The organism is Halalkalibacter sp. APA_J-10(15), from assembly GCF_023017105.1.
GTDB lineage: Bacteria > Bacillota > Bacilli > Bacillales > Bacillaceae_D > Halalkalibacter.
In genome coordinates this window covers 1-115,343 of the sequence record NZ_JALKEV010000004.1, presented here as the reverse complement: position 1 = coordinate 115,343, position 115,343 = coordinate 1, and the positions used below count along the sequence as shown (strand labels likewise).

Genomic DNA, 115,343 nt, shown 5'->3' with positions numbered 1-115,343 from the left:
GATAATGCTAATCGGGTCTATGTCATGGCAGACGGTGTATTCGACGGATTCATGGAATTTAATGTCGATGGTTATTTCACAACGTTTATTGGAGCAAATCGTGTACAAGTTGATCCCATTGAATATTTGTGGAAACGATTTGCAACACGAGAGCAACGAAGCCAAATGCTTATGTTCGTCCCTACTGAATTTACAAGCATGGATATTAATGAGGATGGTTTTATTTATGCGACAAATGGTGATGGCTCTGATGATGCTATTAAGAAACTGAATTCTAGAGGTGATGACGTTTTAAGAAGGGAAGGATATTTTAATCCGATTGGAGATGTTCGCTACACTACAGCTGTCGGCCCTTCTCGCTTGATTGATATTGATGTAACAGATAGTGAGATTTATTCAGTGCTCGATGCTCGAAGAGGTCGAATATTTACGTACAATGGAGATGGTCATTTAATGTACGTATTTGGTGGAATTGGTAATCGCTTGGGTGAATTTCATACGCCAGTAGCTATTGAACGGTTGGGTGATGATTTCCTTGTTTTAGATAGGGAGCTAGGGGAAATAACTGTTTTCGAATTAACGGAATATGGTCGAACTCTTAATGAAGCTGTGAGAAGTTATGAAAGAGGAGATGAGGAGTCAGCATTTGAACTTTATCAGGAAGCTGTTCATATGAATGCAAATCTCGAATTTGCATATGCGGGAATTGGTAAAGCGCTATTACGAAAAGAAGAATTTAATGATGCTATGCATAATTTTGAACAAAGCTTAGATCAATCCAATTATTCGAAAGCATTCTTGTTGTATAGAAATGAAATTCTTAGAGACTATTTCTCTATTATTATGACAGGGATGATGGTATTAGCTGTTAGCTCAATGTTTTTGAGGGTTTATTTTAAAAAGATTAGAAGAAAGAGGGCTGCTTCGATATGAACAAAGAATTAATTAAACACCCATTTTATCTTATCGTTCATCCCTTTAATGGTTTTTGGGAACTGAAATATGAGTATAGTCAACGTATTAATTTAATCATCTCGTTTGTTATCTTGTTTTTATTAATTTTAACGAATGTGTTAAGTAGCCAATATAGCGGGTTTGTCGTGAATTTGTATAACCCAGAAGAGATGAATAGTCTAATGGAGATTGTATATGTGATTGTTCCAGTGGTATTTTGGTGTGTGGCGAATTGGTCGCTGACCACTTTAACGGACGGAGAAGGTGAATTTGTTGAGATTTTTATCTCAACTTGCTTTGCATTAGTACCTTTAGTTGTTATTAATTTTCCTTGGATTTGGTTGAGCAACTTAATATCGATGCAAGAGGTTACATTCTACTATTTCTCTCAAAGTTTCGCATTCCTCTGGTTTTTGTTTCTTTTATTTGTAGGAAACATGACAGTGCATCAATTTACACCATCAAAATCAATAGGAACCATCTTGTTGACGATAGTAGCGATGGGGTTTATGGCTTTTCTCTGCTTATTATTCTTCAGTCTAATCCAACAGGTGGTCGCTTTTGTTCATGTCATCTATCAAGAGATTATCTTTAGGTACTAGAGAGGAGTGGTAAAAATGAGAGAGGCCAGAAATGCACTACTGCTCGCGTGCTTTCTTGTCACGATTGTTCTAGTAGGTTGTTCGGAATCAACTAGATCGGTTGAAATAGATGAAAGTGAATTGACTGGATTAGATTATACTCAGGAACAAGCGTTGCAAGCTACCTTTATGGATGAGCGTTTAGAAGGTATGAAAGGGATAGCCGAAAACGATCATCTCCAACTGTTTATCGATGATCTGACTGGCTCAATTGCTGTTCTTCATAAGGATAGTGATGAAATATGGCATAGTAACCCGACTGACCGTGATGAAGACCCTATTGCTTCAGGTGTTAATCAAGACCTACTTTCATCACAAATGCAAATTCATTTTTATAATAATTTTGGTCAGGGTAGTGTCATTAATACGTTTTCAGATAGTGTTCAATATGATCAATATAAAATAGAAGAGATTACTGATGGCGTGAGTGTGACGTATCAATTGGGTAGATCGGAGAGATCTGTTGAAGATTTACCACTTATGTTAAGTTCAGCACGTTATGAAGAAATCACAAGTAAGTTAGATGATGGAGGAAAACGGGCTTTATTAATTGCTTACACTGAGGATACGGATCGAGAGATTTATGAAAGAAATGATAGTGCTCTTAGTGGATTACAACTTGAACGCGCTTTTATGGCCTTTGATGATGCTGGTTATACAGAAGAAGATTTGGAACAGGACATGCAGGAATTGAATTTCACTCAAGAATCACTTTCGTCACGGCATTTCCAAGCGACGATCGAATACACGCTTGATGAAGATAGTTTAATCGTAAATGTTCCAGTTTCAAGTATTCTGTACACGGAGGATTATCCAGTTAATCGTATTTCATTGATGAGATTCTTTGGAGCAGGTGGAGCGGAAGATGAAGGGTCATTGTTTGTGCCAGATGGTTCGGGAGCTTTGATTCATTTTAATAATGGTAAATCAAAGTATTCAGCATATCAGCAATCAGTGTATGGTTCAGATTTAACGATGGAACTATCTGATTATGAAAGAACAGAACAAACTGTCCGACTACCTGTATTTGGGATAATTCGAGAAGAAGGAGCTTTATTTGGAATCATTGAAGAAGGGGCATCTGCTGCAACAATCAATGCAGATGTTAACGGCAGGGTAAACAGCTATAACTATGTATATCCTAGCTTTTATGTTGTGAATAAAGGCGATGTCACTTTACAAGCGAATGAGCAAGAACGAACATTACCTCGCTTTCAAGAAGAACCGATGGACTCAGATTTCAAAGTGAGGTATACGTTTTTACATGGTGAAGAAGCTTCTTATTATGGTATGGCTAACTATTATCGCGAGTATCTTGAAAAGACAAATGGGCTTCCTGAAAAAGAGAATGAAGAAACATTAGTAAAGGATATTCCATTTTATTTACAGTTAGTAGGTAGTATACCTAAGCAGAAGCATTTTGCAGGCGTTCCTTACAAGTCTCTTGAAGCACTTACAACATTTGAACAAGCAGAAGATATTGTGAATCAGATGCAAGGTCGTGATATAACAAACATTAAATTAAATTACTTAGGTTGGTTTAATTCCGGTGTTGATCATAAAGTACCAAAAAGCATTTCAGTTGATCGAGCGATCGGAGGAAAGTCAGGATTGCATCAATTTGTTGATTTTGCCGAGGAGAAAGGCATCTCTCTTTTCCCTGAAGTGGCTTTACTTAATGTCAACTCATCATCAGGATTTAATGAAGCGAGGGAAGCATCAAGGACGTTACGTGGTATGCCGGCAACTTTGTATCCTATGGATTTGACATTAGAGAGACGAGATCGAACGAAATCACCTTCATATGTCTTGTCGCCTGGGCGCTTAGAAGCATACACAGAGTCGATGCTAAATGATTTCGTATTACACGAAACAAATGGTATTTCATTGAGAGATTTGGCTGATCAATTAAATAGTGATTTCAGAAAAAACAAGCAAATTGATCGTACTGAATCTGAAAGAATATCTGTTCAAACGATGAAAATGATCCATGATGAAAACTTAGATATTATGGCTAAAGGGGGAAATCACTACACTTTGCCATACTTATCAGATATTATTGATGTCCCAATAAACAATAGTGGATTTAAAATCCAAGATGAAGCTATACCATTCTATCAAATGGTGATTCGCGGATCTATCGATTATACGAGTACGCCTTTTAATCTATCTACTTATACGAATGAGAGACAGTATATATTGAAATCATTAGAATATGGTGCTGGTGTTCATTTCAAATGGATCCATGAACCTAATTATAAATTGAAGGATACAGAGTATAACCACTTATATTCTGTAAATTATGAGCAATGGATCGATGATGCGACTAGGATCTATCATGAAATAAATGCTGTACTGAGTCATGTTCATAATGAATCTATAGTGGCACATGAGAAACTAGAAGAAGGCGTTTACAAAACAGTCTATAGCAATGGGATTTACGTTATTGTTAACTATAATGAAACAGCTGTGTCCATAGATGAAATGGAAATTGAGGCTCAAGGTTATATGACAGGTGGTGAGACGTTTTGAAATCGTTAGCAAAATTAAGTGGAACGTTGCGAACATATGAAGGTCAGAAGGTGTTTTGGGGTGTTCTTTTCGTCTCGCCTTGGTTATTAGGGTTTATCTTTTTCTTTTTCGTTCCCTTAGTGACGTCATTACAATATAGTTTTAGTGAAATTTCAGCAAGTTCAGAAGGAATGACCGTTTCATTTATTGGACTAAGCAACTACATTGAAGCATTAACAATCAATACAAGCTTTAATAGAATTTTAATTGAATCGATTATGAATATTGTTATTAATGTACCTTTGATTGTTATTTTTAGTTTATTTTTGGCGGTCATACTGAATCAGAATTTCCGTGGGAGGTCATTAGCAAGGTCGATTTTCTTTCTACCCGTTATCCTTGCTTCTGGAGTTATTTTAAGCTTAGAAGCAACTAGTCTAGTGCAAGATATTAATCAGCAAAATGCTACTTCTGGTGGGTTTTCAAATATGTTAAGTTCCTTTGAATTGCAAAGAATGATGATTAATTCTGGTGTGAATGTAACGATTGTTAATTATCTTACAGGAGCTGTTGATCGGATTTATGAAATAGTTAGTCAATCAGGGGTTCAAATTTTAATTTTTCTGGCAGCGATTCAGACGATTCCACCACAGCTGTACGAAGCCTCTAAGATTGAGGGTGCAACTGGATATGAAGCTTTTTGGAAAATTACGTTCCCGATGGTTAGTCCACTTATTTTAGTAAATTTGGTTTATACGATTATAGATTCGTTTTCTAGAAGTCCAGTGACTGAGCTGATCATGTCCACAGGTTTTGATAATTTTAATTTCGGTCTTAGTTCAGCAATGGCATGGCTATATTTTGTTTCAATTATGCTTATTTTGGCAGTAAGCACGTATTTTATTTCGAAAAAGGTATTTTACCAAGATTAGTACATGAGAAGCTTGAATGGTTGGGTATTACGGACAAAGAAGAGGGTTGATTTTCTAACATGGAGCAACATTTGTTTGAAAGTATATTAATTCATAAAGGAAAATTCGATTAGAGAGGGTGAGGGCATTGAAGATAGCTCAATGGTTAACGATTGAAAAGATAAAACATTGGGTTTGGTCGATTGTTCGGCTTGTACTAATAGCTGGTTTATCGTTTATCATTCTCTATCCTATCATTCAAAAGATTTCGACAGCTATTAAGCATAAAAGTGATTTGTATTCACCAATAGTCGTATGGATTCCAGAAAATTATTCACTTGATAATTTCCGAAATGCGATGTCGATTATGAATTATTGGGATACATTGTTTAACACGTTTGTTCTAGCAGCGACGACAACAATACTAACAGCTGCATCGTGTGCACTTGCGGGCTATGCATTTGCCCGCCTGCAATTTAAAGGAAGTAAACTACTTTTTGGAGGAGTGATTCTTACTATTTTGGTCCCTCCGACAACGATTCTTATCCCGATGTATATGAATTTAAGGGAATTTAGCTTAATGGGACTTATCCCACTAATAACAGGCAGTTCGGTTAATCTATTGGATTCGTATTGGCCATTTATCTTAACAGCATTGACGGCGAACTCTCTAAAGGCAGGATTGTTTATTTTTATTTTTAGACAGTTCTTCAGGGGAATTCCTAAAGCAATTGAAGAAGCTGCTTATATTGACGGGGCCGGAGTAGGGACAACATTCTTTCGTATTATGCTACCTAATGCATTACCAGCTATTGTAACTGTTATGCTGTTCTCATTTGTATGGCAGTGGAACGATACATTCTTCACGACAACGTATTTGACATCAAGTAATGTGATGTCAACACAATTATCGTCATTGCCCTATAATTTAGCGATTCATCTTGAGGGAGGCGATGCAACGAGTACCGATCCGTTTTACTTAAGTATGGTACAGGATACAGGGATCCTGCTCGCGATTCTTCCTTTAATTATTATTTACTTATTTGTTCAACGTTACTTTGTTCAAAGTGTTGAGCGTACTGGAATTGTTGGATAAATTCTATGAGTTGGAACACAGAATAAGTTTGGTATAAAGTTGAGAAAGCTTCTAAAGAACGATCAAATGATGAAGGGATATGCACAATCGATCGATTTTAACGATTGATGAAGTATCCCTTCCTTTCAGAAGCTTAGAAGATAAGTGAGAAAAGGTTTGAGGCATGAGGACAAGACCTTTGGGGAAAGTGCTTAAGCTATACGTGGGTCGCTCATTTCCGGTTGATCAAACTAATGCTCCATTAGTATATATACTCACCTTAAAGAGAAGCCAGCGTTTTGGGGTGTTGTTGATCCTTCGAAGTCATCAACTAGATGACACTATGGAATAATGGTTTTCAAATCGTTTTAAAAATAGTAAGGAGGACAATAAAACCATGAATAAAAAATTCTTTGCCGTTTTAATGACATTTGCGCTAATTTTAAGTTTGTTTTTACCAAATATGCCGTTACTTGCTCAACAATCAAATGAGACTTTTGAAAATCCGTTTATATTTTCTGATGTGCCAGATCCTGATGTTATTAGGGTGGGGGACGTTTATTATATGGCAAGTACGACGATGCATATGAATCCAGGTGTTCCCATTATGAAATCGTATGATCTCGTTAATTGGGAAATTGTTAATTATGTCTATGATATTCTTGAAACAGATGATGAGCAATCTTTAAGAAATGGACAAAGCGAATATTCAGCAGGTTCATGGGCACCTTCGTTAAGGTATCATGAAGGGACTTACTATGCGGCCTTTTCTTCAAATACAACAGGTAATACGTATGTTTACACGACGACTAATATTGAAAATGGCTCATGGACAAGGCATACACTTGATGCGCATTTCCATGATATGTCTCTTCTTTTTGATGATGATGGACGTGTATATTTAGTGCATGGGAGCGGCAATATTTCGGTTACGGAATTAACATCCGATGCTACGGCTGTTAAAGAAGGCGGTTTGAATGAAGTTATTATTCCGAATTCAGGTGAAATAGCTGGTTCTGGTGGACTACCAGGTGAAGGAGCAACGATTCAAAAAATAAATGGAAAGTATTATATATCGATTATTACGTGGCCAGAAGGCGGTATGAGAACGCAACTAATCTATCGTTCAGATTCGATAAATGGAGATTACGAGGGTCGGATCGTATTAGAAGACTCTGGCATTGCTCAAGGCGGAATGATTGATACCGTTGATGGCGATTGGTATGCGATGATATTTCAAGATAATGGAGCAGTAGGGCGAACACCATTCCTTGTGTCCGTTACATGGGAAGATGATTGGCCTATTTTTGGAGAAGACGGACAAGCTCCAAGAGAGTTGCCGATTCCAGTTCAAGGAGTCAATTCGACTAACCGAATTGTAGCTTCTGATGAATTTTATCAAAATACGAACCGGCTTTTTGAAACGAACCATGCAAATGTAACAGAAGATGTTCTTGCTAAGTCAGAGAGCCAAGTGCCAGTTACAACTGAACGTATACAATTACTTGATAATGGTAACTTTGAAGATGGAATAGAACCATGGGAAGGTTTCGGAGCAGATATCGAGCTTTCAAGTGAAGAGGCATATAGTGGGTCAAATAGTTTATATGTGACCAATCGCCAAGTTACGGGGGATGGCCCGAAACAAGATATTTCAGGTGAAGTGGAGCCTGGAACGGTTTATGAATTCTCGGCAAAAGTTAAGTATACAGAAGGACCTGATGAAAAAAACTTCCATTTCGCGATCCAAAATGGAGAAACTTGGGAAGGTATTGAGGTGATGGGCTTTACGACCGCTCAAAAAGGTGAATGGGCAACGATTGAGGGGTCCTATATTTTACCTGAGGATGTAGATCTATCAGAAACGTTTATTTTTATTGAAACACCTTGGACAGCTGAGCCTGATGAGGAAATAGATTTAATGAACTTTTATGTAGATGACCTCTTTATGACAACAACGGAAACTGGGTCAGGCGAAGCTGATCTTATTAATAATGGGAGTTTTGAAGATGGTCTCGAGCCATGGGATGTTTATGGAAATGCTACCATCGAGGTAACAAATAAAGAGGCGTATAGCGGTTCTCACAGCTTACATGTAACCAATAGAGAACTAACTGGTGATGGTCCAAAATATGTGTTGACTGGAGCTGTTCAAGTTAACCATATTTATGAATTTTCGGCGAAGGTCAAATATACGGAAGGGCCAGATCAGAAGAATTTTCAATTTGCGATTCAAAATGGACCAACTTGGCAAGGGATCGAAGTGATTGGTTCTGCAACCGTTCAAAAAGGGGAATGGGCAACGATTTCAGGGACGTATAGACTTCCAGTAGGTACTGATCTATCAGAAACGTTTATTTTTATTGAAACACCCTGGGCGGATAACCCTGATCCTGTTACAGATTTAATGGATTTCTATGTTGATGATATATCATTTATTAATAAAGGTGGAGTGCCTGATACTGTTAATCCAGGTGAGCATGATTATAATGGATCAAACCTCGATTTAGTATGGCAATGGAACCATAATCCGGATAATACGAATTGGTCTTTAACCGATCGTCACGGCTTTTTAAGATTAACAAACGGCAACATTGATACGAGTATTCATGATACTAGAAATACGTTAACTCAACGAACATTTGGACCAGAAAGCTCAGGTAATATTGCAATAGAAGTGGACAACATGCGAGATGGAGACGTCGCTGGACTTGCTGCCTTCCAAGAGAAGTATGGTTATGTTGGTGTTAAAATGGAGGACAATGCTAAGTCAATTGTCATGGCAACGGGGACTTCTGAAGAATTACAGGAAGTAGAGAGTATACCTTTAGATGAAGAAAGAGTTTATTTTAAAGTGGATTTTGATTTTAAAGACCGTACAGATCGTGCTTACTTCTATTATAGTCTAAATGGTGTGGAGTGGACGCCTATCGGTGATGCATTAGAAATGGAATATACGCTACCGCATTTCATGGGCTATCGTTTTGCTTTATTTAATTATGCTACGAAAAATCCAGGTGGCTATGTTGATTTTGACTACTTTAGAGTGGAGGATGCGATAACAGGCTCTGAAAGTGTCGAAACGGTATTAAATGTTCAGTTAGATGATGTTTCTGAAGTGGTTGGGGTGCCAAACAATGAATTTGAAGTACCTATAAAAATGGATGCGCTTCCAAATGGAGAATATGAGGCGTTATTAGCATCTTTTCATATTCCTAAAGGCTTGTCTGTTTCTAAAGTGGAATTTCATACTGAGAATATTCATGGTGAAGGGACCTTTAGCTTCATAAATAACCAGCTATTATTAACGGTTAGTGGAGATGACTTTCATTTTTCAAATGAGGACTCCCAACTCTTTGCTACGATTACGTTAAAGGTGGATGACTTTGTAACGTCAAATCGTAATGAAAAACTTAGAGCCAATTATATTAAAGTAGAAGGTGCAAATATTGTTTACAATGTGCATGATGCTGTTGCAAACATTGAATTATTACAATTGGAGACAGATGCTTTAGCGAAGGTTCCAGGGTATCACAACCCACTCATAAGTCACAAGTTTGGAGCAGATCCCAATGTGTTAGTCCATGATGAACGAGTATATATTTATATGACAAATGATGAGTTTGAGTATGATGAAAATGGTCAAATCATTGCCAATACGTATGCAAATATTAACACTTTGACAGTCATTTCATCAGAAGATTTAGTAAACTGGACAGACCACGGTTCTATCCCGGTTGCAGGACCTAATGGAGCAGCCTCGTGGGCTAGTCAATCGTGGGCACCGACAATTGCTCATAAGGAAATGAATGGTGAGGATAAGTTTTTCCTATACTTCTGTAATAACGCATCTAACATTGGTGTCCTTACAGCAGATAGCCCGCTTGGTCCTTGGACTGATCCAATTGGAGGGCCAATCATTCATGGGAATACTCCTGGAATAGAAGGAGTAGTTTGGAACTTTGATCCAGGTGTTTTTATCGATGATGACGGTATAGGGTACTTGTACTTTGGAGGCGGAGTCCCTGGTGGAGCAAATCCGACTCCTGAGCAAGCGGCTAATCCTCAAACAGCTCGTGTCATTCAATTGAGCGACGATATGATAGATACAGTCGGAGAAGCCGTCATGATTGATGCACCTTTCATGTTTGAGGCTTCAGAAATGCATAAGTATAATGGGCAATATTATTTTTCTTATAGTACAAATTTCTCAGGTGTACGTGAAGAGGGCATGCCACTTCATGGAGAAATCGCATATATGATTAGTGATGATCCGATGGGTCCTTTCACTTATGCGGGAACGCTTTTACGGAATCCATCTCGTTTCTTTGATGTCGGTGGAAACAATCACCATCATATATTTGAGTTTAATGATCAATGGTATATTACTTACCATGCCCAAACTCTGTCAAAGGAATTAATGGACGATACGATGGGGTATCGATCTCCTCATATTAATAAGATTGAATACTATGAGAATGGTAAAATAAAAGATGTTCAAGCGGATATGAATGGTGTCAGTCAAACTAGAACTCTTAACCCATATACAAGAACAGAGGCTGAAACGTTTGCTTGGAATGCAGGCATATCAACAGAGGTTTCAAAAGCACCAGGAAGTAAATTGGAGAGTCTCAACTTACATGTAACAAATATTGAAGATGGTGATTGGGTTGCAATATCAAATGCCGATTTTGGTGAAAATGGTGCTAGTACATTTAAAGCGAATATCGCATCGAGTGTAGGTGGAACGATTGAAATTCGAATAGATAGTCCGGTTGGAGAAGTAATAGGCTCATTAGAGATTGAACCAACAGGTGGGGAACAAGAATGGCTCCTTATGGAGACGGATGTAACAGCTGTAACAGGTGTTCATAATATTTTCTTTATGTTTAAGGGTGAAGGAGATAATCATTTATTTAACTTTGATTATTGGAAGTTTACTGAGGCTGATAGGGATGAAAATGAGGAGGATGAGGAGACACCTGGAGAGTTAATGTTAGATGCTGAGGAAGCAGAAGAGGTTCGTGCTGGCATTACGTACTCGATTGTTGGATCAAATAGTAAGATCAAGATGCCATTAGATTTACCAGATGGTACGAAATTGAAAGTAGCAACGAAAGATATTACAAATACAAATTACGAGGGTTTAATTCCTGCTGGTGATCAGTTAACGTTCATGTTTGAATATGCTGATGGTGCTACTATTCCTACGAATGAATTTAGATTGCAATTAGGACATGAAAAGGATGTTCATACAGATGAATTGGGAATTTATTATTATAGTGATGAAGAAGATGAATGGGAGTATCGTGGCGGAGAAGTGAATGAAGAGAGTCAAACGATCGTATTAGGTGTTACAACGTTCTCTGCTTATGGGGTATTTGTAGAGGAAGAGAGTGATCAGGACGGTCAAGATGGCCAAGATGGCCAGGACGGTCAGAACGGTCAAGATGGTCAGGATGGTCAAGACGGTCAAGATGGCCAGAACGGTCAAGATGGTCAAGATGGTCAGGATGGTCAAGACGGTCAAGATGGTCAGGACGGACAAGATGGCCAGAATGGTGAAGATGACCAAGTATTGCCTAGTACGGCGACGGATCTGTACACTTATCTTATGTACGGTCTTGCATTGCTCGTTATAGGTAGTGTAGCTTTATTGGTTATTCGTAAAAGAAGAATGTAGATTAGGTTGAATGAGGTTGGGACATAACGAAAGTGTTTATACGAAGTGTAGTTAGGAAAGTCATTTGCACCAATGTATTTGTTCGGGTTCTCAATTGTTTAAACACAATTGTCCCAGCTTCATTTAATATTCTAATTTAAATAATTTGAGTTAAAAAAGAGTTCTTTCGTTTTGGTAACCTATAAGGTATAGGGTTAAGAACCAATAGAATGACAGGTTGTTGTAAATATCTAAGTTCGCTAGACTAAACCATATATACACATTTGGATACGTGTAACGAGAGGATGAAAAATGGTGCAGAATTCTAAGGTGACAGAAAGTAAAAGGCTTCATGAGGTGTTTGGGGACTATTTTTCAATTGGAGCAGCTGTGAATTCGAAGACAATTCATACTCAACGTGATCTACTTAGTTATCATTATAATAGTATAACTGCAGAGAATGAAATGAAATTCGAAAGTCTCCATCCATGTGAACATCATTACACTTTTGAGCATGCGGATCGTCTTATCTCTTTCGCGAAAGAACATGAGATGGAAGTTAGGGGACATACGCTTGTATGGCACAATCAAACATCAAAGTGGGTGTTTGAGCAACAGGATGGAAATCTCGTAGATCGACAAACTCTTTTGAAGCGAATGCAGTCACATATTGAAACGGTGATGAAGCGTTATAAAGGGCAAATATATGCTTGGGATGTAGTTAATGAAGTAGTCTCTGACAAAAACGAAGAGATGCTTCGGCCTTCAAAATGGCTTGATATTGTAGGTGAGGACTTTATTTCAAAAGCATTTGAATATGCTCACAGTGCGGATCCAAATGCACTCTTGTTCTATAATGATTATAATGAATTTGTTCCAAAGAAAAGAGAAAAAATATATAGTATGGTTAAATCATTGAAAGAGAATGGTACACCCATTCATGGAATTGGATTACAGGCTCATTGGAATTTGGAATATCCGACACAAGATCTTATTCGTCAAGGGCTTGAGAGATATGCAAGCCTTGGATTACAGTTACATATTACCGAACTGGATGTATCCGTTTTCAATCATGATGACCGTCGTACTGATTTAGTAGAGCCGACAGAAGCGTTAATGGAAATGCAAGCTGAACGATATGAAATGTTTTTTAACATTTTTAAAGAGTATTCTGACGTTATTTCATCTGTTACTTTTTGGGGTGCAGCAGATGACTATACTTGGTTAAATGATTTTCCTGTAAGGGGTCGTCGAAATTGGCCGTTCCCTTTTGACTCGAATCACCAACCAAAGAAATCCTATTGGAAGCTATTGGATGTGGCACGTTCATGATCAAAGAATGTATTTTATTTAGGAGAGGTTATCATGAGTAATACAATCATTACAAATCCAATTATTTGGACCGATATTCCAGACCCTAGTGTGATTCGTGTAGGGAAATACTTCTATATGTCAAGTACGAGTATGCATTCAATGCCAGGTTGTCCGATAATGAAATCATGTAATTTAAAAGATTGGGAGATCGTTAATTATGTGTTTGACACATTTGCTGATAATGAAGAACATCGTTTAATTGATAGAAAGAACATTTATGGTAAAGGGTCATGGGCGACGTGCTTACGTTATCATAATCAAACATTCTATCTTTGTTTTTCAAGCAATGACACCAATCAATTTTACATGTATCAAACAAATGATATTGAAAACGGTGAGTGGGAATGTTCTGTTATTCCAGGACTTCATCATGATCCGTGCTTGTTGTTTGATCATGAACGAGTCTTTGTTATTCATGGAAATGGTGACATCCGTATTACGGAATTAACGGAAGATGCTACTGCGAAAAAAGAAGGCGGAATAGATCAGGTACTGCTTGTTACGGAGTATGAAGGCATTGGCCTACGATGTGAAGGGTGTCATGCGTACCATTTAAATGGCTATTATTATTTATTTTTTATTGAGTGGCCAAAGTTTGGAAATAAACGTCGACGACAGATTTGCTATCGTTCGAAAGAGCTTTTGGGTCCCTATGAGCGTAGGATTGTTCTTGATAATGATATGGGTTATCAAAATCAAGGAGTTGCTCAAGGAGGTATTGTGGATACGCCTCACGGGGAATGGTACGCTTTTTTATTTCAGGATCATGGTGCTGTTGGAAGAATTCCTTGTGCTGTACCTGTTAGATGGTTAGATAATTGGCCGATATTTGGTTTTGATGGGAAAGTTCCAAAGGCTTTTGAAGCAAAGTTACCAATGCTGGAATCAGTGTCAATTGTTAAAAGTGATGAGTTTAATTATGAGGAAAACAAATTGTCTTATAATTGGCAGTGGAATCATAATCCTAACAATCAATGGTGGACAGTTACAGCAAGACCAGGTTATTTGAGGTTGATAACGGGACATTTAACAGAAAGTGTCGAATATGCGCGTAATACATTAACACAAAGAACTGAAGGCCCTGCTTGTAGTGGAATGACCTTAATGGACAGTCAATATATGAAACCAGGTGATTATGCGGGGATTGTTGCGCTACAGTTTCATTTTGGGACAGTTGGAATTCGGATAGATGAATCGGGAAACCGTTATGTTGAGATGTGTGTGAAAGGTAATACAGGCAAGCAGGAACTAGTTGAAAGCGTTCGATATGATAGAGATGAAATTTATCTAAAGATGGAATTTGATTTTAAAAATAGTATCGATATTTCTCGTTGTTATTATTCAGATGATGGGTTGAAATGGACGCAAATTGGAGGTGTGGTCAAACTACAATACACACTAGACCATTTTATGGGTTGTCGAATAGGGTTATTTAATTATGCAACGAGGGAAGTTGGAGGTTTTGCCGATTTTGATTATTTTCGATATACAAAACTGAATGTATGATCTAGATACTCGATAAATGGCCTGGATCGGTTGCTCTATCAGAGAAACCAATCCAGGCCATTTTTTATATGAAGAGTATGATTGTTAATTACTTAAATCCAAAAGGTTTGCATAAGATAAGTGCAAATAGATGTGTAAAAGCAGGTGGATGATGAATGGTACGATTCAAATTCCAAATGAAATAAACAAATGGTAATGATCTAAATAAATGTGTATTGTAAAAAACAAACTATGATAGAATAATTTATAATAATACGCTATTTCAATATTACTAAACTATGAAATGGGGTCCATTACTTGTGTGGGTTAAATCAAATAAAGCCAGTATTCTTCTGACAGTGTTGTTCATGATGCCAATCTTGTCAACTTGTGAACAAGGTTTGGAGAGGGGCGAAGATTCTGTTCTACTTGGAGATCAAGACGAAATGATTGATCAGCATCCTGGACTAACTAAATATTCTCCTTCCATTGAAATTCATTTAGTTAGAGAGACAAGTGAGAGTTTAGAAAATATACTGAATGAGCTGCCTGGAGAAACATTAGATGATAATCGTTGGAGTAGGCTTTATGAACAAGTACTAGGTATAGAAGTTAAGTATGATTGGAAAGCGAAAGGCGACCTTTATCACCGAAAATTAGGTGCTGTTCTTGCTTCGGGAAACTTACCTGATGTAGCAAAAGTAAGTGCTCAGCAATTAAGACAATTGAACAGTGCAGGCTTAATACAAGATCTTTCTTCTGTTTACGAGACGTATGCGACTCCTTTTACGAAGGAGATTATGAATCAAGAAGGCTCAGGTCCATTTGAAGCTGCTATGATTGATGGGAATTTAATGGGGATACCTGAAATTGAATCTTCTATTGAGAGAGCACAGTTTATCTGGATTCGCACAGATTGGCTAGAGACGTTAAATCTAGATCCTCCAACAACTATGGATGACGTACTTGAAATTTCGAAAGCGTTTACAAATAATGACCCGAATCAATCAGGTGAAGATGATACGTTAGGTCTAGCCATTACTCAACATCTTTGGGACCCTGTACTAGGAATTACTGGATTCATGGCAGGGTACGGAGCGTATCCAACAATTTGGGTAGAAAATGAACAAGGAGAACTAGTTTTTGGAGGAGTTCAACCAGAGGTGAAAGTTGGTTTGAAAGCGCTACAAGAAATGTATCATGATGGCCAACTAGATCATGAATTTATGTTTAAAGATGGTGTGAAAGTTGAGAACCTAGTTGAAAAGGGAAAAGTAGGAATGTTTTATGGTGAACAATGGGCATCCTTTGTCGCGGGGACAAGTCGTTTAGATGATGAAAGTGTACAGTGGCAAGCTTACCCGATCGTTTCTCATTCAAAACAACTACCGAAAGTGCCTTTGAAGTTTTCAACTAATTATTTTTTAGTGGTCAAGGAAGGGTATGACTATCCAGAAGCGATCATCAAAATGATTAATCTTCACTTAGAGAAAAACTGGGGGGAGACAGCTGAATATGAAGTCTATTATAGTACACCATTTCCTGTTTGGAGAGTGTCGCCCGTTACACCATATCCAGCGTTAAAAAATTTGGAGGCGTATCGTCAACTCGAACAAGCACGATCGTCTGGAGATTATTCCAATTTGAAGCCAGAGGCAAGAGCCATTCAAAAGAATATTGATCATTATATGAACCAGCATGATAAATCGGGCTGGGGATGGGAACGAACGTATGGACCAGAAGGTGCCTTTTCAATACTTGAGCAATATGCTGCTAATGATCAACTGTTATATGATCATTTTGTAGGAGCACCGACAAATACGATGATTAAAATGAAACCTATATTGGACGATTTAATGCACGATACATTTATAGATATTATCCTTGGTCGTTCTATTGATGAATTCGATCAATTTGTTGATGATTGGCATCGAATGGGCGGAGCAGAAATGACAGCAGAAGTGAATCAATGGTACTCAGAACGAGATAGAAAATGAAGTATTCTAGAGAGCACTGAGCCGTGCACAACTACAACTTTTGTTACTCAAATAAAGAGCATTGGAAAAGCTATTCTTAGTTTTCAGTGACCTCGTAGTCTGATGCAGTTTTGTCTGTCAAAAAGTCTACGGATCGAACAGCATCGGAGGGGAGTTTCTTGTTTAACAAACGTGCTACTATTTTTCGAAAAACATTATTTGTACGATTACTTATTATGTATCATGTTGTTATTCTTCCAATTATATTATTAGGTTTATATTTGTATAATTGGAGCTATAGTAATGCGAATCAGGAAATTTCAAGATATGCACAAGTGCAATTAACATCTTATTTAGAGAACTTAAATCGCGAAATTGAATGGATGGAAATACAGCAATTCGATATTTTACAGGAAAGAGAATTGCGTAAAATCGCTTTAACTTGGGATATGATGGATAGTACTGAAAAAAAATCAAGTATTAATTATATTCTCCACCGATTGACTTCTATTCGAAATACTAGTGCTTATATTAAGGATATCTCGATACACATTCGTTCTATTGATGTAACCATTTCAGCAGTTAATGCCGTTCAAAATGTTGATCATCAACTCTATGGTGCGACAGAAACGACTTTGAAAAGTAATCAAGATAGATTAATAAAAAACGATGATTTATTATACCTAAGTCCTTCAGTGATGGGAATTGATCAAGAGGGAGAGCCCCTGTATACAGTCCAAATCGAACTGGACGCTGAAAAGTTGAAGACATCGTTAGATACGTTAAACATGTATCCAGAAAGTGGTACATTTTTACTTTCAAAAGATTGGAGAGTGATGCTGTCCATAGGGGAGGAATCGAATAGAATTCCCAACCAATACTTAAATGTAGAAAGAAGATTAAAAGATAGTACGAATAGAGTGGACGTGGATGGCAGCCTGTATCATTTTGACAAAGCCTATTCTGAAGAGTTGGGGCTTTTTGTAGTAACCTATTTACCAGAAGAGATCGTAAAAAGTCCGTTAAATAAATTTAGTAATTGGGTGTGGGTATTTATCGTTACTTCTATTGTTACCATTATTATTTATTCATACTCTACTTATAAGCTCGTTCATAGACCACTATTACTTCTCGTTGATGGGTTTAAAACGATGGAGAGTGGTGGTTTGGATAAGCCTATTAAACATGAAAAAACAGATGAGTTCGGTTTTATATACGATCGCTATAATAAAATGTTAGTAAAACTAAAACAGCTTATTGATCAAGATTATAAGCAAAAGCTCATGATGCAAAAGGCAGAATTAAAACAGCTCCAATCCCAAATAAATCCACATTTTCTATATAACAGTTTCTTTATCTTGAATTCACTTGCAAAGATAGAGGATACGGAGAGAATTGAAGTATTTACAAAAATGCTTGGCGAGTATTTTCGATTTATTACACGTAATGGCGAAAATGAAGTATCGTTAGAGGAAGAAATTAAGCATGCTCGCATGTATACAGAAATTCAAAACCTGCGTTTTTCAAGGCGTATTAAAGTGCAATTTGAAGAATTACCTGAGCAAATGAAACGGTTAAAAGTACCGAGGCTGATCGTACAACCGATTATCGAGAATGCCTATGAGCATAGTCTTGAAAAAATGTCGGATGAAGGGTTTCTACGCATACATTATGAAGTGTTAAATGATGAATTTTCAATGATCGTCGAGGATAATGGTGACACGGTCAATGATAATAAGATTGATAAATTGTCCAAGCAAATTATGAACATAAACGAGCATCAGGAGCAGACAGGTATGATTAATATTCACCGAAGAATGGTATTAACTTATGGGAATGGTAGTGGGTTGTTCTTGTCGAAAAGTGAACTCGGCGGTCTGAAAGTCGTGATCCGAATTAAAACAAAAAGGGGAGAATGAGGATGTACAGACTATTGATCGTGGATGATGAAGAAATCATTACTGATGGTTTATATGAAGTGTTTAGTCGCTTAATGCCTGACCGGTTAGATGTTTGCAAAGCATACTCTGGAAAAGAGGCTTTAAATTGGATGTCCAATACTAGAATTGATATTGTACTTACAGACATTGCGATGCCTGGAATGAACGGATTGGAACTAATTGAAGAAATACATGCATATTGGCCTAGGTGTAAAGCCATTTTTCTGACGGGGCATAGTAACTTTGAATATACATATAAAGCGATTCAAATGCCCAATGTTCGGTATTTACTCAAAACAGAAGGGTACGATAAGGTGACGGAAACCGTTATCGAAGTGATGGAGGAAATTCAACGCCGCCAACTTGATAACTTATTGTTAGAGCAATCTCGCGAGCAAATATACGCCTATGAAATGATGGCGCAAGGAGATTATTTGAGACACCTCTTACAAAAAAGCAATGCGGTGTGTGCAGATCAAGAAGTACTTCAAAGGGAGTTCAATAAATTAAATATTTCATTAGATCCTACAAGTGGGGTTATGATGGTTCTTGCTCATTTGGATTATCAAAAAGGAAAAACATATACGGAAAGAAGTGAAATTCTTTCCGCTGTTCGAGCGATTTGGGAGGATCACTTTTCTGAACAGATTCATTGTAATGGGATTGTCGATAAGCATGGAGATATTCTTTTCTTTATCCAACCAATCTCATCTACTAAAAATGAGAAAATGGATAATCATTTTAATAAATATTTAGAAGGTACGTTGGAACTCGTTCAAGAGGAATGTTTAAGTTCAATTGATATAACAGTTGGATTTACGATAAGTGGTGGATTTAATAAATGGGGAAGCGTAACAAAAATGTATGAACACCTAAGACAGCTTCAGCAACTGAAAATAGGGGAGGACATTCCGGTTATTTTGCGTGCTTCAGAAGAGCAAAATAATGAATATACTAGTAACAAAGGATTAGAGTCTAGTCAAATAGTTGAAATCTTAGTCGTTCATCTAGAAGCGAATCGTTCAGAGGAATTTTTCATTGTGTTGAAAGAATTAGAACAGTCGTTACAAAATGGTTGTATACAACAAATGATCGAAACATACTTTTCTGTGGCAATTGTTCTGTATTCCTATATTAATAGGATGGGCTGGTCCAATAGAATTGATCATTCGGAAAAGTTATTGAGACTGGATGATCATGCCTCGATGAAAAGCGGTTTTCGATATTTAAATGACATTGCAACGGAGGTTTTCAAGGTCAAACAAACGGATGAACGAGACAGAGCCTCAAAAGTAATCGAGCGAATCTGCCAATACATTGAAAATAATTTAAGTGAGGATTTATCACTAGTTCGCTTAGCGGAGATTCATTATTTTAATCCATCTTATTTATCACATTTCTTTAAACAGGAATATGGCATTAATTTATCGGAATACATTGATAAATGTCGGATCAGAAAGGCAAAGAAGCTCCTTAGAGATGGAAATGTTAAAATACGTGAAGTTGGAATGGAAGTTGGCTATAATGCCGCACATTCGTTTACTCGTTTTTTTAAAAAAGTGACGGGATTGACGCCAAAAGAGTTTCGAGATAATTATACACTAAATTAATTTGATTAGTGAAAATAAATCATAGGAGTTCAAAAGAGTGGCCTTTTGGGGAGGTACCGAAAAAGTTTGGTTTTCAACTTCTTCGGTGTCCTCCTTTTAGGTTTCTTTTCTGTTGTTATTTGTGAAGTTGAAGTTATTTTTTGGGGAATAGACTGTTAGTCATCGATGATGGTTATAACGACTATCGATTATGTTCAGTCAAAATAGTGTTATCAATTGACAAAATAATTTGATGTAAGCGCTTTATTATTCCGTTAAACTTATAGAAGCAAATATGGAAGAGAGACCGACACGTTAGGAGTGAGTTAGATGGATCCAGTGACGACACCGAAGGCGTCATCTAAAAAGAAAACAAAAAGGAAATGGGCGCTAAATATGCAGACGAAAGAGACGTTGGCTGGTTATTTCTTTATTGGTCCAATGGTTATCGGGACGACGATTTTAGTCATCTTACCGATATTTGCTGCATTGTTTGTTAGCTTTACCGATTGGGTGTTTATTAGAGGCATTGATGATATGAATTTTGTTGGCATTGCTAATTATACAAGACTTGTTCAAGATGATTTGTTTATACAGTCGGTTCGAAATAATATGTGGCTTATTTTCGCTGTGCCGTTAACTATGTTCTTCTCATTACTGTTGGCAATCATAATTAATAAGCATGTATACATGAAGGCGTTTTTTAAAATTACGTTTTTTATGCCGTATATTTCAAGTATTGTCGCCATTGCGATTGTGTTTCAATTATTGTTCCATCCGTCTTATGGACCGATTAATGAGTTTTTAATGGCACTTGGAATTGAAAATCCCCCACGTTGGTTAGCAGATACGAGGTGGGCGTTAATATCAGTTATCATGATTAGTATTTGGGTGTCTATTGGCTTTAACCTCATTATTTACTTAGCAGCTTTGCAAAATATTCCAATGGAGATGTATGAAGCTGCCGATATGGATGGAGCCAATATGCTGAAAAAGTTTTGGTATATTATGCTGCCTATGCTTTCGCCAACGACATTCTTTCTCCTAATAACGGGAATCATTTATAGTTTTAAATCATTCGAATTAATTGTTGTATTAACGAGTGGCGGGCCAGGCTATTCGACTTCGGTTATCGTCTATTATTTGTATGAGCAAGCATTTGAAAATTTACGTTCAGGCTATTCTTCTGCGATTTCAATGGTACTACTGTTGATATTATTAATTATTACCGCCGTTCAGTGGTGGGGGCAGAAGAAATGGGTCAATTATTAGTCGGAGGTGGAATAGATGAGTCGTAATGACATTAAAAGCAAAACTGTTAAGCTCATGCTGACGATCTTTATGTTGATAATTGGAATCATCTTTCTACTCCCTTTTATATGGATGATTTCTGCATCATTAAAGCCTGAACTAGAAGTGTTCGTATACCCAATTCAATGGATTCCGAGTGAATGGCGCTGGAGCAATTATGTAGAGGTATGGAGTGGAGATTTCCCACTGTATTATTGGAACTCTATTAAAGTAACGGTCATGACAACACTCATTTCTACAGTTGTTTCTACGATGGCTGCTTATGGCTTTTCAAAGATTCATTTTAAAGGACGCCATCTCATTTTTATACTCGTATTGGCGACATTCATGATTCCTGCACAGGCCATTTTAGTTCCGCAATTTATGCTGTATATGTATTTGGATTTATTTGATACACATTTAGGGCTTATTTTATTAAATAGTTTTAGTGTATTAGGGACATTTATGTTAAGGCAGTTCTTTATGGGGATTCATGATGATTATATCGCTTCAGCTAAAATTGATGGAGCCGGTCATTTGACGATCTTTCGTAAGGTGGCTGTACCGTTAGTACTGCCAGCGATCTCAACGTATGCGATTCTGCGTTTTATTTGGACGTGGAATGATTATCAAGGACCACTTATCTTCTTACGGTCAGATCATTTATCAACGGTTCAAATCGGTATTTCACGGTTTACTTCGATGAGTGGTGAGTATTACAGCTTGATTATGGCTGGTACCGTATCAGCTATCCTTCCATTACTTATCATTTTCTTTCTTGGACAGAAATATGTCATTGAAGGAATTGCTATGGGTGGAGTGAAAGGATAAATATTATTTTTAATAAAGGGGAGGTTTTTGTATTGAAGAAAAACAAATGGATGCACTTATTATTGAGTTTATTGTTTGTGATGGGATTGGCTGCTTGTTCAAGTGATGATGGAGGCACGACAACAAATGAAAATGATACACCAGAAGAAGAAGAGAATACAGATGGGAATGAGCCTGTAACGATTCGTATGCATCATTGGTACAATGAGGAGCAGGATAGGTGGCATGAGGTGGTAGAAGCGTTTGAAGCCGATCACCCACATATTAAAGTGGAAACAGTCAGTCCAGAAAATAATGATGCGAATGAAACGATGCAACAGATTGATTTAGCAGCAGCATCTGGTGATCAGTTGGATGTCATCATTGTCAACGATGCAGCAAATTATTCACAACGTGTAGCTCAAGGCATGTTTGAACCATTAGATGAGTATCTAGATGTAGCAGGAATAGAATATGAAAATGAGTATCGAGTGAATACGAATGTGGATGGTCATTATTATGCATTACCTGGAAAATACAATATGTTCTTTGTGATGTTGAATCAAGATGCACTTGATGAAGCTGGATTAGATGTACCAACTGATTGGACTTGGGATGAATATATGGATTATGCAGCCGCATTGACGGAAGGTGAGGGACCGAGCAAGCGTTATGGTACGTTCTTTCATACATGGATGGATTATGTTAAATTAGCAGCGTTCAACCAGCCGACAGACAGTAACATCATTAAGGATGATGGAGTCACGTCCAATGTCGACAGTGATCACATTAGACAATCACTTGAAATTCGTGAAAGAGGTCATGAAGAAGGGTCAGCGACTCCGTATGCTGATACCATTTCTCTTGATTTAAATTATCGCCCACAATTTTTTGGTGAGAGTGCAGCGATGATTATGACAGGGAGCTGGATGATAAATGAACGAGGTGGGGTGGATGATGCTCCAGAATTTACTGTAGCGTATGCTCCTTATCCGAAAGCGAGTGAAGGCGACCCAATTACAACGCCAGCGGGTGCGGATTTCTTAACGATGTATTCAGGTTCTGAGCATAAGGAAGAAGCCTTTGAATTTATTCGCTGGTATACGACAGAAGGAATTGTATTACAAGAAAAATATTTACCAGACTATTTAGGTGCTGATTTGGAAGATGTTATTACACGCTTACACGATGCAAGTCCAGAGGTGGACATTGAATTGGTTAATATGGAATCACTTATTCATACATTAGACGTTTCAGAGGCGGCACCTGTCTTCATCCCACCTGCTTTCATTAGTGAAGTTGAGACAGCGTATCGTAATGAGGCTGAGCGTTTCTTGTTAGAGGAGCAAGATCTTGATGCGACGATTGAAAATGCCCATGAAGCTGTGCAAAGTGTCATTGATGCAAATGTTAGTGAATAGATTTTAAAAGGACGATTGCTAATATGCCTAATGAGAAGAAAGGTGCTTCTCATTAGGCTTTCATCAAATGTAGAGAAAGGAAACATCTAAAGCTCGTTATGGAGGAAACAGTGTCTGTTATAATAAATGAAAACGGATCAGGATGTGAAAGAGGATGAGAAGGATAAAGGAGAAGATGTACAAGATTAAAAAAACAATCTCCTTTCGTCAAAAGCTACTGCTCATTATTTTCGTATTTATGGCACTGCCGATCCTCTTTAGTATGGGGAATATTATCGTAACAAGTCTAAATGTGGTGAAAGAGCAAACGATTAAAAGTGAGAAATACAACTTAGAGCTAGCAGATGTATATTTTTCAAAATTGGTCGATGACGTCATTCAATCGATGAATTATGTTCATTTTGATTCGGAAATTAGAAGTATATTAAATCGTGGATTACAAGAACCGATTCCACCTAGAGCATTTCTCGATATAAACGCAAAGTTAGATCACATTACACGGAATAGCTACATTCGAATGGCCATTCTTCCAGCAGAAGGTGATTATTATTTTTCAAATACGTCGTTCAATGGCAGTTTTGAATACGAGCAATTAGAAGCATGGTTTGAGAAAGTGGAGAGTATTTCGACATACCAAGTGTATCGTTTTCTTGCGAAGGATTTACAGGATGCCCGAGAGCCAGGTCATTTACTTTATCAAAATGATCAAGTGATTGTGCTCGGCCGAAAGCTAACGAACTATAGAGGGGAAACAACAGCATATATGTTTGCTGGTGTTAACAAAATCGCGCTTGACCATTTAACGAAAAACCTTGCCGAGGATCGAACTATTTTTTTGTTAGACGAAAATGGAAGCGTTTTATATGATGATTCTGATATATTAATTAGTCAGCTCTTTCCATATTATGAACAGATGGATGAGCAAGACTCATATTTAATAATGGATTCAGGCGATGATGACAATTTATTAATCTATCAACCTTTTTCAAATGGTGATTGGACGATCGTTAGTGCTATGCCTTATCATACTGCGATTGACGAGTTAGGAAATGCGTATACATTTAATGTATATATACTAACAATGGCACTTATCTTATTAGTAATTATTTTATTATTTGTTGTCAATCGCTATTTGCAACCAATCGGAAATTTAGCTGCTATTGCCAAAGAAATTGATGCAGGGAATCTAGAGGTTCGCTCGAATATTAGACGTAATGATGAAATCGGACGGTTAAGCATGGCGTTTGATTTAATGCTTGATCGAATCCAAGAGGCTCTTGGTAAAGTGAAGCTTGAGCAACGAATGAAAAGGAAGGCCGAAATGGCTGTACTACAATCAAAAATTAAGCCTCATTTTATTTTTAATGTTCTTAGTACATTACGAATCCAAGTACTAAAAAATAATGATGAACAATCAGCAGATTTAATTCTATCATTTGGCAAGTTTTTACGTAGTGTGTACAAAGGAGATGAATCGATTTCGCTTGAAGAGGAAGTTGAGCACATGACTGATTATATCGATGTGATTAATTCGATGAGGCGGCATCCGATTAAGCTTCATACACTCATAAGTTATGAAGCTAAGCATGTCATTGTTCCTAGGTTCTTCATTCAACCAATTGTAGAAAACGCTTGCAAGCATGGCATTCAGAATCATCATGGTTCGATAACGATCACGTCCTATGTTGAGGATGGTCATGTGATCGTTTACGTTCAAGATGATGGAGAGGGCATGGATGAAACTGATCTAAATACCTTGCAAAAGAGTCTTAAATATGACAAAAGGCAAATGATTGCAACATATCTTAAGGAGCCTAGGAAGGAATTTGGCATTGGTTTAAAAAATGTGTATGAACGAATGACTTTGATTTATGGGGATCGATTTGAACTGTATATTCAATCAAAGAGGAAGAAGGGATCAACGGTTCGATTACGTTTTCCTGCTGACACTAAAATGGAGGTGGAGGATGAAGGTTCTTCTCGTTGATGATAATTTTCAAATGTTGGAGTTTATGTATGGGATGATTTCATGGAGAGAGTTAGGTTTAGAGGTTATTGGGAAATGTGAGACAGGAATCGATGCACTCGAAATAGCTCAAGACAAAACACCAGATATTCTCATTACAGATATTGATATGCCGAATATGAATGGTTTGGAGCTAATTGCGCAAATGAAATCACTTAATGAGCATTTGCAAGCACTTATCATTTCTTGTCATGATGATTTTCATTATGCTCAAAAAGCTGTACGCCTCTTTGTGAATGATTATATTTTAAAAGAAACACTCGAACCTAAAACATTTCGAATAGCAGTTAATAAGCTTGTGTATGAGGCTAGAAAGCAGAAAGAAGACCAAGCCAAGGTTGCCTCTTTAAAAAACATCGTCGATCATAATAAAGAAAATCTGAAAAAGCAATGGCTGCAAAAATTTCTAACAACATCTAATTTAAATGAGCGTGAATGGAAGCATACAAACGAGTTTTTTCAATTGAATTTGGATGATTATTATTATATTCCGATTAGTGGAAGAATGATGAACATTGATGCTGGATGGGAGAAATTTCATTCATCAGAGGAGCTATTTTCTTTTTTTGTTGAGAAAGTAGCTAAGGAAACGCTTGGGCAAGGAGTCGAGCTTGAAGGTGTTCTCTATGAACCGGATCAATTGATATGGTGCTTTCCATTTGTACCAACAATGAAAGAAAATCCTTATGAGGAAGTTCGCAAAAGGCTGAAGCAATTTCAAACTATATTAAAGAAGTGTAGTGGAGTGAGCATAACATTTGCTTATAAACAGGCCGTTACATCGATGGTAGAATTAAAACAATCACTCAAACAATTAACGAGTTGTGAAGCTAGGTGGTTTTATGTTGAAGAGGAAGAGATAGTTCGTTTTGAACCGTTTAACGGATCTGAAACTGATCAAACGATTTTTCACTGGTACAATGAAGCGTTAGAGGAATGGAAGAAGGTAACGCTTGAAGGGGACCAAGTAAAAGCCTCACAGGTAGTTGATCGATGGATTACGATTATAAAAGAGGGACATTATCACCCAGATTCCGTTAGAAGCTGGCTTCATAATCTTATTATCACGATTGAGCTTCATTACCATTACACCTTTGCGCATGAGCAACATCATAATTCAGATCATAGTAGCATCCATGAATTAGCTAATGTGTGCCAGCTTAAGAAGTATATGAACGACTTCTTCCATCGTATCATTCATTTTGTGCAATCATCTAGTCGTACCGAACGGTTAGAAGTGTGGGAAGCGAAGAAATATGTTGAGCAACATCTACAAGAACGGATTACGATGGAAGCTGTTGCTAATCACCTTTATATGAATCCGAGTCATTTTAGTCGATTGTTTAAAAAGGAAACCGGTGAAACGTTTATAGAGTATGTTATACGGGTGAAAATGGAGAAGGCAGCAACTTATTTACGTGAGACCAATAAGGCAATTGAAGATATTGCCCACATGCTTGGGTATGAAAATACGAGTTATTTTATAAAGCTTTTTAAAAAGCGTAATGATATATCGCCACTAGAGTATCGAAAGGCAAATTAAACACACAGCTGCTGAAGCGGCTGTGTGTTTAAGCGTTTTAAGACATAACATTCGATATCTAGAAATCAAATATGCAAAAATAGCACTATAGATAGTCAAGATAATGGCATAGAAAGTAGATATGCTTATGTTAAGATGTAAGCGCTATCATAGATGCTGGTCACAAGATTATAATCATTTTACTCAACGCAGGAGGTGATTGAAGGAATTTGTCTTTTCATCATGAGCGACACCTTGTTGTAAGGAAAAGTCAAATGATGATCAGGATCAACTGTTAACGAACACTCTTAGTCATGATTGTTTCCTGATAAAAAGGGAGAGTTGAAAAAATGGTTAATGAAATGAAACGTTATTCAACGTATTGGTTGTATATCGTGATTAGTCTCATCATGATTGCTTTACTTGTTCTAATGATGGCTGCAAATGAATCAAGAGCAGAGGACGGGACGAGAACAATTGTAATAGATGGAACGGATGTCGATGAGTATAACCGCTTTAAAGGATTTGGTACAGTTTCAGCAAATAACACGTCTCGATTAATGATTGATTATAAGGAAGAGCATCCTGATCAGTATTGGGAGATGATGCACCAACTTTTTGATCCGAATACAGGTGCAGGGCTCGTTCATGTAAAAGTGGAGCTAGGTGCAGATGTCGATTCTTCTTCAGGGACAGAGCCTGCGACGATGCGTTATGCTGATGAACCGGCAAACGTGTTACGTGGAGCAGGGTTTCAATTTGCTGCAGATGCGAAGGCTATTAACCCTCACATTACAACTGAAATCCTTCGCTGGGGAGAGCCTCGTTGGACGTGGGAAGGTGCAGCTAATCAAGAGTACGAAAATCGATATCAATGGTTTAAGCAGACGATTGACGCAGTTTATGAAGAGTTTGGCTTTCGTCTTGATTATGTTGGGATTTCACAAAATGAACGAGCTCAAAATAATGGAAGAAATGAGCTTGAGTGGTTGAAGTATTATACGTCACGAATGAAGGAAGAGCCGAATTATGATGAATTTTATAAGGACATTAAATTAGTTGGTGGTGATGGTTATCGTGATACGAGAACCATCAGTCAGACATTGCTTGATCATCCTGACTTAATTGATGAAATTGATGTCATTAGTAGTCATTACGGCTTAACTGGTTCAAGTGAGCTGACACAGCTTCAAAGCCATTTAATAGCTGAAGGTAAAGAGCCGAAAGAGATATGGTCTTCAGAAGGGGTCTCACCAATGATTAATGCTAGGTATCGAATTAATATGGAGCCACATTATCAAGGCCTTGGTGGACGCTATAGTATTGTTGATGTTACGTCACGAATAATTTCTATGTACAGCTGGGAAGGTGCAGGAGAACATCCACTCCAAGCAGTTTCTTTTGATTTTCAGCCTTCTGTAGGGGCATTTTATCAAGGTTCTTCTTATACACCAAAACATTTAATTAATGCATTTACACCATGGAATGGTTCCTTTGAAGTTGATGGAGGATTATTAGGAGTGCGTCATGTTATGAATTTTGTTGGATACAATAATACAACTACAGAAGAAAATGAGCGCTGGATGTATATTAAAGGTGCCACCTTTAGTGACGGGAATTTCATGGATGGTGGAGTTGATGTGGATACGAGCACTCATAACTATTTGACAGTAAAAGACCCACAATCTGATGATTATACAACAGTATATGCCAACAATACGCGAGAGACACGTCACTATCAAATCGAAGCGAAGAATTTAAATGGAAAAGAAAATGCGCCTTTATACGTGTGGGAAACAAGAGGTCCAGACGCAGGTCAGTCCTATGATGCGAACTGGTTTCAGCAAATTGATAAAATTGAGCCAGTTGATGGTCAGTATGAAATCGAGGTGAAGCCTTATTCGCTTTTGACAGTCACAACTCTCGATCAAAAATCTAAAATAGAAGGATTTGAGTATTCATCTAGTCCTTTTGATAGTTCACAGGATACGATACTTCCGTTACCGTATGTTGATGATTTTGAATATAGTGAGTATCCTACCGATGATCAAGGACGAGATTACGTTGAACGTCGAGGAGGTACACCACGTTATACGACTGATCAACGGGGAGCATTTGAAGTCGTGAAAGAAGCCACGATACAAGAGACGAGTGGAAGTGCGAACCGTATCGCGCGGGATATTCCAGATGCAGATGAACGAGGCAATATGCTTCAACAAAAAATAACACATGACATTATCGGCGCGGATTGGGCTGTTTGGGGAGGAACGGACGGGTCTGCAAGTAATAGTAACCCACATACGAACTTTGGGGACTATCGCTGGGTGAATTATAAGGTGTCTTATGATTTTTTACTTGATACTCACACACCTGAAGTGAGTGGGAGAAGTAATTATGCGCTAATAGGATTACGTCATGTGAAGGCAGGTGGAACGGATTCGCATGCACCATACAATGCACGTATATATTCAGATGGTAGGTATGAAATCTTAAAGCTTGGCAATGTCGTTTCAAGTGGTACAGTAGATGGCTTTAATGCAAATGTTTGGAATAACCTTGCATTTGAAGCGAAGGAAAATATTTTTACGTTATATGTGAATGATGAAGAAATAGCGTTTTATAAGGATGAGGACTCGCTCGTTATGTCAGGAAGAGCGGTTATTGGATCAGGTTATTATGAAACCCTTTATGATCAGCTACGTGTCGATCCAATTGATGGCTACCCATATATGTCTGAAAAATATGATAGCGCGCAAGGTATGAAGATAGGCACAGTAGAAGAAGCACGAAATAACAACGATCGTAGTAATCCAATCGGCTACATTGGTCAGTGGGAATTCGGTCAAGTCGGGTATGCTCATTTTAATCGTACACGAATGACGGCAAGTACAGATGTACCTGTATGGAATGGGGTTACTGTCGGTTTTAGAGATGTAGTCGATGAACGGGGTGAGTTAAATCATGTGTATTATTCTGGTAGTTGGTCATCGAATAATACGAATACATGGTCAGGAGTAGGAGGATCGTTTGAAATTACATTTAAAGGAACAGAGGTTAGGTTGTTTGGGATAACAAATCCTTCGAATGGAACGGCTGATATTTATTTAAATGGCGAGCTAGTAGGCGAAGCAAATTATTTAAATAATAGTTCAATTGAGCAAGTCGTTTGGTCAGCAAAAGGGCTTGAAGATGAAGAACATACGTTAGAAGTGGTTACCACTGATCGATATGTGAGTTTTACAAAAGCAGAAATAGAGACAACTGATCCAGTATTAGCGGTTACAAATCTTGCTCCAAGTAACTTCATTCCGATAACAGAAGATTCTGAAGTTGGTGAGGAGGAAAATACGGTTTATGCGTTAAGAAGGAATGGGAATGTATGGGGATCTAATCAAACGAATGCTTGGGCAAATTTTAATGATGATCCGTATTTAGTTATTAGCTTCACTGGGTCAGGAATTGATTATTTCTCTGGAACAGGAGATGAAACTCTTTATAATTTTGAACTAAATGGTGAGGACATGGGTGATTTTTCTGTTAATCCGCAAACCGGAATTAGATTCTCGATTAGAGATTTAGAGGAAACAACTCATACGTTAAAAGTGTCATTAAAGGACAATGAGATAAAAGAAGATTTTATGGATTACAGGGGTGTCGATATTTACAGCACACCAAACCTTGAAAGTAGCGATACTAGTATGCTCTTTCATTTTGAAGGAACGGGGTTCAATTTGTTTGGTGCAACACCAGATGCCGTTATTGATGTTTACATTGACGGAGAATTAACCGAAGAGAACTATCGAGTGTACTCACGAGGAGACAGACAAACGTCCTATCACCTGCGCGGTCTTGATGAAGGCGATCATACTGCTCACATTGTTGTGAAAGGCGGAACATTCATTATAGAAGGTTTAGATATTATAAGAGGAGCTAGTCAAAACGGAGATGAAGGCCCAGGGGACGGAGATGAAGGCCCAGGGGACGGAGATGAAGGCCCAGGGGACGGAGATGAAGGCCCAGGGGACGGAGATGAAGGCCCAGGGGACGGAGATGAAGGCCCAGGGGATGGAGATGAAGGCCCAGGGGATGGAGATGAAGGCCCAGGGGACGGAGATGAAGGCCCAGGGGATGGAGATGAAGGCCCAGGGGATGGAGATGGAAGCTCAAGGGATGAAGAAGATAAGGGACAAAATGATGAGCATGGATTACCTGCAACAGCGACAAATTTGTATAACTGGTTACTAGTAGGAATTGCATTGTTTGCAATTGGTTTAGTTACAATCGTTTATAGAAAAAGAATGACGGTTGAGTAATAAAAAAAGGGCAGCGAATAACTATGAATAGTATTCGCTGCCTTCACTTGTAAAGTAAAATTTTTTAGGAATCTAAGAAGTGTTTAACTTAAGAAGGGTATAAGAGAATCAGAGTTCGCGCGTTAGGGCTTTTGAACGAAACGACTATTAGTAGCATAAGGTGGCTTATTCCGTCACACTTACTCCGCCATCCTCACTAATTTCAACAGTAGAATAACTTTTGAATGGTTCATTCGATATGATAGTTTGCTCTAGAGGCTCTTTTAGGCTGTGCATATAATCTTCATACGTTTTTCGATCTTTAATGATGTGATAGTAATACACCTTTGTTCCGTTAATCGTGTCAATCTCTTTAAATTGGATATTATTTGGGAATTGCTTATGAAACCATAGGCTTGCTTCATTATGATTGTGGAAATCTGGCATTTCCTCATACAATTCTAATAAATTCAGTTCCATTTTCTCCACTCCTTTTTCATAGGGACAAGCTCTCTCTCTTTCAACTACCTAACTGATTTACAGCTCCACATTTATTTTACTATAGAAATTCATTCTTTGTCCTTATGTACTGCTAGTATATTCGAATTTCGATCTTTGTATGTGTGTGTATGTCTTTGTATAATTTATATTTTTGCTCACATGATAAAAAGGTTAAATGATGTCTAAAAAAGAATAGGTGAGCAGAATGGAATCAAGCTGGCTTGCGATTGTTCCTTTTTTATTTGTGATACCGATTGCGATTTATACGAAGCAAGTTCTCCCAGGTCTGTTCGTTGGTCTCTTAGTGGGCTCTTATTTAATCGAACCGACCTTTCTAGGTGGAGTTCAAGCAATGTTTGTTTATGTTGTTCAAGCGTTAATTGACCCAAATAATATTAAAATAATAGTCTTTCTATATTCGTTTTCTGGCTTAGTTGGTATGGTAAAAGTAACTGGTGGGATTAGAGGGTTTGTGGAGAAGGCTGCTGAACGAATTCATACGAGAAAGCAAGCGTTAGTTTTGACGTATGTGTCGACAATCGGGACCTTTAGTGCTCCGACATTTCGCTTTGTTACAATCGCACCGATTATGAGAGCTTTGTTGAAAAGAGTGAGAATGACGACTGCTGAATTAGGATTTATTATCGAAACGACAGCAACTCCTGTTATTGTCCTCATTCCAGTTGCAACGGCATTTGTCGGTTATATGGTATCTGTTATTCAAATGGCAACAGAGAATGAAGGGCTTGAAATCGATCCTTACTCTCTCTTTATTCAAAGTATACCTTTTAATTTTTTTTCCATTGTCATGATCGGCTTAGGGATTTATTTGAGCTTCTTTCATCATGCAAAGAAAAAATCAACAGCACCTTTAGAAATAACAGATAGGGAAGAAGAGGATGATTGGCATGAATGTCATCCAGTCGTTTCAACGGAATTGCCGATTAAGCCGTGGAATTTGGTTCTTCCACTAGTTCTCGTTATCGGGTTGACTTTGTTTTTAACTTGGTGGGACGGGTATGAACGTGGAGTAGGGCCATTCGAAGCGTTTATTCGAGCGAACGTCCTTGATGCAATGGTGGTGGCGTTGCTGTTGACGACGATGATGACGATGGTATTTTATTTATTACAAAAATTTAAGCTGTCTGATTTAATTGAAAGCTTTGTGTTCGGTGGAAATGAATTAATGAGTGTCATTATTCTTCTTTCTATCGTTTGGGGATTGTCAGCTGTAACAGATGATTTGGGATTTTCTAGCTTTGTTACAGCTCATACTAGTTGGATTCCACCATTGTTTATTGCTCCGTTGATCTTCCTGTTTGGTGCTGCCGTTTCGTATTTTATCGGTTCCGCATGGGGAACGTGGGGAATTCTTATGCCACTCGGAATGGCTCTTGCGATAGCTGGTGACGTTTCATTCCCACTCGTTGTCGGTGCGGTCTTTGCAAGTGGTGCATTCGGAGCGTTTGCTTCACCGTTAAGTGATGATACGAATACAATTGCCAAAATATTAGGATTAACCGTTATTGATTATGCCAAGTATAAATTAAAACCAGCATTAATAGCCGCAGCGATTACGGCTGTTTTGTATACAGTTGTGACGTTTGTCGTTTAGTTAGCTAGTATATTTCCTGAGCACCTCCTCATATGCAAAACTGTATTGAATAAGGAGGTGCTATAATCGGTCTTGTGAAAGGAATGATAGTTGCTACTTGGATTTTTATGTTAATATGGTTAGCGTACGAGGTCAACTAGTAAGTCATATTAAGATTCATCATGAAATAGGTATACGATCGTTTTCTTAACCATACATATAGAATTTGTTCTGAATTTTGTTATATTTGTATGATGGGATGGCTGTCCCGTTCTCTATTGATGCATACGGAAGGTGTCATGAAGTAAATCAATTGAAAGGTACAATGGTTAACCGAAATGGCTCTCGTTTTGTTGGGGCTTATGCCTAATAGATTAGTAATGAAAGGTGAGCGATAGAAGATGAATAAGGTACTCGTCATAGGAGCTACTGGTATATTAGGGAAGCTGGTCTGTCAAGAGATACTTAGGCAATTGGATCGTTCACAATTAGTTGTAGCGGATTATCAGATAGAGAGAGGAAAACAATTAGCTCAATCGCTAAGTAATCAAACAGAGTTTTGTTATGTGGATATAACGAAGCGCGATAGTATCGAAGCTGCTATTTGTCAAGTAAATGTCGTTATCGTCGCATTAAAACAAAAAGAACCAGCTGTGCAGAAGCTTTGTATAGGGAGGGGAGTACACTGTATAGATGTGACTCCTTTTTCGTCGTTCACTAGTCAAGTAGAGCAATTACATAATTATGCTCTTGAAAAGGGAGTTTGTTCTATTACTATGTCTGGATTCTTTCCTGGATTATCTGCTTTAATGGTGAAGAAAGCAGTAAAACAATTTGATGAAGTGAGTAATGTTGATGTCGCATTGCTACAACATACAAATGCTAAAGCCGGAATAACGGGTATCATGGATATGCTTCAAATCATTTCAGAGCCTCTAACAAAAGAGAATCAGCTCACGTACACTGGATTTACAAGGCGTAAAAAACTTCCCTTCGGTGATTGTCAGACACTACGGTTTGTCAGAGAGATCCACCATGACGAAAAGGAATTTGTAGCTGAAAAGTTAGGTCTAGATTCGATTCATTATTGGACTGCTTGGAATAACGATTCCTTTAATCATTTACTTTTCATTTTACAAAAAATAGGCTTATTAAAGCGGCTCGTAAAAATGAAAAATCCAAGACTGTTGTCCCATTTCGTTAAGCATAATCAGTCGAAAGGTGAAGAAGCTTTTTTGACGGTTGAAGTGATTGGGATGATATCAGGTACGCGAAAAAAGAAGGCTTTGACATTATCAACACCTTCTGATTATCAAGTAACTGCAATGGCAACAGCTGCACTAGTTAACGTGATTAACAATCGTCATGCTGGAGTTGTTTTTCCATTTGAACTAACAGATGTCGATACAGTATTAAACATTATAAATTCGAAAAGCATCAGTTTAACCGAGTGTTAGAAATAAAAAGATTCTGTAAACCCCCTTGACAGATAAAACGATAAAGCGATAAAATGAGTAAAATTCAAAATTTCAAAAAGTTCTAAAAACGCGAGGATTGGGAGTATTAAGGAGTCCCTGTTGTGTAGAGAGCTGTCGGTTGGTGAAAGGCAGTCAACAGAATCCCCAACTTACCCAGGAGTGGTAAGGCTGATAAGGCCTTAACGGATAACGTCCGTAATCAGTTGTAGAGTGGATTTGCTTACGCGAATCAAGAAGAGTGGTACCACGTAGGTTCAGCCTATCGTCTCTTAAGGAGATGGTAGGCTTTTTGTTTTGCTTTATTTTGAAGGAGAGGATGTTTGTCATGGAAAGTTATCGAAAGTATACACGAACGTATTTTATGCCTCCAGAAAAGAGTACAAATTGGATGGAGAAGGAATATGTAACAAAGGCACCTAAATGGTGTAGTGTCGATCTTCGTGATGGGAATCAGGCATTAATCGTCCCAATGAACTTAGAGGAGAAGCTTGAGTATTTTCAAACGCTTGTTGATCTAGGCTTTAAAGAAATTGAGGTCGGTTTTCCTGCTGCATCTGAGACAGAGTTCACCTTTTTGCGAACGCTTATTGAACAAGACTTGATTCCAGAAGATGTGACTATTCAAGTGCTGACACAAGCACGTGAGCATATTATTCGTAAAACGTTTGAATCGTTAAAAGGAACGCACAAGGCAGTCGTTCATTTATATAATTCAACTTCTGTTGCCCAGCGTGAGCAAGTATTCCGTAAGTCAAAAGAGGAAATTATTAATATTGCTGTTAAAGGAGCAGAACTTTTAAAGCAATGTGCTGAGGAGACGGAGGGAGATTTCATTTTCCAATATTCTCCTGAAAGCTTTACAGGGACAGAAATTGACTTTTCACTGGAGATCTGTAATCGAGTGTTAGATGTTTGGAAGCCAACTGCAGCCAATAAGGTGATCATCAATCTTCCAGCAACCGTGTCACTTTCTATGCCACATGTGTATGCGAGTCAAATTGAATATATGAGTAATCATCTGAAATATCGTCATAATGTCATTGTATCGATTCACCCACATAACGATCGGGGTACAGGTGTAGCTGATGCAGAGCTAGGAATGCTTGCTGGTGCAGATCGTGTTGAAGGTACTTTATTTGGAAACGGTGAGCGTACAGGGAACGTTGATATTGTCACTCTTGCTCTAAATTTATTCTCACATGGTGTTGATCCAGAGTTAAACTTAAACAATCTTCCTCGTGTCATTGAAGTGTATGAGCGCATGACGAAAATGAAAGTACATGAACGTCATCCATACGGTGGGGAGCTTGTGTTCACAGCATTCTCAGGCTCGCATCAGGATGCTATTGCTAAAGGGATGAAATGGCATGAAACACATGAAGTTGATCATTGGACTGTACCTTATTTATTAATTGATCCAGCTGATATTGGCCGAGAATATGAAGGAGATATTATACGGATTAATAGTCAGTCAGGAAAAGGTGGTATTGCTTACGTATTGAAGCAAACGTACGGATTAGACTTACCACTACAAATGCGCGAAAGCTTCGGTTATCGAGTGAAGAATGTATCTGATCATCAAAACAAAGAGTTGAGCACCAAAGAAATTTATGGGATTTTTAAAGAAGAATACATTAATGTTGAAAACCCAGTTGAGTTTCTCCATTATACGTTAGGCGATCAAAGCTCATCATCTGTTAAAGTGAAGGTCAAGGTAGACGGGGAAGAGCTAGAATTAACTGGCATTGGCAATGGAACGTTAGATGCGATTAGTCAAATGCTTCAAGAAAGGCTACAAGTGCAATATTCAAATCTAGCTTATTCTGAGCATGCGCTAGAAGCGGGATCACAGTCTCAGGCCGTCTCATATGTTGGAATTACAGATGGAAATGACGAAGTCTTTTGGGGCTGTGGGATAGACGCTGATATTATGACATCATCCATTAGAGCATTATTCAGCGCTGTTAATAAACTCGTAATGGCGAGCCGGTAAAAGGAAAGGAAGAGTGATACTGACTAAAGGTATCGCTCTTTTGCTCATTGGCTTTGATTTCTTGCAAAGCGGATAAACATTCCGTTCTCAATTGGAGAGCTAGATGGCTACCATGAAGATGAGACAATTAATTGGGAGCTGTATACGTGTTACAGTGTAGTCCATTTTTTTAAAGCGTTAGCATGGGGTAGGAGGATGAGCGAAAAGCAGTTTCAATTATTGAAAATCTATTCATTGGATGTCCTTTTTTAAAGACGAATATACCATGGTCGTATGGTAATTTAGGAGGTGAATAAATGGCTAAAAAAATGAAAATAGATCAACCGAAATTACATACTAGCTTAAGAGAAACGTCTATACACGAACTATATAATGACGATGAACATGAATTAGTACAAGCGCAAATAGAAGGAGAGACGATTGAAGGTTTTTCCTTAAGAAAAGCAATTATGTCTAAAGTGCTTATTAAGAATATCACCATTCACAAAGCGAATCTTCCTGCAGTTGATCTGACAGATGTCGTATTTGAAAATTGTAACTTAGCAAATGCTAGTTTACGAGAAGGATTGATTCATCGAGTGACGTTTAAGGATTGTAAATTAACGGGGATTGATTTTTCAGGAGCTCACATTGGTCATGTCACTTTTGAGCAGTGCATCATTGATCTCAGTCAATTTACTGAAGCAACATTAAAGCAAGTACATTTTGAAAAGTCATCGTTAAAAGGTGCAAACTTTTACGGTTGTCAGTTTAAAAACGTTAACTATTCTAAAAGTGATTTAACGGATATTGATTTTATCGAGACAAGCTTAAAAGGTGTGGATCTAAGTACCTCGACCTTTGAGCAGCTTCATGTAAGCTTTGAGGCGTTACGAGGATGTAAAGTATCAAAGGAGCAAGCTGTCGGCTTTGCAAAATTACTCGGATTAGAGATTGTTGATCACTCGTGAAGTCTACTTTAGTGTAAGTTAAAGGGAAGAAATGATTTGGAATGCTGAAAAGAGCTTGATACTCCCAAGTTTTTAAGCGAAATATGAATTTTGTATTGGAACGTAAAGAAGCATAAGAATTAAAGGAGCCGGAGTCTAATGAGTTGAACCCGGCTCAACATGTTTAAAGAAATCCATCGAACGGCCCTCTCTCTATGAAATAAATAAGCTAATTGTTAGAAGGATGACTGTGACAATTCCTGGGTTTTTTAAGTTTTTCTTTTTCATTCTACATTCCCTCCTGAATGTGTCGTTCTTTTAATTACTTATATTCTAGCAAGATAATGTGAGGCTGTAAGAGGTTTCGTTAGGTAATATAACAAGCTTTTATGTGATTGAGATTTACTTCATATAGCTATTAATGATATGATTATAGAGAATAAAAAAAAGAAATTTCTAAACGATCGCCCTAACCATAATGATTGTTTTGTAATAATAAAAAGGAGCCAGGTTCCGTTTGAGGAATACTGGCTTCAACTTATACATGTTTTAGTTTTCCGTTTATGATGTAAATAAGCTAATCGTGAGAAGGATGACTGTAAAGATTCCTGGGTTTTTTAAGCCTTGCTTTTTCATTAAACGTTCCCTCCTGAATGTGACGCTCATTTGATTACTTACATCTTAGCAAGAATCTAGAAGGCTGTAAGGAGATGCGTTAGGTTATATGACAAGCTTTTTGTTTGTTATTACTAAAAGAGTAGAACTAGAATATGTATCGTTTCACTAAAATGAATAAGAGGGGGATATAAATTGGCAGTAACGATTACGTATGAAGCGATTGATCGACCATTAACGGATAAAGAATTAAATCAAGTAGATGTGTTACACAAAACGGTCTTCAGCTCGTCTCACTCAATTATTGATAAAATGACAGACAAGCCACGATTAATTGTCCATCTTGCTCTCCATCAAAGTAAACCAGTTGGTTATAAAATAGGCTATGAGCTGGAAAATAAGACTTTTTACAGTTGGCTAGGCGGGGTGGATCCAATCTATCGAAAGCGCGGAATAGCGGCAAAGCTATTGGAAAAGCAACACACAACTTTAAAAGAGCTGGGTTATGAGAAAGTCCAGACGAAAACGATGAACAGATGGCGACAAATGCTTTTGTTAAATATAAAAATGGGTTTCGATGTAATCCGAACATATACGGATGATAAGGGTAGGCACAAAATTGTGTTGGAGAAGAAGTTGTGAGGCGAGAGATTGCAAAGCAAATAAATCGCTAAGATTCGATTGACAAATCAATCGATGAAGCAGCTTTTGGGAATCGCTATGGAATCTTATTTTTATTACCTGGAACTCTTTTAATTGTTTAAATCCAACTTTTACAAATGCCAAAATGAATAAAAAAAGCAAAGTCACGTTATAAAATAGAAGCAAAAAATAGCGAATTAAAAAATAGACACGGGTTAAAAATTGCATCATCCTCGGGTCTGTTGGTATGCAAATTCAAGCTGCTACCACGATATGTGCGGTGAATCTCAAGAGAATAATAAAGCTTTTGAATGAAAAAGAGTAACAAGTAGCAAAAGAAAAGGCAATTCTCATCCGAAAATGGACGGAATTTGCCTTTTCTTTTTAATGAAACTCTTATTAGCACGAAAAAAGGAAGTTTTTCAGTGGCTTCCTAAGGATTCATGTAAAGGACACATGAAAATAACCATCCATCAGAAAAATTTATGATGGATGGTTATTTGAGGGTCTCTTATGATGAGGTGTAAAATAAGATTGCATCTTGGTAGCGGTCGATTTTCCGCTTTCTTTTGGAAAGATACGTTTTTATTTCACGATTCCTCTTTCAATACCTTTCTAAACTCCTCTGTTAATAACGGTACTATCTCGAATAAATCACCGACAATTCCGTAATCAGCTATTGAAAAAATCGGCGCATCAGGGTCTTTATTGATAGCAACAATGACCCGTGATTGACTCATTCCAGCAACATGCTGGATGGCTCCACTAATCCCACAGGCGATGTAGAGTTCAGGAGTGACAACTTTTCCTGTTTGCCCAATTTGTAATGAGTAATCGCAATAGTTTGCATCACAGGCTCCACGAGATGCACCAACAGCACCATTTAAAACGTCGGCTAATTGTTCAAGTGGTTTAAAGCCATCAGCACTTTTAACGCCTCGCCCGCCGGCTATGACTATTTTTGCTTCGGTTAAGTCAATCTTTCCAGTTGTTTTTTGGACAATGTCTTTAATTGTAGATTGTAAAGATGGAGGTTGCTTAAACGGTACATTCTTTACTTGAGCAACGTTCCCTCTTGATGTACTTGCTGATAAATTGTTTGGTCGAATCGTTAAAACCCACGGTGAGTGGTGGAATGTCTTTTTTTCAAATGCTTTTCCAGCATAAATAGGACGTGTAATGACAATATGTTCTTCATCACATTCAATTGAAGTAGCATCAGAGATTAGCCCTGCATCTAGAGCTGCAGCAAGCATCGGTGCAAGATCACGTCCGATTGCTGTATGTCCACAGATGATACCGGTAGGCTGGCATTCTACGAGGACATCACTCAAAGCATGAACATAAGACTCAGGAATGTAATGAGCTAAGGAATGATCATCAATTGTGAAAATCGTATCAAGCTCATAGGCCGATAATGTTTCGACGACTGTCTCAAGCTTGTGCCCAATGACGACAACGTTAATAGAGCTAGCATCGACGATTTGTGCTGCTACAATCGCTTCGAAAGTCACTTGGCGGAGCACGCCATTTCGGTGTTCCGCAATAATAAGAATCGTTTGGCCCACAATTATTCCCCCTTTACAAATGTATTTGTTCTTGTAGCTTAGCGATCAAAGATTTGACCTGATCATCTGGAGCTCCATTTAGACGTACGCCAGTTGTTTTTTTCGGTGGTAGGAAGACAGTCTGTTGTGTCGTTTTGGCGATTAAGTCATCAGAAGCTAAGTGAAGGTCATCAATTAGGAGCTCCTTTAAAGGCTTGCGCTTTGCTTTCATAATCCCAGGCAAGCTAGGGTAACGGGGCTCATTTAACCCTTGTTGAGCGGTGAATAGAGCTGGTAACGTTACGTTAATCGTTTCGAGGTCCCCTTCAGCGTCTCGTATGACTTGGGCTGTACCTTCCTGTATAGAAAGTGAGGTAATCGAGCTGACATGCGGGAGATCGAGTGCGTGAGCAAGACGAATAGCCACTTGCCCGTCACCATTATCAATGGAAAAGTAGCCTCCAAGTATGAGGTCAATATCCTTGTTTTGTAAAAAGGCTGACAGTACTTTCGCTATGCAGCTTGCATCTTCTGGTATATCGTCATTTAAGAGATGAATGGCTTCATCAACACCCATAGCAAGAGCTGTTCGCAATGCATCACTTGTTCGTTCTGGACCAACAGAAAGAACCGTTACGTTTCCGCCATGCTCATCTCGTTGGCGAATCGCTTCCTCGACTGCGTATTCATCATATGGATTGATGACAAATTGAGCATCGTCCTCTGTTATGATTCCGTTTTCAATAATGATTTTTTCCTCAGTATCAAACGTTTGCTTCAGTAACACAAAAATATTCATGTCTGACACTCCTCTCCTTCTTAACTTCTATACATCTATGTTGCTTGCCTATGCTAACATGCTTACTTTTAGAAGAATGATGTAAATTGACTAGAACAGCTTGTTTCCTATGAATATCTTCTATTCGTTGACAATATAAGTGTACAGACAAAGAGTTTGAAGCATTGGAGGGGGGAGAGGGATGGCTCAATGGCTACAGTTGCTGGCATTTCTAACTGTATGCGTTTGCAGCTTTTATTTGTTCGTAAAGGTTGTTTATCATCGTTACCTCTATATGAAGCTTGGCCGAAAAACAGAGTTGAAGACAGATTTATCGAAACGAATTCGTGTGTTTGGTAAGGAAGTATTTGGGCAAACAAAGCTACTGAAGGATCGTAAGAGTGGCTGGATGCATCTGTTGATCTTTTATGGTTTTATCATTTTGCAGTTAGGTGCACTCGATCTCATCGTAAAGGGATTTGGTATTGAAAGGCTTCCAATACCTGGATATGATGTCTTTGTTCTTGTTCAAGAAATAACGGTTTTACTCGTATTATTGGCGATTGGCTATGCAGCATACCGACGCTACGGTGAAAAGCTACCACGGTTAAAGCGAGGAAAAAAACCTAGTATCGTTATATATTTTATTGTCTCACTAATGATCTCTGTCTACTTAACGCTAACATTCGAGCGCGTGATGCATGATTTAGTCTTTTCAGCTTTTGCACCAATCTCTTCATTTTTGGCCCTTCCATTTATTAATATCCATTCCACAGTTGCTTCGAGTCTATTTTATGTTAGCTGGTGGCTTCATTTGCTGATTTTATTAGCTTTTCTCATTTATGTCCCACAATCAAAGCATTTTCATTTGTTAACAGCTCCGGTGAATATTTTTCTAAAAAGAACAGAACCTGTCGGTAAATTGAGTAAATTAGATTTTGAAGATGAGAACGCAGAGTCGTTCGGAGTCAGTCAGGTGGAGGATTTCTCACAAAAACAGCTACTTGATTTTTATGCTTGTGTGGAGTGTGGACGTTGTACGAATGTTTGCCCCGCTACAAACACCGGGAAGCTATTGTCTCCGATGCATCTTATTACGAAAATGCGTGATCATTTAACAGAAAAAGGAGCAGCTGTTACTTCCAAGGCAGCATGGGTGCCAGCATCATTATTTCAAAGTGGAACTCATTCATTTCAAAAAGTGAGTGGAGACGGATTCAGTAATAACAACCAAGTCGGAACCTCAATTGAGGCAACGATGTATATGCAGCAGCAAAGCTGGAGCACAATTGATCAAGATCCTCAATCTGTTCGGTTAATCGGTGATGTTATGACAGAGGAAGAAATATGGGCGTGTACGACATGTCGAAATTGTGAGGATCAATGCCCCGTTGATAATGAACATGTTGATAAAATTGTTGATCTACGCCGTCATTTGCTGTTGATGGAAGGGAAGGTACCATTTGAAGGTCAACGAGCGATGCAAAATATTGAACGACAAGGAAATCCGTGGGGGCTAAATCGTCGTGATCGGGAAAATTGGCTCGATGATCTAGACGGTATTCACATTCCGACTATAAAGGAAAATCCACACTTTGATATTCTTTATTTTGTAGGATCGATGGGATCTTATGATACACGTAGTATAGCTGTTTCAAAAGCGTTTGTACGTTTACTCGATCATGCAAGAGTAAATGTCGCTATTTTAGGAAACGAAGAAAAAAACTCAGGAGATACGCCGAGACGAATGGGTAATGAGCTCCTTTTTCAAGAGCTTTGTCAGGAGAATATCGCTACTTTCCAAAAATATCATGTGAAAACGATCGTAACGACATGTCCACATACGTATCATACATTTAAAAATGAATATCCTGACTTTGGATTAAAAGGGGTGGACGTTCTTCATCATACTGAGCTATTAGAAAAGTTAGTGAGAGAAGGTAAGCTAACACCAACTTATAAGGTGGACGAACGAATTACGTATCATGATTCCTGTTATTTAGGAAGATATAATGCTGTTTACGAGCAACCAAGAAACGTATTAAGGGCAATTGAAGGTGTAGAACTAATTGAGATGGAAAGACATCATGACAATGCGATGTGCTGCGGTGCAGGAGGAGGAATGATGTGGATGGAAGAGTCGGTCGGACAGCGGGTGAATGTTGCCAGAACGGAGCAGGCCCTTAAAGTGAATCCGACTGTCGTGAGTAGTGCCTGTCCATATTGCTTAACGATGATTGAGGATGGAACGAAGCAAAAGGAAGTGGAGGAGATAGTAAAAGCTCGTGATATTGCTGAAATTCTGGAGCTTGCCGTGTTCGGTGATGGGAGGGAAACAAATGGAAAGAGTCATTCGTAAAGTGGCTGTCATTGGCTCAGGTGTGATGGGTGCTAGTATTGCTGCTCATTTGGCTAATGTTGGCATTTCGAGCTTGCTACTTGATGTATGTCCGAGTGAGTTAACGGAACAAGAACGTCAAAAAGGTTGGTCTCTTGATGACAACGAAGTACGAAATCGTCTTGCTAAGCAGGCAATTGAACGATTAAAGAAAACGAAACCAGCTCCCTTATACAATAACGATTTCGCAAATAGAATTAGGCCGGGAAATATCGATGATGACCTTGAGAAAGTGAAAGAAGTCGATTGGGTCATCGAGGTGATTATAGAGAACGTGAAGGTGAAGCAACAATTTTTTGAACGGTTAGAGAAGGTTTGGCAAGAGGGAACGATTGTTAGCTCAAATACATCAGGTGTGTCTATAAATGAAATGGTAAATGGAAGAAGTATCGCTTTTCAATCACATTTTTTGGGGACACACTTTTTCAACCCACCAAGGTATATGAAGCTGTTGGAAGTGATTCCTGGTGAATATACGAAACAAGAGATTGTGAAGAAAGTGGCTCAATTTGGAGAAAATCAACTTGGAAAAGGAGTCGTTATTGCTAAGGATACACCGAACTTTATTGCTAATCGGATTGGGACATACGGTTTGTTGGTGACGCTTCAAGAGATGAACGAGTATCAATTATCGATTGAAGAGGTCGATGCAGTGACAGGACCGGCCATGGGACGCCCGAAAAGTGCAACGTTTAGGACGTTAGATTTAGTCGGAATTGATACGTTTACCCACGTAGCAAATAATGTGTATGAAAAGGTCAAAGATGAAGCTGAGAAGAACGTATTTGCACCTTCAGAGCTGCTATTGAAATTAGTAGAAAAAGGTTGGGTAGGTGAAAAAGCAGGGAAGGGCTTTTACGAAAAAGTAAGGACAGGAAGCAGCAAGGAAATACGATCGTTGAATGTTCATACATTAACGTACGAAAAAAGAAAACAAGTAAGCGGAGCATCTTTGGAAGCAGCAAAGCTTGCTAAGGGAGCAAGACAACGGTTACGAGCATTACTTGCAACGAATGATCAATATTCGGCTTTTGCTTGGACAGTATTGAAGAGAGTGCTGCTCTATTCAGCAGAAAAGGTCGGAGAGATTGCTGATTCGATTGTTGAAATCGATCAGGCGATGAAGTGGGGCTTTAATTGGCAGCTTGGCCCATTTGAAACATGGGATGTTCTTGGCTTAGAAAAGACAGTTGCAAGAATGAAGCAAGAAGGGGAGGTAATGCCAAATTGGGTAAATGAATGGCTAGCTGCTGGACATACGTCTTTCTATAAAGAAGAAGAGCAACATAGCTATTATGTGAAAGATGGCGAGTGGAAAAAGAGAGGGATAAATGATAAGAGAATCTCGCTACAATCTTTTAAGAAAACACACTTGATTACTAGTAATCAAGGAGCTAGCTTAATTGATCTTCATGATGGAGTGGCTTGTCTAGAGTTTCATTCACCGAATAATGCGATCGGTGCGGATATATTACAAATGATTGAGAAGTCTGTTGAACTAGTAGAACGTGATTATATAGGGCTTGTATTGGCAAATGAAGGAAAGCATTTTTGTGTTGGGGCTAATTTAATGATGCTTTTAATGGAAGCTCAAGATGAAGAGTGGGATGAGGTTGAGCATATTATTCACATATTCCAGCAGACGATGCAAAAGTTAAAGCACTGTGAAAAGCCTGTTGTTGCAGCCCCGCATCAAATGACGTTAGGTGGTGGAGTTGAAGTATGCCTACCTGCCGATCAAATTGTCGCTCAGGCTGAGACGTATGTAGGGCTAGTGGAGGTCGGTGTTGGTTTAATTCCAGCAGGAGGAGGCTGTAAGGAATATGTACGTCGAATGAGTGAGAGCATTCCTTGCGATCAAGTGGATGTTCAACCTGTTTTAAATGAGTTATTTCAAACGATCGGAATGGCGAAAGTGTCAACTAGTGCTGATGATGCGAAAAGATTAGGGTATTTACGGCAAAATGATCGAGTTATTATACATGAGGATCAACGAATCTACGAAGCGAAACAGACTGTATTACAGCTCGCTAGAAACGGATATCAGCCTCAAGAGGAACAGAAGATACGTGTCACTGGAAAAGAAGGAGCTGCCATTATGAAGCTCGGGGCAAACCAAATGAAGCTAGCAGGGTCAATAAGTGAGCATGATCACCTAATTGCTTGCAAGCTCGCTTATGTATTAGCTGGAGGGGATGTGAGAGCAGGTACGTTGGTGAGTGAGCAATATATGCTCGACCTGGAGAGAGAAGCGTTTTTAAGTTTATGTGGCGAACCGAAGACACAAGCGAGAATGGAGCACATGCTAATGAAAGGGAAGCCATTACGTAATTAGGAAGGGGTGAAGAAGATGAGAGAGGCTGTTATCGTATCAATTGCACGAACCCCCGTTGGAAAAGCAAAAAAAGGAGCATTTGTCCAAACGAGGATTGAGGATTTAGGTAAGGTTGTACTACAAGAGGTTATTCGTCGAGCACCGGGAGTTACGAAAGAGGATGTCGATGATGTCATAATCGGATGTGCCATGCCAGAAGGAGAGCAAGGATTGAATATGGCACGAACGATTACGTTATATGCTGGTTTTCCTGTTTCAGTACCAGCCATAACGATTAACCGTTTCTGTTCATCTGGTTTACAGTCTATCGCCCTTGCAGCAGATCGTATTCTTGCAGGTGGAGCAGAGACGATTATTGCTGGAGGGATGGAAAGTATGAGCCATGTGCCGATGACCGGCTTTCATTTTTCTCCCCATCCAGTAATGGTTGATGAGATGCCCAATGTTTATATGGGAATGGGGATGACAGCTGAAGTGGTGGCTGAGCGTTTTCATGTAAGCAGAGAAGAACAAGATCAATTTGCAGTAAAAAGTCATCAAAAAGCGGCACGAGCATTAGCGAATGGGAATTTTACTGAGGAGATCGTCCCTGTAGAGACGCTTCGAACGCAATTTGTCGATAATCAATTGCGTAAATGGAAGGTGGAGGTTAAGCAGGATGAAGGGGTGAGATCAGAAACAAATGCGGAATTATTGAGAGAGATTAAACCAGCGTTTAAACAAGGAGGAACAGTCACAGCAGGAAATGCTTCACAAATGAGTGACGGAGCAGCTGCTTCTATCGTTATGAGTAAGGAAAGGGCTGAAGCACTTGGATTAGAGCCGCTAGCGACGTTTCGTTCTTTCGCATTAGCGGGTGTTGAGCCAGACATTATGGGGGTAGGACCTGTAAAGGCCATTCCTAAGGCGTTAGAAATGGCTCAACTCAGTATTGAAGATGTTGATTTGTTTGAAATCAATGAAGCCTTTGCCTCTCAATGCTTGCATATCATTCGTGAGCTTCACCTTGATGAAGATAAGGTTAATGTGAACGGTGGGGCCATTGCACTTGGCCACCCATTAGGCTGTACAGGGACGAAGTTAACGGCCACTTTACTTTATGAGTTAAAGAGACGCGGGGGAGGTATTGGTGTTGTTTCAATGTGTATCGGAGGAGGTATGGGTGCAGCTGCTGTAATTGAAGTGAATGGAGAGAGGGGGAGAGAAAAATGACAAAGTACGTAGCAGGTGGTAGTTATATGTTAAATGAGGTGAACTATCAATCTGTCATGACACCAGAGGACTTTCAGACGGAACAACGAATGATTGCAGAAACGACGAAGGAGTTCATTGAGGAAGAAGTGATCCCACGTGATGAAGAGCTTGAGGCGCTTAATTATGAACGAACGGTCGAACTTTTACAAAAGGCAGGTGATATCGGCTTATTAGGGGCAGAAGTTCCTGAAGCGTATGGTGGTTTAGATGTTGATAAAATTAGTTCGACATTAATTAGTGAGCGTCTAGCAAAAGGTTCTTCATTTGCACTTTCCTTAGGAGCGCATGTTGGTATCGGTTCTTTACCTATTGTTTATTTTGGAAGTGAAGCTCAAAAGGAAAAATATTTACCAGCTCTTGTTACAGGTGGGAAAATTGCTGCTTACTGTTTAACAGAACCATCCTCTGGTTCTGATGCCCTTGGTGCAAAAACGACTGCAGTGTTATCAGAGGATGGGACGCATTATGTCATAAATGGTACAAAACAATATATTACAAATGCTGCCTTTGCCGATGTCTTTATCGTTTATGCGAAAGTAAATGGCATGGAATTTAGTACATTTATCATCGAACGCTCGATGGAAGGTGTCACTGTTGGTCCAGAAGAAAAGAAAATGGGTATTAAAGGGTCATCAACATGTCCACTTATTTTAGAAGATGTTCGTGTACCTGTTGAAAACCTGCTTTGGGAGATTGGGAAAGGGCATGTAATTGCATTTAACATTTTAAATATCGGTCGCTTTAAACTAGCGGCTGGCTGTCTCGGTGCTTCCAAGGAAACGATTGAATTAAGTGCTCATTATGCGAATGAACGTACTCAATTTGGCAAGTCGATTTCATCTTTTCCACTCATTCAAAAAAAATTAGCAGAGATGACTGTTAAGACGTATGTGTTAGATAGTGTTGTTTACCGAACAGCAGGTCTAATGGAGGAACGTCTTAATCAAGTAGAAGAACAGCAGGATGTCGGTACGGCATCGGCTAAAGCTATAGCTGAATATGCAATAGAGTGCTCTATTAACAAAGTATTAGGGTCAGAAACATTGGATCTCATTGCCGATGAAGCCGTACAAATTCATGGAGGTTATGGCTTTATTCAAGAATATAAGGTTGAGAGAATTTATCGTGATTCACGAATTAACCGTATCTTTGAAGGGACGAATGAGATTAACCGTTTACTCATACCAGGTACATTGCTTAAACGCGCCATGAAAGGTGAGCTTCCTCTTATGGAAAAGGCTCAAGAATTGCAAAAGGAATTACTTTCCTTCGTTCCAGCCCGGACATTTTCAGGAGTGCTTGATGAGGAGCGTCATTTAATAGAAATGGGGAAGAAAATCTTTTTAATGGTTGGAGGGGTAGCCGTTCAGAAGTATCAGCAACAGATTGAGCAGGAGCAAGAGCTTCTAAGTCACCTAGCTGATATGATGATTGCCATTTACGGAAGTGAAAGTGCTTATGCGCGAACGATGAAAATAATGGATGCAAAAGGAGAGGAGAAAGCTAGTCATGCCATGACGATGACGAAGGTCGCTGTTCATGATGCTTTTACGAAAGTGGAAATGCTAGCAAAGGAAATGCTCGTCGCTATGGAGGAGGGGGATTTACTGAGAACACAGCTATCACTGTTGAAAAAGCTTTCACGACGCTCATCTGTCAATACGATTGCCCTAAAGCGTCAAATTGCTGAGAAGGTTGTGACAGCTGAAAAGTTTATTGTTTAATAAGTGGTTTAGGGAGGGGGTGTCGACGACGAGCACCCCTGTTGACAACAAGAATATGGATAAAGGGGTGTAAGGGATGTCTGAAAAGGTGTGGTTAAGTACGTACCCAAAAGAAGTGGCACCGTCTTATGAATACCCGAAACAAAACCTCGCACAATTTTTGATTGATACTGCCCAAAAGTACCCTAAGAAGAAAGCGCTATATTTTTTAGGAACAACGATGACGTATGATGAATTATTAATGAGGACATACCAATTCGCAAACGCTCTAAAGAATATTGGTATCCGTAAAGGAGATCGCGTATCCATTATGCTCCCGAATTGTCCACAAGCCATTATTTCCTATTATGGATCATTAATGATTGGGGCGATTGTCGTACAAACGAATCCAACTTATGTTGAACGAGAGCTTGAATATCAGCTAAATGATTCTGATGCAAAAATAATCATTGCCCTCGACCTTTTATATAAGCGTGTCCAACGAGTGATTCCACAAACGAATGTAAAGTATCAGGTTTTCACTTCTATTAAAGATTATTTACCATTCCCGAAAAATATCCTCTATCCATTAAAAGTAAAGAAAGACGGCTTATCGATGGATGTCATGTACAGTGACACAATCTATTCATTTATTAGGCTACTGAAAACAACTTCAAGTACACCAAGTACGGTTGAGCTCAAGCCGACGAAGGATTTGGCATTGTTACAATATACAGGAGGGACGACTGGCGTATCAAAAGGTGTGATGCTGACCCATTACAATTTAGTTGCTAATACGTTGCAAACGAGAGCATGGTGTTACAAAAGTGAAGAAGCTAGGGAAAAGTACTTGGCAGCACTACCGTTTTTTCATGTATTTGGAATGACGGTATTAATGAATTTATCGATGAGAATGGCTGGAGAGTTAGTTTTGTTACCAAAATTTGATATTGATATGGCGTTAAAGATGATTGATAAACAAAAGCCAACGATCTTTCCTGGGGCTCCAACGATGTATATTTCGTTGATCAATCACCCCGACGTAAAAGAATATGATTTATCCTCTGTGAATATTTGTATTAGTGGTGCAGCCCCTCTCCCTGGGGATGTACAGGATACTTTTGAACAGCTAACAGGAGGGAGGCTAACGGAAGGCTACGGCTTAACAGAAACGTCTCCAGTAACACATGCCAATACGATTTGGGAAAAACGAAAGCTAGGTTCAATTGGAATACCATTTCCTGATACTGAGGCAAAGGTCGTTGATCCCGAAACGGGTGAAGATGTCGATAATGGTCAAATTGGTGAGCTCGTTATTCGAGGTCCACAGGTGATGCTAGGCTATTGGAAAAAAACTGAAGAAACTCATCAAGCCATACAAAATGGCTGGTTTTACACAGGGGACATGGCGACAATGGACAATGATGGTTTCTTCTATATTATCGATCGAAAGAAAGATTTGATTATTGCTAGTGGCTTCAATATTTATCCTCGTGATATTGAAGAGGTTTTGTTTGATCATCCGAAAATTATTGATGCTGTTGTCGTAGGAGTACCCGATGAATATCGTGGTGAAACAGTAAAAGCATTTCTAGTTCTGAAAGAAGGAACAACATTGGATGAAGAGGAGATCGATTCCTTTTGTCGCGAACGGCTTGCTCCTTATAAAGTACCGAGAATCTATGAATGTAGAGATAGTTTACCAAAAACATTAATTGGTAAGACATTACGGAGGGTATTAATAGAAGAGGAAAAAGAAAATCAATGATCCAACGGAATCGTTTGAATCTTGCTGAAATGGGGATAAGATAAAGGAGGGGGATTATGCTCAAATATGTTATGAATGGGGAATAGGAATGAGATACAAAAGAGATGAATCATTTCGCTATGAATTTAAACAACCGTTAGATGGGACGTTTACAATCTTAACGGAGAGGGAGACATCAAAACCAGCTTCAATTCATATTTATGATGTAAGTCCAGGAGGGATAAAATTCACGACAATGCTTGACCTTCCGATTGAGGAAAAAGGGTATCGTTTAAAAGTCGAGACGGTATTAAGTGATGCACGGGTCGAGATAATAGGGACGATTGTATGGAAAAAGCCATCACACGGTCAGTTTGTATATGGATTTGAAGCAGAGGAAGATGAAGAATTAGAGAAATACTTAATTCATTTATTAAAAAAACATATTAAAACAATTGAAGAATAGAAATGGGAGAATGCTTCATGAGCGTGAAACTCTTGGAGCATTTTTTGATGTGAAGTAACTTAAGGTTAGTAGGTTGATTGGTTTTCATGTGAAACCTCTGAAGAAGTAAGGTTCGACTTTTCTCCTGCCATTCATTTGAGTAACTTTCGTGAAACGTTTATAGGAAAGCTTTCGTTATATAAGTAGTAATGGAGGTGTAGAAGGTGATTAAACGAATGATGGCAATAGGTCTAGTTGTGATAGGGTTAACGGCATGTGGAACTGGAAATCAGGGTGAACAAAGGTCGTCAGTAACAGTAAGTGATTTAGAAGAGTATAACGTTCAACAAACCGCAGTTGAAGTGACAGAAGGAGATTTTATATACAGGCTAGTTTCTGAAAAGGATTACTATAAGGATGAAGCTGTACAATTGTATGCAGAGCTTGAATATATTGGTGAAAAGGATGAAATGACGATTTATCACGCGGCCTCTCCATTTTATTTTCCAATGAAGGAAGAAGTGCGAGGCTTTGATATTGGTTATTCAATGAATGAACCATTAGTGGAAACGATTCTACAACAAGGTGAGCCATATCGTGAGAAGTATCAAAGAAGTGGAGGATACAGCGACCAAGACGAGGAAGAATATCAGAATTTTATGAAGGACTTTCTTGAAAATGGTTTTCTAACTGGCTACTACATCGTGAATGGCTTTGCTGATTTTTATGTTGGTCCTGAGAATGAGGAAAAGGATATGTATCGGATGGAGGGGCAAATTGGTTTTAAAGTTGAGGAGTAATAAAGGTGAAAAATAAAGGACACCAAAAAGGTTAAAAAATTTAACTTTTTCAGTACCCTTAAAAAATATAGTCGGTGATGAATGATCACTCCTCATCCATATCGTTTTTTAATTTAGTGCGCCATATGTGAGTATGTGACTGTCGAGTTTTTCATATAAATCAATCAAGTGTTCATAGCATTCAAACATTTGGAAAACTGAATTGATTTTCTCAACAAGGTGCAAGGCGACTTGATTATAAACACTTTCAAGAACTTTTTTTAGGTGAGAATAAACGAGCATCATTATTCGCTTGTCAACTTGTGAACGCTAAGATGAAGAATTTGAATTCGTCTCTCTGTGTATGTTATAGAGCAATATGAAAAACGTAATTTTGTAACGTTCGTGTAACACTAGAGGTGATAGTCTGATGTTAGGGTGCATGAAACAAGTTATGAATCAAGGATGGGAGGTTACTATTTAACTGAGTTATTAAGAGAAGGAAGAGTATGTCTACATGATTTGTAGAGATACTCTTCTTTGTGAAAGAAAAGTTGAATGAGGTCTTGTTAAACTTTTAATTATACGTCTCATTCAAATAATGGAAATACGAAATTAACGAGAAACCATAGGAACCCAAAGAAAATAATAATATACGTAAGGTATTTTATAAAAGCAGATCCAACTTTACTGACATCATTCTTTTTCTCAACGGTTTTCTTTTCCATATCAACATCTTTATTCATGAATGAAACCTCCTTGTTTGTGATTAAGCTTATACATGCAATACCCGAACTTTTTTGCTGTAAACATTTCAGGACAATTCTAGTGAATTCATTTTGAAGAAAATAATAAAGCAAAAAGAGGGATTTTTCGGCTTTTGTAGAACTCTTTTTATTATATAAGGAAGGGAATTGAAAAGGAGGAATCATTAACATGAGACGAGTAGAGTTGGATTCGTTTTATTTTGCTGGTGTAGGAACGAAAACGAGTAACGAGAAGGAGCTGACAGCTGAGGGTGTCATTCCGAAAATGTGGGAACAATTTTATCAACAATCGATTTCAGAAATGATAGAAAATAAGAAGGACAATACGGTGTTAGCTTTGTATTCTGATTATGAATCTGATGTAAGTGGTGCGTACTTCTTTCGAATTGGTCATCAATTACAGTCAAGGTCAGATCAGAAAGAAGGTGTAGTGTTAAAGGAAATACCTGCTGCGGAGTATATCATTTTTACATCTAAAAAAGGTCCTATATCAGAAGTTGTTCCACAATTATGGCAAGAAATTTGGAACTATTTTAGTACGTCAATAGAAATTCGTTCGTATTCAGGAGATTTCGAAATATATGATGAACGAGCGGGAAATCCGAATGAGGCGATAGTAGACATTTATATCGCTATTGAGGGTAGATAAGTGCAATGTATTTTCATATTTGGTCCACAAGCGGTTGGGAAGATGACAGTCGGCCGTGAATTGGAGAAGTTGACCGGCTATAAGCTATTTCATAACCATATGACACTAGAGTTGCTACATCCATTTTTGGGGTTTGGTCAAGAGACATGGCGATTGTCGACATTATTTCGAAAAGAAATCTTTCAAGCAATCGTCAAGGAAGGTCAATTAAAAGGGATTATCTTTACGTTTGTTTGGGCTTTTGATCAAGAGGAAGATTGGGAGTTTGTAAATGAGGTAAAATCGTTATTTGAGTCGTATGGGTCTAATGTAGTGTTTATTGAATTAGAGGCTGACCTTAAAGAGAGGTTGAAAAGAAATCGTACGTCATACCGATTGCAAGAAAAGCCTACGAAGAGAAATGTGGACATATCAGAGCGTGAGCTAAAAGAGTCTATAGTGAGGCATCGTCTGCAATCATCAGCAGGCGAAATTAAACACGAGAAGTATTTAAAAATAAATAATATGCATTTAAGTGCAAAAGAGGTTGCGGTTAGGATTCAGCAACATTTTTTAAAGTAACATAATGGCATAAAGGCTTATCGGCCTTTGTGCTTTTTTATTTTCAAATAACAAAGGGTAGCAGTGTTAAGAAGAAGCCGATAACAAGAAGGATTCACAATTTTTAAACAGGTTTAATTGCAATTCTGTTATGAATCATTTAACCTCTTATTATAGGACTTATTTCTTGTATATAAAGTCTCATTAATTAAATTAGGTAAAGACAAAGTTATAAAAAATAGTGTCGAATATTATCATTGACGATTCATCTTTTATCCGATGCTAGCCAGTTGTCGTTGAAGAAAGCATGCCTTATTTCATGGAATGCTTTTCTCTCTTACCTTTTGTAAACCCATTAATATAAAGGTTGTGAGATACATGCAGAAGAACGTAACAAGCTATGAGGATTTGGAGAAGAAATTTGAAGCAGCTGGACAACCGATTCTTTCAATTTTGGAAAACATACACGATGGTTTTTTAGTCATGGATCATCAATGTACGATCATTTATTTAAATAGAGTGACTGCCACTCATCTGAAAATTAAACGTGAGGAAGTGCTTGGTAGGAATCTGTGGGTGGTTCTACCAAACGCTGTAAATAGTGAATTCCAGTATCAAATGTATAAAGCGATTTCATTAGATAAAGCATCCTGTTTTGAAAGTTTCTATGAACCGTTACAAACATATTTTGAAATGACTGTACACCCGACAAAAGAGATGGTCGTTATCTACTGTAAGGACATTACGGAACGAAGACAAAGTGAAAAGCTGATTGATCATATGAACTACTATGATATGCTAACAGGCCTCCCGAATTTAAAGCTGTTTCAAGATCGACTTGAGCAAATGATGATGTATTCAAAGAGCCATCATGAATCAATTGCTATCATGATGATTGACTTAACCCGTTTAAAAAGCTTTAAAGATCCACTAGGTTTTCAGATCAGTGATCATTTATTGAAGGAAATAGCAGCAAAATTGAAGGAGCTTATTTCTAACAATGGAACAGTATCGCGCATGAATCGAGATAAGTTTGTATGCTTCTTTGTACATTCAGAACGACAAAGGTTGTTAAAACTATTGGAGAAGATGCTATCATTGCTATCAAACCCTATTCTTATTCAAGGAGAAAGTCGCTTACTTACACCGAGTATAGGGGTTAGTATGTATCCTTTTAATGGGGAAACTCCCCAAAAATTACTATCCCAAGCTGAATCAGCGATGACCTTTGTGAAAAATAAAGGTGGTAACCAGTACTGCTTTTTTAAACAAGAGATGGAACGAGATATAAGGAAAAACTATGTACTAATGGCAGAGCTATCTAAAGCAACCCTTAATCATGAATTTCAAATGTTTTATCAGCCTTTATTTGATACAAAAACAGGCCATATTTCAAGTGTGGAGGCTCTTCTTCGCTGGAAGCATCCCGTATACGGGTACATTTCACCTTATGACTTCATTCCACTTGCGGAAGAAACTGGGGCCATTATTGGAATTGGACAATGGGTTTTGAAGGAAGCTTGTAATCAAATTAAAGATTGGCATAGTCAAGGTATTTACTCATGCTCTTTATCAATTAACTTCTCGGCAAGGCAGTTACAGCAAGAAGGGGTTGTTTCGGCTGTGAAAGAAACGATTCTAGCAACCGGAATAGAACCACATCTTCTAAAAATTGAAGTGACGGAATCTGTCATGATGGTAAATGTTGAGACTACGATTGATACGTTATATGATTTAAAAGAGATCGGTGTTCAAATTGTTATTGATGATTTTGGTACGTACTATTCATCCTTGCAATACTTAAAGAACTTTCCACTTGATATTATTAAAATAGATCGTTGTTTTATTCGAGATATGGTGGAACATTCAAAGGAGAGAGAGGTTGTTAAAATGATTATTGACCTTGGGCATCAATTAGGTATGAAAGTAGTTGCAGAAGGTGTTGAAAACGATGATCAATATAGGATGTTAAAAGAATATCAATGCGATGAAGTACAAGGGTATTTGTTTAGTAAACCTATTCCAGCAGAAGAAGTGAATCATTTTTTTATTTGAAAAAGTTAAAATAAATGATCAAGAGAAATCTAATTGATTTTATTCAAAAATGCAAATACGATGATAAGTATGGTATGGTAGGAGTATGATAACTTTTCAATTAGGAAAAAGGGTTGATTGCTATATGGGAAAGAAAAAATGGTTTTATATGTTAAAAATCGGTTTTATTTGGGGTGCGTTGTTTGCTCTTGTAAACTTTGTGTTAGACTTTTTTAGCCTTGGTGCAAATATACAAATTTTTCCACTTGCCGAAAGTGTTCTTACGCTAATTGCACGGTTTGTCATCGCTTTTCCATTTGGTTTTCTATTAGGATGGGTTCTATGGCGACGTAAGCGTAGCACATACTCAATGGAATAAGTACAGAGGCTGGGACAAAACCCTCCTCTGAAATTTCACCGACCTTCATTATTTCTTACTCTTTAAAGTAAGGGGCTGACACAGGTTCGTTCCATTGAGCTTCAGCCACTATGAGAATAACCTATCGTCAGAACTACAACCTTTATAAAAACAGCTTATTTTTCACAATAATATAAGGACAACTTTACACCAAAATAGAAAAGGTGAATTTGAGTACTCAAATTCACCTTTTTCACTATTTAAAGCTAGTTATGTCCCAGTTCAGTCTCTGTGTACTTGTTATTTCGCAAGTTTCTCTAAATTACCATTTTTATCCATTTTGAAAGCTGCACTAGACAGCGAATCCTCATCTTCCAAAATAGCCATACGTCTAGCACGGTTCATAATTTGGATAAGAGATTGGTAATCCTCTTCAATAATACTATTATCCTGTTTGATTTTCTTTAACTCTTTCTCTAGTTGCTGGTTTCGTTGCTGTAATTCTTTGTTTTCTAATTCTAGACGAGTTTTATCTGTTTCTAGTACACTTGTTTGCTGGTGGGATTGCGCTAGCTTTTGTAAGAAGGCAATCACGGCTTCAAGCGATAAATCTCCTTGATCCAGAGTAGATTCTGGCAATGCGCTCCAAAGCTGACGAACTGGTGGATAATAGGAAAAAGATGCAGCACGTTTACGTTCTTTACGTTCTTTTTTCGCTTCAGAAATTTGTTTGACAAAGCGGTTACGAACGACAGCATTCCATCTGAAACCACAAGCTGCAGATGTTCGATTTAAATGATCACCCACCTCATCAAATGCTCGTAATTGTGTACTTCCTTCTTTAATATGCTTTAATACAGTTTCTGCTAGTAATACATCATCCTCATGAGACCATGCATCTTGTCTTACTTTCATTCTGTTCAACTCCTTTTAGTTTGCTTATTTGGTACAAATTGTCTCCATTTTTTCCAAGGTTTATACAAGGATGATAGAATTTTTTTTAGAAACACGAGCGAACGAGTGAGCAAATGACAGAATTTGTTTTGCCAATAAGACAAAATGACGGTATGTGTGTATACTATATAAATGATGATATTGTCCGTAAAGGAGAGCTTTTCATGTTATTTGATTCTTTAATACAATCACCTCTTTCATATAGAATGCGACCTAGAATATTAGATGATGTGGTCGGGCAGAAGCATATCGTCGGACCGGAAACAGCATTATATAAAATGATCGAAAATGGTCACGTGCCGTCTATTTTATTCTATGGTCCTCCTGGAACAGGAAAAACATCGATTGCCAATGCGATCGCCGGAACAGTTCAGAAACCATTTAAGTCCATAAATGCGACTACGGCTGGTAAGAAGGACATCGAAGAGGCTGTAGGACAAGCACGTTCGGGAGGGAATTTAATTTTATTTATAGATGAGGTTCATCGGTTTAATAAAGCACAACAGGATTACCTTCTACCTCATGTTGAACGCGGTTTAATTACGTTAATTGGTGCTACAACTGAAAATCCATTTCATGATGTAAACCCTGCTATACGGAGCAGGTGTGGTCTAATTAAAGAATTAAAGCCTTTAACATTTGAAGATATTGAACAATTAATAAAGGATGCATTAAAGGATGACGAACGTGGATTAGGGAATAAAAAGATCAATCTGACAGATGAGACGATAAAACTGATTGCAAATTCTACAAATGGTGATGCTCGTTCAGCGTTAAATGTGTTAGAGCAAGCAGTAGAAGCTTCTATGGATAAGGACGAGGACCTTATCTATGTTTCGGAAGCTGCAGTTATAGAATGTGCTGAAAACAAGGGTTTCTCACATGATAAGGATGGCGATATTTATTATTCACTTCTTTCATGCTTGCAGAAGTCGATTCGTGGAAGTGATGTTCAAGCTGCACTTCATTACGTAGCGCGTTTAATAGAAGGTGGAGATTTAACATCAATATGTCGTCGTTTGCTTGTCATCGCCTATGAAGATATATCACTTGCAGCACCTGAGGTAGCAACTAATACGGTGGCAGCTGTTGAAGCAGTAGAACGGTTAGGGTTACCTGAAGCGCGTATTCCACTTGCGAATGTCGTAATTCAGCAATGCTTATCTCCAAAGTCCAATAGTGCTTACAAAGCACTGGACTATGCAATTGAAGATGTACGTAAAGGGCAAATTGGCGAAATACCTACTCATTTGAAGGATGCTCATTATGCAGGAGCAAAAGAATTAGGTCATGGTGAAGGCTATAAATACCCACACAATTATCCGAATTCCTGGGTCAATCAGCAATACCTTCCTAATCTTTTAATAGGTAAACAGTATTACAGTCCGAATGAAAATGGATTTGAAAAACAATATTATAAAGTGTTTCATCGCTTAGAAGAGTTAAAGTTGCACAAATAAGGTTGTAACGTTTTGTAAAGCTCATGTAAAGATTTCAAATGATACTAGATGAAAAGAGGGGATTGTTTTAAGATAGACCTTATGAGACAGGAAGGGAGGAATTTGCGTGCAAGAAACAAAGCCAAAGTGGCGTATACTTCTTGAAATCTTTCTCATATCAACAAGACTGGGATTAACTTCATTTGGAGGACCTGTTGCTCATCTGGGTTATTTTCATGAAGAATATGTGAGACGAAGAAAATGGATGGATGAGAAAAGCTATGCGGATTTAGTAGCTTTGTGTCAATTTTTACCAGGGCCGGCGAGCAGTCAAGTTGGAATGGGAATAGGCCTAATGCGTGGAGGGTTAATAGGGGGAGTCATCTCCTTTATTGGATTTACATTTCCTTCGGTTGTTGTACTCATTTTATTTGCACTTGTATTATTACAGTATGGTGCTCTTGATGCTGGCTGGATACAAGGATTAAAAATCGTCGCGGTTGTCGTTGTCGCGCATGCAATCCTTGGTATGGCTAAGAACTTAACTCCTGATGTGAAGAGAAAAACAATTGCCATGGCTGCTGTTGTCATCGTTCTTATATGGCAAGCTGTGTTCTCGCAAGTAGTGGTTATTTTAGGAGCTGCTGTAGTTGGATATTTATTATATCGCAATCAAAAGATAGATGATTCTGCAGCTGGTCGTTCTTTTCCTATTACTCGTCGAGTAGGTACGTTTTGCTTACTACTATTTGTTGGATTATTAATTTCTTTACCGATTTTACGTGAGCTAACCTCCTCGACACTCGTTGCGATGATTGATAGTTTTTACCGTGCTGGATCACTTGTGTTCGGTGGTGGACATGTTGTTTTGCCTTTACTCGAACGTGAGTTTGTACCGACTGGTTGGTTGACAGAGGAACAGTTTTTAGCAGGGTACGGTGCGGCACAGGCAGTACCTGGCCCATTGTTTACATTTGCTAGTTACATAGGTGCGGTTATGAATGGATGGTTAGGTGGAATCATTGCCACAGTTGCCATTTTCACTCCAGCATTTTTGCTCGTATTCGGCGCTTTACCGTTTTGGGATCAATTACGCCGCAATGAAAAGGTGAAAGGAGCGCTAATGGGGGTTAATGCTGCCGTAGTCGGAATTTTACTTGCGGCATTATACGATCCTATTTTCACAAGCGCGATTACAACAAGTGTTGATTTCTCCTTTGCCGTTCTGTTATTTGGTATGCTAGTCTTTTGGAAACTACCACCTTGGGTTGTCGTTTTAACAGGAGCAATCGGTGGATCGCTATTAGCGATATTCATCTAACTATACGAAATAACTTGGAGAGTTCTGTTGAATGAATTGCTTAAAAAAGGAACTTGTAACGCAAGCAAGTAACAATCATAGTGAAGGTAACTGGGAAGCTAGTTGTAAAAGGTTATGTTGACGAGGACAGCAGAGGCTAGGTTACACTTGGGTTGATTTCAGCCTGTCGATAAAGTCTCGCAAAAGCGAGATAGTCGACAGGCTTTTTTAATTAGTTGCCACGATACGGTGCTTCGACCTTGCTCCAGATCCGCAGGAGGGCGTTGAACTAGCAAGCACGCCGGTAGATTTCAACCTGCCCTCAATACACATAAGTTTACAAATATTAGTATTTGTACACAGTGGATGAAATATATGTTATGGTAATAATCAATTCATTTAACTATAAGAAAGCTGAAACTTTTAAGGTGTTTGTAACGTATGTCTAATTAAGTACTTTTTAAGGAGAGGGGTTTTATGATATGTCGTTAGTGCTTGATGACGTAACGAAGCAGTTTGGTTCATTTACGGCTGTAGATCATTTATCATTAGATATTCCTGAGAAACAAATTTTTGGTTTTCTTGGAGCAAATGGCGCTGGAAAAACAACGACTTTTCGCATGATTCTCGGATTGATGGATCAATCAGGTGGAAAGATTTCATGGAATGGGGAAAGAATCGATTATAGTAAAAGTGATGAAATTGGCTATTTACCTGAAGAACGCGGCTTATATCCGAAGCTGAAAGTGCGTGATCAAATTATTTATTTAGGTAAGCTTCGTGGGATGAAAAAAAATGATATTTTAACAGAATTAGAGAGTTGGCTTGAACGATTCAAAGTTCCAGAATATATTGATAAGAAAATTGAAGAGCTTTCGAAAGGAAATCAGCAAAAAATCCAGTTTATTTCAGCCGTTATACATAATCCGAAACTTCTCATTTTAGATGAACCGTTTTCTGGTCTTGACCCGGTGAATGTGGAATTACTAAAGGAAGCGGTTGTTGATTTAAAGGAAAAAGGCACAACGATTCTTTTCTCGTCACATCGAATGGAGCATGTGGAGGAGCTGTGTGAGTACCTATGTATTCTTCAACATGGGAAACCGATCGTTCATGGTGGATTAAGAGAAATCAAGCGCTCTTTTGGGAAGAAAAATGTGACCGTTCATGCCGACTTTGACATCGAATTTCTTGCTGAGATTGATGGTGTTATCAGATTGAAGAAAACGACAGAGGGTGGAATATTGCAAATCTCTAATGAAGAGGTTTCTCAACAAGTGTTATTAGCTCTTCAAGGTAAGGGATTTGTACGGAAATTTGAGCTAGAGGAGCCGACTTTACACGATATTTTCATTGAGAAAGCTGGTGAATCCTATGAATAAATTCTGGATTGTTCTTTCACACACGTATTTAAGTCGTGTAAAAACCAAATCATTTATCATAACGACGGCATTATTTTTACTGTTTATTTTTGCGATGGTTAATTTACAGTCAATTATTGAATTATTTTCTTCTGATGAGGAAGAACAAACTGTAGCTGTATTCGATGAAAGTGATTATTTGTATGATGTTTTATCGGAAAGTATGGAGCAGGTCGATCCTTCTATTCAATTATTTGAATATGATGGTACGTTAGAAGAGGCAGAAGAAGCTGTTTTAAATGGTCAGCATGATGGAGTTTTACAATTATTTACCGATCAAAATGAATTGCCTATGGCTTCCTATCATACGAATCAATTTACAGATACTATGATACAATCCCATATCGAAGCACAGCTTCAACAAATGAAAGTAGCCCTTGCAACGAGTCAAGCTGGGATTGATGAAGACGTACTCGCAAGTATTTATGCGCCGGTTTCATTTGAAACAGTGGCGATTGATAGTGGAGATGGTAGTTCAACAAGAACAGAGGAGCAAATTTCAGGAGCAATTGGACTCGTGTATATTATTTTGTTTCTGTTGTATTTTGCCGTCATAACGTATGGAAATATGATTGCGATGGACATTGCCAATGAGAAGACTTCAAGAGTTATGGAAATATTGATTTCAAGTTCATCTCCAGTAAGTCAAATGTTTGCAAAAATCCTTGGTATTGCACTATTAGGATTGACACAATTTGTAGTCATTATCTTATTTGGCTATATACTCATTCAGCAAAAACAAGATGAAGCTGCCGGAAGTATGTTTGAATTCTTTGGGTTAATGGATGTTGATCCAGCGACATATATATATGCGATTGTCTTTTTCTTGCTTGGTTATCTTCTATACGCAACAATGTCAGCTATGCTTGGCTCTATTGTAAGCCGGATTGAAGATGTTCAGCAATTAATGATGCCTGTTATCATATTAATTGTGATTCCGTTTATGATTGCGATGTTCAGCTTGACCACGCCAGATTCAACGCTGGTTACTGTTACTTCATTTATTCCATTCTTCACACCAATGCTTATGTTCTTAAGAGTAGGTATGCTAGATGTTCCAATGTGGGAAGTTGGATTGAGTATTGGCTTCATGCTTGTGACAATCGTGATACTTGCGATAATCGGGGCGCGAGTGTACAGAGGTGGGGTCTTAATGTATGGAACATCAACTTCATTGAAAGATTTTAAGCGAGCCTTACAATTATCGAAAAAGGAATAAGTAAAAAGAGGGTTAGTTCGAAAAGGATAGTGCCTTTTCAAACTAACCCTTTTGTACATTTTAAAATTGAAATTTTTCAATTGTGTAAGGATATTCAAGGAGATTGTCAGCTATGGTTGTTTTAAACTAGCACGATGCAATTAAGAAAAAACCTACTGGAATGTTTCTTATTGAAATACACTACATTGCCATTTCTGATAAACGTATATGAAAATGGCAATAATAGTCGTCAGAGCGTATACACCCCACGCATTCATTTCTTGTAATTGATATAGGCCAATTCGCTGAAACCATGGACTAATGACAAATGATAGAATGGCATCGATAACTAAGTTGACCATTATAAATAACCAAAAGCGTTAAAAGGTTAAGGTCAGAATAATAACGGTTCCTACAAGGAACGCTCCATACACAAATGGTGTGACAACATTTAGGATGAAAATGTTTTCTTTTATTACCCACCAATTAAAATTGTCAGCGATTTGGAAAACAATTTTAATAATCAAAGCTCCAAAAAGTCCAGCGGGTAAATATCGTTTTACTACTTGTTGATTAATGAAAATAAGGAGAACCCAAGGAGCAAGAAATAGTGTCCATTAAACGAATTGGTTAAACATTCATTCACCTCAAATTTATTCGTCCATTGAAATACTTCTATTTTATAAACTTTGTTAGTATTTACTTTTCTATACATGGGAAGGTTGATAATGATGAGAAAAAATGCGCAGCAGTATATTCCTCAAAAAGAAGAAACTCCGAAGATTTACTTCGGAGTTTCTTCTTTTTGAGGAATCCAGTTGAAAATTTCTTTAGATTCGATACTATCAACAAGACGATTTAGCCAATCATAATATTCAAGTGCATATTCGAGTTTTTCCTTATCCGTTGTAGCCGCTTTCTTTATTTCTTCAGAAGTATCTGAATGATCAATTAATTCTATTAATTCTCCTAATGATTTTGAAATATGATCTATGTTGGATTGAATTCCTTTTCGCCATTTAACAGAGAAAAGGTCTGCAAACGTTTGGTACCAGTCATCTGTTGATTCGTACAAATCTTTACGAGTGCCCTTTTTCCACACTTTTTCAACCATTTTCAACTCTTGTAGCTGTCTTACTGATGTGCTCATACTTGTTTTACTCATTCCAAGCTCGTCTTTCATTGTATCAAGAGTCATCGGTTCTTTGTTAAAGTAAAGCAACCCATATAATCGACCGACTGACTGATTCACTCCGTAAAGGTGTAAATTTTGAGCGAGCGAGTCTATACAACGAGATCTTGCTTTCTCTAGTTTCTCAACATCCTTCATCCGACCACGTCCCCATCATTTTCTCGTATAGATATAGATATAGATTAGCACAAGGGTTTTGAATTGTAAAAATGAGAGATATGAGGATTTGGTCGCATATGGTAGGAATTCTATGTATTAAGCGCAAAATGTTCATACAGTATAAACTGTATGAACTTAACAAGCTTAATAAGCCTTAATTTCGGCTTTGTATTATTGTCCTGCTATTTTTATAATACGAGAGTAGTTGTGAAACGGAAAACCTTAGAGACGAAGGTGAAATAATGATAGAAAGAGATGTGAAGATTAAGGTCGAAGCTGTTACAAAAATATTTGGAAAAAATGTAAAGCAGGCCTTACAGAAATTAAAAGAAGGAAAAACAAAGCAAGAAATTCTCGAAAAGACAGGCTGTACAGTTGGGGTTAATCAAGCAAGCTTCGAGGTTCATAAAGGCGAAATTTTTGTGATTATGGGACTGTCAGGAAGTGGGAAATCAACACTTGTTCGATTACTTAATCGCTTAATTGATCCAACAAACGGTCATGTATTTATTAATAATCAAGATGTCGTGAAGATGAGTAAGGAGCAATTACGAGAGGTTAGAAGAAAAGAAATTAGTATGGTTTTCCAAAAATTCGCCTTGCTTCCTCACTATACGATTTTACAAAATGCAGAGTATGGTCTTGAAATTCAAGGAATACCTAAGGAAGAACGTAAAGTTAAGGCATTACAATCGTTAGAACTTGTTGGATTAAAAGGGTATGAAGATCAGTACCCAAGTCAATTAAGCGGTGGAATGCAGCAACGTGTCGGTTTAGCACGGGCACTAGCAAACGATCCTGACGTGTTATTAATGGATGAGGCGTTCAGTGCGTTAGATCCACTTATACGAAAAGATATGCAGGATGAATTACTAGATTTACAGTCTACGATGGAGAAGACGATCGTCTTTATCACACACGATTTAGATGAGGCGTTACGTATTGGTGATCGAATTGCCCTTATGAAAGATGGGAATATCGTTCAAGTCGGTACACCAGAAGAAATTCTAATGAATCCTTCTAACCAATATGTAGAAAGATTTGTCGAAGATGTTGATCTTTCTAAAGTGTTAACAGCTGAACATGTGATGAAACGCGCAGAGTCGATTCAGCTTGAGAAAGGTCCGAGAGTTGCTCTTCAGTTGATGAAGGAACGGGGTATTTCTTCTCTTTACGTAGTGAATAAGCAAAAGAAATTACTCGGTGCATTAACAGCCGATGCAGCGACGAAGGCAATTGAAGATAAGGTTAGCATCTCAGATGTAATGACTACAAATGTAACAGTTGTTCGTCCAGATATTGTCTTGACTGATTTATTTGAGAAAGTATCACAAGCTGGAGTTCCTGTAGCGGTGACTGATGAATCTGATCGTTTAAGAGGAATCGTCGTTAAGGGAGCCGTCATTGGCGCTTTAGCTGGAAATGAAGAACATATTAACAATCTGACTGAATCTACAATTGGGGAGGTGAAGTAATGGATTCGATACCGAAACTCCCTATTGCAGAAAATATTGATTTATTTATTAATTGGTTAACAGCTAATTTAAGTGGTCTATTTGATTTTATTAGTTTTATATTAGGTGGAATTGTAAATGGTATTGAAACAGTTTTGCTTATTTTACCTCCGATCTTATTTATTCTAATTATTGCTGCGATAGCTTGGAAGACAAGTAAGTGGCGGATGGCGATTTTTACGATTGCTGGGCTACTTTTAATATGGAATTTAGGTTATTGGGACGGAATGACAAAAACATTGGCACTTGTACTAACAGCTGTTATTGTGTCTGTTGTCATTGGGATACCTATCGGAATTTGGGCATCACAAAAAAGTATCGTCAAACAAGTCGTAACACCTATTTTGGACTTAATGCAAACAATGCCTGCATTTGTCTACTTAATTCCAGCTATTTTCTTTTTTAATATTGGTGTCATTCCTGGTGTTGTGGCGTCTGTTATTTTTTCGATGCCACCGACAATTAGATTAACGATACTAGGTATTCAACAAGTACCAAAGGATTTAATTGAAGCGACAGAAGCGTTTGGTTCAACAACGAAGCAGCGTCTTCTGAAGGTGCAGCTTCCACTTGCAATGCCGACGATTATGGCCGGCATTAATCAAAGTATTATGTTAGCTCTATCAATGGTCGTTATTGCAGCAATGGTCGGTGCGCCTGGACTTGGTGCAGAGGTTTACCGCGCTGTCACTCAGGTTCGAACAGGTACAGGTTTTGAAGCTGGTCTGGCGATTGTTATTATTGCAATCATTCTAGACCGGATTACTCAAAATATAGGAAACAAAAAACAAGGGGGAACACAGTAATGTTAAAAAAATTACTAGGAGTAACAACTGCAACAGTATTCGCGTTAGGTTTAGTTGCATGTGGAAGTGATGAGCCAGTAGATGGAGGTTCTGAATCCGAGGAGCCAGCAGGAGAAGGCACAGAAGAGGCAACAGGGTTTGATGGTGGATCTGTCGATTATCAAATTGTTGGAATTGACCCTGGTGCAGGGCTTATGAATATTACGATGAATGATGTATTACCTGAATATGGACTTGAAGATGATTGGACAGTTGTGGAAAGCTCAAGTGCAGCAATGGTCGCTTCATTAACAAGTGCTTATGAGAATGAGGAGCCAATTATTGTAACTGCATGGAGTCCACACTTTAAGTTTAATAACTTTGATCTTAAATATTTAGAAGATCCACAAAATATTTTTGGCGACACAGAAGATATTCATACAGTTGTTCGATTAGGCTTAGATGAGGAGCAACCAGAAGCATACCGATTTTTAAATCAATTCCAATGGGAACCTGATCATATCGAGTATGTAATGGCTCTTATTGACGAAGGTGCAGCTGAGGAAGCAGCAGCAGAGCAATTCGTACAAGAAAATGAGGATCTTGTTGCAACATGGACTGATGGTGTTGAAGCAGTAGAAGGTGAAGAGCTCGAGCTTCTTTATGTAGCTTGGGAAGAAACGATTGCAGCGACAAATGTTGTAGGCCATGTTCTTGAAACGTTAGGCTTTGATGTGACATTAACTCAAATTGATGCGGGTCCAATGTGGGCTGGTATTGCATCAGGTAGTGGAGATGCGATTGTTTGTGCATGGTTACCGACGACTCACGCTGAATATTATGCAGAATATGAAGGCCAATTTGAAGATTTAGGTTCAAATCTTCACGGAACACAGTTAGGATTAGCTGTTCCAACTTACATGGAAGATATTCATTCAATTGAAGATTTAGTAGTAGAATAATGATTGAAAACGCGCAAGTATGATTGCGCGTTTTTTCCTTTTAAAAAAGACCCCTAACTGAGTTTTTCTTAAAGGAAAAAGGATGGTTTTGTCGAATTAATAGAGTCTACACAAAAATTCATGTGTAGAGAAAGGTGAGAATAGATGAGTCGAGAAGAGTTGAGAAAAGCTGAGATACGAGAGTTGAAATATGAACAGGTTGGTGTGGCGATGACCTGTCGCTCCTACACGGAATATGAGCAAATGTTTCAATTGAGACAAACCATGAAAGGTAAAGTATTAGATGTTGCAGCAGGAGCATCTTCTTTTACAGCGGAAGCGCTGAAAAGGGGGATCGATGCATATGCAGTGGATCCTCAATATGAAAAGTCTGTAAATGTATTACAGGAAGAAGGCAGCAATGAGCTGTTACTAGCTAGAAAGAAGCTGTTACATGCATATGAGTTATTTAATTGGGAAACGTATGGATCGATTGATAAGTTAATGAAATTGAGAGAGCGATCGTTAACTATGTTTTTAAATAACTATGTAGAATGTAAAGAACGTTATATAAATGGGCAGCTTACCCTATTACCTTTTGCGAATAACCAGTTTTCCCTTATTGTATGTAGTCATTTTTTGTTCCTATATGGGAAGAAGTTTACATTTGATTTTCACGAAAGGTCATTGCGTGAGCTAATCCGCATTTGTGAAGTTGGTGGTGAGATTCGGCTCTACCCATTATTAGGTTTTGATGGAGATTTGTATCCGCATGTAGATGAACTAAAGCAAAGGCTATCTGAATTACCTGTTACGATTAAACAAGCTAAGGTTGATTTCCAGTTTGTAAAAGGTGCCACACATATGCTAGTCCTTACGAAGTGATCAAAACAGTGGAGACCGAAAATTCTCGTTTCGGTCTCCTGATTTACATTTGAATTATATTGGCATCGATTTTGCGAATAACCCCTATTGCGAGCCGGTTTAGCAATGACTTTAATGTTGTAGAGATAAACGTATGTTTCCAAGTCCATCCCTTCTTCCAACGAATGAGCGACGTGTTTTGGACAGCCCATAGCTCAATCAATAACATTGGAATTGTAAATAGAAAAATTTTTACGGTTATAGGAAAGACGGAATCATTTCGAGTTACTTGATTATAGTAAACCATTATGGTTGGATAAACGAGGATATCAAACAAAAAATTCCCTTTCAAAATTTTTGGAAATAACCTAGTCGGATAGGACAGCATATCTTTTGAAACGAAAAAGGCGTCAATAAAAACATTAGAAAATCCATTCATAAAATAAACAAGCAACCAATCTTTAATAGATGGTTTTTTCAATAAATAAATGAGAGAAATAATAGACGTAACTAAAACTCCCCATAATATCTTTTGTTCGGTTTTTTCTTTCATGAAATAAACCCTTTCTTTATTAGTCGATTAATCTGTGTATACGGTTGAATATTTTTTTGTAGCCATAGTAGAATCGGCCCCTTAAGAAAACGAGTTTCTAAAGGGACTTGAAAGCGAATCATGTAAAATATGAGAGAAATTGTGGATAGCCCCCATGTCAATATAGGTCTTAGTTGAAATAAATAGCTGAACGTATACATTTTAAAGTAGATAAAGCATGACCAGAAAATATTCCAGCCATTATGGTAGGTAATTAATTTAGACTTGGATGCTATATATTCAATACATGTCGATCCTAATGTCCATGTTAAAATATAGATGGTCTGTTTACTTAATGTTTTTGGAAAATAAGCCAAACAGCTGAGTACGAGTAAAGGAGTACCGATAAATAAATGTAAAGCACGTAATACATAAATATTGAACTCCCCTGGGTTGAAATCCCATAACAGCCTCCTTTTAAATAAATAATAATAACAAGAATTAATGAATGCAACGTATAATAAACTTTTGTAATATTCAGGGAATATTTTCCATGTCCGTAAGAAAACATTTATAAAAATCATCACTAAAATGAAGCCAAGGTGTTTTTGTTTCATCATGTTCTCCTTTTGTTTATCAGTCAGTGGTTATAAATTAGTATATCCTTAACGGTATTCATCATGCATAATGACCTAACTTGAAAAGTGTGTAACATTTACATGGAATGTCACACACTCTGTAACCTAGGAATGAAAAGAATGAAACAAATAGTCATATTGCTTCGTTTCAGTTGGAGTCTCTGTTATTTTATTTTCCTTTATGCAAACAGAGGCAAAGATAAGTATCGTGCTACACATGAAAATGAGTGAAATAAGTCCTTGGACAAATATCATAATTTTCCTCCTTTCTCTACTTGAGAACATCGTATATTATGAAATGCGTTTCAGAACAAGTAGTAATTTACTAAAATGGAGTTGTAAATAAAATGGCCAATATTCATGATATTGCAAAAATGGCAGGTGTATCAGTCACGACCGTATCGCGTGTATTAAATGGGCATAGGTATGTTCGTAAGGAAAAGAAAGAAGCGGTTTTACGTGCGGTGCGAGAAAGTAACTATCACCGCAATATAAATGCAGTTCACTTGAGTAGAGGGAAAACGTCCTTAGTTGGAGTGGTCGTTCCATTTGCGAATGATCCATATTTTGGGTTACTCATTGAAGGGATAACAAGGGCTGCTGCTAATCATGGCTACCACCTCGTACTCGTTCAGACAAATTATGATGAGAAAAGAGAGCTTGAGGCCTTAAAGATGTTAGAAAATCGTCAAATAGATGCACTCATTATTTGTTCACGTCAAAGCACATGGGATATAATTGAAGCTTATATGAATGAAGGATCGATCGTTATGTGTGAGGATACTCGTGGCAAAGGAGTCTCTGCAACGTTTGTCAATCACTATCAAGCATTTATGATGGCGCTTGATTATTTGTATGATAACGGGCATCGAAATATAGGCTATTGTGTCGGTCGGAGGAATGGGGCAAATAGTCTCCGGCGAGCTCAAGCGTATAAGGATTTTCACAATAAGTATTCTCTCAGCTTGAACGAAGCGAATATTTTTTATGAATGTTACCACTTAGAGGATGGACAAAGAGTGGCTAAGAAGCTTAGTACAATGGAAGATCGACCGAGCGCAATGCTTATAACAAGTGACCAAGTTGCAGCTGGTGTTATGACATGTTGTCTAGAAGAAGGCATAAAGGTTCCAAAAGACTTGGCTTTAATGGGGTTTGATAATCAACCAATCGCGAAGCTAATGCATTTAACAACCATTGAAATCCCAATTGTTAAATTGGGTGAAAAGTTGTTTCAGCAAGCCATTCAAAATAATAAAGAACCTACATATGAAGAGGTTATTGTCAAACTCATTGAACGGGAAACTGTCTAACTGCATAAATCAATGGATCATGCTATAATGGCTAAGAATTAGTTGGTTGGGACGATAAGAGGCTTTGTTGATATGAATTTATTAAAGAAATGAGGTTGACATATGAAGATTTCGACAAAAGGACGTTACGGTTTAACGATTATGATTGCATTAGCAAAAAAATATGGTGAAGGTCCAGTATCATTAAAATCAATTGCGAAGGATTATAATCTTTCGGAGCATTACTTAGAGCAGCTTATTGCTCCGTTGCGAAATGCGATGCTAGTTAAAAGTGTTCGTGGTGCTTATGGTGGATATATGCTAGCGAAGGAAGCACAAGAGATTACAGCTGGAGATATCATTCGCGTATTAGAAGGGCCTATTACACCAGTTGAAGTGATGGAGGATGAAGAACCAGCTAAACGTAATCTATGGATGAAAATCCGTGATGCAGTGAAAAATGTACTAGATGAAACAACGTTAGATGATTTAGCGACATTTGAGGATGATGGAAAACAAGAATATTACATGTTCTATATATAATGTAGAAAGTCGGTGAAAAGAAGTGGAGTTTGTGTATGTTGATCATGCAGCGACATCTCCGGTACATCCAGATGTACTTGAAGCAATGATGCCTTATTATGGACCGGAATATGGAAATCCATCGAGTATTCATAAAGCAGGAAGGAGAGCTCGAGCTGCCTTAGATCAGGCTCGTTCAACGATGGCGACACTTCTTGGAGTGAAGGAACAGACGTTAATCTTTACAAGTGGTGGTACGGAAGCGGACAATTTAGCGATTATCGGCTATGCTCTTGAGCATCAAGCAAAGGGGAAGCATATCATTACTTCGCAAATTGAGCATCATGCGGTTATTCATGCATGTCAAGAGTTAGAAAGGCGTGGATTTGATGTAACGTATTTACCTGTTGATACATCTGGGACCATCAGCCGCGAGTCTGTAGAGAAAGTATTACGTAAGGATACGATTTTAGTAACATTAATGTATGGTAATAATGAAGTTGGTACAATTCAGCCCATTGTAGAAATTGGTGAGCTGTTACTTGAGCATCAAGCTGCTTTTCATATAGATGCTGTTCAAGCGTGTGGTGCCCTCAACCTAAATTTCAATACACTCCCAGTAGATATGGCTTCAATTTCCGCACATAAGGTTAATGGTCCTAAAGGTGTAGGTTTACTCTATACTACGAAGCGATTAAAGCCATTGGTATATGGGGGTGAACAAGAACGAAAGCGACGTGCTGGAACAGAAAATGTTGCAGCCATCGTAGGGTTTGCCAAAGCATTAGAGTTAGCTACTAAGTCTATTCAAGGCCGAAGAGAGCAATATGAGTTGTTTTCACAACAGCTTGTGGATCGCTTATTAAAAGAAGAAATTGAATTTACGATTAATGGTCACCAGTATAACCGTTTACCACATATTATGAACATAAGTTTTTTAGATGTACAGATTGAGCCGCTATTAATGAATTTGGATTTGGCTAATATCGCAGCTTCAAGTGGTTCTGCATGTACGGCAGGTTCTGTAGAGCCTTCTCACGTTCTTGTAGCGATGTTTGGTAAGGATGATGAACGGTTAACTTCAGCAATCCGGTTTAGTTTTGGATTAGGAAACACAAATGAACAAATTGAGTATGTCGCAAAACAGACAGCTAAGATTGTGAAGCGACTTAAGCAGACAGAGCAATTTATTTAAACAGAGGTGATCAAAGTGAACAAACGACCTGAGGAAACCCGTGTCGTTGTTGGGATGTCAGGAGGTGTAGATTCATCAGTGACAGCTTTGCTGTTAAAGGAGCAAGGCTATGATGTAATTGGCATCTTTATGAAAAATTGGGATGACACAGATGAAAATGGTGTGTGTACGGCAACAGAAGATTATGAAGACGTCATTCGTGTATGTAATCAAATCGGAATCCCTTATTATGCAGTGAACTTTGAAAAGGAATATTGGGATAAAGTTTTCACGTATTTTCTTGAAGAATACAAAGCCGGAAGAACACCTAATCCTGATGTCATGTGTAATAAGGAAATTAAGTTTAAAGCCTTCTTAAATCATGCGTTGACACTTGGAGCTGATTATGTCGCTACTGGACATTATGCGCAAGTGGAATGGCGTGATGGTCGAGCTCATTTATTACGAGGGCGGGATGAGAATAAGGATCAAACATATTTTCTTAATGCGCTATCTGAAAAGCAATTATCAAAAACGATGTTTCCTATTGGGCATTTACCGAAAAATGATGTTCGTAAAATAGCCGTCGAAGCTAATTTGGCAACAGCAACGAAAAAGGATAGTACAGGTATTTGCTTTATTGGGGAGCGAGACTTTAAAGAGTTTCTTGCACAATATTTGCCTGCTCAGCCTGGTGAGATGCAAACGGTGGAAGGTGAAGTAAAAGGGACTCATGATGGATTAATGTATTATACGCTTGGCCAGCGTCAAGGACTAGGAATTGGTGGTGCTGGTGAACCTTGGTTTGTGATTGGGAAGGATATTGAGCGCAACGTTTTAATCGTTGGACAAGGGTTTCATCATGAAGGTCTTTACTCAGAGGCTCTCGATGCAATTGATCTAAATTGGATTAATGAAAAGCCGATAACAGAGTTTCGATGTACGGCGAAATTTCGCTACCGTCAAAAGGATGAGCCTGTTACGGTTACACCAAATGAAGATGGAACGGTTCTGGTAACTTTTGATGAGCGTCAACGGGCTATTACACCAGGGCAAGCTGTCGTGTTTTATGATGGTGATGTTTGTTTAGGTGGAGGGACTATAGATCGTGTCAGTTCATCTTACCCGTTACATGAAAAGTTAGCTAAATACTCTTAATATTACGACTTAGAAGCCTTGCTTTTAGGTCGCTTTTACTGATAAAAAGGTTGTGAATATATGACGATGATGGAGCAAGGAATCCAGCACATGAATGAACAACAGTATGAGGAAGCAGCGAAATGTTTTACCGCTGCGATAGAAGAGAATCCGAAAGATCCAACTGGTTACATTAATTTTGGTAATTTACTTGGTATTGTGGGAGATGTTGAGCGCTCGCTTGCATTTTTTGACAAGGCGATTGAATTAGATGAGCATGCAGCGACGGCGTATTATGGTGCTGCTACGATTTATTACAAAAAAGATCAATTTGAAGAAGCGGTTAAACTCTTTAGAAAGGCCGTCATGGAAAAATTAGATGAGCCAGATGTCCATTTTATGCTTGGGATGAGCTATTACCAGCTTGGCTCATTACCTCATGCGCTAAGTTCATTAAAAAGAGCAGTTGAATTAAATGGGGATGATGTTGATGCCAGGTTTCATTACGGTCTTTGTTTGGCACAACTAGAACAAGTGGACGAAGCACTTAACGAGTTTAGACAGGTTGTTGAGAAAGACGAGAATCATGCTGACGCCTTCTTTAATTTAGGGGTGGCTTATGCTTATAAGGATCAGGTTCAATTAGCATTAGATTCATTCAATAAAGCGCTAGACATTCAACCAGATCATATGCTTGCGGCAAATGGAAAGAAAACGATTGAAAATGCCTTAAAGTAAGGGTGGAATAAGGATGAATGATGAAATTGAAACGGTCGAAAGAGGTTATGTAAAAGGAACGATTCTTCATATTTTGTTTCGTAATGATGAAAACTATTATACAGTTGCCCTAGTTCGTGTTGAAAAGACAAATGAAGAGCTTGAGGATAAAAAGCTAACAGTTGTTGGAGTTCTCCCACAATCAGAGCCAGGTGAAACATTTTTATTCTATGGGCAATTCGCCGAGCATCCCAAATTTGGTCTGCAGTACAAAGTGGATCAGTTTAGACGAGATCTGCCACATACCAAAAGTGGTATTATTCAATATTTATCAAGTGATCGATTTCCTGGAATTGGTAAGAAGACGGCTGAGACAATCGTTGATAAATTAGGTGAACGGGCGATTACACGAATTGTTGAGGATCGAACAGTGTTGTATGATATTCCGAAGCTAACGAGACAAAAAGCCGATCACCTTTATTCAGAGTTGATTGAACAGCAAGGTGTAGAGCAAGTATTATTAGAGCTATCAAAGCATGGATTTGGTGTGGAACTTTCATTAAAAGTGTACCAAGCTTATAAAATACAAGCACTTGATATCATTCAAACAAATCCATACAAGCTGATTGAAGATGTTGATGGAATTGGTTTTAGACGAGCGGATATACTAGGAGCTGCGATTGGTATTACGGGTAATCACCCTGATCGAATACGAGCAGGCTGTTTATTCTTCATTCAAGAGTTTTGTTTGCAGGAAGGCCATGTTTTTTTATATCGCGATCAATTTGTCCCTCAAGTGATTTCACTTCTCTCTACGCCACAACTTAGTATTGAAATGAACGAAGTGGAGCAGCAGCTTCTCATGATGGCTGAAGATGATTTAATTGTGGAAGAAGATGACCGTGTATATATGAAGACATTATTTTTTGCGGAGAAAGGCATTGTAACGAATGTACGCCGTATATTATCACAAGAGGTAGAAGCTGAATTTCCGGAAGCTGAATTTCTAAAGGAATTGGGAAAGCTAGAAGAAGAGCAAAAGCTTTCTTATGCAAATTCACAAAAGGAAGCTATTCAAACGGCTCTTTCTTCACAAATGATGATTTTAACAGGTGGTCCAGGGACAGGTAAGACTACTGTTATAAAAGGAATTGTTGAATTGTATGCAAGGTTACACGGATTGTCACTCGATCCAAATGCATATTCTAACTCAAACCCGTTTCCAGTTTTACTCGTTGCACCAACAGGACGTGCAGCAAAGCGAATGAATGAATCAACTGATTTACCAGCGACAACGATCCACCGGTTACTTGGATGGAGTGGGAATGGTGGAGGCTTTGAAAAAGGGGACCATGAGCAAATTGATGGTGAATTACTGATCGTTGATGAGAGTTCGATGGTTGATATTTGGTTGATGAATCAACTATTGAAGGCCGTTCCACAGAAAATGCAAGTCATTTTCGTTGGAGATCAAGATCAATTACCTTCAGTTGGCCCAGGACAAGTATTAAAGGATTTTCTTGAGTCTAACGTTATACCTACGGTTCATTTAACCGATATTTATCGACAAAAGGAAGGATCATCTATCATAGATTTGGCTCATTCGATTAAAGGTGGACATGTTCCTGAATCACTAGCTGAGCCACAAGCAGATCGGCGCTTTTTCCCTTGTCAGTTAGACCAAGTGAAAGAAGCTGTTTCACAAATTTGTGAAAATGCCGTCAAAAAAGGTTTTACCGCTAAGGATATCCAAGTGCTTGCACCGATGTATAAAGGTCAAGCAGGTATTACGGAATTAAACCTCCTTTTACAGGAGCTATTTAATCCAAAGAAAGAAGGAAGGCGAGAGCTGAGCTTTGGTGACATTGTTTATCGGACAGGTGATGTTGTATTGCAGCTTGTGAATAATCCTGAGGAGCATGTATATAATGGCGATCGTGGTGAAATTGTCGCCATTTTTTATGCGAAGGAAAATGTAGAAAAACAAGATCAACTTGTTGTTTCATTTGATGGGAAGGAAGTAGTTTATCCGAAGCGTGAACTTAATCAAATTACTCATGCGTACTGCTGCTCCATTCATAAGTCTCAAGGCAGTGAGTTTCCAATTGTCGTGATGCCGGTATTACGAAGCTATGCGAGAATGCTTAGACGTAATTTAATTTATACGGGCATTACACGAGCAAAGCAGTTCTTGTTATTGTGTGGAGAACTATCTGCATTTAGGTCTGCGATCACACAACAAAATGAGTTAGAGCGTCATTCGATGTTAAAAGATAAACTAGAACAAATGGCGAGTGGAAAAAGTCAACTAGTATAAAGATTATAGCCTTGCAGATGCTATAAATGTTCGGAAGGTGGCGATAGCTTTGCGGACATTTTCAATAATAGAAGGTTTTCCGGTCATTGAGCAAGCGACAGGTCAAGAGTGTGGTCATGTGAATGACTTAGTGTATAAGGAAGGTAGGATATTGGGGTTACTCGTTGATCCAAAAGGTTGGCTTACAAGACAGCGCTTATTACCTATTTCTGATGTGAAAAGCTTTGGCAAAGACGCTATTATGATTACGAGCTCTAAGAAACTCCAATTGTTTGAACGAAAACATGATTTTTTATTGAAGCATGGAAAGAATCGACTACAAGGAATGACCTTGCTTTCTCAAGAAGGTGAGAAGCTAGGTTTGATGGAAGATGTATATTTTCAAGAAGAAGTGGGGACAATCGTAGGGTATGAAGTGACAGAAGGATTAATCGCTGATCTAATGGAGGGTCGAAAAGTCGTTAAGAGTGAAGAACCATTAACGATTACCAAAGGGCGAGCGATTATGACCGAGTAAGAAAGGAGCTCGTATCATGCGTTGTCCAAATTGCCAAAGTAAAGATATCGGGAAAATTGGAACAAACCAGTATTATTGCTGGAGCTGTTTTGTCGAAATGACCTTATCAGATGGGAAGCTTTCTATGCATCAAGTTGAGGAGGATGGCACACTCAGTTCATTGGATGACCTATTTGAGGACCATGATTTAGAAATCGAAATGGAAGCCAACTAAATAGGTGGTGACAGTTATGAGGAAAGCTGTAACAACTTCATTAATTGCAATCGGAATTGGAGCTGCGGCATGGACGATGAATGACCGTAGAAGGTCGAATCGATTCCAGCAAATGATGAAGCCTGTGAATAAGATGTTTAAATAATCGTAAAAGACAAGTCCAAAAGGGCTTGTCTTTTCAGTATTAGATCGTAATAAGACATTCGCTTTTTCTTAGAAGACTAGTAAAAAAGTTTGTAGTATACTAGTTTTTAATGGAACGTGTAGGAGGAGCATCTGTGAAATTGTCTTTAAAGAAAAATTATTACATACTTGTAATCGTTGTATTTGCCGGTTTTTTATTGTTTGGCATATCTGAAAATGTTCGAGGGCCTGCGATTCCACAAATACAGTCTGATTTTCAAATTGGTGAAGCACAGCTTGGTTTGTTGTTAGCCTTAAATTCTTTGGGGTTCTTACTAGCCTGTATGTACACATCTATTTTAGCCAATAAAATTGGAATTAAAGCAACTACGATCATTGCCTTCATCGCCATGGCGCTGTCGGGTGTTTGTTTATTTGCTTCGACCTCATTTCCTTATTTAACAGCATCTTTCTTTTTTTTATATGTTGGGAACGGGATGCTCGAGATCGCTTTAGCTATTATAGCGGCTCAAATTTTTAAAAACCATACTGGAACGATGATGAACCTTTCGCACTTTTTTTATGGACTAGGGTCGACAGTCGCACCTATAATGGCTGCTTCTCTTATGGGGTGGGAATTTGGAGGAGAAGAACTTGGTTGGCGTTTTATGTACATGATAGTCCTCTCACTAACGATATTGCCGATAATCCCGACTTTAATTGCTCGTTTTTCAAACGAAGAGGAGGAAGATGGAGAAGAAAACATTTCAATTAAAAAGCTAATGAAGGATCGCATCGCTTGGACGATTGTCATCTTATTAACATTTGGTGTGACGGCAGAGCTTGCAACTGCAAGCTGGTTAGTCAATTATTACGTTCATGTGTTTCAGTGGACGATTGAAGATGCTTCAAAGATTTTGTCATTATTCTTTTTCTTTTTTATGCTAGCAAGGCTCTTTCTAGGTCCTGTAACAGATAAAATTGGGTACATACATTCGATTTTATTGTTTTCTCTGTTTTCAAGTGTATGTGGCATTATTGGGATAGCATTAGGCAATGATGGTGCAATTGTTATTGCCCTTGCTGGAGCTGGGATTGCACCCATTTATCCAACTGTAATGGCATTACTCGCAAAACGCTATGCGAAAGGGACTGGCACCGCGATTACATTTACTGTCTCGTTAATGGGTATCGGAAGTGTCGTGATCAATTTATTTATTGGGTTTTTCATTGAAGCAATTAATGCTCTTTCTGATCGATATGAACTATTAATGGGGGGCAATATTGGTATGCAAGTTGGCTTTGCCTTTATTATTACAACACCTGTTGCGTGTGTCATTTGCTGTTTCATTTTATTAAAATTGTTTAAAAAAGAAGGGAAATTTGTGTGAAAGAAATATTTAACATAAGAAGTGCGCTGCTCTTAAAAGAAAGAGCAGCGCTTAATACTACTGTTAATGTTATGTCCTTTTGATCGTTCCATCCTCACTAAAGAAGCGTGCAATGCTTTGTTCTACCTGAGGATCTAAAATGAGTGGTGGGGCATGGTGAGGTTTCATCCGTGCATCAATGATCATCGTATCACAGCCCCAATGCTTAAATTGATAATAGCTATTAACTCCATAGATGTCATGTGAAGGATTACTTCTCGTAAAGGTGGCCCATAAGAAATTAGAAAGAGTCTCACTTAGAAACTTACTATCGTCACACAGGATCATAAGTGGACATGAAGACAAATCCTCATTACTAGCTAGTGTAGTAGTTAATTCCTCTAATTCGATTTGTGCTTGTTCATAGCTCAAAAATTCAGTGCCTTCTATTGCTACTACACCTGGAAAGACAATGGAAGGATTATGGACAATTGAGAGTTCTTCTAATACTTTTGGGATGGTTGTACAAAGCTCTCGTTTCTTATTTCCATAAGCTGCAATTATGACTTTACTTCCAGAATTAAGACCTGTTCCAGAGTAATCAAGCGTATCAATGGTCGTATTCGTTTGAAAATGAAGGTCACGCCGAAGATCTATTCGTTCGAGAATATGCGTTAAAAAACGTTCTTCATCATGTGTCGAAATGGGATCTGTATCTTCAGCTGTAATGAATAAATATTTCGCTAAGCTTAATTGTCCTGTTCCTAAAATGTTGTTTGCGATTGTCATTAATTCTGACGGTCGTTTCACTTCCTCATATGGTGTGTAGCGTTCACTACCAATGGCGAATAGAAGAGGGTGAACCCCTGAAGCATCAACCGCGTGGACTTCCTTAACGCCAGGTATTTGTTGTTTGACAGCATCACCTGTTAATTCATGAATTAATTCACCGAATGATGTATCCTCCTGAGGAGGTCGTCCAACAACGGTAAATGGCCAAATGGCATTTTTGCGAGCAAAAACCTTGTGAACACGCATCATCGGAAAAGGGTGGGTAAGGCTATAATAGCCGAGATGGTCACCGAATGGCCCCTCTTGCTTCGTTTCATTTGGATGAATCTCTCCTGTAATAACAAAGTCTGCATCATGACTAACGCAGTAGCCATCAACATAACTATATCGAAAACGTCTACCTGCTAATAAGCCGGCAAAAGTAAGCTCACTAAGTCCTTCAGGAAGTGGCATAACAGCAGATAATGTGTGAGACGGTGGCCCGCCGATGAAAATACTCACTTTGAGTGGCTCACCCTTTTTTATTGCTTTTGTTTGGTGTACACCGAGGCCACGGTGAATTTGATAATGGATTCCTACTTCCTTATTAGGTTCATAGTCATTTCCGCTAATTTGAATACGATACATTCCTAAATTAGCATTCATGATTCCAGGCTTGTCAGGATCTTCGCTATACACTTGGGGTAATGTGACAAAAGCACCTCCGTCATCAGGCCAGTGATGAATATGTGGCAATTCAGCAATTGTAATTTCCTCCAAGTGAGAAGGTAAACCATTTCTTTTCTTCAACGGTAACGCCTTTGAAGCAGCTAAACCTGATTGAACATGCTTCAACGGTTGCTTCAACGCTTTCATAGGATCATTCCGTAATTGGATGACTTTTTCAGTTGGATTCCATGTTTTACGAAACATATATTTACTACGTTCGATTGTGCCGAAAAGATTAGAGATAGCGGGATATTTTGATCCTTTAATATTCTCAAATAAGATCGCTGGACCTCCTTTTTCATATACCTTTAAATGGATCGCAGCCATTTCAAGATAAGGATCGACCTCTTCTTTAATACGAATCAGTTCACCTTTCTGTTCTAAATCTAATATACATTCCTCTAGAGATTGATACATTGACGAAAGCTCCTTACGAAGACAGATTTATTACTAGTATACCGTTTTTATTGATGACCTGTCTTGTTTGAGCGTGAGCGATTTTGTGACAATTGTGAGGGAAGTGAGTAGTACATTGTAGATGTTATTAAGGCGCCAATATTTAACAATTTCAGTATTGGCAAGTAGCCTAGTCTAAAAAGCGCTTTTTCATATCAGATGTTGGGACTAGACATTGCTCCTTTTGACCAAACCATTTATAACGGTTGTTCGCAACAATTTGATAAACTGCGTCACGAAGTATGCGAGGGAAAATAATGGCGATATAAGATAGCTTCCATAGTCCTTTTAGCTGTTTACAAATTCGTAATACAGCTGTTGAACGAATATAGTGTTGATTATTTTCAATAAGTACCATACTATTCATTGTGCTTGATATATTATGATTTGCTAATAAGTATTGACCAATTTCACTTTGTAAGGAAGCGAATTGAAATTGTGCATTTGGGTCACGTTTAATAATAAATTGTACACTTTGGTTACATATATGACAATCTCCATCAATAAGTACGATTCGTTTCATCAGTTTATCATTCCTATCGAATTATCAAATTTATAAAGCAATGTTTAAAAAGTACCCAAAAAATATGACAATGGTTCCGTTCACTATGCGTCTTGTGGCGAGAAAACCACTGATCATAAGACTTTAAAAGATATAGCGACTACGCTTCATTGCTTCGAGGTCATTCAAAAAGTTGAAGTCCATTCATGTTAGCCTCATTTTAACATAAATTATTAATTTGTCTCGTCTATTTGAAAGTGAAAGAAATAATAGGTAAGATAGTATGAAGAGAAAAGTTTATTGTAGTGAGGTGCAATTTTATGGGAGAAGCAAACCGTGATGTTTATGTGAATCCGAAACAAGTCATGTTTATTTTAGGAGCGTTTATTTTTGGAGGTTTACTTTTAGTATCCTTTATTCATGCGGGGTTTTACGCTGAGCATTATTCAACATCAATTCTATGGCAATTCCGTGGCACGATTTTAGGAGCGGCTGTTATCTTCTTTGCTCTAACCGTTTTCTTAAATCGTCAAACAAGTGAAAAACAAGAAAAATAGTGGATGAGGCTGGGACATAACTAAAGTGTCTATCTGGAAACCCGAACAAAAGATGAACGTAGCGGATGAAATATACGTAGACTCCTGCGGAATGAAAAGCGAGACCACTGAAAAAGTCCTTTCTAGTAACTCAAAGAAGAGTAATGGCTCCGCTCGTTGCACGCCTTTCTATGAGAAACCCACTCATAGAAAGGCTTTCAAAATCGGGCAACGGCTACGCACATTACTTAAAGGGCCGCTGAAAAGCCAAGGGTGAGACCCCGCAGTGCGAAGCACGAGGAGGCTCACCGGCTTCCCGCGGAAAGCGAAGTATATTTCAGGAGCGGTTTACGTCCACCATCTATCATTGTTCGGCTTTTCTTTTAGATAAACCACTTTTGTCCCAGCCTCATTTTTTAAATCAATAAAATTAATGTGCTTAAACTTGCAAGTGGTGCCACTATTTATTTTTTCGTATTAAGAATTTACAATGTGGCTCACCATCTGATTGACAGGAAATTCGATCAATCTCATTTGTTTCAAGCACTTGCTTAAACATTTCGGTTTCACACGTACAAGCGTCTTTGTAATCAGAGGCAATGGCTAAAATAGGACAATTATATTCTGTTAATTCGTACGTTCCGTCGTTTATTTTTTGCAGCTCAGCCATGTAGCCCTTCTCATTTTGTATATTAGTGAGCTCTGCTATTTTTTCATCAAAATTTGTTTGAATTAGTCGTTGTTTATAACTTTTTGTTAAACGTTGCTCTCTTTTTTTAAACAAAGTGTGAATGACCTCGTAACCATGTAATTCCTCAATATCCTGTAAAAATTCAACGCTAATCCCTTCGTAGTTTCTTGGAAAAAGTAGCTCCCCTTTGCTAGTTAAAGAGTATCTTTGTTGCGGACGACCGACCGCTTGTCTAACTTCTTTCCCTTCAATGAGTCCATCTTTCTCAAGTGAAAGTATATGCTTTCGAACTGCCATATGTGTGATATTTAATGTGGCTGTTAAGTTTTGAACAGACAAAGTTCCGTTTTTCTTGAGAAGTTCTAGTAGTTTGTTTTTTGTTGAGTGCATGTAAGTCTCTCCTCTATGTATGAAAATATTTGAATGAATGAGAAGCTGAATGCTTTGCAAAATATGATGGATATGATGTACTATCATTATATACTTTTTATACTAAAATGTATATAAAATAAGAGGTGAGAGAAATGAATCAACGCCGTGTTAAAAACAAATGGACCGTTAAGTATGAAGAGATGAGTTTTCCTTTTATTCAGAAAGGATGGGTGCTGCCGAATGGGAAATTTAAGGAATTTGACCCATTTATCATAATGGCTGAGGATTGGTTTAAAAGAGGCGCCTTTTCTGATCATCCCCATCGAGGATTCCAGACGATTACATATGTAGTGGATGGTCGGTTAGAGCATATTGATAATAGTGGAAGTCGTGAAATCCTTGAACCAGGTGATATGCAATATATGAATGCAGGATCTGGTGCACGACATGCAGAGGAAGCTGTTAGTGATGACATTGCTCATACGTTACAGCTGTGGTTAAACTTGCCGAAAGAGAAAAAGTTCTCTAAGCCTTATTATCAAAATGTTTATTCAGAAGCTACTCCTACAATTGAGATAGATCGTGGATTCGTTAAAATATTTGCAGGACAAATTGGGAATATCGTTGGACCGCTTCAGTCAATGGTTCCAATAACGATAGCTGAGGCCAATTTAGAAGAAGGAGCGTGCTATCAACATCAACTACCTGTTACGCATCAGGCATTTGTGTATGTACTCTCAGGTGAACTTGAAATAGGTGATGAAAGAACAGTGCTAAAAAAGCATGATGTTGCAACGCTAACGATGACTGACCAAGTTAGCTTGAGTCACGATAACTGCTCAATAGTTGCTCGTTCACGTCGAGTAAAGCTTTTAATTTATTCTGGAGAACCAATTAAAGAGACAATCGTTCCGTATGGTCCGTTTGTCATGAATTCAGAAGAAGAAATAAAAGAAGCTTATCATGATTATCGTACTGGAAAATTTGGTCCGGCAGCTAAGTCGTGATGGTTGTTTATACTTAATAATATAAAAAGATAATAAAAGAATGGGAGAGAAAATCAATGAATGAAAAAGAATTGTATGATGTAACGATTATTGGTGGAGGGCCAACAGGTTTATTTGCGACTTTTTATGCAGGAATGCGTGACTTAAAGGTGAAGATTATTGATAGCTTAGGTCAACTTGGTGGGCAAGTGGGCGAATTATACCCAGATAAATATATTTATGATGTTGGTGGATTTCCGAAGGTACTTGGGAAAGAATTTATTAAGAATTTAGAGGAGCAAGCTGCTTTTGCCAAACCAACGATTTGTCTTAATGAAACAGTTTTACATGTGGAGAAAGATGAGGACAAGTTTACGTTAACGACCAATCAAGGGCAACATGTTTCCAAAACTATTTTGATTACTGGAGGAATAGGGGCGTTTGAACCGCGTAAATTAAAGATTGAAGGGGAGCAGTTGTATGAAGGGAAGAGCCTGCATTACTCAGTAAAGGATTTACAGTTTTTTGAAGGGCAACGTGTTCTTGTTTGTGGTGGTGGTGATTCAGCTGTAGATTGGTCCCTCATGCTTGAGAATGTTGCATCACATGTTACATTATGTCATCGTCGAAATGATTTCAAAGCTCATGAAAGTAGCGTCAACGAGTTAAAAGCTTCTTCGGTTAATATAAAAACACCATACGCTATCAAACGATTAATTGGTGAGGGAGAAACGCTTCGTCAAGTAGTGATTGCTCATAAAAATGGAGATGAAGAGGTGGTTGATACTGATCATATCATCGTCAATTATGGAAATATTTCTTCTCTTGGTCCGATTAAAAGCTGGGGTTTAGAAATGGATCGTCAATCAATTATCGTTAATTCAAAAATGGAAACCAATATTGAGGGCATATTTGCAGCAGGTGACATTGTAAACTATGAAGGAAAGGTGAAACTTATTGCGGTCGGGTTAGGTGAAGCACCAATTGCGATAAATCATGCAAAAGCATATATTGACCCTGCTTCAAGAGTTCAGCCGTTGCATAGTACGAGTGTATTTAAATAGGAGGTCATGGAAATGAAAATAGTTGGCGTATCTGGTTCAATGATTGGATCTAAAACAGTAAAAGTTGTTAGTGAAGTATTAGAAGCTGTTAAACGGAAAAGCCCAGCTGTCGAAACGGAGTTAATTGATTTAAAGGAGTATGAGATTGATTGGGTACGAGGCTTACCATTAGAAGAGTATAACGATGACACTCAGAAAGTTGTGCAGAAAATGATTGCCGCGGATGCACTCGTTTTCGGAACACCAATTTATCAGGCTTCTATTTCAGGTGTGTTAAAAAACCTGTTTGACCACTTACCGATGGGGGTGTTTCAATCGAAAGTTACAGGCATCGTTACTACTGCAGGGTCAGAGCGTCATTTTCTTGTTGCTGAATATCAGTTAAAGCCAATCCTGCAATTTTTGAAAGCTACCGTACCGAATACGCAAGTGTTTGCTGTAAATGGAAGCTTTAATGAGAAGAATGAAATTGTCGATCAAGAAGTATTAACTCGTATAGATGTGTTAGCAGAAGCGATTGTACAACAATAAATAGTATGAGTGAAACGTCACAGGCTTAAAGGTATTTGCTTGTGGCGTTTTTAATTAATTTGAAAGAGTATATGAGTAAAGGGATTTTATAGTAATTGTAGAATATTTTATAATGAAAGATAGAAGAGAGGAGTCATTAGAGATGAGTGATATAGAGAAAAAAATTAGTAGTAAGAGTGAGGAAATGAACTTCTCGGGAGTTGTACATGTTGTTCGAAATGGACAGTTGACCCTACATAAAGCATACGGTTATGCGAATCGATCAGAGAAATTAGAAAATAACATCGACACACGATTCGGAATTGCTTCTGGTTGCAAACTGTTTACAGCGATCGCGATTTGTCAATTTGTTGAACAAGGGAAACTAACACTACATACGAAATTGAAGGATTGCTTGTCTGTTCCTTTTCCGAATTTTTCAGAAGAGATTACGATACATCATTTATTAACACATAGCTCTGGTGTACCCGATTATTTTGATGAAGAGCTCATGGATGATTTTGAGGAAATCTGGGAGAAAGTACCGGTGTATGTAATGAAAAATCCTCGTGACTTTTTACCTTTATTTCAAAATGATTTAATGAAGTTTTCCCCAGGTGAGAGGTTTCATTATAATAATGCGGGCTATATCTTGTTAGGGTTAGTCATTGAACAGTTATCAGGTATGAGTTTCACAAGCTATGTGGAGGAGCATATTTTTAAACGCTGTAACATGGATAAATCAGGTTATTACTCACTTGATCATCTACCAAGCAATACCGCGCTAGGTTATATTGATGAAGCAAATGGAATGTGGAGAACAAATTTATATTCTTTACCGATCATTGGTGGAGCAGATGGAGGGGCCTTTATTACAACTAGTAATATGATTAATCTTTGGCAGGCTGTACGTGAGCGTAGACTATTAAGTGAAACGATGACGGAGTTGTTGTTTACCTCTCACGTACTAACAGGTCAAGGTGGCTGTTATGGTTATGGCGTTTGGATTGAGGAGAGCACAGCTTTTGGACGCAAATATCATGTTATGGGTTATGATCCTGGTGTAAGCTTCGCTTCAGCTTATTATCCTGAAAGGGATTGTATAGTTGTGGTCACTTCTAATAAATCGAGTGGTCCTCATGATATAGTAGAAGTCATTGAAAAAGAATGGGAATGAACAATATGTACAAAATTATGGGAGTGAGTGAGGATGATCAAAGGTATAGATCATGTCCAAATAACGATTCCAACAGGGGAAGAAGAGGCAGGAAGAGCTTTCTATTGTGAAGGGTTAGGGATAGAGGAAATGGAAAAGCCAGCGTCATTACAGGGGAGAGGAGGATTTTGGCTAAAGGTGGGTAATCGTCAAGTACATGTTGGGACAGAAGAAGGGTTTGATCGTTTTCAGACGAAGGCACATATTGCCTATGAAGTGTCCGATCTAGATCATTGGAAACAAAGATTGAATAAGTTAGGAATCGAGATTGTTGAAGCCGTTCCTATCCCAGGGTATGAGCGATTTGAATGTCGTGACCCGTTCGGGAATCGAATGGAATTTATTAATGAAAGTGAAAAATAGAGAAGAATGGGTGCATAAGTTAAAATTGAAATATAAGGAGAGGTACTTCAGTTGACATTCTGATTCATCCATTCATCTTTTAATAACCCATAAATAATGATATCCATATATGTATGATGTAAGTATTGACTACTTCGAATACAGCCTTCATGAAGGAAGCCGAGTCGTTCTGGTATGCGACGGCTTTTTTTATTTTCTTTAGCAACACGTATCTCGACTTTGTTGAATTGTAGCTCTTCGAATGTGTAAGCTGTTAAGGCTTGAACAACACGAGTCATGATTCCTTTTCCTTGAACGTTTTCTGCCAACCAGTAACCAATCGTTGTTATTTTATTAATGTGATCAATTTGATTAAATCCTGCATTTCCAACGATTTGATCGTCATAGAGTATGACAGTATTTAAACCTTTGCTTTCGTTAGCGAGCTGTTCGCAGGAGTGAATGAAGTTTTTGGTATGTTCAACAGTTGTTGTGTCATCTACCCAGGGAAGCCATTTGCGTAAATGGCTTCTTGATTGCTCTGCTACATAAAACAGTTGATGAGCATCTGTGTATTCAATTTGTTTAATCATTAACGAATCATCTATTTTTTTAGTAAACATGATAACCTCCTAAAGACTTAATATCCTTTTTTTACAGTAACATGAAAAACATGTTCGTGGGATGAAATTCTTATACTAGGTTCATGATGATTCTATTTAAATTGGTCATACTAATGAAAGAGGTGAGAGAGGTGGAGAATAACAACAAATGGTTTAGATGGTTATATCGTTCTGCTCTTATTTTGATCATTGCTCTCATTATCTTTGTTTTTATTCAGCTTACACCAATTTTTGCTCCTTTTAGCGCTATTTTCAAGGCTTTAGTATTACCACTCGGTGTATCGGTTTTGATTGCTTATTTACTTCACCCGATAGTGGAGAAGCTTCATGAAGTTGGGATGTCAAGAACCGTAGCTGTTATGTTACTTTTTCTTTTAATGATCGGCTTGTTTGCACTTATTGCTATGATTGGATTTCCAGAATTGAAAAAGCAAATTGAACATTTTGTTGAAGTTGTACCTGAGCAAGTTCAAATGATTGAGCAAGCAACAGATGAAATGGACCACCAGCTCCATAGTTTGCCAAAACCCATCCAGCTTCAGGTAGAAAATTGGAAAGATCAATTAATTCGATTAGGTGAACACATTTTTAGTCAAGTAGAAGCAGTGTTTCTCTTTTTAGTGACATCTTTTTTCGCTTTAATCGTGATCCCATTTTTAGTTTTTTATTTATTGAAAGATTATGATCAAATTCAGAGGATTTGCTGGTATGTGACACCGCGAAGATGGCGAAAACCTTTGCAGCGCTTTATAAAGGATGTCGACCAAGCGATAGGAGGATTTATACGAGGACAATTACTCGTATCGTTACTAGTTGGAGTCATGTCAACTCTCGGTCTGTGGCTGTTAGGTGTACCATACCCGATCCTTCTCGGTGTCTTTATCGGCGCACTTGATTTAATTCCATTTTTTGGTCCTTACATAGGTGCGGCTCCTGCTGTGATTGTTAGTTTTCTTGAATCGTGGCAGCTTGGATTATTTACGATTCTTTTATTATTTATTATTCAACAGCTAGAAAGTAACATTCTATCACCAGTTATCGTTGGAAAGAGTATACACCTTCACCCAGTATTAATTATTTTAGCTTTATTAGTTGGTGTAGAAATTGGGGGTTTTTTAGGTATGTTATTGGCTGTACCATTATTGGCCATAGGTAAGGTGTTTTTTTTACACATACGTTCATACCGTCTCGCACGTTGACATTTGCTTGTTACATTTTTATAATAAAAGAGCGAAATGAACAGGTAAAAACGTTGAAGGAACGAGTATGAAGCAGTTCCACTTGTATAGAGAGGTTTGCCCGAGGCTGGAAGGTGAACTAAGTGAAGAGCTTCAGAACGCTAATCCTGAGTGTAGCTAATCGCTACCGTTAACCCGCGTTAAGGTATGAAAGTGATAGACGAATGTCTATAATTAGGGTGGTACCGCGTGAACAAGCTCTCGTCCCTTTATTGAGGGAGTGAGGGCTTTTTTCTATGAACGTTACGAGAATTTGGTATACCAGATTACATGTAAAGGGAGTCGATGAAGGTGAAACATTTAACATCTGCACAAGTTAGACAAATGTTTTTAGATTTTTTTAAAGAAAAAGGGCACGATATTGAACCGAGTGCATCACTCGTCCCGCATGATGATCCGACTTTATTATGGATTAATAGTGGGGTTGCTACCTTAAAGAAGTACTTTGATGGTCGAGTGATTCCCGATAATCCCCGTATAACAAATGCGCAAAAATCGATTCGAACAAATGATATTGAAAACGTAGGTAAGACAGCTCGGCATCATACGTTTTTTGAAATGCTTGGGAACTTTTCAATTGGAGATTACTTTAAGGAAGAAGCGATTGAGTGGGCTTGGGAGTTTCTAACGAGCGATCAGTGGATTGGATTTGATCCTGACAAATTATCCGTAACAGTACATCCTGAGGATCACGAAGCCTATGAATATTGGCAATCGACAATTGGGCTTCCACCTGAACGAATTATTCGTTTAGAAGGGAATTTCTGGGATATTGGTGAAGGTCCAAGTGGACCGAATACGGAAATATTTTATGATCGTGGCGTAGCATATGGTGACGATGAGAGTGATCCTGAGCTTTATCCTGGTGGGGAAAACGATCGATATCTTGAAGTATGGAATTTAGTATTTTCACAATTTAACCATAATCCAGACGGTACATACACACCACTACCTAAGAAAAACATAGATACAGGTATGGGACTTGAACGTATGGTGTCCATTATCCAAGATGTTCCAACAAACTTTGAAACGGATTTATTTATGCCGATTATTAAAGCAACGGAGCCTATTTCCGGAAAATCATATGGCCAAGATGTTGAAATTGATGTTGCCTTTAAAGTGATTGCCGATCACGTTCGAACGGTAACATTTGCCGTAACGGATGGTGCATTGCCTTCCAATGAGGGACGTGGGTATGTATTACGTCGTCTTTTACGTCGAGCTGTTCGATATGCAAAGTTGATTGGAATTGACCGTCCTTTTATGTATGAACTCGTTCCGGTTGTCGGTGAAATTATGGTGGATTTTTATCCAGAGGTAAAAGAGAAGACAGAATTTGTGCAAAAAGTCATGAAAAATGAGGAAGAGAGATTCCATGAAACACTTCATGAAGGATTAGCTATTTTACATAAGGTGCTTGATGAGGCAAAGCAGAATGATGAGAAAGTGATTTCTGGTGTTGACGTTTTCCGACTTTATGATACGTATGGATTTCCTGTTGATTTGACAGAAGAATACGTGGAAGAACAAGGTTTAACAATCGACCGTGAAGGCTTTGAAGAGGAAATGGAAGGTCAACGTTCACGTGCTCGTTCAGCGAGACAAGAAACAGGCTCAATGCAAGTTCAGGATGAGGTACTTGGACAGATTAATGCTGAAAGTGTTTTCGTTGGATATGATGAGCTGAAGGTTGAACAGACAAAGATTGAAGTAATCATTGCTGATAAAGAAGTAATAAGAGAAGCACACGAACAAGAGCAAGTGCAAATTATTCTAAGCAAAACACCATTCTATGCTGAAAGCGGTGGACAAATCGCGGATGTTGGTACGATTAGCGGTGAAGGGTTTGTAGCTGATGTTCAGAATGTGAAGAAAGCGCCTAACGGTCAGCATCTTCATACAATTATTATAAAAGAGGGTGTTATGCAAGTTGGAGCAACGGCTATCGCTGAAGTGAATGCTCCAAGCAGAAAAGCGATTGTGAAAAATCATACGGCGACTCATTTGCTTCATCAAGCGTTAAAGGATGTTTTAGGTGAGCATGTGAATCAAGCTGGCTCCCTCGTGTCCGCTGAAAGACTTCGATTCGATTTCTCTCATTTTGGTCAAGTGACGAAAGAAGAATTAAGTCGAATTGAAGAGATTGTCAATAAACAAATTTGGGAAGCGACCGATGTTGATATTACAATAAAGAAGCTAGATGAAGCAAAAGCTATGGGAGCAATGGCGCTCTTTGGTGAGAAATATGGAGAAACAGTACGTGTTGTGAGAGTCGGCGAATATAGTTTGGAGCTTTGTGGTGGCTGTCATGTTCGAAATACAGCTGAAATTGGCTTGTGTAAGCTTGTAAGTGAATCTGGAATTGGTGCAGGTGTGCGTCGAATAGAAGCGGTAACGGCACAAGGTGCTTATGAGCAAATGAGCAGTCAACTACGAGATTTACAAGATGCTGCTTCTATCCTGAAAGCGAAACGAGTAGAAGAAGTTCCACAACGAGTGGAGTCTTTAAATCAACAATTAAAAGAAGTTCAGCGTGAGAATGAATCTTTAATGGCGAAATTGGGTAACATGGAAGCTGGAAGCCTAATTGATGATGTTGTTGAAGTTAATGGAGTAAAGGTACTTGCGAAAAAAGTGAATGCTGGTGATATGGATGCATTACGAGCAATTGTCGACAAATTAAAGCAGGACCTATCTTCTGGTATCATTGTATTAGCTGCTGTATCTGGTGAAAAAGTAAACATTGTAGCTGGTGTGACAAAAGATTTGCTTGAATCTGGTTACCATGCCGGTAAGCTTGTAAAGGAAGTAGCGACACGCTGCGGAGGCGGAGGTGGTGGACGTCCCGATATGGCCCAAGCAGGTGGAAAGAAGCCAGAGGAATTAGAAAAGGCACTTGCCTTTGTTCAAGATTACGTAAATACAATTTCCTAAATGGATCATTTTGGTGTACAATGGAAATAAAGACAAGCTAGCTTTTAAGGGAAGAAGGAGACTAGCAATGAATGAAAGAGGTGTGTGTGATGAGCTCTATGGACAAAACGATGCAATTTGATTTTCAGGATGATTCGGTTGATGTGGATGTGCAAGAGGTGCTTCTTTCTGTGTATGGATCACTTGAGGAAAAAGGTTACAACCCTATCAACCAAATTGTTGGCTATTTACTGTCAGGAGATCCTGCGTACATTCCTCGTCATAAGGATGCTCGTACGCTCATTCGCAAGCTAGAACGGGACGAATTAATTGAAGAATTGGTGAAATCCTATCTCACACAACACCAAAAGGAGATTGGATGAGAGCGTTAGGATTAGATGTGGGTACGAAAACAGTTGGAATTGCCCTTAGTGATGAGCTAGGTTGGACAGCCCAAGGTCTGGAAACCATTAGACGAAATGAAGACAACCCTTCTGAAGATATGGAAAAGATAGCTAACCTTGTTAAAGAGCATGAAGTAAGCCATATAGTCATAGGATTACCTAAGAATATGAATGGTTCCATTGGTCCAAGTGGTGAGCGAAGCAAGGAGTTTGCTGAGCAACTTCAAGAGTTTGTCACTTGTGATATGACATTTTGGGATGAACGATTAACGACGGTTGCAGCAGAAAAAATGCTCATTTCAGCTGATGTTAGTCGAAAAAAACGTAAGAAAGTGATCGATAAAATGGCTGCAGTAATGATTTTACAAGGTTATTTGGATCATAAATAAGTGAAAGAGGTGTCTTATGGCAAACGAAGAGAAAGAACGCATTGTCATTCCCGATGAGAATGGGGATGAGCATTTATTTGATGAATTATTTCGTTTTCAAGTAGATGAAACGGATCAATCATATATTTTATTAACGCCTGTTGGCTCTGATCAAGAAGATGAGGATGAAGAGGTCGAGGTGTTCGCTTTCCGTTTTGAAGATCGCGAAGGTGAAGAAAACGATATCGCTCTATTTCCGTTAGAATCCGATCAAGAGTGGGAAATGGTTGAAGAAATGTTGAATACATTTAGCGAAGATCAAGAATAAAGGCATTGTCTTAAAGGTATTTCGGTAGTTAAAACCTTCCGAAATACCTTTTTTTCAGGTGAGAGTGTATTAAATTCTTAAAAGTTGAATCAATGAAGGTTCGATCATTTATTTACATTGTTTAACACAAACATGAATTTTCAAGTTTTTATTACTGACATATTAGAAAAATATAGTATAATGATACGGTGGAAGGAGGAGAAGGATGTCTAATTCCGACGATAAACAAAGAAATTCCTTGTATCATGAAAGAGCAACTCAAGCTCGAATAGTAAGGCGTATTGTCTTTTTTGCGTTTCTTGGCTTAGTTATACTTGGAACGATCGCAGGATTTGGTGCGTATTCATATATAACCAATGCTCTATCTCCAGTTGATGAAGACTCACCAGAGGAAATGGAGATTACGATACCAATTGGTTCTACTGCCAATCACATCGGAACGATACTAGAAGAAGAAGGGCTTGTTCGTAATGGGACCGTCTTTCGTTATTATGTACGATATAAAAATGAATCTGGATTTCAAGCAGGAGATTATCGACTCCATACAGGTATGACAATGGATGAAATTATTGAATCCTTAAAAGATGGAACGGTTATGCAAGATCCAGAATTGGTATTTACTATTCCTGAAGGGTTATGGCTTGAGCGTATGATTGAAGTTATCGCAAAAGAAACGGATCATACGGTTGAGGATCTTGAAGCGGTTATCCATGATAAAGACTATGTTGAATCGTTGATTGAACGATATGATATGCTAACTGAGGTTGTTTTAGATGAAAATATTCGTTATCCATTAGAAGGGTACCTATTTCCAGCACGATATGATTTCATGGTTGAAAATCCTTCTATTGAGGAAATCGTCGAGGCGATGCTAAGTAGAACACAGGCGATTTTAACTAACCTTGAAGAAGAGATGGACGAGCTTGAATTAACACCGCATGAAGTATTGACATTAGCTTCAATTATTGAGCGAGAAGCACAGAAGTCTGAAGATCGTTATATGATCTCAGGTGTCCTTCATACGCGTTTAGAGCGTGGAATGAAATTAGAAGTCGATCCGACTACCGCTTATGCAATAGGTGAGCATTTATATATGACATCATTAACGGACACTCGATTTGAATCTCCATACAATACGTATGTTGTAGAGGGAATTCCAATTGGCCCAATTGCAGGACCAGGACAGGATTCGATAGAAGCTGTAGTTCGTCCCGAAATAACAGGCGATCTTTATTTCTACGCGCGAATTAATGGAGATGTTCTGTATACGGATACGTATGAAGAGCACTTAGCAAATCGAGATCGTTATCGTCATGAGTGGATTGAAGCGGCTGAACAAGCAGAACAAGAGGATGAAGAGTAATGATAAGGGGCACTGAAAAAGTTTGGTTTTAACTTTTTCGGTGCCCTTCCAGTGACTTCAATTATGAGGGGGGAGGTGTCATTGACACACCCTCTTTTCCATATAAGCAAGAAGGGGGTAGAAGATGGAACAGCTTGAGACTTATGTGAAATCGTTAATTCCAAGACGAGACTCAATTGTAGAAGAAATGGAACGACAAGCAGAAAGAGATCATGTACCGATTATGGATATCATTGCGATGGAGTTTTTACTTCAGCAATTAAAGCTAATGAAGCCGGAAAGGATTTTAGAAATTGGCACAGCTATCGGGTATTCAGCCATACGAATGAGTCAAGCAACTGGAGCAACGGTTGTGACAATTGAACGAGAAGAGCAGCGATATGAACAAGCGCTTGAAAATATTCAACGTGTTGAGTTAGAGAGCAAAATTCATGTTTGGTTTGGGGACGCACTGAATCTTGTTGAAAAACTTGAATCTTTGCCCCATTTTGATGTATTATTTATTGATGCCGCTAAAGGCCAATATCAACGCTTCTTTGAATTATACGAACCGTATGTAAAGCGCGGCGGTGTGATCTTTTCTGATAATGTTCTTTTTCGTGGATTAGTTGCAGAGGCTGAGGTTGAATCAAAGAGGTTACGGAATTTAACCGAGAAAATAAAAACGTATAACTCTTGGTTAATGGCGCATCCTCGTTATGATACGAGAATTGTGCCAGTTGGTGACGGATTAGCGATCAGTATAAAACGATAGTAAAAAGGAGAGTAGGACGGTGAAAAAGCCTGAATTACTTGTAACACCAAAGGATCTTAATGCACTTGAACGTTTATTTAACGCTGGAGCTGATGCGGCGATTATAGGTGAAGAACGTTATGGGTTACGTCTTGCTGGTGAATTTACGCGAAATGATATTAAACAAGCGGTCGAGCTTGCCCATAAACAAAATAAAAAAATATACGTTGCAATGAATGCCCTCTTTCACAATGACAAAATAGAAGAGCTGACAGAATATGTGGCTTTTTTAAGTGAAGCAGAAATAGATGCCATCGTATTTGGTGACCCAGCTGTTGTGATGACTGTTCGCGAGGTTGCACCTAATATGCCTTTACATTGGAATACAGAGACGACAGCGACAAATTGGTTTACAGCAAACTATTGGGGCAAAAGAGGAGCTACGCGAGCGGTTTTAGCTCGTGAGCTCAGCATGGATGCCATTATTGAGATTAAAGAGCATGCTGAAGTAGCAGTTGAAGTTCAAGTTCATGGAATGACCTGTATGTTTCAATCGAAACGCACATTAATCGGGAACTATATGGAATTCCAAGGAAAGAATTTAGAAGTAGAGCGACGGGGAAAGGAGCGACAATTGTATTTGTTTGATCCGGAACGCGAAGCTCGCTATCCTATTTTTGAAGATGAGAACGGAACACATATTATGAGCCCGAATGATATAGCCATTATTGATGAGCTAGAGGAAATGATTGATGCCCAAATCGATAGCTTTAAAATCGATGGTGTATTAAAGTCAACTGAATATATGGAAGAAGTTACGAAACTTTATCGTGACGCGATTGATCTCTGTATAACAGATCGTGAACAATATGAGGAGAAAAAAGAACTGTATATCGATCAATTAGAAGTGCTACAACCGAAGCATCGTAAGCTCGATACAGGCTTCTTTTTTAAGGAAACTGTGTATTAAAAAAGGAGGGAGGAATAGAAGATGACTGTAACCGTAGAAGAAACAAGAAAAGCGAAACGCGTGATTACAAAAAAACCAGAACTTTTAGCACCTGCTGGTGATTTAGAAAAGCTAAAGGTTGCTGTTCATTATGGAGCAGATGCGGTATTTATTGGCGGACAGGAATTTGGCTTACGTTCGAATGCCGGAAACTTCACGATCGATGAAATGCGTGAAGGGGTAGAGTTCGCTAATCGTTATGGAGCTAAAATTTACGTAACAACGAATATTTTTGCACACAATGAAAATATCGATGGCCTTGAGGAGTATTTACAAAGCCTTCAGGAAGTTGGAATAACGGGCATCATTGTGGCTGATCCTCTCATTATTGAAACGTGTAAAAAAGTCGCTCCAAAGGTAGAGGTGCATTTAAGCACACAACAATCTTTGTCGAACTGGTTAGCGGTGAAGTATTGGAAGGAAGAAGGACTTCATCGTGTTGTTTTAGCAAGAGAGGTAGGCCTTGAGGAAATGCTTGAAATGAAAAAGCATGTCGATATTGAAATAGAAGCATTTGTTCACGGAGCGATGTGTATCGCTTATTCTGGTCGCTGTGTATTAAGTAATCATATGACAGCACGCGATTCTAATCGTGGAGGCTGTTGCCAATCGTGTCGCTGGGATTATGATTTATTTGAATTGAACGAGAATGGTGATCAAGCGCTCTTTAATGAGCAGGATCCTCAATATACGATGAGCCCGAAAGATTTAAATTTATTACAATCAATTCCGAAAGTGATCGAAGCAGGAATTGATAGCCTTAAGGTCGAAGGTAGAATGAAGTCCATTCACTACGTAGCGACAGTAACGAGTGTGTATCGAAAAGTAATCGACGCTTATTGTGAGGACCCAGACAACTTCAAGATTGAAAAAGCCTGGTTAGATGAATTAGATAAATGTGCAAATCGAGATTTTGCTCCACAGTTTTTTGAAGGAACACCGACATTCGAAGAACAAATGTATGGAAATCATCCAAAACGTACGAATTTTGATTTTATCGGTTTTGTGCTTGATTATGACCCAAAAACGTCGATTGTGACAATGCAGCAGCGAAATCATTTCCGTCCAGGAGATGAAGTTGAATTTTTCGGACCGGAGATAGATAATTTTGTACAAACTATTGATACGATTTGGGATGAGGATGGTCACGAGTTAGATGCAGCACGACACCCACTACAAGTTGTTCGCTTTAAAGTGGATCAACCATTACATCCTATGAATATGATGCGTAAAGAGGTTCGAAAATGATCACTAAACCGATCATTATCGGGGTTGCGGGAGGAACAGGTTCGGGTAAAACAACAGTAGCTCATGAGATATATCGTCTTTTTAATAAGCAATCGATTGTATTAATTGAGCAAGATGCGTATTATAGAGATCAAAGTCATTTATCTTACGATGATCGACTGCAGACGAACTATGATCATCCACTTGCATTTGATACGGAGCTGTTGTTAGAGCATTTACATCGCTTACTCGAAAGAAAGACAGTGGCAAAGCCGGTTTATGATTATGTGAAGCATACACGATCCCATGATTTCATACCGATTTCAGCGAGGGATGTCATTATTTTAGAAGGAATTTTGATTTTAGAAGATAAACGGTTGCGGGATTTAATGGACATTAAAGTGTTTGTTGATGCAGACGCGGACATTCGGTTTATCCGTCGTCTCGTACGTGATGTTGACGATCGTGGACGGACAATTGATTCTGTAATTGAACAATATACGTCTGTTGTACGACCGATGCATTTACAATTTATTGAACCGACAAAGCGATATGCAGATATTATTGTTCCAGAAGGTGGTCAAAATCAGGTTGCTATCGATTTAATTGCAACAAAAATTCAGGCAATTATTGAAGGAAAAGCCATTTTGTAATAGGATAGAGTACATGTAAGGGATTTCATGAAATTTGTATATTGAACGATTCTCTTACATAAGTATGGTTGAACAGCCATTATGTTAATTTTATTTTTGAAGGATATTGAGGAGTGAACGACGTGGCAGAAGAAAAAAAGCATTATATGACAATGGATGGTAAGAAAAAATTAGAAGAGGAACTCGAGTTTTTGAAAACTGAACGACGTAAGGAAGTCGTTGAACGTATAAAAATTGCTCGGAGCTTCGGTGATCTCTCGGAAAACTCTGAATATGATTCTGCGAAGGAAGAACAGGCTTTCGTTGAGGGGCGTATTGCTCAGCTAGAAAAGATGATTCGTAATGCTGTGATGATTGAAGATGAAGAAGGGGATGAAAATGTTGTTACTCTAGGAAAGGTTGTAACGATCGTTGAATTACCAGATGGTGACGAAGAAGAATATGCAATCGTCGGTAGCGCGGAATCAGACCCTGCAGAAGGAAAAATCTCCAATGATTCACCAATGGCTCAAAGTTTGCTGGGTAAGCATGTGAATGATCATGTGACTGTGAATACACCAGGTGGTGAAATGGAAGTTAAAATAGTCGATATTCGTTAAATAGGAAGGAGTTTCAGCAGAGAGGTGTACGTTCTCTGTTTGAAACTCTTTTTTAAATAAACGAGTATATTCGCAACGGATAATGAAATATCGGATTTGATACGTTAAGGATATCAGATTATATTAAACCGTTATAGCGACTCGATATGACGCTTTTAGAAAAAGACAGTTAGAAGGTTATCAAAACAAGTTAAAAACCAAACTTTTCAGTGCCCATCCGTTAGCGCTATTCTTCTTAAAAAAAATAGTTAAATCAGTGCATTTACAAAGTGTGTACTTGTTGTCATACTTATTAGCGAACGTATTGCTGCAAGATAAAGGAGTGGTAGTATGAGGTCGTATCGTTATGAAGAAAGAAGAAAGAAACGGATAAATATAATATATAACATTGCAATTGTCATTGTCATGGTGCTAATCGCCTTTTTTGCTTTACAAATCTTTAATCAAGATGACAGTGAGGTTGTAAATGAACCAGAGCCGATTGAAGATGAAGAAAATGAACAAGATGATCAAGATCCAACTGTTCCAGATCCTGCGTTTCCTGAGGAGCAAGAGGAGCCTTCTGTCGATCCGGTTGTTCCGGAAGAGTCTCAGCCAGAGAATGAAGGAGTATTTGATGATGAAGAAGGAATAGAAGTGGATGTCGATGAAGGATCTCCTCGTCCAGATGAGGATGAGTGGGAGCCGATTGGGACGACACAATCAGAATTAAGGCTTGAATTCGGTGAAGGGACGACTAATCGCCAAGAAATGGATCGTGCTCTTAGTTATGCATCAGGGTTAAGTCTAGAGGAAATGACCGTTTGGCGAATTGAAAATGCCGGGGACCAACGGAGTGTAAGAGGTGTTGTAAGTAACTATGAAAATAGCGAAACACCGTATGAAATATTCTTGGAGTGGCAAGATGGTGAAGGTTGGTTACCAGTTCAATTAAATCAATTAGAGCACAACCCATATACAAGAAATTAAAAACGAATGCCTCCTACTATTTATTTACCTCTGTAGGTGGCTTCATATAGTTAACATGAGGGGAAGTAAAACGATATGAGAATTGGAATTATTGGCGCGATGGATGAAGAAGTAGAGCTATTAAAAGAGAGCTTAAGTAAGCGTAAAGATCAGACAATCGCTAGGTGTGAATATCATCAAGGATTCATTGGCAATCAAGAGATCATTCTATTAAAATCAGGAATTGGTAAAGTAAATGCAGCAATAGGAACGACATTGTTAATTCAATTATTCAAACCTGATGTGATCATTAATACGGGGTCAGCAGGTGGTTTTGATGAATCATTAAAAGTAGGAGATATCGTTATTTCAACTGAAGTTCGATATAATGATGTGGATGCTACTGTTTTTGGTTATGAGTTTGGACAAGTGCCAGCCATGCCAGCCTTTTATTCACCTGATCAGCATTTAGTTGAAATGGCTGAAAAAGCTGCAGAAAAGGTTGGAATCCATTCAAAGACAGGACTTGTTCTCTCTGGTGATTCCTTTATGAGTGAGCACGATCGTGTCCAAGAGCTAAAGCAACGATTTAATCAGCCTTCATGCTCAGAAATGGAAGCTGGATCGATTGCTCAAGTGTGTCACCAATTTGAAATACCTTTTGTTATCATCCGAGCATTATCTGATATTGCGGGGCAGGATGCCAAAGTGTCATACGAACAATTTTTGAAAAAAGCTTCTGTCAATTCAGCTAAGCAAGTACTACTAATGGTTGAATTGCTTCAATCATAAACGTAATTGGCTAAAATCTCCTTGATTGTCGATCATTACATCATCTTAGTCTCTTAAAATGATGTTAGAATGATAATAATGAGGAGGGAATCGGATGACGGATAAGAAGATGAATGAGCAGTTAACAAAGATTGCAGATTTCAAACAATATAGTTTTATTTTACTTTCATTAAGTGCGTTTTTATCAATTGGCTTACTGATTCCATCAGCTCCAATTACAGAGTGGCAAGTTCCAGCGGTTATAGCTGTTTTTGTCTTATTAATAGCGGCAATTTCTTGCCATCGTTATGCCATGAAGACATCAAAGCGTTTACACGAAGAGGACAATAAATAACGATAGAGAACGACAGTTAATGATAAAAATATGATACATGATGTGGGCTTAATGAGGAGCAAGACAATTCTTCATTAAGCTTTTTTGTATGAAGATTTCTTCATTTTCTGATAGAATAGAAAGATCAAAATATTGGAATGGAGATTACATATGAATGAGACAAAACGACCTCTAGTGCTAGTAGCTATTATGCTGGCGATGTTTATGGCAGCTGTGGAAGCGACAATTATAGCAACAGCCATGCCGAGGATTGTGGCAGATTTAGGCGGTTTTGCCTTGTTTAGCTGGGTGTTTTCAGCTTACTTACTCATGCAAGTTGTGACGATTCCTTTATATGGTAAGCTAGCTGATATATATGGTCGTAAGCTCATATTTTCAATCGGAATTATTCTTTTCTTAATCGGTTCGATTTTATGTGGTTTTTCATGGTCGATGGAAATGCTCATCCTATCACGATTTATTCAAGGAATAGGTGCAGGAGCGGTACAACCTATTGCGACAACAATTGTAGGCGACATGTATACGAAGGAAGAACGTGCGAAAATTCAAGGGTATTTATCTAGTGTATGGGGTATTTCAGCGATACTAGGTCCGTTGTTAGGAGCGTTTTTTGTTGAATATGTTAATTGGTCATGGGTGTTTTGGGTAAATGTCCCTTTTGGTATCTTCTCGGTATTGATCGTCTGTTTGTTTTTAAACGAAAAGGTAGAACAAAAGCAACAAAGGCTTGATTATGGAGGAGCGCTTCTGTTATTTGTAACAATGACAACGATGATGTTTGTCTTTTTACAGCTCGATGGAGATTCCTTCCTACCGTGGATGCAGCTGTTATTTTTATTTGTATGTTCGATTATAGGACTAATTTGGTTTATTTACCACGAGAAAAAGACGATAGCGCCGATGGTCAATTTCTCATTATGGAAAAGGAAAGAAATATTTTATGCCAATTTAGCCTCCCTAACGACAGGAGCGATGCTATTAACGGTATCGACCTTTTTGCCGACATATGTTCAAGCAATATTAGAACAAAGTCCCCTCATTGCTGGGTTAACGTTAACGGCAATGTCAATTGGCTGGCCTATTTCAGCAATGATTGCTGGAAAGATGATACTTAAGGTAGGTTTTCGTCTAACTGCTCTCATTGGAGGGGGTGGGTTATTCGTAGGGTCGATTTGCTATTTGACGTTATCCTCAATTGCATATCCATTATGGGCAGCACTAGGCTCCTTTTTCATCGGAGTCGGCATGGGCTTTTCAACGACCACATTTATTGTTTCTATTCAATCAGCGGTTGATTGGAAATCTCGTGGAGAAGTAACAGCGATGAATATGTTTATGCGACAGTTAGGAGGTGTAATAGGGGTTGCATTATTTGGTGGCCTTTTAAATCGTTATTTGCGTACATATTTTGAAAACGTTGACGATAAAGTTGCATTTGAACCAACAATTGATGAGGTTAATCGGATTTTGGATGAAACAGAACGAGTAGCATTAACTAATGATGAGCAACTTTTATTGCAAGAAGGTTTGTCAGGAGGGTTAAGCTACATATTCATAGCACTACTCGTATTAGCGATTGTCACGTTCTTGCTTATTTTACAATTACCTAAAGATGGAAAAAGCAAAGAAGCTGGGAACTGATCTAGCGATATTTAAAGTAGGGTGCTAGATCGATTATGGTTTAGTAATGTCGATAAAATGTTTTAAAATGCGTGCAGTTAGTCCCCAAATGGTGTATGTTTCATAGTAATAAAAATACTGCTCTATCGTGTGACGCTGATGTTGAACATGTTTATATCGGCTGTTTGTCTCAGGCTCAATGATGAATCGCATTGGATGCTGCTCTGGTGGTTGAAGATAAAAGTGACGAAGTGGGACCGTAAATAAATGATCGACCTCAGCAGGGCTCGCTTTAATCTCTGTAAATGGATAAGTAACCTGAGCAACAAAGGGATAAATAATCCCTTTAAAAGGCGTAATGAGTATATCTAAATCAGCCAGTAATTGTATATGCTTGCTTTGAATTTGTAACTCTTCTGTTAATTCTCTAAGAGCAGCATCACGAGGGCTTGCGTCTTGTTTATCGATTTTTCCTCCTGGAAAACAAATATCTCCAGGCTGTGATCGTAATTCATAGGATCGGACCTCAAATAATACAGAGAGTTCTCCATCGATATCGATGAGGGGTAGGATAACGGCAGAGTTTTTCATTTGATCTTGTCCGATAATGTTTACTTGACGTTTACTAAGTTGTTTCTCAATCTTTCTTATCATATGCATCAACTGTATTCCCTCCTATATCATAATGTACACGAAATTCAGAAAAAGAGAAATAAAGAAGTGTACTGAAAAAAGTTTGGTTTTTTACTTTTTACTTTTTTTGGTGCCCTTTAATAAAGGACTTCTATGAGAAAAAACGTTACGAAAAAAGTAATATGAAGGTTTTCTGTTAGAAGATCTAACAAAAACACTGTATTTTTGCTATTCGTAGGTTAAAGTATACACATGAAGGGTCATTGACCTAGCTTCAAAAATGTTCTCTCTACTCTTCCCTATTGTCGGGCAGTTCCTTTACTTGGAACTGCCTCTTTTTTTGTTAAGCAGTACATATAAAAAAGATTATGTTGCAAAAATGGGTCTATTCATCGAAAATAAAGTTATGAACTGACATATACTAAGATAAAGAATGTGGAAAAGGAAGATAAGGGGAAGAGTCTGATGAATGTCCAGCAGAAAGAAGACGAAATGTTAAATTTATTGGAGAAGCTAGTGAACATTGATAGCGGATCACATGATAAAGAAGGTGTAGATCAAATAGGGAGGGAGCTAGCTCCTTATTTTACACAGTTGGGTTTTGAATTAGAGGTGAAGGAGCAAGAGGAAGTAGGTGATCATTTAGTTTATCGATTTGGATCGACTCAACCTTCTATTTTAATTGTGGCTCATATGGATACGGTATTTGAAAGAGGAACATCTGTAAAAAGGCCCTTTTCCATTGAAGGTAGACGAGCGTATGGTCCTGGAGTAATCGATATGAAGGCTAGTTTAGTATCGGTAATTTATGCGCTGTCATATTTAAAGGAGAGCGGCTCATCTGCATATGAGCATGTTCAAATCTTACTTACAAGTGATGAAGAAATAGGATCTCCTACATCTCGTTCTCTAATCGAGAAGGAGGCTAAAGGAAAACGATATGCACTTGTGATGGAGCCTGCTCGTAGGGATGGATCTGTTGTTACGGGGCGAAGAGGTAATGGACGCTTTGTGATTGAAGTATCCGGACGTGCAGCGCATTCTGGTATTGAACCTGAAAAGGGAAGAAGTGCGATAGAGGAATTAGCACATAAAATTGTAAAGTTACATGATTTAAACGACCATGAACGTGGGATTTCAGTTAATGTTGGTATTATTGCCGGTGGAAATGCGGTTAATACGATTTCTGATACAGCTATTGGTCACATTGATGTCCGTGTTGCTACTATAGAGCAGGCTAAAGAGATGGAATTGAAAATTGAACAGCTTTGTGCGACGTCTGATGTACAAGGTACAAATATTGAACTTACTGGCGATATGAGTCGACCACCAATGGTTAAAAATAAACAAATTAATGAGCTGTATCGAGTTGTAAAGAAAGTAGGAGCGGAATTAGGGTTGTCAATCAAAGATACAAAAACAGGTGGTGGATCAGATGCATCGTTTACGGCGGCAATGGGTATTCCAACCATTGATGGACTTGGGCCTATTGGCGGATATGCTCATAGTGAAAAGGAATACTTAGACGTGGATTCACTAACTGAGAGGACTTTATTATTAGCTAAAATTATTGAAAAGCTTGCCAAACCTAATGAAAATAGCAAAAAAGAAGTAAGTTGATTGAAGTCTAATGGCTGCTGTAAAGGCTATTAGACTTTTTAATGATTCCCCCGTAATGATTTATTTTCAGAAGTGATTGTTAAATTATCAAACTATGCGATAATAAGTATAGAGACCTATTATTAAAGTTCTAGGGGGAGATAACATGGCACGTTCATTATTTAAAAGAAAAATGAAGCAACCAGAGGAAGAAGCACAACATTTTCAAGGGGTCTTATCTATTGATAAGAACTCAGAATATGCCAAGCAATTAGAAATGATAGGCTTAAATGAAAGTGAACTCGGATTTATTCAGTCATTGAAGCCTTATGTGATAGAACAAATAGACGATGTTATTGAACGATTTTATCAAGTGTTAACTGCGGAAAATCAGCTAAAATCCATTATTAATGACCACAGTTCTGTAGAAAGATTAAAACGAACTTTGTCAACACATATTGTGGAAATGTTTAGTGGTGAAATAACGGATACATACATTAAAAAGCGAATCAAGGTTGCTGAAATACATGTGAAAATTGGCCTACCTACAAAGTGGTATGTCTTATCGTTTCAAGTACTCTTTCAAGCATTTTCAACGATTTTTCAACAAACAATTAAGGATCAAGACGCATTTGTACGAGCATTGAATGTAACAAATAAATTACTGAATCTAGAACAACAGCTTGTATTAGAAGCGTATGAACTTGAAAATGAGCGACTTAATCAAGAACATGAGGAGCAAAAGAATCAGTTTGCTGAAGTAGTTAAAACAGCCTCCGAAGAATTAGCAACGATTTCACAAGAAACGAGTGCATCGATGCAATCGTTGAATGATCAGGCTAAGTTTATTGAAACCAAATCAATTGAAAATTTACGTTATGCAGCAGAAGCAGAGCAAGTATCTTATAATGGAAAAGAACAAGTTGATGAGCAACGTACGATTATTGGCAATATCCAAGAAACGGTTCAAGGGATTGTTGTCGAGTCTCAAGAATTACGCCAAACGTCGAGCGACATTACGCAAATTATTTCATTAATAACCGATATTGCCGATCAGACGAATTTACTAGCTCTAAATGCAGCAATTGAAGCAGCTAGAGCAGGTGAGCAAGGGCGAGGATTTGCAGTTGTTTCGGAAGAAGTACGTAAGCTAGCAGATCAAACTAAACAATCGGTTTCCAGTATTTCAACGTTAATTGAAAAAACAAATGACCAGATGAATCGTGTATTAAATTCAGTTGAGGAAGTCGATCTTCAAATTGCTGATAGTGTAACATATGTAAGTGATACAGCAGCCTTTTTTGAAAAGATCATTGATGCAATGGGACTCAGTAAAAAACAAACGAATGAAGTGAAGGAAGAGTTGCTCAAATTTGTGCAAACATTAGAGGGTGTTGCGGCAGCTTCTGATCAAGTATCAGTTGCATCAGACCAATTGACGCATTCAACTTCGAATTTATAAGGGTGTTAAAAGTCAGGAGCGTATCCCTGGCTTTTTTTAATTTGAAGGAATAGCTGTGATTTCAAGATGCCTTGGAAAGGAGTCACCTCAAAGATCAGAATGAAACCTTTGAGGTGACTACAGTTTATTGGATTGTTACATGATCTAAGTAAATGGCAGTTTGACCACTGCTATTTGAAGCCCCAATAAATTCAACGCCAATTTCTTTTACGTCATTTAGGTTTGGAATTGCTGAAAGAGGTAAAGAGACAGTCGTACTATTTGCTGAGTTTACAGGGACAGGATCGCCATTAAACCAGCTATAGTTTGAGCCTGTTTTCACGTACAATCTTGCCGTTAAATTTCCAACATTCCCCCAATGTGCATGGCGAACAGTGGCTTGTAAAGTAGAGTAGTCTGATAAATTCTTGTTTCCGACTTTTGCTAATTCATGCTTCGAGTTAGATGATAAGAAAATATCGGCTTTTAATGAATGGTTACCATTCGCACTCCATTCATTCGTTGTCCAAGGTCCTCCTAGAAGTGAAGAACCTGACCAACCTTGAGTGCCATATTCAAAATCATATAGGATAGTTTCATTACCGTTATGAGGAGGGGGCTCTCCATTGTTTGGAGGGGTATGGAAAATCGAGCTTGGAATGGATGTTTCGAGTAATCCATTAGGTCCGTAGACAATGGTATGTCCCCAAGAAGTTAAGCTTGTTCCTTGCCAATCATAAGATAAATCTAGATATTCCCACTGAGGCGAATTTCCTTTCCAAGACCAAGCTAGCCAACCGACGCCTCTTTGTTGCGAGTAGCTCAATATTGTTGCTTCATCAACATCTCCGTCCGTGTGCATATGCCCAAATTCACCTATTACAAGAGCTAACCCTTGATCGACGACACCATCGATATTAGACTGTATCATTGAAGCATTCCCGCCAGCATATTCATACATATGGATCGAAAACATTGTATTTGCTAGAGGGTCAGCATTAAAAACTTCTTTACCATAATCATGAATCGATTGAGGGTATTGTCCCCAACCAGCTGCATCTACCATTAATGTATGAGTGAAGCCAGCATTTCGTAAACGTGGAATAACCTCCTTGTAGCCATTTGCCCAACCTTGTCCGTCCCACGCTCCATACCATTCGTTGGCAATGTTAATAATGACGCGATCTTCTTTTCCAATTAGAGCGTCTTTCATTTCAATCCAATAATCGACAGCGCGATTTAAGTCAGCCATTGAATTAGATCCTGTTGCATCGTGTACCTCAACAACAGTAATCATCTCATGTTCCTCTGCTAAATCGAGCACTTGATTTAATGTACTTATATCATCTTTTGCCCATTGACCACCATCTGATAGGACAATACGAATTGTATTTGCTCCTTGATTAGCAATAGCTGGTATAGCGACGCTAGAATCTTGTTTAAACCAGGCATGTCCATGATTGATTCCTCTCATTACAAAGGGTTCTCCGTTGGCGTCATAAAGGGTTGAACCTTCGATATAGAAGCCAGAATGTGTTTGACTATGACCATCAGTGATAAAAATAAAAAAACTGAATAGAAGACAAGAAATAACAATTAGCTTACCCAAAATTCTCATTTCAATTACCTCCTCATTTTTTATACAAACTTGTTTTGATTACGATTGAGGTAACGTTACCGTAGTACAACCCTCCTTTCTCTTTATTTGTAAACGCTTACTATTAAGTTAAAATACTTAACCGATAAGTTCAACTATTTTATATAAAACAGTTATTTTTTACTAGTTTTCACTTGTTGAATAATCTGTAATGCCTATTAATATTGAAAAATAAACGTTTGTTAAAAGATTTGTAAAACCTATGCGCCATTAATGATAAGAGATAAGAAACAAAAAAGATTATCGTTAAGTTTATAATTGTGAATGATCTTTTATAAAAGTTACAAGCTAATTCCTATATGTACAGACACGGATGAGCCCAACTTTTCATAAGGATACAGTAAAGAAATTGGGAGGTGGGTTCATGTCCACGATTTTAGCGTCGATCACGTATTTTGTGAAAGAGCTCGTATTTTTCGTTTCTTTTGTGAAGAATAACGCTTTTCCACAACCATTAAATAAAGAAGATGAAAAAAAATACTTAAGAAGAATGCAGCAAGGGGATGAGGAAGCTAGAAACTTATTAATTGAGCATAATCTTCGGTTAGTTGCACATATTGTCAAAAAATTTGAAAATACACGAGAGGATACAGAAGATTTAATTTCCATTGGAACGATAGGGTTAATTAAAGCGATTGAAAGTTATTCCGAGGATAAAGGGACGAAATTGGCAACATACGCAGCCAGATGTATAGAAAATGAAATTCTTATGCACTTAAGAGCGTTAAAGAAGGTAAAGAAAGATGTATCCTTACATGATCCGATTGGTACTGATAAGGAAGGGAATGAAATCACCCTCATCGATGTTCTACAGGAGGATGCCGATGATATCGTCGATATTATCCAAACAAAGATGGAAAAAAGTCAAATTTATACGTATATTCATGTGTTAGATGATCGTGAAAAAGAAGTCATTATCGGGAGGTTTGGGTTAAATCTAGAGGAAGAACGAACACAACGAGAAATTGCTAAGGAGCTTGGTATATCAAGAAGTTATGTTTCAAGAATAGAGAAAAGAGCATTAATGAAGCTGTTTCATGAATTTTATAAAAGTAGTAAGGAGAAGTCATAAATAGCAAACACCTTCATCCTCAAAATGAAGGCGGGTTTTGGAGGTACGAAACTTCCAACGTACTCAAGGTATCATTGTGGATGGGATAGTTGGTATTCAAACATGGAACCAGCTGTTTGTATGTAAGCGCATCAAAGAGTCCTCATCTTAGTCATAGGTGGGGACTATTTGCTGCTCAATTTAAGGGGAAACATGAATATTTTCTTGAGTATTTGCAGAAATCATTTGGATAGCGAAGAGGTTGGGACAGTTGGCATGATAAAACGACACATTTAGCGACATTAAAAACATTGCTTCATTCATACCCGGCTGAGAACAAAAATGGGATTTTTTAAGAAAGTTTATTTCAGTAATAAGTTCTGTTCTCAGTGAAACTGTGCAATAAATAACAAAAGAGTCCCTCACATTTGAAGCAACTCTTTATCCGTATTTGAATTTTACTCTTCAGTATAAATTTGAAAGGTCACTCCGAACTTGTCAGTTACATCACCAAAACCAGGGCTGAAAGGCTCTTCTCTAAACGGCATATTGACATGTCCGTTTTGCTGTAAGGCTTCAAAATATCGTTTTGATTCTTCTACGTTGTTAGTTGAAATGCAAATGGTTATCTGTTTACCCTTTGGGATAGTCGAATCATCTGGAGCATCGGAAAACATGAGTTCCGATTCACCAACTTGTAACTTTGCGTGTGCCACAAGGTGCTTTAGGTCTTCATTGAATGTATTAGGCATTTCCGGCATCTCTCCGTAAGTAATGATAGAGAGAATTTTGGCATCAAGTGCTTGTTCATAAAACTGTATAGCTTCTCTTGCGTTTCCTTCCATATTTAAGTAAGGGATAAGTCTTGCTGTCATCAATAGTCAACTCCTTCTTTTATTATATTTTGATTGTAGCATTAAGATAATGCTTTGATTTCTTTTCGATTGCTATCTTGATATTGTTTGACAGTATTGTTGATCAATGAATGCACAGTGATACCATACGGTTGAAAGAAATTGTTTATATGAAAAAGGGGGGAATAAATCTTGGAGAAATGAAAGTTATTTGAAGACAAAGGATTGCAGGGTGTACACGCATTTCAAATTTGCGAGTGTGATGCAATGGCAAATTATTCATTGGAAGAAGCAACGATATGGTACAAAGAATTTAATGGCATACCAGAAGAAGATTTATATTGTGATGATGAATTGAACTTTATCATTATCTACATCCTCTCCTTTTTGTCCATACTAACATAATTTAATTCTAGAGGGATTTGTATTGGTGAGACTGTTGAGTGTTATAAAGGTGGAGGTGTGCATAATAGACAAACTCAGAGCTAATATACATTGAGTATCCCCTACTCACAATTTGTAAATTAACAAGAAGATTTAGAATAATTAGGGATTACATCAAATAACTGGAATTAAATAGGTATGCAATTAGTTGAATTGATTATACTTAATTCTGAGGTGATAGTATGTGTGGTCGATTTACACTAACTGCTGATAAAGAGGAGATTGAAAAGCATCTGCAAGTTGATCTTTTCCATTATACTCCTAGGTACAATATCGCACCAAGTCAACCTGTTTTGAGTATCATTTCGAATGGTGAGCAGAAAAAAGCTGGTTACTTAAGGTGGGGGCTTGTACCAAGTTGGGCTAAAGATCCCAAGATAGGTTATAAAATGATTAATGCCCGTGGAGAAACCATCCATGAGAAGTCTGCTTTTAAACGTTTATTCGAGCGTCGACGCTGTTTAATTGTTGCGGATGGTTTCTATGAATGGAAGCGTACAGAGCAAGGGAAGAAACCTTATCGCATAACTGTTCATGAGGGTATTTTTACGTTTGCTGGTCTATGGGATCGGTGGATAGATGCGAAGAAAGGCAGCGAATTAACGACTTGTACGATTATAACAACAGAACCAAATAAACGAATAAGTGACATTCATGATCGCATGCCTGTTATTCTTCATAGAAGAGATTGGGACAGGTGGCTTGATAAAACGACACATTTAGCGACATTAAAAACATTGCTTCATTCATACCCAGCTGAGGAGATGGATGCTTACGAGGTTTCAACAATAGTCAATAGTCCGAAGAATGAATCTGTAGATTGTATCCAATCATTAACATAAATAAGAAAAGGAGATACGTTTGTAACTGTATCTTCCTTTCATATTTTATAGCCTTATTTTGTAAGAGTAAATCAAGGGTATTGGTTAGATTAACTAGTTTATTACATAGTAGACTTTGTTTTCACTTTTTGAGACATTGTGAATGAGAAGGAGTTAACAAGATGTGTCAATCATGGCGAACATCTAATTATTGGAGAATTTTAGCCCTCATTCGAAAAAACTAATTTCCTGCCAACTCGCTCCTATTCGGAGCGTGTGGTGGTTCTTCCATCCATCCCCGGTCTATTAAAATGTCTGTACCATCCTTTCCGTACTGCAAGATTTCAGGAATTAGTTTTGAATATTCAGTAGCGAGGTCTATCCGAGCTGATGTACCTAATGCATGACCAATATAGGTTATTCCATGGGTATTGAGCATAATTACAAGGTTCATGATAAGCTTTTCTGAAAAAGGAGAAGAAGTAGAGGTTGAAACCTCAGAGTTAATCATTATAGTTCCAAGCAGATCTTCATTGATTAAGGTGTGGTTTAGGAAATCAATTTGTCTCAGAGCTAACTCTTTTCCTTTTGTTAAAAATTTTTGGATTTGTTCATCTTTCACGACTTGAATAAAACCAGTGAGTAAGATTAAAGCAAAATAGTTTCTTTCAATATTATAAAACATTTCAGTTAGTTCAAGAACATTTAGTGGGCGTTTCTTTTCGAGCCATTTAGATAAAAAAGTTTCCTTTTCTTTAACAAATTCAACTTTATCAGGATATGGGATCATTGTTGGGCGATCGTATATCCCTTTTGAAAGCATAAGCTTTACTGATGTATTATAAAGATCCAATGTAGTGGTCAAACACTTAGAGAAAAAAGTCCGTATATCTTCACGGGCAACGTTAGATAATAGCATACCATAGTTCATCAAACCCATACGACTCATTCCGTATGTGTAACTCACAGGAAATAAATCAAAAAACAAAGGTGGTGCTGAAAGATTCAAATCTTCATCGGAAAATCCCTTTGGAATAGGGATATTCTCTTTTTCAAAAATGCTCTTTATTTCTTCAATATGTGCTTTTGATAAATCTAAGGTTAGTTTAATTAAGGGTTTAACATCTTCGTTATTCGAATGGTGTAAGAAATGCTTTGTGAGACAGATAGATAGAGTATCGTTGATATAGGTAGCCCATAACCCTGCAATTTCTGTTGATGATAAACCTACAGTATGTTTTGTATCCATTAAATATCTCCTTTTTTGAATTTTTTCTATTTTAAGTATGCTCATGGCTAAATTATTTATTCTTTCTATTTGTATTTGTGTAGAATTAGAGAAGAAACGTTTACTGTAAATGTATGTTGCGCATTAAATATAAGTATGAAGTCTTTATACGTAATTCTTTTTTAATGGCATAGTCATCTAAAAAGAATACAGTATGTTAAATTGATTTCTAATTAAAATTTTTAGTAAAGGAGGCTTCAATAAAAAAATTGTTAAGTGCGTATAATTTTGCCCTTCTAAATCGTTATACATAATGAATAAAAAAGAAGGAGGCTATTATGACTACTTCACGTAATCAAATGATTTCAATTTATGATAAATCTCGAGAGCTTAAAGCAGAGTTTAACCAGTTAGTTGATGAATTGTCAGAAGGTTTGTGGAGGTATTGTCGTTATTTAACTGGCTCACCTTGGGATGGAGAAGATTTGTATCAAGAAACGATGGTAAAGGCGTTTGGTAGTATATATCAACGATGGCATTCAACAAACCCAAAATCGTATCTATACAGAATAGCGACTAATACATGGATTGATCACTGTCGCAAAGAAAAAAGAATAATTGGTAGTATCGAGGAAGAAGAAGTGCTTGCAGAAGAAACTACTGATGGTTTAGAGGTAGAGGAAGCTCTTAAACATCTAATAAGCCTTTTTACTCCTAGACAATCTGCTGTCTTTCTACTTATGGAGGTATTTTCCTTTACAGCTAAAGAAGTAGCCGGTATTGTTCGGACCACTCCAGGTGCTGTTTATGCAACAGTACAACGCATGAGGAAGAAATTGAATGATCAACCACCTAAAATAAATTCAGAGTCTAATTCTACATTAAAATCAATAAAAAGTGAGCATTCTATTATTAAAAAATACTTAAATGCATTGAATAGTGGCGATCTTGAAGGGGTATTGTCTATTTTTAGTGACGATGCTTATAATGAAGCGTCATTAGGTTTCCAAGAGTTTTCTAAGGATGAAATGCGTTCAGGCTCTATGCGGTTCGGTTTACCTGGTTTACGAGCTGAAAAATACAATCTTTGGGGAAGAAATGTCATTGTTGTATTTTTTGACGGAGAACAAGGTGCAGAAGTTCACGATATTCAGTATCAAGAAATTGAAAATGGGAAAATTGTTTATCATCGTAGTTATTATTTTAGGAAGGAATTTATGTTTGCTGCCTCTGAAGAGTTAGGTTATCCGGTACAAATGGATAAACCTGTTGTTGATTGGAAATAGGGATAGAAAAGATGATCTTACTTATGGTAAAGAAAAAGTCCTTTATGATATAAGCGTCAAATAGTCCTCACCTTAGTCATAGGTGGGGACTATTTAATGCTCACTTTAACTGACTATTTTTCTTGAGTCTTTGTAGAATTCATCTAGATAGTTTGTGGGCACGAAGTTTTAAATCTTATTAAGCGAGAACTGTTAGCTTTAGATTAGCAGTCAAATAGAAAAGGTGAAACTTATGCAACTGCATCTTCTTTTCATATTCTAAAGCCTTATTTTGCATGAGTAAATCAAGGTTAGATTAACTAGTTTATTACATAGTAGACTAAATACTGCGCAGTTACAATGAAGGGGGCTGACACATGAGAAGGGTTGTAAACAATGGTGATACGAGCTCTTATGTTAAAGAGCTCGTATCAAGAAAGAGTCTAGTAATATGGTTTAACGAAAGCTGAGCCGACAATAATCAATAAAATAAACAATACAACGATTAACGCAAACTTATTGTCTTTTTTGTGACCATAATCACTCATGATGTTTCACCTCCATATTTACAGGAATAATATATTTTATGTTTTTTCTTAAAAAATGTTTGTACGAACTATATATGAAATATAAAAAACACTTCGTATTAAAGAAGAGGTATACGTATTGCGCGAAGCGAAAACAAAATATGTAGATCGAATTCTAATGTCGCGTGGTACATAACGACAACACAGATTGCAAAGGACTAAGATGGAAGATTAATGAAGGGGAAAGTTTTTAATGGAATTATTAAACGAGTATCAAGGTATTATTGGTGACTTAGGTGGTGTGGCTTAAACATTGATTTTAATCCATTTCCCTTAAAAATTCAGGACATATAAATAACTATAATAGGTTCCACAATGACTAACTTTAAAGAAGAGGAGTGGGTCATGCCCAATAGAAGCGAGCCAAGCTGTTTATTCTTTAGCTTGGCTCGTTTTGACCTGAATGTTAAATGACTTCGCCGCCATTAACATGTAGCACTTGCCCGGTGACGTAAGTGGAATCGTCGGACGCTAAGTATACATAGGTTGGAGCAAGCTCTACAGGCTGTCCTGGACGTTTTAAAGGGGTGTCAGTTCCGAAAGCGGATACTTGCTCGGCCGGAAAGGAAGCAGGTATGAGAGGCGTCCAGATCGGTCCAGGAGCGACAGCATTGACTCGTATTCCTTTAGATGCGAGGTTTTGAGATAATCCTCTTGTCAAAGAAACCATGGCTCCTTTAGTAGCTGTATAATCCATTAAGACGGGATTACCTTTAAAAGCTACGATAGAAGCTGTATTAATAATGGAGCTACCTTTTTTCAGATGTGACATTGCGGCTTTAATAAGATGAAAGCAAGAGAAGATATTCGTTTTAAAGGTTCGTTCTAACTGAGCGGTAGAAATGTTTTCAATCTTCTCTTGATAATGTTGCTCTGCTGCATTGTTAATCAGAACATCTAGCTGTCCGAATGTGTTAATGGTCTGTTCAATGATTTCTTGACAGAAGGTTTCTTCACCAATATCACCTGCTATAAGCAGACAAGAAGAGCCATATTTTTCAATTTCTTGTTTTGTTATTCTAGCATCTTCATGCTCATTTAAATAAGTAATGACTAGCTTAGCGCCTTCTTTTGCTAACGCGATGGATGCAGCTCTTCCAATTCCGCTATCTCCACCAGTTATAATGATCACTTTTCCATTCAGTTTACCACTGCCCTTATAATTTGGATCATCATAGATTGGTAAAGGGTTCATTTCATATTCAAAGCCCGGTTGTTGAGATTGAACTTGTTTCGGTTGACCGTTAGTTTGGATGGAATCAAGTTTCATCGAGTAACCTCCTTAGTAAAAATATAACCAATCGTTTTATGTATAGTTCCACATTTGAAAAAATGTAAACATAGAAATTGGAAATAATAATTTTAAAAACGAAGATACACTCTTGATAAAACAAACTTGATATAGCTCGAATGTTTATTTATAAGACGAATTGTAATATTAAGTGCGACACCTAAAAAGAAAAACAAAAAGCCCATGAATCTTCGTGTAAAATGAAGTTACCACACAACCCTTACACGGAGGTTTATCATGAGCTATTCCCATCTTACCAC

General features: G+C 38.1%; 100 protein-coding genes, 1 pseudogene and 2 other annotated features (1 of these 103 running past the window's edge). Of the genes and pseudogenes, 81 read left to right on the top strand and 20 right to left on the bottom strand.

Features of this window, described 5'->3' with window-relative positions:
• The 17 genes from MW695_RS06365 to MW695_RS06285 form a co-directional block, all read left to right on the top strand.
• Positions 1-933: the 3' portion of a hypothetical protein gene (locus MW695_RS06365; RefSeq protein ID WP_483299850.1), read on the top strand. 528 nt of this gene lie to the left of the window's left edge; the window shows 933 of its 1,461 coding nt (coding positions 529-1,461); its start codon lies off the left edge, out of view; its stop codon occupies positions 931-933.
• Positions 930-1,556 (top strand): YIP1 family protein, encoded by a 627-nt coding sequence (locus MW695_RS06360; protein WP_247104283.1) that lies wholly within the window; start codon positions 930-932, stop codon positions 1,554-1,556. The genes MW695_RS06365 and MW695_RS06360 overlap by 4 nt, the downstream gene beginning before the upstream one ends.
• A gap of 15 nt (positions 1,557-1,571) precedes the next feature.
• Positions 1,572-4,127, top strand: a complete 2,556-nt coding sequence (locus tag MW695_RS06355) for a DUF5696 domain-containing protein (protein WP_247104282.1) — start codon at positions 1,572-1,574, stop codon at positions 4,125-4,127.
• Positions 4,124-5,038: a carbohydrate ABC transporter permease gene (locus MW695_RS06350; RefSeq protein ID WP_247104280.1), complete on the top strand. Its 915-nt coding sequence runs from the start codon at positions 4,124-4,126 to the stop codon at positions 5,036-5,038. Before MW695_RS06355 ends, MW695_RS06350 begins: the two co-directional genes overlap by 4 nt.
• Before the next feature lie 127 nt (positions 5,039-5,165).
• On the top strand, positions 5,166-6,113 hold the full coding sequence (locus MW695_RS06345; protein ID WP_247104279.1) for a carbohydrate ABC transporter permease: 948 nt from the start codon (positions 5,166-5,168) through the stop codon (positions 6,111-6,113).
• A gap of 376 nt (positions 6,114-6,489) precedes the next feature.
• Entirely contained in the window at positions 6,490-11,775 is a 5,286-nt protein-coding gene (locus MW695_RS06340; RefSeq protein WP_247104278.1) for a family 43 glycosylhydrolase, read from the top strand.
• A gap of 291 nt (positions 11,776-12,066) precedes the next feature.
• Entirely contained in the window at positions 12,067-13,086 is a 1,020-nt protein-coding gene (locus MW695_RS06335) for an endo-1,4-beta-xylanase (RefSeq protein WP_247104277.1), read from the top strand.
• A 33-nt stretch (positions 13,087-13,119) separates the two neighbouring features.
• The gene (locus MW695_RS06330; RefSeq protein ID WP_247104276.1) at positions 13,120-14,634 is read left to right on the top strand and encodes a glycoside hydrolase family 43 protein; all 1,515 of its coding nucleotides are present in this window, start codon (positions 13,120-13,122) and stop codon (positions 14,632-14,634) included.
• Between the two features lie 425 nt (positions 14,635-15,059).
• Positions 15,060-16,610 carry an extracellular solute-binding protein gene (locus MW695_RS06325; RefSeq protein ID WP_247104505.1) on the top strand — a complete coding sequence of 517 codons (1,551 nt, stop codon included), beginning with the start codon at positions 15,060-15,062 and terminating at the stop codon, positions 16,608-16,610.
• 158 nt (positions 16,611-16,768) lie between these two features.
• Positions 16,769-18,508, top strand: coding sequence for a sensor histidine kinase (locus MW695_RS06320; RefSeq protein WP_306421088.1), 1,740 nt, complete (start codon positions 16,769-16,771; stop codon positions 18,506-18,508).
• Positions 18,509-18,510: 2 nt separating this feature from the next.
• Complete coding sequence (locus tag MW695_RS06315) at positions 18,511-20,139, top strand: response regulator transcription factor (protein ID WP_247104275.1); 1,629 nt, start codon at positions 18,511-18,513, stop codon at positions 20,137-20,139.
• A gap of 309 nt (positions 20,140-20,448) precedes the next feature.
• Positions 20,449-21,390, top strand: coding sequence for a carbohydrate ABC transporter permease (locus tag MW695_RS06310; protein WP_247104273.1), 942 nt, complete (start codon positions 20,449-20,451; stop codon positions 21,388-21,390).
• Between the two features lie 15 nt (positions 21,391-21,405).
• The gene (locus MW695_RS06305) at positions 21,406-22,239 is read left to right on the top strand and encodes a carbohydrate ABC transporter permease (RefSeq protein ID WP_247104271.1); all 834 of its coding nucleotides are present in this window, start codon (positions 21,406-21,408) and stop codon (positions 22,237-22,239) included.
• A gap of 32 nt (positions 22,240-22,271) precedes the next feature.
• Positions 22,272-23,639 carry an ABC transporter substrate-binding protein gene (locus tag MW695_RS06300; RefSeq protein ID WP_247104269.1) on the top strand — a complete coding sequence of 456 codons (1,368 nt, stop codon included), beginning with the start codon at positions 22,272-22,274 and terminating at the stop codon, positions 23,637-23,639.
• A gap of 175 nt (positions 23,640-23,814) precedes the next feature.
• Positions 23,815-25,626, top strand: coding sequence for a sensor histidine kinase (locus MW695_RS06295; protein WP_247104267.1), 1,812 nt, complete (start codon positions 23,815-23,817; stop codon positions 25,624-25,626).
• Positions 25,607-27,208, top strand: coding sequence for an AraC family transcriptional regulator (locus tag MW695_RS06290; protein WP_247104266.1), 1,602 nt, complete (start codon positions 25,607-25,609; stop codon positions 27,206-27,208). The genes MW695_RS06295 and MW695_RS06290 overlap by 20 nt, the downstream gene beginning before the upstream one ends.
• A 329-nt stretch (positions 27,209-27,537) precedes the next feature.
• Positions 27,538-31,500, top strand: coding sequence for an S-layer protein (locus tag MW695_RS06285; RefSeq protein WP_247104265.1), 3,963 nt, complete (start codon positions 27,538-27,540; stop codon positions 31,498-31,500).
• A 165-nt stretch (positions 31,501-31,665) separates the two neighbouring features.
• Here MW695_RS06285 and MW695_RS06280 read toward each other — a convergent pair whose 3' ends face one another.
• The gene (locus MW695_RS06280) at positions 31,666-31,959 is read right to left on the bottom strand and encodes a hypothetical protein (protein ID WP_247104264.1); all 294 of its coding nucleotides are present in this window, start codon (positions 31,957-31,959) and stop codon (positions 31,666-31,668) included.
• Positions 31,960-32,185: 226 nt separating this feature from the next.
• On the opposite strand from MW695_RS06280, the gene MW695_RS06275 reads away from it, so the two are divergent.
• From MW695_RS06275 to MW695_RS06250, 7 genes and pseudogenes are all read left to right on the top strand, one after another.
• Positions 32,186-33,595: a Na+/H+ antiporter NhaC family protein gene (locus MW695_RS06275; RefSeq protein WP_247104263.1), complete on the top strand. Its 1,410-nt coding sequence runs from the start codon at positions 32,186-32,188 to the stop codon at positions 33,593-33,595.
• A 217-nt stretch (positions 33,596-33,812) separates the two neighbouring features.
• Positions 33,813-33,944 carry a hypothetical protein gene (locus MW695_RS22665; RefSeq protein ID WP_260505872.1) on the top strand — a complete coding sequence of 44 codons (132 nt, stop codon included), beginning with the start codon at positions 33,813-33,815 and terminating at the stop codon, positions 33,942-33,944.
• A 31-nt stretch (positions 33,945-33,975) separates the two neighbouring features.
• Positions 33,976-35,031 (top strand): saccharopine dehydrogenase NADP-binding domain-containing protein, encoded by a 1,056-nt coding sequence (locus tag MW695_RS06270; protein WP_247104262.1) that lies wholly within the window; start codon positions 33,976-33,978, stop codon positions 35,029-35,031.
• 84 nt (positions 35,032-35,115) lie between these two features.
• Positions 35,116-35,325: a binding site (T-box leader), on the top strand.
• Positions 35,326-35,377: 52 nt separating this feature from the next.
• Positions 35,378-37,045, top strand: coding sequence for a 2-isopropylmalate synthase (leuA, locus tag MW695_RS06265; RefSeq protein ID WP_247104261.1), 1,668 nt, complete (start codon positions 35,378-35,380; stop codon positions 37,043-37,045).
• Positions 37,046-37,341: 296 nt separating this feature from the next.
• Positions 37,342-37,995, top strand: coding sequence for a pentapeptide repeat-containing protein (locus tag MW695_RS06260; RefSeq protein ID WP_247104260.1), 654 nt, complete (start codon positions 37,342-37,344; stop codon positions 37,993-37,995).
• Between the two features lie 789 nt (positions 37,996-38,784).
• Positions 38,785-39,231 (top strand): GNAT family N-acetyltransferase, encoded by a 447-nt coding sequence (locus tag MW695_RS06255; RefSeq protein ID WP_247104259.1) that lies wholly within the window; start codon positions 38,785-38,787, stop codon positions 39,229-39,231.
• A gap of 152 nt (positions 39,232-39,383) precedes the next feature.
• Positions 39,384-39,556, top strand: a pseudogene (locus MW695_RS06250) (IS5/IS1182 family transposase); the annotation flags it as partial.
• A 265-nt stretch (positions 39,557-39,821) separates the two neighbouring features.
• Here the strand turns inward: MW695_RS06250 and MW695_RS06245 are convergent.
• A complete protein-coding gene (locus tag MW695_RS06245; RefSeq protein WP_247104258.1) occupies positions 39,822-40,799 on the bottom strand; it encodes an electron transfer flavoprotein subunit alpha/FixB family protein in 978 nt (325 codons plus the stop codon).
• 13 nt (positions 40,800-40,812) lie between these two features.
• Entirely contained in the window at positions 40,813-41,577 is a 765-nt protein-coding gene (locus MW695_RS06240; RefSeq protein WP_247104257.1) for an electron transfer flavoprotein subunit beta/FixA family protein, read from the bottom strand.
• 181 nt (positions 41,578-41,758) lie between these two features.
• Between MW695_RS06240 and MW695_RS06235 the strand changes: the two genes are divergently transcribed.
• The 7 genes from MW695_RS06235 to MW695_RS06205 all read left to right on the top strand — a co-directional run bounded on the left by MW695_RS06235 (position 41,759) and on the right by MW695_RS06205 (position 52,238).
• Positions 41,759-43,915, top strand: coding sequence for a (Fe-S)-binding protein (locus MW695_RS06235; RefSeq protein WP_247104256.1), 2,157 nt, complete (start codon positions 41,759-41,761; stop codon positions 43,913-43,915).
• Positions 43,896-46,289: a 3-hydroxyacyl-CoA dehydrogenase/enoyl-CoA hydratase family protein gene (locus MW695_RS06230; RefSeq protein ID WP_247104254.1), complete on the top strand. Its 2,394-nt coding sequence runs from the start codon at positions 43,896-43,898 to the stop codon at positions 46,287-46,289. Before MW695_RS06235 ends, MW695_RS06230 begins: the two co-directional genes overlap by 20 nt.
• Before the next feature lie 15 nt (positions 46,290-46,304).
• Complete coding sequence (locus MW695_RS06225) at positions 46,305-47,501, top strand: acetyl-CoA C-acyltransferase (RefSeq protein WP_247104253.1); 1,197 nt, start codon at positions 46,305-46,307, stop codon at positions 47,499-47,501.
• Positions 47,498-49,267 (top strand): acyl-CoA dehydrogenase family protein, encoded by a 1,770-nt coding sequence (locus tag MW695_RS06220; RefSeq protein WP_247104252.1) that lies wholly within the window; start codon positions 47,498-47,500, stop codon positions 49,265-49,267. Before MW695_RS06225 ends, MW695_RS06220 begins: the two co-directional genes overlap by 4 nt.
• 76 nt (positions 49,268-49,343) lie before the next feature.
• Positions 49,344-51,014, top strand: a complete 1,671-nt coding sequence (locus tag MW695_RS06215; protein ID WP_247104251.1) for a long-chain-fatty-acid--CoA ligase — start codon at positions 49,344-49,346, stop codon at positions 51,012-51,014.
• Between the two features lie 88 nt (positions 51,015-51,102).
• Complete coding sequence (locus MW695_RS06210) at positions 51,103-51,459, top strand: PilZ domain-containing protein (RefSeq protein ID WP_247104250.1); 357 nt, start codon at positions 51,103-51,105, stop codon at positions 51,457-51,459.
• 203 nt (positions 51,460-51,662) lie between these two features.
• Positions 51,663-52,238: a hypothetical protein gene (locus MW695_RS06205; RefSeq protein ID WP_247104249.1), complete on the top strand. Its 576-nt coding sequence runs from the start codon at positions 51,663-51,665 to the stop codon at positions 52,236-52,238.
• A gap of 569 nt (positions 52,239-52,807) precedes the next feature.
• Here the strand turns inward: MW695_RS06205 and MW695_RS06200 are convergent.
• Positions 52,808-52,963 (bottom strand): hypothetical protein, encoded by a 156-nt coding sequence (locus tag MW695_RS06200; protein ID WP_247104248.1) that lies wholly within the window; start codon positions 52,961-52,963, stop codon positions 52,808-52,810.
• Between the two features lie 190 nt (positions 52,964-53,153).
• Between MW695_RS06200 and MW695_RS06195 the strand changes: the two genes are divergently transcribed.
• From MW695_RS06195 to MW695_RS06180, 4 genes are all read left to right on the top strand, one after another.
• Entirely contained in the window at positions 53,154-53,633 is a 480-nt protein-coding gene (locus MW695_RS06195) for a GyrI-like domain-containing protein (protein WP_247104246.1), read from the top strand.
• A complete protein-coding gene (locus tag MW695_RS06190; protein WP_247104245.1) occupies positions 53,634-54,194 on the top strand; it encodes an AAA family ATPase in 561 nt (186 codons plus the stop codon).
• Positions 54,195-54,551: 357 nt separating this feature from the next.
• Positions 54,552-56,228 (top strand): EAL domain-containing protein, encoded by a 1,677-nt coding sequence (locus MW695_RS06185; protein ID WP_247104244.1) that lies wholly within the window; start codon positions 54,552-54,554, stop codon positions 56,226-56,228.
• Between the two features lie 124 nt (positions 56,229-56,352).
• Entirely contained in the window at positions 56,353-56,586 is a 234-nt protein-coding gene (locus MW695_RS06180) for a hypothetical protein (RefSeq protein ID WP_247104243.1), read from the top strand.
• Between the two features lie 279 nt (positions 56,587-56,865).
• Here MW695_RS06180 and MW695_RS06175 read toward each other — a convergent pair whose 3' ends face one another.
• Positions 56,866-57,480, bottom strand: coding sequence for an RsfA family transcriptional regulator (locus MW695_RS06175; protein ID WP_247104242.1), 615 nt, complete (start codon positions 57,478-57,480; stop codon positions 56,866-56,868).
• Between the two features lie 203 nt (positions 57,481-57,683).
• Here MW695_RS06175 and MW695_RS06170 point away from each other — a divergent pair, with 203 nt between their 5' ends.
• The 4 genes from MW695_RS06170 (at position 57,684) to MW695_RS06155 (ending at position 62,898) form a co-directional block, all read left to right on the top strand.
• The gene (locus tag MW695_RS06170) at positions 57,684-58,979 is read left to right on the top strand and encodes a replication-associated recombination protein A (protein WP_247104241.1); all 1,296 of its coding nucleotides are present in this window, start codon (positions 57,684-57,686) and stop codon (positions 58,977-58,979) included.
• A 106-nt stretch (positions 58,980-59,085) separates the two neighbouring features.
• Positions 59,086-60,279 (top strand): chromate transporter, encoded by a 1,194-nt coding sequence (locus MW695_RS06165; RefSeq protein WP_247104240.1) that lies wholly within the window; start codon positions 59,086-59,088, stop codon positions 60,277-60,279.
• Between the two features lie 461 nt (positions 60,280-60,740).
• The gene (locus tag MW695_RS06160; protein WP_247104239.1) at positions 60,741-61,640 is read left to right on the top strand and encodes an ABC transporter ATP-binding protein; all 900 of its coding nucleotides are present in this window, start codon (positions 60,741-60,743) and stop codon (positions 61,638-61,640) included.
• Complete coding sequence (locus MW695_RS06155; RefSeq protein WP_247104238.1) at positions 61,633-62,898, top strand: ABC transporter permease; 1,266 nt, start codon at positions 61,633-61,635, stop codon at positions 62,896-62,898. The genes MW695_RS06160 and MW695_RS06155 overlap by 8 nt, the downstream gene beginning before the upstream one ends.
• 167 nt (positions 62,899-63,065) lie before the next feature.
• On the opposite strand, the gene MW695_RS06150 is transcribed toward MW695_RS06155, so the two are convergent.
• Together MW695_RS06150 and MW695_RS06145 are read right to left on the bottom strand one after the other, a co-directional pair.
• Positions 63,066-63,239 carry a hypothetical protein gene (locus tag MW695_RS06150; protein ID WP_247104236.1) on the bottom strand — a complete coding sequence of 58 codons (174 nt, stop codon included), beginning with the start codon at positions 63,237-63,239 and terminating at the stop codon, positions 63,066-63,068.
• A gap of 422 nt (positions 63,240-63,661) precedes the next feature.
• The gene (locus MW695_RS06145; protein WP_247104235.1) at positions 63,662-64,207 is read right to left on the bottom strand and encodes a GbsR/MarR family transcriptional regulator; all 546 of its coding nucleotides are present in this window, start codon (positions 64,205-64,207) and stop codon (positions 63,662-63,664) included.
• A gap of 263 nt (positions 64,208-64,470) precedes the next feature.
• Between MW695_RS06145 and MW695_RS06140 the strand changes: the two genes are divergently transcribed.
• From MW695_RS06140 to MW695_RS06125, 4 genes are all read left to right on the top strand, one after another.
• Positions 64,471-65,703 (top strand): quaternary amine ABC transporter ATP-binding protein, encoded by a 1,233-nt coding sequence (locus MW695_RS06140; RefSeq protein ID WP_247104234.1) that lies wholly within the window; start codon positions 64,471-64,473, stop codon positions 65,701-65,703.
• Positions 65,703-66,548: an ABC transporter permease gene (locus MW695_RS06135; RefSeq protein ID WP_247104233.1), complete on the top strand. Its 846-nt coding sequence runs from the start codon at positions 65,703-65,705 to the stop codon at positions 66,546-66,548. The genes MW695_RS06140 and MW695_RS06135 overlap by 1 nt, the downstream gene beginning before the upstream one ends.
• Entirely contained in the window at positions 66,548-67,489 is a 942-nt protein-coding gene (locus MW695_RS06130) for a glycine betaine ABC transporter substrate-binding protein (protein ID WP_247104232.1), read from the top strand. The genes MW695_RS06135 and MW695_RS06130 overlap by 1 nt, the downstream gene beginning before the upstream one ends.
• A gap of 144 nt (positions 67,490-67,633) precedes the next feature.
• Positions 67,634-68,353 (top strand): class I SAM-dependent methyltransferase, encoded by a 720-nt coding sequence (locus MW695_RS06125; protein ID WP_247104231.1) that lies wholly within the window; start codon positions 67,634-67,636, stop codon positions 68,351-68,353.
• Positions 68,354-68,396: 43 nt separating this feature from the next.
• Here MW695_RS06125 and MW695_RS06120 read toward each other — a convergent pair whose 3' ends face one another.
• The 3 genes from MW695_RS06120 to MW695_RS06110 all read right to left on the bottom strand — a co-directional run bounded on the left by MW695_RS06120 (position 68,397) and on the right by MW695_RS06110 (position 69,757).
• Complete coding sequence (locus MW695_RS06120) at positions 68,397-68,885, bottom strand: CBO0543 family protein (RefSeq protein WP_247104229.1); 489 nt, start codon at positions 68,883-68,885, stop codon at positions 68,397-68,399.
• A complete protein-coding gene (locus MW695_RS06115) occupies positions 68,882-69,481 on the bottom strand; it encodes a CBO0543 family protein (RefSeq protein ID WP_247104227.1) in 600 nt (199 codons plus the stop codon). The genes MW695_RS06120 and MW695_RS06115 overlap by 4 nt, the downstream gene beginning before the upstream one ends.
• 126 nt (positions 69,482-69,607) lie before the next feature.
• Positions 69,608-69,757 carry a hypothetical protein gene (locus MW695_RS06110; RefSeq protein ID WP_247104225.1) on the bottom strand — a complete coding sequence of 50 codons (150 nt, stop codon included), beginning with the start codon at positions 69,755-69,757 and terminating at the stop codon, positions 69,608-69,610.
• Between the two features lie 92 nt (positions 69,758-69,849).
• Here MW695_RS06110 and MW695_RS06105 point away from each other — a divergent pair, with 92 nt between their 5' ends.
• The 10 genes from MW695_RS06105 to MW695_RS06065 all read left to right on the top strand — a co-directional run bounded on the left by MW695_RS06105 (position 69,850) and on the right by MW695_RS06065 (position 78,906).
• A complete protein-coding gene (locus MW695_RS06105) occupies positions 69,850-70,815 on the top strand; it encodes a LacI family DNA-binding transcriptional regulator (RefSeq protein ID WP_247104223.1) in 966 nt (321 codons plus the stop codon).
• A gap of 102 nt (positions 70,816-70,917) precedes the next feature.
• Positions 70,918-71,337, top strand: a complete 420-nt coding sequence (cymR, locus tag MW695_RS06100) for a cysteine metabolism transcriptional regulator CymR (protein ID WP_247104221.1) — start codon at positions 70,918-70,920, stop codon at positions 71,335-71,337.
• A 22-nt stretch (positions 71,338-71,359) separates the two neighbouring features.
• Entirely contained in the window at positions 71,360-72,511 is a 1,152-nt protein-coding gene (locus MW695_RS06095; protein ID WP_247104220.1) for a cysteine desulfurase family protein, read from the top strand.
• Between the two features lie 15 nt (positions 72,512-72,526).
• Positions 72,527-73,648 carry a tRNA 2-thiouridine(34) synthase MnmA gene (gene mnmA, locus MW695_RS06090; RefSeq protein ID WP_247104219.1) on the top strand — a complete coding sequence of 374 codons (1,122 nt, stop codon included), beginning with the start codon at positions 72,527-72,529 and terminating at the stop codon, positions 73,646-73,648.
• A 60-nt stretch (positions 73,649-73,708) separates the two neighbouring features.
• Entirely contained in the window at positions 73,709-74,365 is a 657-nt protein-coding gene (locus MW695_RS06085) for a tetratricopeptide repeat protein (protein ID WP_247104218.1), read from the top strand.
• A 13-nt stretch (positions 74,366-74,378) separates the two neighbouring features.
• Positions 74,379-76,661: an SF1B family DNA helicase RecD2 gene (recD2, locus tag MW695_RS06080; protein WP_247104217.1), complete on the top strand. Its 2,283-nt coding sequence runs from the start codon at positions 74,379-74,381 to the stop codon at positions 76,659-76,661.
• A 49-nt stretch (positions 76,662-76,710) separates the two neighbouring features.
• Positions 76,711-77,178, top strand: a complete 468-nt coding sequence (locus MW695_RS06075; RefSeq protein ID WP_247104216.1) for a PRC-barrel domain-containing protein — start codon at positions 76,711-76,713, stop codon at positions 77,176-77,178.
• A 16-nt stretch (positions 77,179-77,194) separates the two neighbouring features.
• On the top strand, positions 77,195-77,392 hold the full coding sequence (locus MW695_RS06070; RefSeq protein WP_247104215.1) for a hypothetical protein: 198 nt from the start codon (positions 77,195-77,197) through the stop codon (positions 77,390-77,392).
• Positions 77,393-77,408: 16 nt separating this feature from the next.
• Positions 77,409-77,537: a DUF3918 family protein gene (locus MW695_RS22660; RefSeq protein WP_260505870.1), complete on the top strand. Its 129-nt coding sequence runs from the start codon at positions 77,409-77,411 to the stop codon at positions 77,535-77,537.
• Positions 77,538-77,670: 133 nt separating this feature from the next.
• A complete protein-coding gene (locus MW695_RS06065; RefSeq protein WP_247104214.1) occupies positions 77,671-78,906 on the top strand; it encodes an MFS transporter in 1,236 nt (411 codons plus the stop codon).
• A 69-nt stretch (positions 78,907-78,975) separates the two neighbouring features.
• Here the strand turns inward: MW695_RS06065 and MW695_RS06060 are convergent, their stop codons facing one another.
• Both MW695_RS06060 and MW695_RS06055 read right to left on the bottom strand, forming a co-directional pair.
• Positions 78,976-80,802 carry a UbiD family decarboxylase gene (locus tag MW695_RS06060; protein ID WP_247104213.1) on the bottom strand — a complete coding sequence of 609 codons (1,827 nt, stop codon included), beginning with the start codon at positions 80,800-80,802 and terminating at the stop codon, positions 78,976-78,978.
• A gap of 169 nt (positions 80,803-80,971) precedes the next feature.
• On the bottom strand, positions 80,972-81,364 hold the full coding sequence (locus MW695_RS06055) for a thiol-disulfide oxidoreductase DCC family protein (protein WP_247104212.1): 393 nt from the start codon (positions 81,362-81,364) through the stop codon (positions 80,972-80,974).
• Between the two features lie 299 nt (positions 81,365-81,663).
• On the opposite strand from MW695_RS06055, the gene MW695_RS06050 reads away from it, so the two are divergent.
• Positions 81,664-81,900, top strand: a complete 237-nt coding sequence (locus MW695_RS06050; protein ID WP_247104211.1) for a hypothetical protein — start codon at positions 81,664-81,666, stop codon at positions 81,898-81,900.
• Positions 81,901-82,339: 439 nt separating this feature from the next.
• Here the strand turns inward: MW695_RS06050 and MW695_RS06045 are convergent, their stop codons facing one another.
• The gene (locus tag MW695_RS06045) at positions 82,340-82,960 is read right to left on the bottom strand and encodes a helix-turn-helix transcriptional regulator (protein ID WP_247104210.1); all 621 of its coding nucleotides are present in this window, start codon (positions 82,958-82,960) and stop codon (positions 82,340-82,342) included.
• Positions 82,961-83,094: 134 nt separating this feature from the next.
• Between MW695_RS06045 and MW695_RS06040 the strand changes: the two genes are divergently transcribed.
• From MW695_RS06040 to MW695_RS06020, 5 genes are all read left to right on the top strand, one after another.
• On the top strand, positions 83,095-83,949 hold the full coding sequence (locus tag MW695_RS06040; RefSeq protein ID WP_247104209.1) for a pirin family protein: 855 nt from the start codon (positions 83,095-83,097) through the stop codon (positions 83,947-83,949).
• 56 nt (positions 83,950-84,005) lie between these two features.
• On the top strand, positions 84,006-84,992 hold the full coding sequence (locus tag MW695_RS06035) for an NAD(P)/FAD-dependent oxidoreductase (protein ID WP_247104207.1): 987 nt from the start codon (positions 84,006-84,008) through the stop codon (positions 84,990-84,992).
• A gap of 12 nt (positions 84,993-85,004) precedes the next feature.
• Positions 85,005-85,523, top strand: coding sequence for an NADPH-dependent FMN reductase (locus MW695_RS06030; protein ID WP_247104205.1), 519 nt, complete (start codon positions 85,005-85,007; stop codon positions 85,521-85,523).
• Between the two features lie 142 nt (positions 85,524-85,665).
• Positions 85,666-86,679: a serine hydrolase domain-containing protein gene (locus MW695_RS06025; RefSeq protein ID WP_247104203.1), complete on the top strand. Its 1,014-nt coding sequence runs from the start codon at positions 85,666-85,668 to the stop codon at positions 86,677-86,679.
• Positions 86,680-86,712: 33 nt separating this feature from the next.
• Positions 86,713-87,081 (top strand): VOC family protein, encoded by a 369-nt coding sequence (locus tag MW695_RS06020; RefSeq protein ID WP_247104202.1) that lies wholly within the window; start codon positions 86,713-86,715, stop codon positions 87,079-87,081.
• A gap of 47 nt (positions 87,082-87,128) precedes the next feature.
• Here MW695_RS06020 and MW695_RS06015 read toward each other — a convergent pair whose 3' ends face one another.
• Complete coding sequence (locus tag MW695_RS06015; RefSeq protein ID WP_247104201.1) at positions 87,129-87,683, bottom strand: GNAT family N-acetyltransferase; 555 nt, start codon at positions 87,681-87,683, stop codon at positions 87,129-87,131.
• Between the two features lie 131 nt (positions 87,684-87,814).
• Between MW695_RS06015 and MW695_RS06010 the strand changes: the two genes are divergently transcribed.
• The 15 genes from MW695_RS06010 to MW695_RS05940 all read left to right on the top strand — a co-directional run bounded on the left by MW695_RS06010 (position 87,815) and on the right by MW695_RS05940 (position 102,233).
• Positions 87,815-88,882 carry an AI-2E family transporter gene (locus tag MW695_RS06010; RefSeq protein WP_247104200.1) on the top strand — a complete coding sequence of 356 codons (1,068 nt, stop codon included), beginning with the start codon at positions 87,815-87,817 and terminating at the stop codon, positions 88,880-88,882.
• Positions 88,883-88,926: 44 nt separating this feature from the next.
• Positions 88,927-89,133, top strand: a binding site (T-box leader).
• A gap of 79 nt (positions 89,134-89,212) precedes the next feature.
• On the top strand, positions 89,213-91,855 hold the full coding sequence (alaS, locus tag MW695_RS06005; protein ID WP_247104199.1) for an alanine--tRNA ligase: 2,643 nt from the start codon (positions 89,213-89,215) through the stop codon (positions 91,853-91,855).
• Positions 91,856-91,944: 89 nt separating this feature from the next.
• Entirely contained in the window at positions 91,945-92,217 is a 273-nt protein-coding gene (locus MW695_RS06000) for an IreB family regulatory phosphoprotein (RefSeq protein WP_247104198.1), read from the top strand.
• Complete coding sequence (gene ruvX, locus MW695_RS05995; protein WP_247104196.1) at positions 92,214-92,627, top strand: Holliday junction resolvase RuvX; 414 nt, start codon at positions 92,214-92,216, stop codon at positions 92,625-92,627. The genes MW695_RS06000 and ruvX overlap by 4 nt, the downstream gene beginning before the upstream one ends.
• Positions 92,628-92,643: 16 nt before the next feature.
• Complete coding sequence (locus MW695_RS05990) at positions 92,644-92,934, top strand: DUF1292 domain-containing protein (RefSeq protein ID WP_247104195.1); 291 nt, start codon at positions 92,644-92,646, stop codon at positions 92,932-92,934.
• Positions 92,935-93,139: 205 nt separating this feature from the next.
• Positions 93,140-94,297, top strand: coding sequence for an endolytic transglycosylase MltG (gene mltG / locus MW695_RS05985; protein ID WP_247104194.1), 1,158 nt, complete (start codon positions 93,140-93,142; stop codon positions 94,295-94,297).
• Positions 94,298-94,421: 124 nt separating this feature from the next.
• Positions 94,422-95,051 carry an O-methyltransferase gene (locus MW695_RS05980; protein WP_247104193.1) on the top strand — a complete coding sequence of 210 codons (630 nt, stop codon included), beginning with the start codon at positions 94,422-94,424 and terminating at the stop codon, positions 95,049-95,051.
• A 19-nt stretch (positions 95,052-95,070) separates the two neighbouring features.
• Entirely contained in the window at positions 95,071-96,000 is a 930-nt protein-coding gene (locus tag MW695_RS05975; protein ID WP_247104192.1) for a peptidase U32 family protein, read from the top strand.
• Positions 96,001-96,021: 21 nt separating this feature from the next.
• Positions 96,022-97,287 carry a peptidase U32 family protein gene (locus MW695_RS05970; RefSeq protein ID WP_247104191.1) on the top strand — a complete coding sequence of 422 codons (1,266 nt, stop codon included), beginning with the start codon at positions 96,022-96,024 and terminating at the stop codon, positions 97,285-97,287.
• Entirely contained in the window at positions 97,284-97,919 is a 636-nt protein-coding gene (gene udk / locus MW695_RS05965) for a uridine kinase (protein ID WP_247104190.1), read from the top strand. The genes MW695_RS05970 and udk overlap by 4 nt, the downstream gene beginning before the upstream one ends.
• 122 nt (positions 97,920-98,041) lie before the next feature.
• A complete protein-coding gene (gene greA, locus MW695_RS05960) occupies positions 98,042-98,518 on the top strand; it encodes a transcription elongation factor GreA (protein ID WP_247104188.1) in 477 nt (158 codons plus the stop codon).
• Positions 98,519-98,848: 330 nt separating this feature from the next.
• Positions 98,849-99,487 carry a YrrS family protein gene (locus tag MW695_RS05955; RefSeq protein ID WP_247104186.1) on the top strand — a complete coding sequence of 213 codons (639 nt, stop codon included), beginning with the start codon at positions 98,849-98,851 and terminating at the stop codon, positions 99,485-99,487.
• A gap of 75 nt (positions 99,488-99,562) precedes the next feature.
• A complete protein-coding gene (gene mtnN / locus MW695_RS05950; protein WP_247104185.1) occupies positions 99,563-100,258 on the top strand; it encodes a 5'-methylthioadenosine/S-adenosylhomocysteine nucleosidase in 696 nt (231 codons plus the stop codon).
• Between the two features lie 94 nt (positions 100,259-100,352).
• Positions 100,353-100,592 (top strand): YrhC family protein, encoded by a 240-nt coding sequence (locus MW695_RS05945; RefSeq protein ID WP_247104183.1) that lies wholly within the window; start codon positions 100,353-100,355, stop codon positions 100,590-100,592.
• Positions 100,593-100,742: 150 nt separating this feature from the next.
• Positions 100,743-102,233 carry an MDR family MFS transporter gene (locus tag MW695_RS05940; protein ID WP_247104181.1) on the top strand — a complete coding sequence of 497 codons (1,491 nt, stop codon included), beginning with the start codon at positions 100,743-100,745 and terminating at the stop codon, positions 102,231-102,233.
• A 33-nt stretch (positions 102,234-102,266) separates the two neighbouring features.
• On the opposite strand, the gene MW695_RS05935 is transcribed toward MW695_RS05940, so the two are convergent.
• Positions 102,267-102,872, bottom strand: coding sequence for an NUDIX hydrolase (locus MW695_RS05935; protein ID WP_247104501.1), 606 nt, complete (start codon positions 102,870-102,872; stop codon positions 102,267-102,269).
• A 438-nt stretch (positions 102,873-103,310) separates the two neighbouring features.
• Here MW695_RS05935 and MW695_RS05930 point away from each other — a divergent pair, with 438 nt between their 5' ends.
• Positions 103,311-104,465, top strand: a complete 1,155-nt coding sequence (locus MW695_RS05930) for a M20 family metallopeptidase (protein WP_247104178.1) — start codon at positions 103,311-103,313, stop codon at positions 104,463-104,465.
• A gap of 145 nt (positions 104,466-104,610) precedes the next feature.
• Positions 104,611-105,906 carry a globin-coupled sensor protein gene (locus MW695_RS05925; RefSeq protein WP_247104176.1) on the top strand — a complete coding sequence of 432 codons (1,296 nt, stop codon included), beginning with the start codon at positions 104,611-104,613 and terminating at the stop codon, positions 105,904-105,906.
• Positions 105,907-106,030: 124 nt separating this feature from the next.
• On the opposite strand, the gene MW695_RS05920 is transcribed toward MW695_RS05925, so the two are convergent.
• Positions 106,031-107,503, bottom strand: coding sequence for a glycoside hydrolase family 5 protein (locus MW695_RS05920; RefSeq protein WP_247104174.1), 1,473 nt, complete (start codon positions 107,501-107,503; stop codon positions 106,031-106,033).
• A 403-nt stretch (positions 107,504-107,906) separates the two neighbouring features.
• Between MW695_RS05920 and sigK the strand changes: the two genes are divergently transcribed.
• On the top strand, positions 107,907-108,614 hold the full coding sequence (gene sigK / locus MW695_RS05915) for an RNA polymerase sporulation sigma factor SigK (protein ID WP_247104172.1): 708 nt from the start codon (positions 107,907-107,909) through the stop codon (positions 108,612-108,614).
• 37 nt (positions 108,615-108,651) lie between these two features.
• Complete coding sequence (locus MW695_RS23075; RefSeq protein WP_368859654.1) at positions 108,652-108,765, top strand: peptidoglycan-binding domain-containing protein; 114 nt, start codon at positions 108,652-108,654, stop codon at positions 108,763-108,765.
• A gap of 286 nt (positions 108,766-109,051) precedes the next feature.
• Here the strand turns inward: MW695_RS23075 and MW695_RS05910 are convergent, their stop codons facing one another.
• Complete coding sequence (locus MW695_RS05910; RefSeq protein WP_247104171.1) at positions 109,052-109,468, bottom strand: VOC family protein; 417 nt, start codon at positions 109,466-109,468, stop codon at positions 109,052-109,054.
• Between the two features lie 246 nt (positions 109,469-109,714).
• Between MW695_RS05910 and MW695_RS05905 the strand changes: the two genes are divergently transcribed.
• Both MW695_RS05905 and MW695_RS05900 read left to right on the top strand, forming a co-directional pair.
• Complete coding sequence (locus MW695_RS05905; RefSeq protein WP_247104169.1) at positions 109,715-109,852, top strand: hypothetical protein; 138 nt, start codon at positions 109,715-109,717, stop codon at positions 109,850-109,852.
• A 221-nt stretch (positions 109,853-110,073) separates the two neighbouring features.
• The gene (locus MW695_RS05900) at positions 110,074-110,733 is read left to right on the top strand and encodes an SOS response-associated peptidase (protein WP_247104167.1); all 660 of its coding nucleotides are present in this window, start codon (positions 110,074-110,076) and stop codon (positions 110,731-110,733) included.
• A gap of 220 nt (positions 110,734-110,953) precedes the next feature.
• Here MW695_RS05900 and MW695_RS05895 read toward each other — a convergent pair whose 3' ends face one another.
• Entirely contained in the window at positions 110,954-111,961 is a 1,008-nt protein-coding gene (locus MW695_RS05895; protein WP_247104165.1) for a DUF3231 family protein, read from the bottom strand.
• 317 nt (positions 111,962-112,278) lie between these two features.
• Between MW695_RS05895 and MW695_RS05890 the strand changes: the two genes are divergently transcribed.
• Positions 112,279-113,226, top strand: a complete 948-nt coding sequence (locus MW695_RS05890) for a sigma-70 family RNA polymerase sigma factor (RefSeq protein WP_247104163.1) — start codon at positions 112,279-112,281, stop codon at positions 113,224-113,226.
• 422 nt (positions 113,227-113,648) lie between these two features.
• Here MW695_RS05890 and MW695_RS05885 read toward each other — a convergent pair whose 3' ends face one another.
• The gene (locus MW695_RS05885; RefSeq protein ID WP_247104162.1) at positions 113,649-113,753 is read right to left on the bottom strand and encodes a YjcZ family sporulation protein; all 105 of its coding nucleotides are present in this window, start codon (positions 113,751-113,753) and stop codon (positions 113,649-113,651) included.
• Positions 113,754-114,198: 445 nt separating this feature from the next.
• Positions 114,199-115,062: an SDR family oxidoreductase gene (locus tag MW695_RS05880; RefSeq protein ID WP_247104161.1), complete on the bottom strand. Its 864-nt coding sequence runs from the start codon at positions 115,060-115,062 to the stop codon at positions 114,199-114,201.
• Positions 115,063-115,343: the final 281 nt, after the last annotated feature.

What these genes read in the sequence shown, in the direction of transcription:
- MW695_RS06070 (WP_247104215.1), top strand. Translation starts at nt 77,195, where the DNA reads ATGCGTTGTCCAAATTGCCAAAGTAAAGATATCGGGAAAATTGGAACA.
- MW695_RS06200 (WP_247104248.1), bottom strand. Translation starts at nt 52,963, where the DNA reads ATGAATAAAGATGTTGATATGGAAAAGAAAACCGTTGAGAAAAAGAAT.
- MW695_RS06355 (WP_247104282.1), top strand. Translation starts at nt 1,572, where the DNA reads ATGAGAGAGGCCAGAAATGCACTACTGCTCGCGTGCTTTCTTGTCACG.
- MW695_RS06015 (WP_247104201.1), bottom strand. Translation starts at nt 87,683, where the DNA reads ATGTTTACTAAAAAAATAGATGATTCGTTAATGATTAAACAAATTGAA.
- MW695_RS06120 (WP_247104229.1), bottom strand. Translation starts at nt 68,885, where the DNA reads ATGAAAGAAAAAACCGAACAAAAGATATTATGGGGAGTTTTAGTTACG.
- MW695_RS06155 (WP_247104238.1), top strand. Translation starts at nt 61,633, where the DNA reads ATGAATAAATTCTGGATTGTTCTTTCACACACGTATTTAAGTCGTGTA.
- MW695_RS06045 (WP_247104210.1), bottom strand. Translation starts at nt 82,960, where the DNA reads ATGCACTCAACAAAAAACAAACTACTAGAACTTCTCAAGAAAAACGGA.
- MW695_RS22660 (WP_260505870.1), top strand. Translation starts at nt 77,409, where the DNA reads ATGAGGAAAGCTGTAACAACTTCATTAATTGCAATCGGAATTGGAGCT.
- MW695_RS06020 (WP_247104202.1), top strand. Translation starts at nt 86,713, where the DNA reads ATGATCAAAGGTATAGATCATGTCCAAATAACGATTCCAACAGGGGAA.
- MW695_RS05990 (WP_247104195.1), top strand. Translation starts at nt 92,644, where the DNA reads ATGGCAAACGAAGAGAAAGAACGCATTGTCATTCCCGATGAGAATGGG.
- MW695_RS05920 (WP_247104174.1), bottom strand. Translation starts at nt 107,503, where the DNA reads ATGAGAATTTTGGGTAAGCTAATTGTTATTTCTTGTCTTCTATTCAGT.
- MW695_RS06110 (WP_247104225.1), bottom strand. Translation starts at nt 69,757, where the DNA reads ATGATATTTGTCCAAGGACTTATTTCACTCATTTTCATGTGTAGCACG.
- MW695_RS06280 (WP_247104264.1), bottom strand. Translation starts at nt 31,959, where the DNA reads ATGGAACTGAATTTATTAGAATTGTATGAGGAAATGCCAGATTTCCAC.
- MW695_RS06340 (WP_247104278.1), top strand. Translation starts at nt 6,490, where the DNA reads ATGAATAAAAAATTCTTTGCCGTTTTAATGACATTTGCGCTAATTTTA.
- MW695_RS06135 (WP_247104233.1), top strand. Translation starts at nt 65,703, where the DNA reads ATGGATTCGATACCGAAACTCCCTATTGCAGAAAATATTGATTTATTT.
- MW695_RS06210 (WP_247104250.1), top strand. Translation starts at nt 51,103, where the DNA reads ATGAGATACAAAAGAGATGAATCATTTCGCTATGAATTTAAACAACCG.
- MW695_RS06215 (WP_247104251.1), top strand. Translation starts at nt 49,344, where the DNA reads ATGTCTGAAAAGGTGTGGTTAAGTACGTACCCAAAAGAAGTGGCACCG.
- MW695_RS06195 (WP_247104246.1), top strand. Translation starts at nt 53,154, where the DNA reads ATGAGACGAGTAGAGTTGGATTCGTTTTATTTTGCTGGTGTAGGAACG.
- MW695_RS05940 (WP_247104181.1), top strand. Translation starts at nt 100,743, where the DNA reads ATGAATGAGACAAAACGACCTCTAGTGCTAGTAGCTATTATGCTGGCG.
- MW695_RS06235 (WP_247104256.1), top strand. Translation starts at nt 41,759, where the DNA reads ATGGCTCAATGGCTACAGTTGCTGGCATTTCTAACTGTATGCGTTTGC.
- MW695_RS05895 (WP_247104165.1), bottom strand. Translation starts at nt 111,961, where the DNA reads ATGGATACAAAACATACTGTAGGTTTATCATCAACAGAAATTGCAGGG.
- MW695_RS06180 (WP_247104243.1), top strand. Translation starts at nt 56,353, where the DNA reads ATGGGAAAGAAAAAATGGTTTTATATGTTAAAAATCGGTTTTATTTGG.
- MW695_RS06225 (WP_247104253.1), top strand. Translation starts at nt 46,305, where the DNA reads ATGAGAGAGGCTGTTATCGTATCAATTGCACGAACCCCCGTTGGAAAA.
- MW695_RS05890 (WP_247104163.1), top strand. Translation starts at nt 112,279, where the DNA reads ATGACTACTTCACGTAATCAAATGATTTCAATTTATGATAAATCTCGA.
- MW695_RS06325 (WP_247104505.1), top strand. Translation starts at nt 15,060, where the DNA reads ATGATTGATCAGCATCCTGGACTAACTAAATATTCTCCTTCCATTGAA.
- MW695_RS06055 (WP_247104212.1), bottom strand. Translation starts at nt 81,364, where the DNA reads ATGAAACGAATCGTACTTATTGATGGAGATTGTCATATATGTAACCAA.
- MW695_RS06030 (WP_247104205.1), top strand. Translation starts at nt 85,005, where the DNA reads ATGAAAATAGTTGGCGTATCTGGTTCAATGATTGGATCTAAAACAGTA.
- MW695_RS06175 (WP_247104242.1), bottom strand. Translation starts at nt 57,480, where the DNA reads ATGAAAGTAAGACAAGATGCATGGTCTCATGAGGATGATGTATTACTA.
- MW695_RS06310 (WP_247104273.1), top strand. Translation starts at nt 20,449, where the DNA reads ATGGATCCAGTGACGACACCGAAGGCGTCATCTAAAAAGAAAACAAAA.
- ruvX (WP_247104196.1), top strand. Translation starts at nt 92,214, where the DNA reads ATGAGAGCGTTAGGATTAGATGTGGGTACGAAAACAGTTGGAATTGCC.
- MW695_RS06260 (WP_247104260.1), top strand. Translation starts at nt 37,342, where the DNA reads ATGGCTAAAAAAATGAAAATAGATCAACCGAAATTACATACTAGCTTA.
- MW695_RS05910 (WP_247104171.1), bottom strand. Translation starts at nt 109,468, where the DNA reads ATGACAGCAAGACTTATCCCTTACTTAAATATGGAAGGAAACGCAAGA.
- MW695_RS05900 (WP_247104167.1), top strand. Translation starts at nt 110,074, where the DNA reads ATGTGTGGTCGATTTACACTAACTGCTGATAAAGAGGAGATTGAAAAG.
- MW695_RS06330 (WP_247104276.1), top strand. Translation starts at nt 13,120, where the DNA reads ATGAGTAATACAATCATTACAAATCCAATTATTTGGACCGATATTCCA.
- MW695_RS06040 (WP_247104209.1), top strand. Translation starts at nt 83,095, where the DNA reads ATGAATCAACGCCGTGTTAAAAACAAATGGACCGTTAAGTATGAAGAG.
- MW695_RS06220 (WP_247104252.1), top strand. Translation starts at nt 47,498, where the DNA reads ATGACAAAGTACGTAGCAGGTGGTAGTTATATGTTAAATGAGGTGAAC.
- udk (WP_247104190.1), top strand. Translation starts at nt 97,284, where the DNA reads ATGATCACTAAACCGATCATTATCGGGGTTGCGGGAGGAACAGGTTCG.
- mltG (WP_247104194.1), top strand. Translation starts at nt 93,140, where the DNA reads ATGTCTAATTCCGACGATAAACAAAGAAATTCCTTGTATCATGAAAGA.
- MW695_RS06060 (WP_247104213.1), bottom strand. Translation starts at nt 80,802, where the DNA reads ATGTATCAATCTCTAGAGGAATGTATATTAGATTTAGAACAGAAAGGT.
- MW695_RS05930 (WP_247104178.1), top strand. Translation starts at nt 103,311, where the DNA reads ATGAATGTCCAGCAGAAAGAAGACGAAATGTTAAATTTATTGGAGAAG.
- MW695_RS06115 (WP_247104227.1), bottom strand. Translation starts at nt 69,481, where the DNA reads ATGAAACAAAAACACCTTGGCTTCATTTTAGTGATGATTTTTATAAAT.
- MW695_RS06295 (WP_247104267.1), top strand. Translation starts at nt 23,815, where the DNA reads ATGTACAAGATTAAAAAAACAATCTCCTTTCGTCAAAAGCTACTGCTC.
- MW695_RS06305 (WP_247104271.1), top strand. Translation starts at nt 21,406, where the DNA reads ATGAGTCGTAATGACATTAAAAGCAAAACTGTTAAGCTCATGCTGACG.
- MW695_RS06050 (WP_247104211.1), top strand. Translation starts at nt 81,664, where the DNA reads ATGGGAGAAGCAAACCGTGATGTTTATGTGAATCCGAAACAAGTCATG.
- MW695_RS06035 (WP_247104207.1), top strand. Translation starts at nt 84,006, where the DNA reads ATGAATGAAAAAGAATTGTATGATGTAACGATTATTGGTGGAGGGCCA.
- recD2 (WP_247104217.1), top strand. Translation starts at nt 74,379, where the DNA reads ATGAATGATGAAATTGAAACGGTCGAAAGAGGTTATGTAAAAGGAACG.
- sigK (WP_247104172.1), top strand. Translation starts at nt 107,907, where the DNA reads ATGTCCACGATTTTAGCGTCGATCACGTATTTTGTGAAAGAGCTCGTA.
- MW695_RS06000 (WP_247104198.1), top strand. Translation starts at nt 91,945, where the DNA reads ATGAGCTCTATGGACAAAACGATGCAATTTGATTTTCAGGATGATTCG.
- MW695_RS05935 (WP_247104501.1), bottom strand. Translation starts at nt 102,872, where the DNA reads ATGCATATGATAAGAAAGATTGAGAAACAACTTAGTAAACGTCAAGTA.
- MW695_RS05880 (WP_247104161.1), bottom strand. Translation starts at nt 115,062, where the DNA reads ATGAAACTTGATTCCATCCAAACTAACGGTCAACCGAAACAAGTTCAA.
- MW695_RS06145 (WP_247104235.1), bottom strand. Translation starts at nt 64,207, where the DNA reads ATGAAGGATGTTGAGAAACTAGAGAAAGCAAGATCTCGTTGTATAGAC.
- MW695_RS06285 (WP_247104265.1), top strand. Translation starts at nt 27,538, where the DNA reads ATGGTTAATGAAATGAAACGTTATTCAACGTATTGGTTGTATATCGTG.
- leuA (WP_247104261.1), top strand. Translation starts at nt 35,378, where the DNA reads ATGGAAAGTTATCGAAAGTATACACGAACGTATTTTATGCCTCCAGAA.
- MW695_RS05945 (WP_247104183.1), top strand. Translation starts at nt 100,353, where the DNA reads ATGACGGATAAGAAGATGAATGAGCAGTTAACAAAGATTGCAGATTTC.
- MW695_RS06105 (WP_247104223.1), top strand. Translation starts at nt 69,850, where the DNA reads ATGGCCAATATTCATGATATTGCAAAAATGGCAGGTGTATCAGTCACG.
- MW695_RS06130 (WP_247104232.1), top strand. Translation starts at nt 66,548, where the DNA reads ATGTTAAAAAAATTACTAGGAGTAACAACTGCAACAGTATTCGCGTTA.
- MW695_RS06275 (WP_247104263.1), top strand. Translation starts at nt 32,186, where the DNA reads ATGGAATCAAGCTGGCTTGCGATTGTTCCTTTTTTATTTGTGATACCG.
- MW695_RS06170 (WP_247104241.1), top strand. Translation starts at nt 57,684, where the DNA reads ATGTTATTTGATTCTTTAATACAATCACCTCTTTCATATAGAATGCGA.
- MW695_RS05980 (WP_247104193.1), top strand. Translation starts at nt 94,422, where the DNA reads ATGGAACAGCTTGAGACTTATGTGAAATCGTTAATTCCAAGACGAGAC.
- MW695_RS06185 (WP_247104244.1), top strand. Translation starts at nt 54,552, where the DNA reads ATGCAGAAGAACGTAACAAGCTATGAGGATTTGGAGAAGAAATTTGAA.
- cymR (WP_247104221.1), top strand. Translation starts at nt 70,918, where the DNA reads ATGAAGATTTCGACAAAAGGACGTTACGGTTTAACGATTATGATTGCA.
- MW695_RS06240 (WP_247104257.1), bottom strand. Translation starts at nt 41,577, where the DNA reads ATGAATATTTTTGTGTTACTGAAGCAAACGTTTGATACTGAGGAAAAA.
- MW695_RS05955 (WP_247104186.1), top strand. Translation starts at nt 98,849, where the DNA reads ATGAGGTCGTATCGTTATGAAGAAAGAAGAAAGAAACGGATAAATATA.
- MW695_RS06335 (WP_247104277.1), top strand. Translation starts at nt 12,067, where the DNA reads ATGGTGCAGAATTCTAAGGTGACAGAAAGTAAAAGGCTTCATGAGGTG.
- MW695_RS06230 (WP_247104254.1), top strand. Translation starts at nt 43,896, where the DNA reads ATGGAAAGAGTCATTCGTAAAGTGGCTGTCATTGGCTCAGGTGTGATG.
- MW695_RS05905 (WP_247104169.1), top strand. Translation starts at nt 109,715, where the DNA reads ATGGCAAATTATTCATTGGAAGAAGCAACGATATGGTACAAAGAATTT.
- MW695_RS06270 (WP_247104262.1), top strand. Translation starts at nt 33,976, where the DNA reads ATGAATAAGGTACTCGTCATAGGAGCTACTGGTATATTAGGGAAGCTG.
- MW695_RS05970 (WP_247104191.1), top strand. Translation starts at nt 96,022, where the DNA reads ATGACTGTAACCGTAGAAGAAACAAGAAAAGCGAAACGCGTGATTACA.
- MW695_RS06085 (WP_247104218.1), top strand. Translation starts at nt 73,709, where the DNA reads ATGACGATGATGGAGCAAGGAATCCAGCACATGAATGAACAACAGTAT.
- MW695_RS06360 (WP_247104283.1), top strand. Translation starts at nt 930, where the DNA reads ATGAACAAAGAATTAATTAAACACCCATTTTATCTTATCGTTCATCCC.
- mtnN (WP_247104185.1), top strand. Translation starts at nt 99,563, where the DNA reads ATGAGAATTGGAATTATTGGCGCGATGGATGAAGAAGTAGAGCTATTA.
- MW695_RS06150 (WP_247104236.1), bottom strand. Translation starts at nt 63,239, where the DNA reads ATGGTCAACTTAGTTATCGATGCCATTCTATCATTTGTCATTAGTCCA.
- MW695_RS05885 (WP_247104162.1), bottom strand. Translation starts at nt 113,753, where the DNA reads ATGAGTGATTATGGTCACAAAAAAGACAATAAGTTTGCGTTAATCGTT.
- MW695_RS06125 (WP_247104231.1), top strand. Translation starts at nt 67,634, where the DNA reads ATGAGTCGAGAAGAGTTGAGAAAAGCTGAGATACGAGAGTTGAAATAT.
- MW695_RS06315 (WP_247104275.1), top strand. Translation starts at nt 18,511, where the DNA reads ATGTACAGACTATTGATCGTGGATGATGAAGAAATCATTACTGATGGT.
- MW695_RS06025 (WP_247104203.1), top strand. Translation starts at nt 85,666, where the DNA reads ATGAGTGATATAGAGAAAAAAATTAGTAGTAAGAGTGAGGAAATGAAC.
- MW695_RS06140 (WP_247104234.1), top strand. Translation starts at nt 64,471, where the DNA reads ATGATAGAAAGAGATGTGAAGATTAAGGTCGAAGCTGTTACAAAAATA.
- MW695_RS06290 (WP_247104266.1), top strand. Translation starts at nt 25,607, where the DNA reads ATGAAGGTTCTTCTCGTTGATGATAATTTTCAAATGTTGGAGTTTATG.
- MW695_RS06160 (WP_247104239.1), top strand. Translation starts at nt 60,741, where the DNA reads ATGTCGTTAGTGCTTGATGACGTAACGAAGCAGTTTGGTTCATTTACG.
- MW695_RS05925 (WP_247104176.1), top strand. Translation starts at nt 104,611, where the DNA reads ATGGCACGTTCATTATTTAAAAGAAAAATGAAGCAACCAGAGGAAGAA.